General features: G+C 44.6%; 102 protein-coding genes, 2 tRNA genes and 1 riboswitch (1 of these 105 running past the window's edge). Of the genes, 52 read left to right on the forward strand and 52 right to left on the reverse strand.

Features of this window, described 5'->3' with window-relative positions; genetic code table 11:
- Positions 1 to 88: 88 nt before the first annotated feature.
- The 4 genes from R7O03_RS09470 to R7O03_RS09485 all read right to left on the reverse strand — a co-directional run bounded on the left by R7O03_RS09470 (position 89) and on the right by R7O03_RS09485 (position 4,570).
- Positions 89 to 1,405, reverse strand: a complete 1,317-nt coding sequence (locus R7O03_RS09470; RefSeq protein WP_005380525.1) for an outer membrane protein transport protein — start codon at positions 1,403 to 1,405, stop codon at positions 89 to 91.
- Positions 1,406 to 1,714: 309 nt separating this feature from the next.
- Entirely contained in the window at positions 1,715 to 2,974 is a 1,260-nt protein-coding gene (locus R7O03_RS09475) for an outer membrane protein transport protein (RefSeq protein ID WP_064354222.1), read from the reverse strand.
- 296 nt (positions 2,975 to 3,270) lie between these two features.
- Positions 3,271 to 4,002: a DUF3379 domain-containing protein gene (locus tag R7O03_RS09480; protein WP_033907380.1), complete on the reverse strand. Its 732-nt coding sequence runs from the start codon at positions 4,000 to 4,002 to the stop codon at positions 3,271 to 3,273.
- Positions 3,995 to 4,570, reverse strand: coding sequence for a sigma-70 family RNA polymerase sigma factor (locus R7O03_RS09485; RefSeq protein ID WP_005380528.1), 576 nt, complete (start codon positions 4,568 to 4,570; stop codon positions 3,995 to 3,997). Before R7O03_RS09485 ends, R7O03_RS09480 begins: the two co-directional genes overlap by 8 nt.
- A gap of 720 nt (positions 4,571 to 5,290) precedes the next feature.
- Here R7O03_RS09485 and fadI point away from each other — a divergent pair.
- A complete protein-coding gene (gene fadI / locus R7O03_RS09490) occupies positions 5,291 to 6,598 on the forward strand; it encodes an acetyl-CoA C-acyltransferase FadI (protein WP_005384447.1) in 1,308 nt (435 codons plus the stop codon).
- A complete protein-coding gene (fadJ, locus tag R7O03_RS09495; protein ID WP_318131685.1) occupies positions 6,598 to 8,709 on the forward strand; it encodes a fatty acid oxidation complex subunit alpha FadJ in 2,112 nt (703 codons plus the stop codon). The genes fadI and fadJ overlap by 1 nt, the downstream gene beginning before the upstream one ends.
- A gap of 62 nt (positions 8,710 to 8,771) precedes the next feature.
- On the opposite strand, the gene R7O03_RS09500 is transcribed toward fadJ, so the two are convergent.
- Both R7O03_RS09500 and R7O03_RS09505 read right to left on the reverse strand, forming a co-directional pair.
- Positions 8,772 to 9,026, reverse strand: coding sequence for a hypothetical protein (locus tag R7O03_RS09500; protein ID WP_005384444.1), 255 nt, complete (start codon positions 9,024 to 9,026; stop codon positions 8,772 to 8,774).
- Between the two features lie 167 nt (positions 9,027 to 9,193).
- Positions 9,194 to 11,971, reverse strand: coding sequence for an insulinase family protein (locus tag R7O03_RS09505; protein ID WP_047104372.1), 2,778 nt, complete (start codon positions 11,969 to 11,971; stop codon positions 9,194 to 9,196).
- Positions 11,972 to 12,345: 374 nt separating this feature from the next.
- On the opposite strand from R7O03_RS09505, the gene sixA reads away from it, so the two are divergent.
- On the forward strand, positions 12,346 to 12,810 hold the full coding sequence (gene sixA / locus R7O03_RS09510) for a phosphohistidine phosphatase SixA (RefSeq protein WP_213905662.1): 465 nt from the start codon (positions 12,346 to 12,348) through the stop codon (positions 12,808 to 12,810).
- 96 nt (positions 12,811 to 12,906) lie between these two features.
- On the opposite strand, the gene smrB is transcribed toward sixA, so the two are convergent.
- Positions 12,907 to 13,437 carry an endonuclease SmrB gene (gene smrB / locus R7O03_RS09515; protein WP_005380539.1) on the reverse strand — a complete coding sequence of 177 codons (531 nt, stop codon included), beginning with the start codon at positions 13,435 to 13,437 and terminating at the stop codon, positions 12,907 to 12,909.
- Positions 13,438 to 13,499: 62 nt separating this feature from the next.
- Here smrB and prmB point away from each other — a divergent pair, with 62 nt between their 5' ends.
- Positions 13,500 to 14,432, forward strand: coding sequence for a 50S ribosomal protein L3 N(5)-glutamine methyltransferase (gene prmB / locus R7O03_RS09520; RefSeq protein WP_005380541.1), 933 nt, complete (start codon positions 13,500 to 13,502; stop codon positions 14,430 to 14,432).
- 179 nt (positions 14,433 to 14,611) lie between these two features.
- Positions 14,612 to 15,697, forward strand: coding sequence for a chorismate synthase (gene aroC / locus R7O03_RS09525; RefSeq protein WP_258616204.1), 1,086 nt, complete (start codon positions 14,612 to 14,614; stop codon positions 15,695 to 15,697).
- Between the two features lie 223 nt (positions 15,698 to 15,920).
- Here the strand turns inward: aroC and R7O03_RS09530 are convergent, their stop codons facing one another.
- A complete protein-coding gene (locus R7O03_RS09530; protein ID WP_005380544.1) occupies positions 15,921 to 16,544 on the reverse strand; it encodes a trimeric intracellular cation channel family protein in 624 nt (207 codons plus the stop codon).
- A 332-nt stretch (positions 16,545 to 16,876) separates the two neighbouring features.
- Between R7O03_RS09530 and R7O03_RS09535 the strand changes: the two genes are divergently transcribed.
- The 3 genes from R7O03_RS09535 (at position 16,877) to R7O03_RS09545 (ending at position 18,367) form a co-directional block, all read left to right on the forward strand.
- On the forward strand, positions 16,877 to 17,407 hold the full coding sequence (locus tag R7O03_RS09535) for an elongation factor P hydroxylase (RefSeq protein WP_005380546.1): 531 nt from the start codon (positions 16,877 to 16,879) through the stop codon (positions 17,405 to 17,407).
- A 25-nt stretch (positions 17,408 to 17,432) separates the two neighbouring features.
- Positions 17,433 to 17,696 carry a YfcL family protein gene (locus tag R7O03_RS09540; protein WP_017635933.1) on the forward strand — a complete coding sequence of 88 codons (264 nt, stop codon included), beginning with the start codon at positions 17,433 to 17,435 and terminating at the stop codon, positions 17,694 to 17,696.
- Positions 17,697 to 17,842: 146 nt separating this feature from the next.
- Positions 17,843 to 18,367 carry an NADPH-dependent FMN reductase gene (locus R7O03_RS09545; RefSeq protein ID WP_005380552.1) on the forward strand — a complete coding sequence of 175 codons (525 nt, stop codon included), beginning with the start codon at positions 17,843 to 17,845 and terminating at the stop codon, positions 18,365 to 18,367.
- 76 nt (positions 18,368 to 18,443) lie between these two features.
- Here R7O03_RS09545 and mnmC read toward each other — a convergent pair whose 3' ends face one another.
- A complete protein-coding gene (gene mnmC, locus R7O03_RS09550) occupies positions 18,444 to 20,462 on the reverse strand; it encodes a bifunctional tRNA (5-methylaminomethyl-2-thiouridine)(34)-methyltransferase MnmD/FAD-dependent 5-carboxymethylaminomethyl-2-thiouridine(34) oxidoreductase MnmC (protein ID WP_213908094.1) in 2,019 nt (672 codons plus the stop codon).
- 128 nt (positions 20,463 to 20,590) lie between these two features.
- Here mnmC and fabB point away from each other — a divergent pair, with 128 nt between their 5' ends.
- From fabB to purF, 10 genes are all read left to right on the forward strand, one after another.
- Complete coding sequence (gene fabB / locus R7O03_RS09555; RefSeq protein ID WP_005389435.1) at positions 20,591 to 21,802, forward strand: beta-ketoacyl-ACP synthase I; 1,212 nt, start codon at positions 20,591 to 20,593, stop codon at positions 21,800 to 21,802.
- Positions 21,803 to 22,142: 340 nt separating this feature from the next.
- The gene (locus tag R7O03_RS09560; protein ID WP_005380560.1) at positions 22,143 to 23,276 is read left to right on the forward strand and encodes a 4-phosphoerythronate dehydrogenase; all 1,134 of its coding nucleotides are present in this window, start codon (positions 22,143 to 22,145) and stop codon (positions 23,274 to 23,276) included.
- On the forward strand, positions 23,273 to 24,286 hold the full coding sequence (locus R7O03_RS09565; protein WP_005380562.1) for an aspartate-semialdehyde dehydrogenase: 1,014 nt from the start codon (positions 23,273 to 23,275) through the stop codon (positions 24,284 to 24,286). The genes R7O03_RS09560 and R7O03_RS09565 overlap by 4 nt, the downstream gene beginning before the upstream one ends.
- Positions 24,287 to 24,483: 197 nt before the next feature.
- Positions 24,484 to 28,923, forward strand: coding sequence for a FimV/HubP family polar landmark protein (locus R7O03_RS09570; protein WP_318131686.1), 4,440 nt, complete (start codon positions 24,484 to 24,486; stop codon positions 28,921 to 28,923).
- 142 nt (positions 28,924 to 29,065) lie between these two features.
- Complete coding sequence (gene truA, locus R7O03_RS09575; protein WP_053304165.1) at positions 29,066 to 29,860, forward strand: tRNA pseudouridine(38-40) synthase TruA; 795 nt, start codon at positions 29,066 to 29,068, stop codon at positions 29,858 to 29,860.
- A gap of 197 nt (positions 29,861 to 30,057) precedes the next feature.
- Complete coding sequence (gene accD / locus R7O03_RS09580; protein ID WP_005380583.1) at positions 30,058 to 30,984, forward strand: acetyl-CoA carboxylase, carboxyltransferase subunit beta; 927 nt, start codon at positions 30,058 to 30,060, stop codon at positions 30,982 to 30,984.
- Positions 30,985 to 31,030: 46 nt separating this feature from the next.
- Positions 31,031 to 32,293 (forward strand): bifunctional tetrahydrofolate synthase/dihydrofolate synthase, encoded by a 1,263-nt coding sequence (gene folC / locus R7O03_RS09585; protein ID WP_017820798.1) that lies wholly within the window; start codon positions 31,031 to 31,033, stop codon positions 32,291 to 32,293.
- Positions 32,294 to 32,307: 14 nt separating this feature from the next.
- Complete coding sequence (locus tag R7O03_RS09590; RefSeq protein ID WP_017820797.1) at positions 32,308 to 32,901, forward strand: SPOR domain-containing protein; 594 nt, start codon at positions 32,308 to 32,310, stop codon at positions 32,899 to 32,901.
- A 61-nt stretch (positions 32,902 to 32,962) separates the two neighbouring features.
- A complete protein-coding gene (locus tag R7O03_RS09595; RefSeq protein WP_053349562.1) occupies positions 32,963 to 33,454 on the forward strand; it encodes a CvpA family protein in 492 nt (163 codons plus the stop codon).
- A gap of 36 nt (positions 33,455 to 33,490) precedes the next feature.
- Positions 33,491 to 35,005, forward strand: a complete 1,515-nt coding sequence (gene purF / locus R7O03_RS09600) for an amidophosphoribosyltransferase (protein WP_005380592.1) — start codon at positions 33,491 to 33,493, stop codon at positions 35,003 to 35,005.
- 66 nt (positions 35,006 to 35,071) lie between these two features.
- Here purF and R7O03_RS09605 read toward each other — a convergent pair whose 3' ends face one another.
- Positions 35,072 to 35,947, reverse strand: a complete 876-nt coding sequence (locus R7O03_RS09605; protein ID WP_005384959.1) for a LysR family transcriptional regulator — start codon at positions 35,945 to 35,947, stop codon at positions 35,072 to 35,074.
- Positions 35,948 to 36,236: 289 nt separating this feature from the next.
- On the opposite strand from R7O03_RS09605, the gene R7O03_RS09610 reads away from it, so the two are divergent.
- The 7 genes from R7O03_RS09610 to recR all read left to right on the forward strand — a co-directional run bounded on the left by R7O03_RS09610 (position 36,237) and on the right by recR (position 41,982).
- On the forward strand, positions 36,237 to 37,343 hold the full coding sequence (locus tag R7O03_RS09610; RefSeq protein WP_005380606.1) for a response regulator: 1,107 nt from the start codon (positions 36,237 to 36,239) through the stop codon (positions 37,341 to 37,343).
- 223 nt (positions 37,344 to 37,566) lie between these two features.
- On the forward strand, positions 37,567 to 37,698 hold the full coding sequence (locus tag R7O03_RS09615) for a hypothetical protein (RefSeq protein ID WP_005380608.1): 132 nt from the start codon (positions 37,567 to 37,569) through the stop codon (positions 37,696 to 37,698).
- Positions 37,699 to 37,731: 33 nt separating this feature from the next.
- Positions 37,732 to 38,118: a YbaN family protein gene (locus R7O03_RS09620; protein WP_374041424.1), complete on the forward strand. Its 387-nt coding sequence runs from the start codon at positions 37,732 to 37,734 to the stop codon at positions 38,116 to 38,118.
- Positions 38,119 to 38,280: 162 nt separating this feature from the next.
- Positions 38,281 to 38,826, forward strand: a complete 546-nt coding sequence (apt, locus tag R7O03_RS09625; RefSeq protein ID WP_005380615.1) for an adenine phosphoribosyltransferase — start codon at positions 38,281 to 38,283, stop codon at positions 38,824 to 38,826.
- A gap of 8 nt (positions 38,827 to 38,834) precedes the next feature.
- Positions 38,835 to 40,940 carry a DNA polymerase III subunit gamma/tau gene (gene dnaX, locus R7O03_RS09630; RefSeq protein ID WP_258616189.1) on the forward strand — a complete coding sequence of 702 codons (2,106 nt, stop codon included), beginning with the start codon at positions 38,835 to 38,837 and terminating at the stop codon, positions 40,938 to 40,940.
- Positions 40,941 to 41,022: 82 nt separating this feature from the next.
- Positions 41,023 to 41,352, forward strand: coding sequence for a YbaB/EbfC family nucleoid-associated protein (locus tag R7O03_RS09635; protein ID WP_005380618.1), 330 nt, complete (start codon positions 41,023 to 41,025; stop codon positions 41,350 to 41,352).
- 30 nt (positions 41,353 to 41,382) lie between these two features.
- The gene (gene recR, locus R7O03_RS09640) at positions 41,383 to 41,982 is read left to right on the forward strand and encodes a recombination mediator RecR (RefSeq protein ID WP_005380619.1); all 600 of its coding nucleotides are present in this window, start codon (positions 41,383 to 41,385) and stop codon (positions 41,980 to 41,982) included.
- A gap of 51 nt (positions 41,983 to 42,033) precedes the next feature.
- Here the strand turns inward: recR and aqpZ are convergent, their stop codons facing one another.
- The 3 genes from aqpZ to R7O03_RS09655 all read right to left on the reverse strand — a co-directional run bounded on the left by aqpZ (position 42,034) and on the right by R7O03_RS09655 (position 43,596).
- Positions 42,034 to 42,732, reverse strand: a complete 699-nt coding sequence (gene aqpZ / locus R7O03_RS09645; RefSeq protein WP_005384951.1) for an aquaporin Z — start codon at positions 42,730 to 42,732, stop codon at positions 42,034 to 42,036.
- 229 nt (positions 42,733 to 42,961) lie between these two features.
- Entirely contained in the window at positions 42,962 to 43,210 is a 249-nt protein-coding gene (locus R7O03_RS09650; RefSeq protein ID WP_017820793.1) for a YkgJ family cysteine cluster protein, read from the reverse strand.
- A 137-nt stretch (positions 43,211 to 43,347) separates the two neighbouring features.
- Complete coding sequence (locus R7O03_RS09655) at positions 43,348 to 43,596, reverse strand: GlsB/YeaQ/YmgE family stress response membrane protein (RefSeq protein ID WP_005380625.1); 249 nt, start codon at positions 43,594 to 43,596, stop codon at positions 43,348 to 43,350.
- A gap of 188 nt (positions 43,597 to 43,784) precedes the next feature.
- Here R7O03_RS09655 and R7O03_RS09660 point away from each other — a divergent pair, with 188 nt between their 5' ends.
- On the forward strand, positions 43,785 to 44,225 hold the full coding sequence (locus R7O03_RS09660) for a YcgN family cysteine cluster protein (protein ID WP_005384948.1): 441 nt from the start codon (positions 43,785 to 43,787) through the stop codon (positions 44,223 to 44,225).
- A gap of 191 nt (positions 44,226 to 44,416) precedes the next feature.
- Positions 44,417 to 46,096, forward strand: coding sequence for a mechanosensitive ion channel family protein (locus R7O03_RS09665; RefSeq protein WP_005380681.1), 1,680 nt, complete (start codon positions 44,417 to 44,419; stop codon positions 46,094 to 46,096).
- Between the two features lie 70 nt (positions 46,097 to 46,166).
- Here the strand turns inward: R7O03_RS09665 and R7O03_RS09670 are convergent, their stop codons facing one another.
- The 10 genes from R7O03_RS09670 to gap form a co-directional block, all read right to left on the reverse strand.
- Positions 46,167 to 46,451, reverse strand: coding sequence for a putative quinol monooxygenase (locus R7O03_RS09670; RefSeq protein WP_005384942.1), 285 nt, complete (start codon positions 46,449 to 46,451; stop codon positions 46,167 to 46,169).
- Between the two features lie 17 nt (positions 46,452 to 46,468).
- On the reverse strand, positions 46,469 to 46,864 hold the full coding sequence (locus R7O03_RS09675) for a VOC family protein (RefSeq protein ID WP_005380685.1): 396 nt from the start codon (positions 46,862 to 46,864) through the stop codon (positions 46,469 to 46,471).
- A gap of 140 nt (positions 46,865 to 47,004) precedes the next feature.
- Positions 47,005 to 47,304: a ribbon-helix-helix domain-containing protein gene (locus tag R7O03_RS09680; protein ID WP_005384938.1), complete on the reverse strand. Its 300-nt coding sequence runs from the start codon at positions 47,302 to 47,304 to the stop codon at positions 47,005 to 47,007.
- A gap of 136 nt (positions 47,305 to 47,440) precedes the next feature.
- Positions 47,441 to 49,018 carry an alkaline phosphatase gene (locus tag R7O03_RS09685; protein WP_258616180.1) on the reverse strand — a complete coding sequence of 526 codons (1,578 nt, stop codon included), beginning with the start codon at positions 49,016 to 49,018 and terminating at the stop codon, positions 47,441 to 47,443.
- A gap of 398 nt (positions 49,019 to 49,416) precedes the next feature.
- Positions 49,417 to 49,776 (reverse strand): hypothetical protein, encoded by a 360-nt coding sequence (locus R7O03_RS09690; RefSeq protein WP_005380688.1) that lies wholly within the window; start codon positions 49,774 to 49,776, stop codon positions 49,417 to 49,419.
- Between the two features lie 251 nt (positions 49,777 to 50,027).
- A complete protein-coding gene (locus tag R7O03_RS09695; RefSeq protein WP_025767191.1) occupies positions 50,028 to 50,975 on the reverse strand; it encodes a ChaN family lipoprotein in 948 nt (315 codons plus the stop codon).
- 97 nt (positions 50,976 to 51,072) lie between these two features.
- Positions 51,073 to 51,900, reverse strand: a complete 828-nt coding sequence (gene rlmA / locus R7O03_RS09700; protein ID WP_005380691.1) for a 23S rRNA (guanine(745)-N(1))-methyltransferase — start codon at positions 51,898 to 51,900, stop codon at positions 51,073 to 51,075.
- 96 nt (positions 51,901 to 51,996) lie between these two features.
- A complete protein-coding gene (locus R7O03_RS09705) occupies positions 51,997 to 54,033 on the reverse strand; it encodes a methyl-accepting chemotaxis protein (RefSeq protein ID WP_258616176.1) in 2,037 nt (678 codons plus the stop codon).
- A 198-nt stretch (positions 54,034 to 54,231) separates the two neighbouring features.
- A complete protein-coding gene (locus tag R7O03_RS09710) occupies positions 54,232 to 55,116 on the reverse strand; it encodes a D-hexose-6-phosphate mutarotase (RefSeq protein WP_258515177.1) in 885 nt (294 codons plus the stop codon).
- A gap of 155 nt (positions 55,117 to 55,271) precedes the next feature.
- On the reverse strand, positions 55,272 to 56,267 hold the full coding sequence (gap, locus tag R7O03_RS09715; protein WP_005380697.1) for a type I glyceraldehyde-3-phosphate dehydrogenase: 996 nt from the start codon (positions 56,265 to 56,267) through the stop codon (positions 55,272 to 55,274).
- Positions 56,268 to 56,604: 337 nt separating this feature from the next.
- Here gap and msrB point away from each other — a divergent pair, with 337 nt between their 5' ends.
- A complete protein-coding gene (gene msrB / locus R7O03_RS09720) occupies positions 56,605 to 57,012 on the forward strand; it encodes a peptide-methionine (R)-S-oxide reductase MsrB (protein WP_005380698.1) in 408 nt (135 codons plus the stop codon).
- Positions 57,013 to 57,129: 117 nt separating this feature from the next.
- Here the strand turns inward: msrB and R7O03_RS09725 are convergent, their stop codons facing one another.
- A complete protein-coding gene (locus R7O03_RS09725; protein ID WP_017821139.1) occupies positions 57,130 to 57,951 on the reverse strand; it encodes a DUF2989 domain-containing protein in 822 nt (273 codons plus the stop codon).
- Between the two features lie 101 nt (positions 57,952 to 58,052).
- Here R7O03_RS09725 and R7O03_RS09730 point away from each other — a divergent pair, with 101 nt between their 5' ends.
- Complete coding sequence (locus R7O03_RS09730) at positions 58,053 to 58,337, forward strand: YeaC family protein (RefSeq protein ID WP_005380700.1); 285 nt, start codon at positions 58,053 to 58,055, stop codon at positions 58,335 to 58,337.
- A 95-nt stretch (positions 58,338 to 58,432) separates the two neighbouring features.
- On the opposite strand, the gene ansA is transcribed toward R7O03_RS09730, so the two are convergent.
- Both ansA and sppA read right to left on the reverse strand, forming a co-directional pair.
- Positions 58,433 to 59,446, reverse strand: coding sequence for an asparaginase (gene ansA / locus R7O03_RS09735; protein WP_017635822.1), 1,014 nt, complete (start codon positions 59,444 to 59,446; stop codon positions 58,433 to 58,435).
- Positions 59,447 to 59,610: 164 nt separating this feature from the next.
- Positions 59,611 to 61,461 carry a signal peptide peptidase SppA gene (gene sppA / locus R7O03_RS09740; protein WP_005380705.1) on the reverse strand — a complete coding sequence of 617 codons (1,851 nt, stop codon included), beginning with the start codon at positions 61,459 to 61,461 and terminating at the stop codon, positions 59,611 to 59,613.
- A 224-nt stretch (positions 61,462 to 61,685) separates the two neighbouring features.
- Here sppA and R7O03_RS09745 point away from each other — a divergent pair, with 224 nt between their 5' ends.
- A complete protein-coding gene (locus tag R7O03_RS09745) occupies positions 61,686 to 63,698 on the forward strand; it encodes an NADPH-dependent 2,4-dienoyl-CoA reductase (RefSeq protein WP_258616166.1) in 2,013 nt (670 codons plus the stop codon).
- Between the two features lie 59 nt (positions 63,699 to 63,757).
- Here the strand turns inward: R7O03_RS09745 and R7O03_RS09750 are convergent, their stop codons facing one another.
- Complete coding sequence (locus tag R7O03_RS09750; protein ID WP_025767195.1) at positions 63,758 to 65,074, reverse strand: MFS transporter; 1,317 nt, start codon at positions 65,072 to 65,074, stop codon at positions 63,758 to 63,760.
- A gap of 173 nt (positions 65,075 to 65,247) precedes the next feature.
- On the opposite strand from R7O03_RS09750, the gene R7O03_RS09755 reads away from it, so the two are divergent.
- A complete protein-coding gene (locus R7O03_RS09755; RefSeq protein WP_005380711.1) occupies positions 65,248 to 65,796 on the forward strand; it encodes an NAD(P)H nitroreductase in 549 nt (182 codons plus the stop codon).
- 103 nt (positions 65,797 to 65,899) lie between these two features.
- Positions 65,900 to 67,867 carry a DNA topoisomerase III gene (locus tag R7O03_RS09760; protein WP_017821143.1) on the forward strand — a complete coding sequence of 656 codons (1,968 nt, stop codon included), beginning with the start codon at positions 65,900 to 65,902 and terminating at the stop codon, positions 67,865 to 67,867.
- A 44-nt stretch (positions 67,868 to 67,911) separates the two neighbouring features.
- Here the strand turns inward: R7O03_RS09760 and R7O03_RS09765 are convergent, their stop codons facing one another.
- Both R7O03_RS09765 and R7O03_RS09770 read right to left on the reverse strand, forming a co-directional pair.
- A complete protein-coding gene (locus tag R7O03_RS09765) occupies positions 67,912 to 68,118 on the reverse strand; it encodes a hypothetical protein (RefSeq protein WP_005380717.1) in 207 nt (68 codons plus the stop codon).
- A gap of 183 nt (positions 68,119 to 68,301) precedes the next feature.
- Positions 68,302 to 68,991, reverse strand: a complete 690-nt coding sequence (locus R7O03_RS09770) for an SDR family oxidoreductase (RefSeq protein ID WP_213866419.1) — start codon at positions 68,989 to 68,991, stop codon at positions 68,302 to 68,304.
- Positions 68,992 to 69,262: 271 nt separating this feature from the next.
- Between R7O03_RS09770 and R7O03_RS09775 the strand changes: the two genes are divergently transcribed.
- A complete protein-coding gene (locus R7O03_RS09775) occupies positions 69,263 to 70,186 on the forward strand; it encodes a histone deacetylase (RefSeq protein WP_005384909.1) in 924 nt (307 codons plus the stop codon).
- Positions 70,187 to 70,380: 194 nt separating this feature from the next.
- Here R7O03_RS09775 and R7O03_RS09780 read toward each other — a convergent pair.
- The 3 genes from R7O03_RS09780 to R7O03_RS09790 form a co-directional block, all read right to left on the reverse strand.
- Positions 70,381 to 70,471 (reverse strand) — tRNA-Ser (locus R7O03_RS09780).
- Positions 70,472 to 70,626: 155 nt separating this feature from the next.
- Positions 70,627 to 72,435: a DUF3413 domain-containing protein gene (locus tag R7O03_RS09785; RefSeq protein WP_318131687.1), complete on the reverse strand. Its 1,809-nt coding sequence runs from the start codon at positions 72,433 to 72,435 to the stop codon at positions 70,627 to 70,629.
- A gap of 22 nt (positions 72,436 to 72,457) precedes the next feature.
- A complete protein-coding gene (locus R7O03_RS09790; protein ID WP_005380722.1) occupies positions 72,458 to 72,685 on the reverse strand; it encodes a YejL family protein in 228 nt (75 codons plus the stop codon).
- A gap of 85 nt (positions 72,686 to 72,770) precedes the next feature.
- Here R7O03_RS09790 and yejK point away from each other — a divergent pair, with 85 nt between their 5' ends.
- From yejK to R7O03_RS09805, 3 genes are all read left to right on the forward strand, one after another.
- Positions 72,771 to 73,769, forward strand: a complete 999-nt coding sequence (gene yejK, locus R7O03_RS09795) for a nucleoid-associated protein YejK (RefSeq protein ID WP_005380723.1) — start codon at positions 72,771 to 72,773, stop codon at positions 73,767 to 73,769.
- Positions 73,770 to 73,851: 82 nt separating this feature from the next.
- On the forward strand, positions 73,852 to 75,180 hold the full coding sequence (locus R7O03_RS09800; protein WP_225495493.1) for an Hpt domain-containing protein: 1,329 nt from the start codon (positions 73,852 to 73,854) through the stop codon (positions 75,178 to 75,180).
- 104 nt (positions 75,181 to 75,284) lie between these two features.
- Positions 75,285 to 76,448 (forward strand): chemotaxis protein, encoded by a 1,164-nt coding sequence (locus R7O03_RS09805; RefSeq protein WP_318131688.1) that lies wholly within the window; start codon positions 75,285 to 75,287, stop codon positions 76,446 to 76,448.
- Positions 76,449 to 76,538: 90 nt separating this feature from the next.
- Here R7O03_RS09805 and nhaC read toward each other — a convergent pair whose 3' ends face one another.
- A complete protein-coding gene (nhaC, locus tag R7O03_RS09810; protein WP_318131689.1) occupies positions 76,539 to 77,972 on the reverse strand; it encodes a Na+/H+ antiporter NhaC in 1,434 nt (477 codons plus the stop codon).
- Positions 77,973 to 78,403: 431 nt separating this feature from the next.
- On the opposite strand from nhaC, the gene asd reads away from it, so the two are divergent.
- The gene (asd, locus tag R7O03_RS09815) at positions 78,404 to 79,519 is read left to right on the forward strand and encodes an aspartate-semialdehyde dehydrogenase (RefSeq protein ID WP_005380727.1); all 1,116 of its coding nucleotides are present in this window, start codon (positions 78,404 to 78,406) and stop codon (positions 79,517 to 79,519) included.
- A gap of 57 nt (positions 79,520 to 79,576) precedes the next feature.
- Here the strand turns inward: asd and R7O03_RS09820 are convergent, their stop codons facing one another.
- A complete protein-coding gene (locus R7O03_RS09820; protein ID WP_005380728.1) occupies positions 79,577 to 80,440 on the reverse strand; it encodes an ion transporter in 864 nt (287 codons plus the stop codon).
- A gap of 35 nt (positions 80,441 to 80,475) precedes the next feature.
- Positions 80,476 to 81,114 carry a YchE family NAAT transporter gene (locus R7O03_RS09825; protein WP_005380729.1) on the reverse strand — a complete coding sequence of 213 codons (639 nt, stop codon included), beginning with the start codon at positions 81,112 to 81,114 and terminating at the stop codon, positions 80,476 to 80,478.
- Positions 81,115 to 81,764: 650 nt separating this feature from the next.
- Between R7O03_RS09825 and adhE the strand changes: the two genes are divergently transcribed.
- Entirely contained in the window at positions 81,765 to 84,467 is a 2,703-nt protein-coding gene (gene adhE / locus R7O03_RS09830; RefSeq protein WP_318131690.1) for a bifunctional acetaldehyde-CoA/alcohol dehydrogenase, read from the forward strand.
- A gap of 142 nt (positions 84,468 to 84,609) precedes the next feature.
- Here the strand turns inward: adhE and R7O03_RS09835 are convergent, their stop codons facing one another.
- The 3 genes from R7O03_RS09835 to sodB all read right to left on the reverse strand — a co-directional run bounded on the left by R7O03_RS09835 (position 84,610) and on the right by sodB (position 86,731).
- Positions 84,610 to 85,353, reverse strand: coding sequence for an SDR family oxidoreductase (locus R7O03_RS09835; RefSeq protein WP_262645870.1), 744 nt, complete (start codon positions 85,351 to 85,353; stop codon positions 84,610 to 84,612).
- A 134-nt stretch (positions 85,354 to 85,487) separates the two neighbouring features.
- Entirely contained in the window at positions 85,488 to 85,991 is a 504-nt protein-coding gene (locus R7O03_RS09840; RefSeq protein ID WP_318131691.1) for a VC2046/SO_2500 family protein, read from the reverse strand.
- 155 nt (positions 85,992 to 86,146) lie between these two features.
- Positions 86,147 to 86,731 carry a superoxide dismutase [Fe] gene (sodB, locus tag R7O03_RS09845; RefSeq protein WP_005396533.1) on the reverse strand — a complete coding sequence of 195 codons (585 nt, stop codon included), beginning with the start codon at positions 86,729 to 86,731 and terminating at the stop codon, positions 86,147 to 86,149.
- 285 nt (positions 86,732 to 87,016) lie between these two features.
- Between sodB and R7O03_RS09850 the strand changes: the two genes are divergently transcribed.
- Complete coding sequence (locus tag R7O03_RS09850) at positions 87,017 to 87,352, forward strand: Grx4 family monothiol glutaredoxin (RefSeq protein WP_017635833.1); 336 nt, start codon at positions 87,017 to 87,019, stop codon at positions 87,350 to 87,352.
- A 74-nt stretch (positions 87,353 to 87,426) separates the two neighbouring features.
- Complete coding sequence (locus R7O03_RS09855) at positions 87,427 to 88,056, forward strand: DsbA family protein (RefSeq protein WP_005384890.1); 630 nt, start codon at positions 87,427 to 87,429, stop codon at positions 88,054 to 88,056.
- 78 nt (positions 88,057 to 88,134) lie between these two features.
- Here R7O03_RS09855 and R7O03_RS09860 read toward each other — a convergent pair whose 3' ends face one another.
- Together R7O03_RS09860 and rnt are read right to left on the reverse strand one after the other, a co-directional pair.
- Positions 88,135 to 89,460 carry a Na+/H+ antiporter family protein gene (locus tag R7O03_RS09860; protein ID WP_017821192.1) on the reverse strand — a complete coding sequence of 442 codons (1,326 nt, stop codon included), beginning with the start codon at positions 89,458 to 89,460 and terminating at the stop codon, positions 88,135 to 88,137.
- A gap of 28 nt (positions 89,461 to 89,488) precedes the next feature.
- Entirely contained in the window at positions 89,489 to 90,133 is a 645-nt protein-coding gene (gene rnt / locus R7O03_RS09865) for a ribonuclease T (RefSeq protein ID WP_005384888.1), read from the reverse strand.
- A 341-nt stretch (positions 90,134 to 90,474) separates the two neighbouring features.
- On the opposite strand from rnt, the gene motY reads away from it, so the two are divergent.
- The gene (gene motY / locus R7O03_RS09870; protein WP_213866424.1) at positions 90,475 to 91,356 is read left to right on the forward strand and encodes a flagellar protein MotY; all 882 of its coding nucleotides are present in this window, start codon (positions 90,475 to 90,477) and stop codon (positions 91,354 to 91,356) included.
- Positions 91,357 to 91,476: 120 nt separating this feature from the next.
- Here motY and R7O03_RS09875 read toward each other — a convergent pair whose 3' ends face one another.
- The 11 genes from R7O03_RS09875 to R7O03_RS09925 form a co-directional block, all read right to left on the reverse strand.
- Positions 91,477 to 91,911, reverse strand: a complete 435-nt coding sequence (locus tag R7O03_RS09875) for a DUF2753 domain-containing protein (RefSeq protein WP_005384886.1) — start codon at positions 91,909 to 91,911, stop codon at positions 91,477 to 91,479.
- Between the two features lie 150 nt (positions 91,912 to 92,061).
- Positions 92,062 to 92,478 (reverse strand): lactoylglutathione lyase, encoded by a 417-nt coding sequence (gene gloA, locus R7O03_RS09880; RefSeq protein ID WP_031780931.1) that lies wholly within the window; start codon positions 92,476 to 92,478, stop codon positions 92,062 to 92,064.
- Between the two features lie 32 nt (positions 92,479 to 92,510).
- Positions 92,511 to 93,152 (reverse strand): endonuclease III, encoded by a 642-nt coding sequence (nth, locus tag R7O03_RS09885; protein WP_215810522.1) that lies wholly within the window; start codon positions 93,150 to 93,152, stop codon positions 92,511 to 92,513.
- A gap of 64 nt (positions 93,153 to 93,216) precedes the next feature.
- The gene (locus tag R7O03_RS09890; protein WP_005380745.1) at positions 93,217 to 93,909 is read right to left on the reverse strand and encodes an electron transport complex subunit E; all 693 of its coding nucleotides are present in this window, start codon (positions 93,907 to 93,909) and stop codon (positions 93,217 to 93,219) included.
- Complete coding sequence (rsxG, locus tag R7O03_RS09895; RefSeq protein WP_005380747.1) at positions 93,909 to 94,541, reverse strand: electron transport complex subunit RsxG; 633 nt, start codon at positions 94,539 to 94,541, stop codon at positions 93,909 to 93,911. Before rsxG ends, R7O03_RS09890 begins: the two co-directional genes overlap by 1 nt.
- 7 nt (positions 94,542 to 94,548) lie before the next feature.
- Positions 94,549 to 95,595, reverse strand: a complete 1,047-nt coding sequence (rsxD, locus tag R7O03_RS09900) for an electron transport complex subunit RsxD (RefSeq protein WP_005380749.1) — start codon at positions 95,593 to 95,595, stop codon at positions 94,549 to 94,551.
- Positions 95,595 to 98,345 (reverse strand): electron transport complex subunit RsxC, encoded by a 2,751-nt coding sequence (gene rsxC, locus R7O03_RS09905; RefSeq protein ID WP_318131692.1) that lies wholly within the window; start codon positions 98,343 to 98,345, stop codon positions 95,595 to 95,597. The genes rsxD and rsxC overlap by 1 nt, the downstream gene beginning before the upstream one ends.
- 8 nt (positions 98,346 to 98,353) lie before the next feature.
- Positions 98,354 to 98,950, reverse strand: a complete 597-nt coding sequence (gene rsxB, locus R7O03_RS09910) for an electron transport complex subunit RsxB (RefSeq protein ID WP_005380760.1) — start codon at positions 98,948 to 98,950, stop codon at positions 98,354 to 98,356.
- A 3-nt stretch (positions 98,951 to 98,953) separates the two neighbouring features.
- Positions 98,954 to 99,532, reverse strand: coding sequence for an electron transport complex subunit RsxA (gene rsxA, locus R7O03_RS09915; RefSeq protein WP_005380762.1), 579 nt, complete (start codon positions 99,530 to 99,532; stop codon positions 98,954 to 98,956).
- Positions 99,533 to 99,837: 305 nt separating this feature from the next.
- Positions 99,838 to 102,135: a formate C-acetyltransferase gene (gene pflB, locus R7O03_RS09920; protein ID WP_318131693.1), complete on the reverse strand. Its 2,298-nt coding sequence runs from the start codon at positions 102,133 to 102,135 to the stop codon at positions 99,838 to 99,840.
- A 350-nt stretch (positions 102,136 to 102,485) separates the two neighbouring features.
- Positions 102,486 to 102,561: transfer RNA gene (locus tag R7O03_RS09925), tRNA-Asn, on the reverse strand.
- 559 nt (positions 102,562 to 103,120) lie between these two features.
- Between R7O03_RS09925 and uvrB the strand changes: the two genes are divergently transcribed.
- From uvrB to luxU, 3 genes are all read left to right on the forward strand, one after another.
- On the forward strand, positions 103,121 to 105,151 hold the full coding sequence (uvrB, locus tag R7O03_RS09930) for an excinuclease ABC subunit UvrB (protein ID WP_017636056.1): 2,031 nt from the start codon (positions 103,121 to 103,123) through the stop codon (positions 105,149 to 105,151).
- 291 nt (positions 105,152 to 105,442) lie between these two features.
- Positions 105,443 to 106,849, forward strand: coding sequence for a quorum-sensing sigma-54 dependent transcriptional regulator LuxO (gene luxO, locus R7O03_RS09935; RefSeq protein ID WP_005380768.1), 1,407 nt, complete (start codon positions 105,443 to 105,445; stop codon positions 106,847 to 106,849).
- Positions 106,846 to 107,190: a quorum-sensing phosphorelay protein LuxU gene (gene luxU, locus R7O03_RS09940; RefSeq protein WP_136976695.1), complete on the forward strand. Its 345-nt coding sequence runs from the start codon at positions 106,846 to 106,848 to the stop codon at positions 107,188 to 107,190. The genes luxO and luxU overlap by 4 nt, the downstream gene beginning before the upstream one ends.
- 138 nt (positions 107,191 to 107,328) lie before the next feature.
- Here luxU and R7O03_RS09945 read toward each other — a convergent pair whose 3' ends face one another.
- On the reverse strand, positions 107,329 to 108,225 hold the full coding sequence (locus tag R7O03_RS09945; protein ID WP_005388931.1) for a YvcK family protein: 897 nt from the start codon (positions 108,223 to 108,225) through the stop codon (positions 107,329 to 107,331).
- Between the two features lie 175 nt (positions 108,226 to 108,400).
- A riboswitch (molybdenum cofactor riboswitch) is annotated at positions 108,401 to 108,535 on the forward strand.
- Between R7O03_RS09945 and moaA the strand changes: the two genes are divergently transcribed.
- From moaA to oppC, 8 genes are all read left to right on the forward strand, one after another.
- Positions 108,524 to 109,513 (forward strand): GTP 3',8-cyclase MoaA, encoded by a 990-nt coding sequence (moaA, locus tag R7O03_RS09950; RefSeq protein ID WP_213886603.1) that lies wholly within the window; start codon positions 108,524 to 108,526, stop codon positions 109,511 to 109,513. Its footprint overlaps the riboswitch before it by 12 nt.
- Before the next feature lie 101 nt (positions 109,514 to 109,614).
- Positions 109,615 to 110,127, forward strand: coding sequence for a molybdenum cofactor biosynthesis protein B (gene moaB / locus R7O03_RS09955; RefSeq protein ID WP_005388935.1), 513 nt, complete (start codon positions 109,615 to 109,617; stop codon positions 110,125 to 110,127).
- Positions 110,128 to 110,153: 26 nt separating this feature from the next.
- Complete coding sequence (gene moaC / locus R7O03_RS09960; protein WP_005388936.1) at positions 110,154 to 110,633, forward strand: cyclic pyranopterin monophosphate synthase MoaC; 480 nt, start codon at positions 110,154 to 110,156, stop codon at positions 110,631 to 110,633.
- Positions 110,630 to 110,887 (forward strand): molybdopterin synthase sulfur carrier subunit, encoded by a 258-nt coding sequence (moaD, locus tag R7O03_RS09965; RefSeq protein WP_213886604.1) that lies wholly within the window; start codon positions 110,630 to 110,632, stop codon positions 110,885 to 110,887. The genes moaC and moaD overlap by 4 nt, the downstream gene beginning before the upstream one ends.
- Position 110,888: 1 nt before the next feature.
- The gene (gene moaE / locus R7O03_RS09970) at positions 110,889 to 111,344 is read left to right on the forward strand and encodes a molybdopterin synthase catalytic subunit MoaE (RefSeq protein ID WP_005380781.1); all 456 of its coding nucleotides are present in this window, start codon (positions 110,889 to 110,891) and stop codon (positions 111,342 to 111,344) included.
- A 531-nt stretch (positions 111,345 to 111,875) separates the two neighbouring features.
- Positions 111,876 to 113,552 carry an ABC transporter substrate-binding protein gene (locus R7O03_RS09975; RefSeq protein ID WP_017633862.1) on the forward strand — a complete coding sequence of 559 codons (1,677 nt, stop codon included), beginning with the start codon at positions 111,876 to 111,878 and terminating at the stop codon, positions 113,550 to 113,552.
- 128 nt (positions 113,553 to 113,680) lie between these two features.
- Positions 113,681 to 114,601: an oligopeptide ABC transporter permease OppB gene (gene oppB / locus R7O03_RS09980; protein ID WP_005380786.1), complete on the forward strand. Its 921-nt coding sequence runs from the start codon at positions 113,681 to 113,683 to the stop codon at positions 114,599 to 114,601.
- A gap of 15 nt (positions 114,602 to 114,616) precedes the next feature.
- Positions 114,617 to 115,343: the 5' portion of an oligopeptide ABC transporter permease OppC gene (gene oppC, locus R7O03_RS09985; RefSeq protein WP_017633861.1), read on the forward strand. Its footprint extends 176 nt past the window's final position; 727 of the gene's 903 nt are visible here — the first part of the coding sequence; the start codon lies at positions 114,617 to 114,619; its stop codon lies off the right edge, out of view.

A 115,343-nucleotide genomic window follows, 5' to 3' on the forward strand; every position in this document is an offset into this window, starting at 1 on the left:
CTTTAAAATACAAAACGCCCGATGAAGTACATCGAGCGTTTTAGTTAAAAAGTGTCAACCCATATCAGGACGGGTCATTGCAGCTTGGTTAGAAACGGTAGTTTGCTTGAACACCGATTAGCCAAACATTACCCGTAGTTTCGCCTACGAATTGGCCGCCGACTTGTTCTGCAGTGTCGTCTGACTTGTAACCACGAGACTCAACGATTGGTGCGTCTTTCGCAAAAATATAGGTGAAGCCAGCGTCTAGGCTGAAGTCTTTCGTCCAATCGTACGTTGCGCCAATACTTAGCCAAGTGCGGTCAGTTTCTGGAATAGTGATCGTACGGTTTTTGTCGCTTACCGCTGAAGTATCGTATGCAATACCAGTGCGTAGCGCTAGCTTAGGATCAAGCTGGTAAGTAGCACCAACAGCAAAGCGATAATTATCTTCCCAGTTTTCTACTTTAACCATATGCGTGCCAGCAGTATTTAGACGTGCTTCCAATTTCTCGAAAGAGCTCCAATCCGTCCAGTTAACGCTTGCGTGTAACGCAAGTTGGTCTGTTACTTGGTGGAAGCTTGCCAACTCAGCCGTTGCAGGCAGGTTTAGATACATGTAGCCGTTGTCGCGTTCAGAAGTACCGAAGCCAAAACCAAGACCTTCAGCATGGCCTTCAAGCTTCAGTTCAACTTCAGATTTGTACGCGAAGCCGATACGGTTATTTTCATTGATCTGCCATGCTGTACCAACTTGCCAGCCCCAAGCGGTATCGTCACCTTCCATGTATTTTAGAGCGGTACCTTGAGGAACACTGATTGGTTGATTAGTTTCAGGATTTAACCCTACAACGTTATTCTTAGGAGCTGCTGCGCCAAAGCTGCCTTCGCCGATGATGTAACGGATACCACCACCAACGCTGATCGATTCATTGACTTTGTAAGCTGCGTTTAAGTTCGCTTCCATTGTCGTTACGCTTGCTTCGTTACCAAAGTGCGATGCACCAAAGCCTTTACCTAAATCGGTTTCCATGCCGTAGTTGGTGCCAAATGCCAAACCAATCGCGAATTTCTCATTATATTGGTGTGATAGGTAGAAGTTTGGAATGATTGCATCATGTGCGAAGTCATCTGAAGATGCAGAAGAAGTGCTACCGTGGAAGTTTACATCACCTTCAATATCAATATTTGGGTTCACATAGATTGCACCAACGGACACTTGAGTGCCTTCCAAATAAGTTAGCATTGCTGGGTTACGCCATTGTGCACTTGCGTTGTCAGCCATTGCAGCTTCACCAGCATATGCTCGACCTAGGCCTGTTGCAGAATATTCAGCAAGTTGGAAACCTGCTGCGTTAGCCATGCCCGTTGTGCCAAGTAGGCTTAATGCCACTGCTGTTGATAGAAGAGTCTTGTTGGTTTTCATTCGAATGTTCGCTGATTTGTTTATAACGTGGGACGAAAGTTTAAAGGTAGAGTTTTTACTTTAGAAATGAAAATCCAGCGTAAGTGGTCATTTGGAATATTATCCTTTCAAATATTATTTATGTGGTTTAATAATCTAACTGTGAAAGGCTTGTAAACGGAATTCAGCGAACAGCTGTGCGTCCTAATTGTGAGATTTAGATACACGTGTTCACTCAAATTGAGTGGGCAATAAATCGCAGATATGAAAAAAGGCTGGAAATCCAGCCTTTTATATAAAGTATTTTTCTACTAACTAACAGCGAAGCGTTTAGAAGCTACGGCTGTATTGTAAGCCGAATAGAATTGCATCAGCATGAGTTGTTGCTGTTACACCGGTAGAAAGACCAGGAGCTAATTGAGTATTCTCATTAACTTTTACATCTTCACCTAACAAGTACGTGAAGCCAAAATCGATGTTTGAGCTATTATCAATATGGTAAGAGAAACCTGTGGAGAACCACTGGCGATCTGAGTCTGGTACCGAGATAGACGTTACTTTATCTTGAGCGCTTGTGTCGTACATGTAACCAGCACGAAGTGTCCAGTTGTTGTTTAGGTAGTAAGTACCACCAATTGCGTAGTGCCAGCCATCTTGCCATTGATAGTCTTTCGAGTAACCACCTTTAAGTAAACCCTGATTTAGGTTCTCAAAATCAATTTGGTCGAAATCTTTCCAGCCGATGTATTGGATGCTGTAGTGTACAGCAAATTTAGTGTCTTGGATTTTGTGGAAACCGGAAAACTCGGCCATATCTGGTAGAGGTAGCGTGATTTCCTGACCTTTGTCGTCTTTCGCCGTAAATTCAGGGCTGTAACGATACGCTAGACCAAAACGGTTGTTTTCATCTAGTTCGTACACAGTACCAACGTTAAAACCAACAGCCCAACCATCAGCTTTATCTACGTCCAGAATTTTTTGACCGCCAACCCCTGGGACTGAAGAGCTAGTTGTACGCTTCATTGTGCCTTGGCCGTAGATTAAATCTAAACCAGCACCAAAGCTCCATTGTTCGTTTAAACGGTAAGAACCCGCCAATCCAAAGTTGAAGCTTTTTACATCCGTAAGACCACCGTACTCGGTTGCGGTGTAGTTATCTGAAAATTCAGTTTTAGTGCCGAAATTAGAGTATGCGTTTACGCCCCATGCAAACTTGTCATTTACTGGAACGATTAGGTGAATGTTTGGAGCTATTGACGTATCACCCACATCATCAGTGTCAGCAACATTTACAGTACTGGAGCCCAAAGGAGTATTAACGTTATATTTCGCATCTTTCACTTCAATCATTGAAGTAATGCTTTCGAAACCTAGCGACAGTTCCATTTTATCAAACAGAGCCATTGCTGCTGGGTTACGAGCCATTACTGCTGCATTATCTGCGATTACCGCATCACCAGCAAATGCACGGCCGATGCCAGTTGCTGATTGAGCGTTGATTTGGAAACCCGCTGCCATCGATTGACCTGAGGCAAAAGCTACCGTTACTGCTAGGAGAGTCTTTTTAAACAGACGCGTGTTCTGAGTCATTTGTTTTTCCTTATTAGATTCGTCTCTTTGGACGATAAATTGAGCTTTTGCTCAGTGGCGAAGATAGTAGTATCAATAGTTGCTTGGACAAATCCGACCATTGGATAAAATTGAATAAAAATTGCAGAAATGATGTCTAAAAGACGGGAAATTGCACTTAAAATGCATAATTTAGAGTTTAAGCTCTAAATGCGATAGGGGGGTGAATGTTTTGTGTTCTATTTATACAAAAATGCCGCTAAATAAGATCATTTAGCGGCATTTAACCTTTTGAAGGCTGGAAATCGTCGAAGTTGTTACATCGGCTTAATCATTGATGCAAGAGTCGTAGCGAGCGCATCAATATTTTCACCTTCTTCCCCGACTAAAATCAGGCTTGAACTCCCGACGGGCTGAACGATTCCGGTCATGCCATCCTTACTAAAGTCGGTACTTTGTTCGCTTGGAATACCAGTAATAAATAACGTTACTTTACCTTTTGGACCTTGGAACACCATATGCACCGCATTGGATTCGCCAAAACCGCAGTGGTTTAGGTAGTAAACGTGATATGGAAAGTTTTCACTAAACTGGTAATGAAATGGCGACATTTTCGCATTAATTTGCGAGCTCGGTACATCCTCATCAAGATGACGAACAAACGGTTCTTCATGAATAACGTGTTTCATCGCGGTATCCGCTAAACTGGCTTGTGCTGGAGACACCAAAACATTTCCCCAGTTTACTTGGCCAACTAATAACCCTGCGGTGAACGCAATAGAAGCGGCAAGTGCCATTGCTTTGCGGACAAAGTTTGGTCTTACGACCTTCTCTTCATCAAGTGCACTCGACGTCTGGCTAAATAAAATCTTATCTGCGAGATCTTCGGGTACATCCACATTCATGGCTTGTTTAATTTTTACATCGAGATCCAAAACGTCATCAACAAACTTATTGTTGGCGTCGCTACCAGCTAAAGCTTGCAGAATCTCTTCATCCTTTTGTTTTGGATCCGACAAAATACGACGACGAAATTCTAAATCATCCATTCTTTTGTCCTCTCTTGGTATCTTGAGAATCCAACATCTCTTTAAGTTGATTACGAGCGCGAAATAGTCGAGTCATCACTGTGTTTTTATTTAAATCAAGAATGTCGCCAATTTCTTCTCCACTGAAACCACCGACAACTTGGAGAAATAAAGGCTCACGATATTCAACATCGAGCTTCATGATCTGTGCCTGCAGCCATTCTTGCTGATGATGTGAGTCATCGCTGACTTTAGCATCATTGCCGTAATCATCGATATCAACTAAATCAAATTGTTTACGTTCGAAGCGGCGCGCATTTTCTCGTCTCAATATTGTGATGAGCCAAGACTTGGCAGCTTTTTCGTCTTGGAGGCTATCGAGTGACTTCCAAGCTCTAAGACAGGTTTCCTGAACTAGATCTTCCGCGACCGCTTTATCTTTGCACAACCAATATGCGTAGCGGTACAAGTCACGATGATACCCTCGGACGAGCGCTTCGTATTTTCTTTGCTTGTCCATATCAGAGTTGACCGGACTGTTGGAATTTTTCTTTCCAAACATTTTTAATATGGCCACAGGAGCCTCCATCCTCGCTCTGTGAGTTTCTTATTTGTTCTGAGCATGACTTTACTTGCTTCATCGCTTAGCGGTTTTGGTTGCAGGATTTGTCATGCAACCCCTTTGACACAATAAGCCATGTGGTTACCTAAAAGTGTATACGCAAATGTCAGATATCATCGAACACGAATTGATATATATTGTTAACAATATCATCATTAGTAATCAATGGCTTGGATAAGTTCACTCGATGGAGCATTAAAAGGGACTTCTGATGGTGGATTCTTGAATTATTTTGAATCAATAATCGCTCTAGGTGAGCTTAAAACTCGTAAAATCACTATAAAATTGATCTATTTCAAAATATCAAGCAGTGAAGGGGTTATAGTACACCTTGTCATCTCGTTAGTCATTGCGACTAACATGTTGAGCAAGATGACACTTCCTTTTGAAGGCTGACTTTACTTTCTCCTAATCAGGAAACTGATTACTTTTCAATTGGCGTAAGTTAATTGTTTTATAGATATTCCGACCACACAGTTATGTGTGGTTTTTTTTTGCTTCGATTTTACTTTCCGTATACCTCTTACCGTTTTAACTCTCTATAGTTAACCATTAGTAATCGCATAAGAATCAAAGAAGTAGAGTAATTGAACTACTTGCTTCACGTTTATTTAAACGCACGTTTGATAAATTTAACAAATTCATTACAATGCATCAGGTCAGACCTCTTGTATTTAAGGAGAAACAATGGGCAAGCAGGAAGTAAAAACACGCAATGGTGAGCGTGTCGCTATTGTCGCGGGGCTTCGAACTCCCTTTGCTCGTCAAAGCACGGAATTTAGCCAAGTGCCAGCGGTCGATTTAGGGAAAATGGTAGTAAGCGAAATGCTTGCTCGAACAGATATTGATCCGAAGCTAATCGAACAAGTGGTATTTGGACAAGTAGTACAAATGCCTGAAGCGCCAAACATCGCACGAGAAATCGTGTTAGGCACTGGTATGAACATCCATACTGATGCATACAGTGTGACTCGAGCGTGTGCGACGAGTTTTCAAGCGGCGGTTAATGTCGCAGAAAGCATCATGGCGGGAACCATCGATATTGGTATTGCTGGCGGTGCAGACTCTTCTTCCGTCCTGCCTATTGGCGTATCAAAGAAACTGGCCGCTAATCTGCTTGCTCTTAGTAAGACAAAAACAATGGGTCAGAAGCTTAGTATCCTCAAAAACTTGAGCTTTAAAGACCTGATGCCAGTGCCACCAGCAGTAGCAGAGTACTCTACGGGTTTATCCATGGGACAAACTGCAGAGCAAATGGCTAAAACACATGGTATTTCTCGCGCAGAACAGGATGCGCTTGCACATCGTTCTCATACGCTGGCTTCTCAGGCTTGGAAAGAAGGAAAAATCCAAGATGAAGTGATGACGGCTTTCCCTGAACCATACAAAAAATGGATTTCGGAAGACAACAATATCCGTCATGACTCAACGGTTGAGGGATACGCGAAATTGCGACCTGCGTTTGATCGTCAGTATGGCAGTGTTACGGCAGCGAACAGTACGCCATTGACTGATGGTGGTGCGGCAGTGATGTTGATGCGAGAAGGTAAAGCGAAAGAGCTCGGAATGGAGATCCTTGGTTACATCCGAGGTTATGCATTCTCTGCTATCGGCGTGGAAAAGGACATGCTGATGGGGCCAACTTATGCCACAGCGAAAGTGCTTGAAAATACAGGCTTGGAACTGTCAGACCTGACGTTGATCGACATGCACGAGGCCTTTGCTGCTCAAGCATTGGCGAATGTGAAGATGTTTGCTTCCGATAAGTTTGCTCAAGAAAACCTTGGTCGCTCAAAAGCGATTGGTGAAATTGATATGGATAAGTTCAACGTGCTTGGCGGATCAATTGCTTATGGTCACCCATTTGCTGCGACTGGTGCGCGTATGATGACGCAAACCCTACGAGAGCTAAAACGCCGTGGCGGTGGTATTGCATTGAATACTGCATGTGCTGCTGGTGGTCTTGGTGCGGCAATGATTCTGGAGGTTGAGTAATGAGCGAGCAAAAAGCATTTAGTCTAAAGGTTGATGAGCAAAATATTGCTTGGTTAGCCATCGATGTTCCTAATGAAAAAATGAATACGCTGCAGGCGGCTTTTGCTGACGAAATGAAAGAAATTTTTGCTCAGCTAAAAGACTCCAGTGGTATTAAAGGGATGATCATCCACTCCCTAAAACCGGACAATTTTGTTGCGGGTGCTGATGTTCGAATGCTAGAAGCATGCACCACAGCAAGTGAAGCGGAAGCCTTAGCAAGGCAAGGTCAGGAGTTGTTCCAGCAGCTATCGGACTTACCTTATCCTGTCGTTGCGGCTATTCATGGCCCATGTTTGGGCGGTGGTTTAGAACTGGCTCTTGCATGTGATTATCGTGTTTGTACGGATTCTGACAAAACGCGTTTAGGTCTGCCAGAAGTACAACTTGGTTTATTGCCAGGTTCTGGTGGTACTCAGCGTCTGCCACGTTTGATTGGCCTGTTACCGTCGTTGGACTTGATCCTGACGGGTAAACAACTTCGTGCGAAGAAAGCTAAAAAATTGGGCGTTGTGGACGCCTGTGTGCCTGACACCATTTTGCTCGACGTAGCAAAACAGTTTATCGACAAAGGTAAAAACAAGGGCACGAAAAAGCTATCGACGAAAGAAAAGGTGATGTCTGGTAGCGGGCTAGGGCGCAAGTTTGTATTTGAGCAAGCTGCGAAGAAAACGAATCAAAAAACTCGCGGTAACTATCCAGCAACGGTTGCAATTCTAGAAGTTATTCAACATGGCTTAGAGAAAGGCTTCGCTAAAGGTCAAGAACTTGAAGCGAAGCGCTTCGGTGAGCTTGTGATGAGCTCAGAGTCAAAAGCGCTCCGTTCGATCTTCTTTGCCACAACAGAAATGAAGAAAGAAAATGGCACGGATGCGAAACCAGCACCAGTTCATAAAGTTGGTGTGCTTGGTGGTGGTCTGATGGGCGCCGGAATCAGCCATGTGTCTGTTGCAAAAGCAAAAGTACCTGTTCGCATCAAAGACGTTAGCAACGATGGCGTTTTAAATGCGCTCAACTACAACTACAAGTTATTTGAGAAACAGCGCAAACGTCGCATTCTATCCAAGGCTGATCTGCAAGCGAAAATGCTGCAACTGTCTGGTGGTGTCGATTTTTCCAGTTTTAATCATATTGATGTCGTAATTGAAGCCGTTTTTGAAGACTTAGATCTTAAGCAAAAAATGGTGGCGGACATTGAAGCAAACGCTAAGACAGAAACTATCTTTGCGACCAATACTTCTTCGTTGCCTATCCACAAAATTGCAGAAAAAGCGGAGCGTCCAGAAAACGTAGTGGGTTTGCATTACTTCAGCCCGGTAGAAAAAATGCCGTTGGTGGAAGTGATTCCGCATGAAACGACGTCAGATGAAACCGTTTCAACAGTTGTTGCACTTGCTAAGAAGCAAGGTAAAACCCCGATCGTAGTGAAAGACAAAGCGGGCTTTTACGTGAACCGCATTCTTGCTCCATACATGAACGAAGCGGCGCATATTTTGTTGGCTAACGAACCGATCGAAAAGATTGATACGGCGTTGCTTGATTTTGGTTTCCCTGTTGGCCCGATTACCTTGTTGGATGAAGTTGGTGTCGACATTGGCGCGAAAATTATGCCGATCCTGGTTAATGAGTTAGGTGACCGATTCAAAGGGCCGGATGTGTTTGATATCTTGTTAAATGATGGACGTAAAGGACGCAAGAGTGGTAAGGGGTTTTACACTTACAAGGGCAAGAAGAAAGATGTCGACAAATCGGTTTACAAACTGCTTAAGCTCGACCCTGAATCTAAGCTAAGCGATAACGATATTGCGTTGCGCTGTGTGCTGCCAATGCTGAATGAAGCGGTACGTTGTTTGGATGATGGCATCATTCGCTCGCCACGTGACGGTGATATTGGCGCGATATTTGGTATTGGTTTCCCACCGTTCTTGGGTGGCCCGTTCCGTTACATGGACCAATTTGGTATTAAGGAGCTCGTAGAGAAAATGAATGAGTTTGCATCGAAATATGGCGATCGTTACGCGCCATGTGATGGTTTGCTCACTCGAGCTGGTGAAGGGACAACGTTCTATTAAACGTTGCTTCGGTAGAGAAAAAGGCTTGCCAGTGGCAAGCCTTTTTCATAAAGAAGAAATGGTTACTTCTTCTTGTCTTTCTTATCTTTATTGTGGCCTTTACCAGGGTTGTCGTCCCCATGAACGCTGCTATTACCTTTTTTGTCTTTATCATTCCACTGTTTTGAAGAGCAATCATCTGATTTGATGGATACATTGTCTCCGCTAAGGCGCACACAGTCGTCACTTAGTTCGAAACCATCGCCTTTGACTGAGATTTCAGCGTGAGCAGATGCCAATGGCAGTATAAGAGCCACAAGTAAAAGTGCTTTTTTCATGATTACCTCATTAAGTTATTTTTAGTGCGGTAATTAGAGCATAAGCCGCAATGGCGCAATTTCAATTTTCTGCCAATTATGGTGCCGATTCAATCTATGAGACCGACAATCTCATGGGTTTGTAGGTTCATTCTAGTAATCGACAATTTTATTTCTGCGCAACTAGATCACCCCAAGCCGCAATCTTTTGGCCGAAGTTGGAACTCTTCAATCGATCCTATTTCTTGTCCTAGATGGATGCGCGGAGCCTCCGAATGCGCTTGACCTTGAGAGTGCATGATCAAACGATTTGCAGTACGAGGTTTCAATTCGTTCACAACGAAGCGAATCATGTCTGCGCGCGTCAGCTTCTTCAACTCCGCCAGTACCTTGTCACGTTGGTTAAACTCAGTGTCCTTATTTCCTATCGCAACCCAAAGACGTTGAGCCCGTCCTCGAAGTGTGGTGTCCGGCGTTGCTATTTGGTTCCACAAGCCGCGCTTACTGCTGTGCCATTGGTAATCGTTTAACTCTAACAGCACCATATAAAAGGCATTTAAAAACTCATCGATTGAGGTAACCAGCTCGGCAGGTGCTGCATTAGGTGACTGCACATACAGTACAATACCAGGGTGACGATTTAGCGGCATATTGCCAGTGCCTACCATGTAACCTAATTGCTGCTTGGTACGGATTTCGTGGAAAAACGTTGCCGACATAAGGTGATTGGCCAATGAGTATAGCGCGATACTACGAGGCTCAATATCCTCGCACTGGTGGTAAATAACGACCGCGGAATCTTGCTGATTACAATGCACCTCACGTTGAAAACTGCCATTTTTACCTAGCATAATGAGAGGACGAAGTGCCTCTTCATAACGTTGCTCGTTAACTCTTAGAGCATCCTTTAAGGTCGTTGCCATGTCATGGGCTTGCTGGCGTTGCCAGTCTCCGTAAACAAACATTTCAACGTGCAGTTCTGCAAGAATGGATTCTACGAATACCGAGAGTTCATCGACTTCGATTTCTTCTAGCGCTTCGACTAAGGTTGCGAAAGGCGGGTTATTGGGTTGAAGTAACCCAGTAAGTGCGTTAAACAGCTGCGAAATAGGGCGATCTTGTGAAGCATTTCTCCAGTTTCGTAACAGTTGTTGTTTGATGGTTTCAAAGCGAGCAGGGCTGAAATCTCGAGAAGCAAAACGGTGCAGAATCATTTCTAGCAACTGAGGCAGCTTTTGACTGAACCCTGAGAGGGTTAAGGTCACGCCACCTTGGTGAGCGTACATGTTGTAACCCATCCCTGCGATTTCTGCTTGATAGGTTTCTTTTGCTAGCGAATCGAGGAACATCTCTACACATAAGCGCGTTTTGACGATGTTCTTTGGTGATGCAACGGCATGAGAGCTGTCGATAGCGACATAAACGACACCTTTAGGCACGCGAAATTCGTCATCTTGCAAATGCCACAGCCGAAACCCTTCGAGATCCTCAATCAACTCTGGCAGCGAATCACCATTTTCGAGTGGCATGGGGTCGAGGTCGTAGCAAATATAAGGGTTCTTTTCCGGTAAGACGAATTGCCAGCTTGGGTCGATTTGCTGATAGAAACGACGTTGGTCTTCACTAAAAGGTGTGACGGAGTACGGGGTAAAGTACCATTCGGCAGTACGGTTGTATTCCAGGCCTTTAGCAATCAAAGTGACGCGTACATTATCGATGGTTAAGTATCGCAGCAATGAACGCTGTAACTCCTCATCGTAGCCCGCCATTTTGTAGTCACCATAAACCGTGTCTTCCGGTTGATAGTGCTGCATGTTGATCACCAGATGGCTGACGAGATCCATTGGGCGCGATGGCTCTTGGAAGCGAAAAGCCGATTCTAATACCGCTTGTTTTTCGAGATAGCGCCATTCATCTAACCCGTCTTGTTTGATCATCGAGAGGTATTGAAAAACTGCTTGAACGATATCATCAACATGATCTAAGCCGTTTGGCGTCAGGGTGCAGCTTACGGTAAAGTCTCGGTAGTTACTGCCACTCGCGCCGCCGCCCGCTGAGAGAGAAGTAATCCAGCCTTTTTCTTTGAGTTGAAGCATCAAACTGCCTTCTCCTTCATAACCCAAAAGGTGAGCAAAGTAGGAGAGTGGCTTCACGCTATAATGCGCATCCATTCCCGGCATGGGGAATGTGAGAATCAGTTTACGGAACTCTTTGAGCGGCTCGACTTGAACCAAAATGCCCGTGCTTTCCTCAGTGCCTATCGGTACATCAATCGATTTTCCACGAAGATGGTGATTTGGGATGTCTGCAAACATGGCTTCTACCCAAGCTTGCTGTTCATCGAGCGGCTGTGGCCCAAATAGAGTCAGTGTCATCAAATCGGCGGAATACTGAGAGTGGTGAAACTCCACAATTTCGTCGCGGATGGATTTACCATCTCGGTCGCCAAGAGTATCTAAGTTTCCGACAGAGAATTTTGAAAACGGGTGCTCTGGATTGATGACTTCTTTGTTAACTTGATACAGGCGACGAGAATCATCATTGAGTTTGAGCTTGTATTCGGAGTCGACAGCCTGGCGTTCTTTGTCTAATGCTTCTTCGTTAAACAAAGGTGCGGTAAAAAATTGGCTAAATCGATCTAAGGCACTTTCAAAGGCATTTGGAGCAATATTGAAAAAGAAACAAGTGTGCTCTGTACCAGTCCAAGCGTTGTTTGTTCCACCGTGTTGGCTAATATAGCTTTGAAACTCGCCCACTTTAGGGTATTTTTCCGTACCCAAAAAAAGCATGTGTTCTAAATAGTGTGCCAGACCTTGGCGATCGTTTGGGTCGTCGAAGTGTCCAACGTTCACTGCCAGAGCAGCTGCCGACTGTTGAGCTGTATCGGAATGAATCAGCAGTACACGCAGTTCATTGCTCAAGGTAATGTAGCGGTATTGATTTGAATCGTTAGGACTTAGATGCACGATGCGTCTCCAGATTTCGCATTACAGTAATTTAGGCTCCCCTCGCGGGGGGCGCAAAGTTTGCGTTTCGACAAATACTGCTTGCCGTATTTTTGTTATTCGTAGACTTCTGCACAGGCCCATCGCGTTTGCGTATGGGGAAGAACTGTTTGAGTGAATGCTCTGAACTCATTGCACAGTTAAATAGTGTGATGAACTGAGTACATTCTTTTAATAGATTGTTAAGAAAGTCGCTATCTTTAACAAGCGAATTGGTATAATGAACAGATAATTATATCAGTATTTTTGTTTCGTCATTGTTAAAGTTAGCCCCGTCTATCTAATAAAGATAGCAGTCAACCTTTTGGTAGCGTTAGCTATCCCTAGGAAATAACATGAAAATATTCATCATGCGTCACGGTGAAGCCGAGCATTTTGCAGATTCAGACGCAGCACGACAATTGACCCCAAGAGGCAGAGTCGAATCAGAAGCGGTTGCGAGAGCCTGTAAAGAACAGGGTTTTGCGCAATTCGATAAAGTGTTGGTGAGTCCGTACATTAGAGCTCAACAAACTTGGCAAGAGATCAGTACGTATTTCTCTGCAAAAAGCATTGAAACTTGTGAAGATATTACACCTTATGGCCAGTCCGAGCATGTCTTCGATTTCGCAAGTGCGTTAATCGAAGTCGAACAATTGGACTCGCTTTTGTTCGTATCGCATTTGCCTTTGGTCGGTTATCTGACTTCAGAGTTTGTAAAAGACATGACACCACCGATGTTTCCTACATCAGGGCTAGTGTGCATTGAATATGATTTACAAACACAAAATGGTGAAGTGCTATGGCATATTACGCCATAAGTGTCTAAACCAAAATAAGCGTTTGCAAATTAGAGACCGAATAAGAAAGGCAGGATATCCCTGCCTTTTCGTTTCATCGTGTCTACGGTAAGCCTATTACTTTTCAGGAATTGAAAGCAACACTAACAACGCACCATCACCACCAAATTCTAGAGGCGCTTGGTGAAAAGCCATAACGTCAGGATGCTGTGCTAACCAAAGTGGGGCTTTCTGTTTCAGGATGTGTTTCCCAATACCATGTTGCACACACGCACAATGAATCTCGTTTTTGATGCAATAGGCTATCATCGCACCAAGCTCGCGTTTTGCTTCTTGCTGTGTCATGCCGTGCATATCGAGGAACACGTCCGGTACATACACGCCACGACGTAGACGTTTGACTTCATAAGTGGAGACGTCGTCACGTGCATAACGAGTTGGACCTTCATCGTTTAATAGAGGGACAAACTCGTCTGAAAAGTAAAATTCAGAGTCACTCGCTTCACGGTTGGAGCGCTTGATTTCTTTTTGCTTAGTATTTTTTTTTGGTTGCTGGATTATGGTATCCTGTCGCAACTTTTTTACGCCCTGTACTGCTTCCTGAAACAAGGCGAAATCGTCATCGTTCTCGGTGTCTTTTTTGCTCATTAGGTAAACAATTTCATTAATAAACTTTATTGGCAGTATTGTAGCGCTTTTCGGAGGCAATTTTGGATAAGATTTTTGTAGAAGAAGCGGTATCGGAGCTGCATACCCTTCAAGATATGATTCGTTGGACGGTAAGCCGCTTTAATGCAGCGAACCTGTTTTACGGTCATGGTACTGATAATGCGTGGGATGAAGCAGTTCAGCTTATCCTGCCAACCTTATACTTGCCGATTGATGTGCCTCCGCACGTATTGAACTCTCGCCTAACGACAAGCGAGCGTCTGCGTATTGTTGAGCGCGTAGTAAAACGCATCAACGAGCGTACGCCAACAGCATACCTAACCAACAAAGCATGGTTCTGCGGTCTTGAGTTCTTCGTTGATGAGCGTGTACTTGTGCCACGCTCTCCTATCGGCGAATTGATTCAAGCGGAATTCCAACCTTGGTTGGTGGAAGAGCCTACGCGCATCATGGACCTATGTACGGGTTCTGGTTGTATCGCGATTGCTTGTGCGCACGCTTTCCCTGAAGCAGAAGTGGATGCGATCGACATCTCTACAGATGCTCTACAAGTGGCTGAGCAAAACGTACAAGATCATGGCATGGAGCAGCAAGTGTTCCCAATTCGCTCTGATTTGTTCCGTGATCTTCCAAAAGAGAAATACAATCTAATCGTGTCTAACCCACCATATGTGGATGAAGAAGACATGAACAGCCTGCCAGATGAGTTCACGCATGAGCCTGAGCTTGGGCTAGCTGCGGGTACGGATGGTCTAAAACTAGTGCGTCGTATTCTTGCTAACGCGCCAGATTATCTAACAGATAACGGCATTCTTATTTGTGAAGTCGGCAACTCAATGATTCATATGATGGAACAGTACCCAGAGATTCCATTTACTTGGATTGAGTTCGAGAACGGCGGTCATGGCGTATTTATGCTAACGCGTGACCAGCTGGTTGAGTGTGCAGAAGAGTTTAAACTGTACAAAGACTAATAGAATCTTGCACTAAACATCAAAACACCGAGCTTTATGCTCGGTGTTTTTTTATGTATACCTCGCCGATATTAACTCTTTACATCAAAACGTAATAAAGCCACTATGAATCCACGAAGAATTGGAAAGCAGCTATGCTCTGTTTTGAGAGAGCGTGGCGATAAAAACTTGAGGAAGTAATGGCAGGAAACAGTATCGGACAACATTTCCGAGTGACGACATTCGGGGAAAGTCACGGTATCGCACTGGGATGTATCGTAGACGGATGTCCTCCGGGGTTGGAAATTACAGAAGCAGATCTACAAATCGATCTCGACCGCCGTCGTCCAGGCACATCACGTTACACTACACAACGTCGTGAACCGGATGAAGTTAAAATTCTTTCTGGCGTTTTTGAAGGCAAAACCACGGGCACATCGATCGGTTTGCTAATTGAAAACACCGATCAACGCTCAAAAGACTACTCTGACATCAAAGATAAGTTCAGACCGGGTCATGCTGATTACACTTACCACCAAAAATATGGCATCCGCGACTATCGCGGTGGCGGCCGTTCTTCAGCTCGTGAAACCGCAATGCGTGTGGCGGCTGGTGCAATCGCGAAGAAATACTTAAAAGATGAGTTTGGTGTTGAGATTCGTGCTTACTTGTCACAAATGGGTGATGTATCTATCGACAAGGTAGATTGGAACGAAATCGAGAACAATGCATTCTTCTGCCCTGATGCTGACAAAGTAGAAGCGTTTGACCAACTTATCCGTGACCTGAAAAAAGAAGGCGACTCAATTGGCGCGAAAATTCAGGTTGTGGCAACTAACGTGCCTGTAGGTCTTGGTGAACCTGTATTTGACCGTCTGGATTCAGACATCGCGCACGCGCTAATGAGCATCAACGCGGTGAAAGGCGTGGAAATCGGAGACGGTTTCGAGGTGGTAAACCAAAAAGGCAGTCAGCACCGTGATACGCTTGCTCCTGAAGGTTTTGGTAGTAATCATGCGGGTGGCATTCTTGGTGGTATCTCGACTGGTCAAGACATTGTCGCTAACATTGCGCTTAAGCCAACATCAAGTATCACTGTGCCGGGTGAGACCATCACAAAAGAAGGTGAACCAACTCAGTTGATCACCAAAGGTCGTCATGACCCATGTGTGGGTATTCGTGCTGTGCCTATCGCAGAAGCGATGCTGGCAATTGTGGTGATGGATCATTTACTACGCCACCGTGGTCAAAACCATGGCGTACAAACCGAGACTCCAAAGATTTAAGAGCTTTGTGTCATTCCAGCGAGCTATAGCGAGACTAGGAATCTAATTTCAGCACGATGAAAAGAGAAAGAAACATCTCTGACAACAGAGTGCTCGGATAATAGATCCTGAATCATGCTCCTTCGTCGCTGTTCAGGATGACTGAATATAAAATTATGCCACTCACTGAATCGCGGGTGGCACAATTTTATCAGGCAACCTTTTTTGTTTAAGTAGTTTTTGCTTAATGAATCGAGCCTTCGGTTTCCAAATGGAAAGAAGGCAGACGCCACTTAAAGCGCACTGCAGCCATACGCAGCATGTAACCAGTAACCAGTGTAATGATCGTGGCAGTGACATCGGGAACATTAAATTCTAATAGCGCTAAGTACATTCCTGATGCGATAAGAGCGACAGAAGCGTAAAGCTCTTCATGCAGTACCAATGGTGTTTGGCGACAGATTAAGTCACGAAGTAGCCCACCGAATACACCAGTTACTAACGCTGAAACCATACAAATACCAGGGTGCAAGCCCATGCCCATCGCAATTTTTGTTCCGATGATACTAAACACGATTAAACCTAGTGCATCGAGGCGAATGAACAGACCTTTCAGCTTAATCACCCATTTCGCTAAACCTGTTGTTAGCACACCTGCAACACACGTAATTGCAAGGAACTCTGGGTTTTTTACCCAACCAAGAGGGTAGTGGCCTAATAGAATGTCACGTACGGTGCCACCACCAATGGCCGTTGCGCTGGCCACCAACATAACACCAAACCAGTCCATCTTTCTTCTACCAGCACTTAACGCACCTGTCATGGCTTCAGCCGTGATACCAATGATATACAACACACTTAGCAACATAGGGAAACACTCAACGTAAAAAGTCACTACGTTCTACGAGAATCAGCGTAGGCGAAGTAACAACACTTACAAACGGTTCTATCTCTCTTAAAAAGTGATTAAAACCAGCAACATGCTTGTAGTCAAACGGCTTAAAAATAGCGGTTTGAACGGCATCAAAATAAGGCGAGAGTGTAGTGGTAAATAAGTACGCTGACGAATGAGAAATTGTATGGAGAAAGCGACCTTCAGATAAATTCAACTAATAACCAAAAATGTGGGGGTGCCTTTACCTCATAGCTAAAAACAGCGACAATATGCAGCGCATGTCAAACTGAAGTACAAACTCGACGATGACCCACGAATACCAAGACTTAATCACCATTTTTAATGACACCTTTTTAGAACAATTTAATACGAAATTAGAGTTAGGTGGTGATGAGCCTATTTATCTTCCTGCTGATGATGAACACCCTCATCATCGGATTATTTTTGCTCGGGGTTTTTACGCCTCTGCTTTACACGAGATCTCGCATTGGTGTGTGGCTGGTCCAGAGCGTCGTTTGCTGGAAGATTTTGGCTATTGGTATGAACCCGATGGGCGAACAGCAGAAGTTCAAGCGGAGTTTGAGAAAGTTGAAGTGCGACCTCAAGCTTATGAATGGATTCTGGCACAAAGCGCTGGCTTCCCTTTTACGGTGAGTTGTGACAATCTACACGGCGATTTTGAACCAGATAGGCTCGGCTTTATGAAAAAAGTGCATAAAGAAGTGCTAGGTATTTTGGACGTTGGCTTGCCTTTGCGAGTGAAAATGCTTTCTGATGCCCTGCGCGCATTTTATCAAACTAAGCCACTGGAAGCGTCGGACTTTTGCGTTAAATAACCACTAATAACCTCAGAGATACACCATGATTATTGAATTTGAAGAAAAACTACTGGAACTGATTGATGCTCGAATTGAAACAGCATCTGACGATGAATTGTTTGCTGGTGGTTATTTACGTGGTCACATCTCTTTATCCGCGGCGTCTTGTGAAGAAGAAGGGATTAGCGATATTACTGAGCTGAAGTCACGCATTGAGAGCAGCTTAGAAAATGCGCGTACCGAGTTAAGCCCGGCCGATCGCGTGATTGTCAGTGATTTGTGGCAAGAGCTCCAGGCTCAGGCTTAGTCCCTAAGCAGCGTTCTCCCTTTATTTAATCCTAGTCATTTACTACTTCGAAAAATTCGAACCTCTCCATAAAATTTTTGTGGTTGTAGCGAAACTGTTCAACTTTTATTCTGATCAGCATAAAACGTGAACAAAGGATTACAACCATGAAAATTGTCGCATTTGGTGCATCTACCAGCTCTACCTCAATCAACAAACTACTTGCTACATACGCAGCAAACCAAGTCGAAGGCGCTCAAGTGAATGTTCTAGACTTAAACGATTATCAAGCGCCAATGTTTAGCGAGGACAAAGAGAAAGAAATTGGTCAAGCTGAAGGGGCTGTCGCGTTTTTACGTGACTTGGCGGAGGCTGACGCTCTCGTTGTTTCCTTCGCAGAGCATAACGGTTCGTACCCAGCGGCCTATAAAAACTTGTTCGATTGGGCGACGCGCATTGAGCGTAATGTATTTCAAAACAAACCTGTCGTTTATTTAGCAACTTCCCCAGGTCCCGGTGGTGCACAAAGTGTTCTTGCGGCGGCGACAGGTTCTGCTCAATTTTTTGGCGCGGATGTAAAGGCATCGTTATCTGTGCCGAGCTTCTACGAAAATTTTGACGTGGAATCGGGTAAGGTTGTAAACCCAGAAGTGGCAGAGCAAGTGAAACAGGCAGTTGCACTGCTGAAGTAATCTCAGTACGAGCAACTTAGTGAGTTAGCGATTCCCGACACGTATCTGTGTCGGGAATTAAAACGAGAGAATACTCTTACAGCTCGGTAATGGCTTTGCCTTTTCTTAGTTTACGAACCCACATTCGACTTGGGTGAAGTTCGGTCAATACATCAACAGGTAATGGCAGCGGGTCCCCACAGATCTGGGAGGCCAACACTTCAGCTAATAATGGTGCAGAGCTCAGTCCACGAGATCCTAAACCTAAGAAGCAGAATAGGTTAGGGTACTGATGAATGGTTTCTACCTCTTCTTCTTTTTGATTTTGTAAGTTGGCGTATTGCGTTTTGATCGTCTCAAAGTCACCCACATTTCCGACAAATGGTAAGTGATCTCGGCTAACACAACGAATACCTTGGCGAGATTGATTACCAGTGATATCTACCTCTTTTGCCCATGTTTGATTCGGTACACATTTCACTAGCTTTTCCGCATTATCTTTTTGGGCGTTTTCATCAAATTCGTAGTCAAGGTGACTGCGGTCGTAGCTTGCACCGATACACAAGTGTTGATTACTTGGGTTAACAGGTGTCATGTAACCGTCGTAACACAACACCGTTTTCAGCTGACTCAGCGTTTCGGTTGCTGGCGCATGACTGACTTGTCCTTTCACTTGTCCCATTGGTAGGGAAGCGGTTTGACTCAATGTCTGGAACTCATGGCCGTTCGCAATTACAACCGTTGAGTGCTCAAATGTTTGACCACTCGCCGTTAGTAGCCAGAGCTGACGCTTTTCATCCCAATCTAATGCCTCAACAAGATGTTCAAACTTCGTTGAGAGTAACGACGTCTTCTCCAATTGTTTAATTAACCCGCGAGTTAACTCGGCAGGGCACAGCCACCCTCCCATTGGGTAGTGCACAGACGCCATATCAATAGGTAACCCGATAGTGTTCGCAGTTTCCTCGGCGGACAGCTTTTGAATGAGCTCTGGAGTGAAGTTACCCGCAAGCATTTTCTCCAGTTTGTCTGTGGATTTGTCATCCCACATCAACTGAGTTACGCCACACCAGTCATGATCAAAATCGATCTCTTGTGCTGCTTGTTCAACAAACTGACGTGCGAACAAAAATGCAGGAGCAAACACACGCGAAACGCCCGTGTGCGGGCCATTAAGCAGTGGATAAACGGCTCCTTGTCGATTGCCTGAAGCTCCTTTGGCTGGTTGTTTGTCTTTACAGTAAAGGGTGACGTTTTGGCCACGACGAACTAACGTTTTCGCTAACGCCGCGCTAGCTATACCACCACCAATGATGGCAATCGAATCAAGATTGCTAGATGCTGAGCGATTGAACCAAGGGAGATGGTTCGATTGCTTTTCACGTTGCTCCATAGAGCCGGCGATCATTTCTCGCTTAGTGCCGAAACCTTTCACCTTTTTCATTGTAAAGCCAGCTTCGTTCAAACCACGACGTACAAAGCCTGCTGCGGTAAACGTGGCAACTGTACAATCTTGCTTGGCTAGCTTTGCCATGTTGTTGAACAGGCCTTGGTTCCACATTTCTGGGTTTTTGCTTGGCGCGAATCCATCTAAGAACCAAGCATCAATCAAACCTTGTTCGTTGTATGGGACTTGCGGCATGCAGTCTTTAATGTCACCAAACCAAAGGTCGAGTGTGATTGCGCCGTCTTCTAAAACAATGCGATGACACTCCGGCACAGCGGCAGGGTAGTGCTTTTGTAACTTTTCCGCGTATTCAGCTAGCTCAGGCCAAGCTTCATGCGCCTTCTTTAAATCGGCTTTGCTTAATGGGTATTTTTCAAAGCTAATAAAATGCAGCTCTTTCAATGTTGCGTCCGGATGCTGACGACGAAACTCACTAAACCACTGGCATACTGCTAAGAAGTTTAATCCCGTGCCAAATCCTGTTTCACCAATGACAAAACGTCTTTGGTCAAATTCCTGCCATCTTTCTGGGAGATGATTTTGTTTTAAGAAAACGTAGCGTGTCTCTTCAAGACCGTTTACGTTAGAGAAGTAAACATCATCAAATTGGTCTGAAACCGGAGTACCAGCTTCGTTCCAACCAAGTTCTGCGTTTTTTATTGAAGTCATAATGGTGCAAATTTGTGATTTGGCGCGGTAAGAATGGGGCGATTGTACGAATTTATGGGAAAGCTGACCACTTTTGTTGACTATCTTAGTTATCATCTAGCGGATTTTTGAATTATAGGAATGTCATAATGAAACGAGTCGTAATCACCGGTATGGGTATTGTTTCAAGTATCGGTAACAACGTCGAAGAAGTTCTAGCGTCTCTTAAAGCGGGCAAATCTGGCATCACTGCATCTGAGCAGTTCAAAGAACACGGTCTTCGTTCGCAAGTATGGGGTGATCTAAAAATCAACCCGGCGGAACACATCGACCGTAAGCAGATGCGCTTTATGGGTGATGCGGCTGCTTATGCATACCTATCAATGGAGCAGGCAATCGCAGACGCTGGTCTTACAGAAGAGCAGGTTTCAAACGATCGTACCGGTATCGTTGCAGGTTCTGGCGGTGCTTCTGCATACAATCAAACGGTAGCGACAGACACGATGCGCGCCAAAGGCGTAAAGCGAGTTGGTCCTTACATGGTTCCTCGTACAATGTCTTCTACTGTTTCTGCTTGTCTTGCTACGCCATTTAAGATTCGTGGCGTGAACTACTCAATGAGCTCTGCATGTGCAACATCTGCACACTGTATCGGCCATGCTATGGAGCTTATTCAACTAGGCAAACAAGATATTGTTTTTGCTGGTGGCGGCGAAGAGCTAGATTGGTCTCAAACTATGATGTTTGATGCGATGGGCGCACTGTCAACCAAATACAATGACACGCCAGACAAAGCATCTCGTACATACGATGCAGACCGTGACGGTTTTGTTATCTCGGGCGGCGGCGGCATGCTGGTTATTGAAGAACTAGAGCACGCACTGGCACGTGGTGCGAAAATCTACGGTGAAATCGTAGGTTACGGTGCGACATCAGATGGCTACGACATGGTAGCGCCATCAGGTGAAGGCGCAATTCGTTGTATGAAGATGGCGATGCAAAACGTTGATGGTGTGGATTACATCAACACGCACGGTACATCGACACCAGTTGGTGACGTGAAAGAGCTTGGTGCTATCCAACAATTGTTTGGTGAGAACAGCCCTGCAATCTCTGCAACAAAAGCAATGACTGGCCACGCACTCGGCGCAGCGGGCGTGCACGAAGCAATTTACTCAACACTTATGCTAGACAAAAACTTCATTGCTCCAAGCATCAATATTTCAAACTTGGACGAAGCAGCACAAGGTCTGGACATCGTGACAGAAGCACGTGATGCAGAGTTAACGACCGTAATGTCAAACAGCTTTGGCTTTGGCGGCACAAACGCAACTTTGGTTATTAAAAAGTACCAAGGTTAACTGAATTTGTTGGCGCCTTGCGAGAGTACTGTAAACGCCAACAATCCAGTTTCCAGAGCTTGATCAGTCACACTGATCGAACAGACGCAGACTCTATCCCATGGAGAGCGGGATAGGATCCTTTTGTTCTGGAACTTTGCCCGGCTATTTAGCCGGGCTTTTTCTTTTCTCTGTTTCTGCTTTTCTCTAGGCTTCCCGTCAATCGATTCTATAGGAGTTACCTCCTTGAGGTTTATTGGTGTTATATCTTGAGATTTTTCGGGAAAAGGGCACAATCGCTTTAGTTTCGCATCTTGCGAATAAACGAACTCTTACAAATGGATGTTAGAACGCTGGCGCTATGAAAATTATTGTTGATGAAAATATGCCGTATGCTGAAGAACTATTCAGCCAACTCGGTAACGTAATTCTAAAACCAGGTCGTACACTGACCGCCGATGATTTAGTGGATGTTGATGCCCTAATGATTCGCTCAGTCACCAAAGTGAATGCTGACCTGATCAGCAAAGCAAACAAGCTGAAGTTTGTTGGTACGGCCACGGCAGGCATGGATCATGTTGACCAAGCACTCTTAAAAGAGAAAGGCATTTTCTTCACTGCGGCGCCAGGGTGTAACAAAGTGGGTGTGGCGGAATACGCGTTCAGCGTGATGATGGTGCTCGCTCAGCAACAAGGTTTCTCGGTATTTGACAAGACGGTAGGTATTATTGGTGCAGGCCAAGTAGGTAGCTACCTAGAGAAATGTTTGAAAGGCATGGGTATTAAAGTTCTGATCAATGACCCATTCAAACAAGAGGCTGGTGATCCTCGTAGCTTTACTCCGTTGACAGAACTGATTGAAAGCTCAGACATCATTACACTACATACGCCAATCACCAAAGATGGCCCATACCCAACGCATCATTTGATTGATGAGAAGGTGTTAAATGGTCTCCGCAGCGATCAAATTTTGATTAACGCGGCTCGAGGTCCCATCGTTGACAACGCTGCTTTGAAGCAACGTCTTTTGAAAAACGATGGCTTTACAGCGGCACTCGACGTATTTGAATTTGAACCAGAGGTTGATATGGAGCTTCTGCCTCTGCTAGCATTCGCAACCCCTCACGTTGCAGGCTACGGCTTGGAAGGGAAAGCTCGCGGTACAACGATGATTTTCAACAGCTACTGTGAGTTCTTAAATAACGAATTACGTGCGCATGCCAGCGATTTACTGCCAACCGCGCCTGTTCCTACTATGGTATTGGACAGAGCTTGGGACGAAGCAACACTGCATAACATTACGCAGTTAATCTATGATGTGCGTAGAGATGACGCTCTTTTCCGCCGTGAAATCAGTAAGCCAGGCGCTTTTGACCTGATGCGTAAAAACTACTGGGATCGCCGTGAATACAGCGCTGTCACGCTAGTGGGTAACAAAACATGTAACCTTGCTCCATTAGCAGAACTAGGTTTTCAGATTGAGGTAAGTCAATGAGCCAGCAATATAATGTTGCCATTTTAGGTGCGACCGGTGCGGTCGGTGAAACAATTTTGGATGTGCTTCAAGAGCGCAAATTCCCAGTAGGCGAAATCTTCCTACTCGCGAGTGAGCGCAGCGAAGGCAAGACTTATCGCTTCAATGGTAAAACGGTACGCGTTCAAAACGTAGAAGAGTTCGATTGGTCTCAAGCGCATATCGCACTGTTTTCTGCTGGTGGTGAGCTATCAGCCAAGTGGGCTCCAATTGCCGCTGATGAAGGCGTGATTGTTATCGACAATACATCACACTTCCGTTACGAGTACGACATTCCTCTTGTTGTGCCTGAAGTAAACCCAGAAGCGATTGCAGAGTTTCGTAACCGTAACATCATTGCGAACCCGAACTGTTCAACCATCCAAATGCTGGTGGCACTAAAACCAATTCACGATGCGGTGGGTATTGAGCGTATTAACGTATCAACTTACCAATCGGTGTCTGGTGCAGGCAAAGCGGGTATCGATGAGCTAGCAGGTCAAACGGCGAAGCTGCTAAACGGTCTGCCTGCAGACAAGAAGCAATTCTCTCAACAGATCGCGTTTAACTGTATTCCACAAATCGATCAAATGATGGAAAACGGCTACACCAAAGAAGAAATGAAAATGGTGTGGGAAACACAGAAGATCTTTAACGATCCATCAATCACAGTCAATCCAACGTGTGTACGTGTTCCTGTATTCTACGGTCACGCAGAAGCACTTCACATTGAGACTCGTTCACCTATCGATGCACAAGAAGTCGTTAACTTGCTTGAACAAACTGACGGTATCGAAGTGTTCCACGGTGAAGACTTCCCTACACAAGTTCGCGATGCGGGCGGTAAAGACCATGTAATGGTTGGCCGTATCCGTAACGATATCAGCCATCATAGCGGCGTAAACCTGTGGGTTGTTGCTGATAACGTGCGTAAAGGCGCGGCAACTAACGCGGTGCAAATCGCAGAAGTTCTGATCCGCGATTACTACTAAGTCGCTTACAGTTCATTTCAAAGCCTCGCACAGTGCGAGGCTTTTTTGTACGAACGAAACAAAATAGTGTGAGATTAGTACGAATATGGCGAGAGCAACACATTTTTTATTCTCAACGCTATAGTTTTGCATGCGATATCCGATATATTTAACCGATCACCATTTCAAATTGTATCTAGCACAAAACTGAGCCTTCTATGCGTCAAAATTATAAGCGTTTGTTAGCAGCCCTTGTGTTGATGAGCGCGACTCAGACATCATCAGTGGTTCAAGCCGAAGGAATTCGTCTTGTTGGACCGTCTGGTGAAGTGCAATCATCTCCGAGCTATGCTGAAGATATTGAGCGAGCATTACCTGCTCCTCCTGCGAATACTCAACCGTCACGTTTCTTTGGTCCGACTGGTGAAAATCAAACACTATGGTCGATCGCTTCAGAATTACGACCTTCACGCGGTGTTACCGTTCAACAAACGCTTCTTGCCATTTACCGAATTAACCCTCAAGCGTTTGAGAACCAAAACATTCATGAATTGATCCCAGGGAGTCGGCTACGAGTACCTTCTCTAGAGCAAGTGCAAAGCGCGACCACAGCGCAAGCTGTTGCGATTATGAAGGCGCATGAAGCTAAGTTAAAACAGCCGAAGCCGACAAATAGAGCGACGCCAGCACAACGAGTCACCGAGCAACCAAAGCCACAAATTAAAGTAGAACCCAAGCCTGCGGCTAAGCCAGAGACAGTGGCAGCAACGGAGCCAAAACCAACTCCGAAAACAATACCCGTCATCCCTGCGCCACCAGTAACTACCTCTCCGCAGGGTGAAAAGCAGGTCAGTGCGCTAAAGGACAAACTTCAAGGCTCACAAAGTGAATTAGACTCATTAGAAGAGAAGAACCATCGTCTTCGATTGATGCTGTCAGAAGTGCAAAGCGAAGTCGAAACTTTGAAAAGCGAGCTGAATGACGAAGAACGCATTCGCTCAGAAGTCGAGAAGCTGCTTGCTGAAGAACGCCAGCGCCTTGCTGAACAACAACGCATGCAACCAAGCACCATGGACAAAATTTTGTCGAATGGTTGGCTTGTTGGTCTTGCGGCATTAATTCCTGGTGCTTTGATTGCGTTGCTAGTTGTTATGCTTCTTGGTCGACGCTCTAAAGCGAAAGAGGAAGATGCGGCTGCACAGGAACAGCAAAACGTTGATCCTCTTGCGGCGCCAATCGGTTTAGCGGCGGCGGATGAGCTTGATGAAGAGCTCACGCTTGATGATGAATTGTTTGCAGATGAAGATATCAACACACAGTCTTTACAAGAAGAGAAGTCAGATTTAGAAGAAGACGTCTTTGCTAACCTCGACGATGAAGAACTTGATTTCAATCTGGAAGGGGACGATGACCCATTTGCAGATATTGGCGATGACGGCGACCTAGATGTTGGTCTGGATGAGTTTGAATCATCGAACAATGGTATCCAAGTCAACGGCGAAGAAAAAGCGCTTGGTTTAGAAGAAATGGAGCGAGCCTTAGATGAGGTTGCTCCAGAACTAGAAGTGCTCGATGACGATGAGTCTGGCTTCGATCTTTCGGATGATACGAATGAGAAATCAGACTCGCTTTCAGACGACGCATTTGCCGAGTTACTTGCAGCCGATGAGCCGTCAGAAGAGTTACCAAGTGACACTGTCGACCAGGATATGCTTGATGACTTGTTTGCTGAACTTGGCAACGATGACTTCGATTTAGATACTGATGAGCCTGAGTTAAAACAGCCTGTGTCGGATGATGACTTTAGTGTAGGAGAGGCATCTGACGACGATATCGATAAGCTATTGGCCCAGTATGAACAACCGGCTAGCGAATCGGAAGTTCGAGAAGCTGACGCCAATGAAGGTCCTGTTCTAGATGAAAACAGTACAGAGCTACTCGATGAACTCATTGATTTTGATGAAGATGACACAGACGAGTTTGATCCACTAAACGAGCTAGAAGCAATCTCTGGTTTTGAAGGTGATGACTCGATCGAAGAGTTAGACGCAGATAGCACAGACTTACTGGATGAACTCATTGATGATGTTACCTCTGAACTTGATGAAGAGACTGAAGCTGATTTAGATCCGTTTGATGATCTGATTCGAGAGGACGAGAGCCCAGAGCAGAATAAATCGGAAGAGGAAGAGTTACTGAAATCACTTGGTTTTGGTGAGCCAGACGCCGACGAAAAGCCATCTTCCGTAGTTGAGTCAGAACAAACTCATGAAGATCAGGACATTGAGTCTGGGTTGGACATCGACGCTTTATTAAGTGAAAGCCAACCAGACACGCAACAAGCTGCAGAAGAGCAACCATTAACCGAGCCAGAGGCTGCTTCAGAGCCATTTAGTAGCGATGAATTTCTTGGTGATTTAGAGGACCTCTCACCAGAGAATGATCCTTTAATGAGCGAGCTAGACGACCTATTTGAGTCAGACAGTGAAGAACTTCTGCCAACAGAACAAGAAAAAGCGGATTTTTCTGCTGAACTTGACGCTCTATTTGATAGTGAAGACGATTTACCGCAGCAAGTTGAAAAAACACAAACGGAGATAGAGGAAGCTTCATCACTACAACAAGAGGCTACCGATACTGATTCAACACAAGAACCATCCGTGGAGTCCGATACTGAGGTACAGCCTCACGTTGAGCAAGAGGAAGACATTCCAGCCTTCACGCCGACACCAAATACAATAGAAAATGAATTCGGTGTTCCACAAGAAGAAGATTGGCTACTGGATGAGCCTGAATTGGAGCCGGAAACTGAGTCGACCAACGATTCAGAAGAAGAATTCAATTTTGATGAGCTAGATCTTCCAGAATTCAGCGAAGAAGATGCTCTAGCATCTATGGCTGGCGAACCTGCGTTAGAAATGTCCGAGTCCGTTGAACCAGAACAAATTGAAGCAGGCTTACCAGCTGAGTCCGAAGATGAATTCAATTTTGACGAGCTGGATCTTCCTGAGTTTAGTGAAGAAGACGCATTGGCGTCTATGGCGGATGAGCCGGAGTTAGAAACGTCCGAGTCCGTTAAACCAGAGCAAGTCGAAGCTGACTTACCAACCGAGTCCGAAGAAGAGCTCAATTTTGATGAGCTGGATCTTCCTGAGTTTAGTGAAGAAGACGCATTGGCGTCTATGTCGGATGAGCCGGAGTTAGAAACGTCCGAGTCCGTTGATCCAGAACAGGTTGAAGCCGACTTGCCAGCTGAATCAGAAGATGAATTCAATTTTGACGAGCTGGATCTTCCTGAGTTCAGTGAAGAAGACGCATTGGCGTCTATGACGGATGAGCCGGAGCTAGAAACGTCCGAGTCCGTTGAACCAGAACAAGTTGAAGCCGACTTGCCAACTGAATCAGAAGATGAATTCAATTTTGATGCGCTAGATCTTCCTGAGTTTAGTGAAGACGACGCATTGGCGTCTATGGCTGGCGAACCTGCGTTAGAAACGTCCGAGTCCGTTGAGCCAGAACAAGTTGAAGCCGACTTGCCAACTGAGTCCGAAGAAGAGTTCAATTTTGATGAGCTCGATTTGCCAGAGTTCAGTGAAGAAGATGCACTGGCGTCTATGGCTGGCGAACCTGCGTTAGAAACGTCCGAGTCCGTTGAGCCAGAACAGGTTGAAGCCGACTTGCCAGCTGAGTCCGAAGAAGAGTTCAATTTTGATGAGCTCGATTTGCCAGAGTTCAGCGAAGAAGATGCCTTGGCGTCGATGGAAGAAGAGCCAGAATTACCGAGCTCTGAGACTGCAGATATAGAACCAATCTCCGGTGAGGATGAAGAGTTAAGTTTTGACGACCAAGATCTTCCAGAGTTCAATGAGGAAGATGTTCTCGCGTCAATGAACGAGGGTGCGCCAGAGAGCCCTAAGGTTGAAGCAGAGACATCGAGACCAGCTATTCAAGCCGATAACGATCATGATGCTTTGTTTGAAGTATTTGCGCAGCAAAACGGCTTTGATACTGACCCAGAAGTGCAGCCAACAGCGACAGAGGGTGAGCCGCTCAGTAATTTGGATGATGAATCATCAATGGCTAACCTTCTTGCGGAAGACGCAAACTCAGAAGTATTTGAAGGTAAACTAGACAGTGACACCATCGCAAGTGCAGGTATGGATTTTGAAACCATGCTTGATGTTGGAGATGATTGGGATGGCTTTAAACCCGCCGCTGATAACGTAAGTTCTACTGAAGAAGTGCCTGAGGACCAGCGTGATGTTTGGAATTCGAGTGATGCACTAAGTCAGCCAGAGATCGCGCAAGAAAACTGGGCAGAGCAAAGCGACTTGGATGACTTCGACCCGAAGAAAAATCAATTTATGACGATTGATGAATTGATGGCTCAGGTCGACAGAGAAGGTGGTGAGTTCGAAGAAGAAGACCTTAAGCTCGATGTCGGATTGAACGAGTTTCCAGATGTTATCGGCGAGATCGGCGATATTGACGTAGATAACAATGCTGAAGCGGCTGGGAAACTGGATTTGGCTAAAATCTATCTCGAGATGAACGATTCTCAAGGGGCGATTAAACTACTAGAAGAGGCAATTGTTTACGGTGAGGATGATATTCGCCGCGAAGCAAAAAGCCTGATTGATGCCATTAATGGCCGATAAACCGAAACAAAAGGGTAGCGTTTGCTACCCTTTTTGTGTCCCGTTAGTAGGATGCTACCTTTATGTCACCCTTGGTGAAACTGGCAACTTGAGGTGACTTGAGTATATACTTCCCGCCCCATTTTAGAGTTCGAAGGTTAAGATGAGAATCGCATTAGGTATCGAGTACAACGGTACAAACTACTTTGGTTGGCAGCGCCAAAGAGAAGTGAAAAGTGTCCAAGAAGAGCTAGAGAAAGCATTGTCCGTCGTCGCTAATCACCCAGTTGAAGTTCAGTGTGCTGGTCGGACAGACGCAGGCGTGCATGGCACGGGACAAGTTGTGCACTTTGATACCAACGTTACTCGAAAAATGGTAGCTTGGACCATGGGCGCAAACGCGAACATGCCGAGCGATATAGCGGTTCGTTGGGCTAAGGAAGTTTCAGATGATTTCCATGCAAGATTCTCAGCGACAGCGCGCCGTTATCGTTACATTATTTTCAATCATGCTTTACGTCCAGGCATCTTAAACTCGGGGGTTAGTCACTATCATGGTGAGCTCGACGAGAAAAAAATGCATGAAGCAGGGCAGTTCCTACTCGGCGAAAATGATTTTACGTCGTTTCGCGCGGCGCATTGTCAGTCTCGCAGCCCATTTCGAAACTTGATGCACCTGAACGTTACGCGCCATGGAAACTATGTGGTTATTGATATTAAAGCCAATGCGTTCGTGCATCATATGGTTCGTAATATCACAGGTAGCTTGATAAAAGTTGGACGTGGCGAAGAGAGTCCTGAATGGATCAAGTGGTTATTAGACGCCAAAGATCGCAAACTAGCGGGTGCGACAGCGAAAGCGGAAGGTCTGTACCTGGTAGATGTAGACTACCCAGAAGAGTTTGGGTTACCTGAAGTGCCGATCGGTCCACTGTTTTTACCAGATAATTTGAACTAATTTTACAAACTTATTTTAAAATATCGGTAGTGTTTACATTGAATGTGAACGGAAAACATACGCTATTTACGATATCAAAAATAGGTACAACCAGTTTTTTATCTACAGTAGCTGCAAGATATGGTTTAATCCGTCGGTATTATGTCGAATTTATATCTTTCGCAATGAAGCGGAAGAGTTGAGAGAAAAGGTCTTCCATGAGTTGGCTTGAAAAGATTTTAGAGAAAAGCAATCTAGTAAGTTCACGCAAAGCTTCTATCCCAGAAGGTGTGTGGACTAAATGTACCTCTTGTGAACAGGTTTTATACCATGCTGAACTAGAGCGTAACTTAGAAGTTTGTCCAAAGTGTAACCATCACATGCGTATGAAAGCGCGTCGTCGTTTGGAAACATTTTTAGATGAAGGTAATCGAGTTGAATTAGGTTCTGAACTTGAGCCACAGGATAAACTGAAATTTAAAGATTCTAAGCGATACAAAGAGCGTATCTCTGCTGCACAAAAAAATAGCGGTGAGAAAGATGCGCTAGTTGTGATGCAGGGTGAATTGCTTGGTCTGCCGCTTGTGGCGTGTGCGTTTGAATTCTCCTTTATGGGTGGTTCAATGGGTTCAGTCGTTGGTGCTCGCTTTGTGAAAGCAGTGGATGCAGCCATTGAAAATAACTGTGCGCTTGTTTGTTTCTCAGCAAGTGGTGGTGCTCGTATGCAAGAGGCTTTAATGTCTCTTATGCAAATGGCAAAAACCAGTGCTGCGCTTGAGCGTTTATCAGAAAAAGGTCTGCCGTTTATTTCTGTTCTAACTGACCCTACAATGGGTGGTGTATCAGCAAGTTTGGCTATGTTAGGTGATATCAACATCGGTGAACCTAAGGCCCTCATTGGCTTTGCTGGTCGTCGTGTAATTGAGCAAACTGTACGTGAAGATCTTCCTGAAGGTTTCCAGCGTAGTGAGTTCCTACTTGATCACGGTGCTATTGATATGATCGTTGACCGTCGTGAAATGCGTCAGCGTGTGGGTGGTCTTATCGCTAAGATGACTAACCACAAGTCTCCTTTGGTGGTTTCGGTTAACGAATCTCCAAATGAAGAGCCATATTCTGTACCAGAAGCGGACGAAAAAGGGTAAAGTATCAACTAACATAAAAACCAAAGAATTTAATGGTTAAAGTTAGATGACCCAAAACCCAATTCCTCAAGCCACATCTTCATTAGAGATGTGGCTTGATTATTTAGCAAATATTCATTCCTCAGCAATTGATCTAGGCTTAGACCGTGTCCAAGCGGTAGCAAACAAAGCCAATCTTACCAAACCAGCTCCAACCGTAATCACCGTTGCCGGAACCAATGGCAAAGGCTCAACGTGTGCGTTAATGGAAGCCATTTTACTTGATGCTGGCTATTCAGTCGGTGTTTATAGTTCTCCGCACCTGATTCGTTACAACGAGCGTGTACGCATTAATGGCGTTGACGTTGTAGATGCCAAGCACTGTGAAGCATTCGATTATGTAGAAAAGCAGCGTGGTGATGTTAGCCTTAGCCTCTTTGAATTCGGTACGCTTGCTGCGCTACGTATTTTCCAAGTAGAGAAAGTTGACGTTGTCTTACTTGAAGTAGGACTTGGCGGCCGTCTAGACGCCACTAACGTTGTTGACCATGATGTTTCTGTTATTACGAGCTTAGCGATCGATCATGTGGATTGGCTTGGTGATGACATCAATGTTATTGGTTTTGAAAAAGCGGGCATTTACCGTTCAGGGAAGCCAGCAATTTGTGGTCAACCGACGCCACCAGCGACCGTGGCGGCTCATGCTGACGATATTGGTTCTGAGTTCTTCCAAGTAGGTATTCAGTACGATTACCAACTAACTGATAATGGTTGGAAATGGAGCAGTGGGGCATTTGAGTTAGAGGATTTACCAATCCCATCGCTACCATTACAAAATGCAGCCACTGCACTGATGGCACTAGGGGCTTCGGAATTGCAAATCACTGACATAAATATTGTCAATGGCTTGAATAATGCGCGTTTGGCGGGGCGTATGCAAGTACTGCATCACGAACCTGAAATAGTCCTTGATGTCGCTCATAACCCGCACTCTGCTGAGTATTTGGTAGAAAGAGTGAAGCAACAATATCTGGGTAAGAATATCCATATTGTGGTTGCAATGCTGCATGACAAGGACATTAAAGCAACCATTGAAGCTCTAACTCCAGTTGCAACACAATGGTATCCAGCGTCGCTTACTGGACCGAGAGCGGCGACCGCTGATGAATTGTGCCAATACTTACCTGATGGGCAAGTTCATTTTGAAAACCCTGTTGACGCCTTCGAGAGTGCGAGAAGCCACGCAAAGACAGGAGACGTTATTCTGGTGGTTGGCTCATTCCATACCGTCGGAGAGGTATTGGAACATTGGCAATCAAATAATAAATAAGTAAAGGTATTTTGATGGCAAGTAAATTCCAAAGTCGTTTAGTCGGCACCATCATTCTAGTCGCAGTCGGAGTCATTGTTCTTCCCGATGTGCTAGATGGTAAGAAACTGCACTACAAAGAAGAATTTGCCAGTATTCCTATCAAACCAGAACTTGATAGTGATGTGGAAAACTTCGAAATATTAGAGCCAGTGGAAGACGACATTACGTTACCGGATTCTCCGGTTGAAGCTGTAGTGCAAGAACGTGAGGATGCTCAAGTAGCCGTTTCTGAGCCCGAGCCAGCGCCAACATCTAAACCTGAGGTCATCAAACAACCAGAGCAAGTTGAGGTCGTCACTCGTCCTGTTCAAGAGAAAAATCAATATGAAGATTCAGCTTGGATCATTCAGTTGATGGCACTTAAGAATCACGAAAATGCTGTCGCGCTTGTCGCGGATTTGCAAAAGCGTGGTTATCAAGCTCACACAAAGAAAGAAAACGAGTTTACGAGAGTGATTGTTGGCCCTGATGTGTCAAAAAGTAAACTTGAACGACAAGTTCAAGAATTACAAAAAATTACAGGTTCAAAAGGTCAATTGCTTAAATTTAAGCCATTAAATCCATAAGAAAACGTTTGCGTCAGCATTTTTTCTGTTAAAATGCGCGCCAACTTAAGATGAAGAAAAGATGAATTGGATAGATTTTATCATTTTAGGTGTGATCGGATTTTCAGCTCTGATCAGTTTAGTTCGCGGTTTTGCTAAAGAAGCTTTGTCTTTGGTGATTTGGTTTGGAGCGTTTTTTATCTCCAGTAATTACTATGCCAAATTGGCGGTGTACTTCACCAACATCGAAGATGATATGTTTCGTAACGGAGCGGCGATTGCGGCGTTATTTGTCGCAACCTTGGTAGTTGGTGCAGTGGTGAATTACGTCATTGGTCAACTGGTACAAAAAACAGGGCTATCAGGTACGGACCGAATTCTCGGGATTGTATTTGGTGGTCTACGCGGAGTCTTAATTGTTTCTGCGGTGCTGTTTTTTATGGATGCGTTTACTGCATTCCCAAGCTCGGATTGGTGGAAAGATTCACAGTTGATCCCTGAGTTCAGCCGTATCATCGCCCCATTCTTCGAGCATTTACAAGCAACATCAAGTTTTCTGTCTGGCGCTATCTAGTAGTGCCAGCTACTGTCGCAAATCGAGGATTAGGACATGTGTGGTATTGTTGGAATCGTGGGCACAACGCCTGTAAACCAGTCTATTTATGACGCGTTAACGGTGTTACAGCATCGTGGCCAAGATGCCGCTGGTATTTGTACCATAGAAAGCAATCGTTTTCGTCTGCGTAAGGCGAACGGTTTAGTCAAGGATGTATTTGAAGCAAGACACATGCAACGCCTGCAAGGCGAGGTCGGAATTGGTCATGTTCGTTACCCTACAGCAGGCAGTTCAAGCGCTTCAGAAGCTCAACCTTTCTACGTAAACTCTCCTTTCGGTATTACACTTGCCCACAACGGTAACTTGACCAACGCTAACGAAGTTCGTCAGAAGCTGTTTGAAAAAGATCGCCGTCATATCAATACCACTTCAGACTCCGAAGTGTTACTAAATGTACTGGCGCACGAAATTGACTCAGTAAAAGGAAATGTCACGACCGAAGACGTATTCCGCGCAGTCACCAATGTTCATCGCACAATTCGCGGTGCTTATGCTGTGACCGCCATGATCATTGGTCATGGTATGATTGCATTTCGTGACCCACACGGTATTCGCCCGCTGTGTTTAGGTAAGCGTGAAGTTAACGGCAGAGCAGAGTACATGGTTGCGTCTGAATCGGTGGCATTGGATGCGGTCGGTTTTGATTTCGTCCGTGATGTTGCACCTGGTGAAGCGATTTACGCAACGTTTGACGGTGAGCTTTACACGAAGCAGTGTGCAGATAATCCTAAGCTTAACCCTTGTATTTTCGAGTTCGTGTACTTTGCTCGTCCGGATTCGTTCATCGATAAAATTTCGGTATACAGCGCTCGCGTTGAAATGGGTAAAAAGCTGGGCGAACGTATTCGTGAAGATTACGCAAACCTTGATATCGATGTTGTCATTCCTATCCCTGAAACGTCTTGCGACATTGCACTGCAAATCGCTCAAGCGATCGATATCCCTTATCGCCAGGGTTTCGTGAAAAACCGTTATGTTGGACGTACCTTTATCATGCCTGGCCAGCAACAACGTAAGAAATCAGTACGTCGCAAGTTGAATGCTATTCGTTCGGAATTCAAAGGTAAGAACGTGTTGCTGGTGGATGATTCTATTGTTCGTGGTACAACGTCAGAGCAGATTATTGAGATGGCTCGTGATTCTGGTGCCAAGAAAGTGTACATGGTCTCAGCGGCTCCTGAAGTTCGTTTCCCGAACGTATACGGCATTGATATGCCAAGTGCTACAGAGCTTATTGCCCATGGCCGTGACAACGATACAATTTGTAAGCAGATTGGTGCCGATGCGCTTATTTATCAACGTCTAGAAGATTTGGTAGAGGCGGTAGGTCTTGGAAACCAAGACATTACTCAGTTCGATACTTCCGTGTTTAACGGCGAATACGTAACGGGTGATATCGACCAACAATACCTAGATTTCTTAGATGGTCTTCGTAATGATGATGCGAAAACACAACTTGAAATCCAACAGGATTTAGCAAACCTAGAGCTTCATAACGAAGGCGCATAGGATCCGCTTTCTTAAGTCGTAAAAAAACCAGAGCTTCGGCTCTGGTTTTTTGTTTTCGCTATCTAGTTAGTGAATGTTATAAGCGATCACAAAGTCAATAAAGAGGCGAACTTTCTCTGGCAGGTGGTCTTTGTGGTTGTAAAGCATATAAATGTCGCGCGGGTTTGCACTCCAATCTGGCAGTACGCGTACCAAATCGCCGCTCTCGATGTACTCTTTGATCATGACATCTGGCATTAGTGTGATGCCTAAACCTTCGGAACAAGCGCTGCGCACCACATTGAGCGCGTTTGCTTGAAAACGACCACGATCAACATTCACCACAGACTCGCCTTTGCTATTAATCAAGGTCCACTTAATAAGTGGGTACCCTTTTAGCAATGAATGGTTAGATAGCTCTTCTGCATGGTGTGGCGCAGGATTCGAGGTTAGATAGTCAGGGCTTGCAACGAGAATATCCTTCACTTCGCCAATCTTACGCGCGATGAGGCTAGAGTCGCGTTGCGGTCCCACTCGAAAAATTACATCCCATTCAGTAGGGTCAAGCTTGTCCGCATTATTCTCTGTCGTTAGCTCAATGTTGATGTCCGGGTACTGCTTCATAAAGCTGTTGAACATCGGCATCATCATTCGTTTAGTTAAGTTGTAAGGCGCGGATATCTTAATCTTGCCGGATGCTCCTCGGCAGTCGTCAGTGATTTCCTCTGCTGCGGTTGTTAGCCTTTGTAGTAAAGGAGAGCACTCATGGTAAAAACGTTCCCCTGCTTCAGTGAGCGAGAGTTTGCGAGCATGACGGTTCAATAGTCGAAGATTGACAGAGTCTTCTAGCGCTTGAATGCGTCGGGTGATGGTCGCAACCGGGATCATGGTTTTTCGCGAAGTTGCGGTGTAGCTCCCATTTTCGACAACCAGTCGAAACAGGTTTAAGTCATCTAATTTCATATTTCCAGACACATTAAATTACCGATTACGGTTAATTTATAATTAACTTTGTGATCAAAGCTTGCTTTAAGTCAACATGTTGCATCATTTGAACACAGCAACCCTGTTTGAGTAAATACTGTTATACGCCGTAATATTTGTATTAATGCAGTTTCCGAGCTAAGTTTTATAACAAGGCGAAGCGGCCTCAGGTCTTGCTGTGACACGTTTTGCTGGAAGTAAACACAACAAAAATAATGACTTAATAATAAATCTGTTTTTTTGACTGAGCTTTGTGAGGGATAAAGGTATGTTTAAGACTCACAGTCAAACGGCAATGGTCTCGGCACAGGAAGTGATTAATCAAAAACTAATAATGTTGGTGGACGATGATCCAATATTTCGTAAAGTAACCAATGCCTATTTAGAAAGTCAGGGTTTTAAAGTAGTAGAAGCAGAAAACGGCCTAGAAGCGCTTCAACAACTCAGGGAATGCCAACCCGATCTTATCTTATGTGATTTATCGATGCCGGTCTTAGATGGTATCGAGTTCGTCGAAGAAGTTAGTCTCGAATATCCATATATGCCGCTTATCGTGGTATCAGGCACGGATGAAATGTCCGATGTCGCGAAAGCGTTGCGATTTGGTATTAAAGATTTTCTTCCTAAACCGATAGGTAATTATGAGCACCTATCTCAGGCGATAGAGAATACGCTAGAAGATACCGATAGCCACTTCTCAGAACAACGTGACTTTTCAAGTCAGTGGTTCAGGGTTGATGATGGTGGTGAAATCCCGGATGAACAAGAGCTGTATTGGCATCTGGAATATTTGCAACAGAATCCGAGTGCGGCAAGAGATTTACTGCAAGCTCTATTGCCAGAGAAGGATGCTGCTCAGGGAGATTGGCGCTGCTCGTACCGTTTATTGCAATCGACGGATGTGATGCCCTTGGTTTTCGATTATCGTTGGTTAATGAATGGTCAATTTGCGTTTTATCTCGTTGATTCTGCTTCCCAAGCTAATGATGGAGTTGCGACGACATTGCTCGTTAGGGCATTGTTTGACGATTATCTCCGTAACTTGAAAAGTTTCAGTGCTGATCTCAAGGACATGGTAGGGATCATTGAAAAAGGAATTGAGTGTTCGGAGTGTGCGGGTGCAGTCAATGCTGTGTTTGGTGTCGCCGACCTCGCTTCATCCTCGGTCTCTATATTGCCTGCGGGTTTAGATAGCCATTGGTCTGACGGAAATACGAATCAACACATCGCAGCAGGTAACCGTTTAGGGGGAGGAAGTATGAAAAACTTCATCACCCGCGATTTACCGCTTAGTGTTGCAGGACAGTTATCTATTGGGTGTTTAGGTTCTTCAAGTTTTAGTTTAAGTATTACCCGGAAATCCCGACTAGTATAATTATGACTTGCAAACCAATAAGCAGCGTCCTGACGCTGCTTATTATCTTTTTAGAACCACCAAAACAACATACGTTTAGTTCAATAACCTTACTTTTTACTGGTGTTTAGATTTGGCTGTTTAATGTATAGTCAGCGCTTAAAACAATAATGACCCATTTGTGCAACGATAATTTAACGCTGTGCCTTGGGAGAAGCAAAGTCAACTAGTGAGAAGACACATCATGGCAGACAAAGATTTTAAAGAGCCTTATAATATTTTTTACTTTTTAGGTTTTATTGCAGTTCTTTTGATCCCAACACTTCCTGCAACGCTAACCTGGCTTCGTGTAATGAATGGTTACGCAGGCTTTTAATCTAGCTATTTTGTACCGGAGTTCACCATTCGTATTAAGCGTTACTTTTTCAATACTGTTGGTGGACTCTGTATTGTGCTCGGCATAGCCGGCATAGCCCTTCCACTGTTACCCACAACACCTTTTATTTTGCTTGCTAGCGCATGTTTTATGCGTGGTAGCCCCGTATTTCATCAATGGTTACATAACCACAAAACGTTTGGACCAATTCTCGACAATTGGCATAAGCATCGGGCTGTTACTTCAAAAGTAAAAAAGCGTGGTGCGATTTTTATTGCGCTTAGTTTCATGGTTTCAATCGTTGTTGTCCCCCTCGTTTGGGTAAAAATTGGTCTTTTAGTGATGCTAATCGTTTTACTCAGCTGGTTTATGCGTCTGCCTGTGATTGAGTTGGTTGCTGACCGAGAAGAAAATCACTAAGATTGTAGAGAATAGTGTGCCCGCTCTTCGAGTGGGCGTTTGTATTTTCAGCGCCTGTGACTTTTACGAAAATAAGCACATAGTGGTGAAAACCTATTGTTCGTTGCCCTCGTGATACTGCGATTAGAGAGGGCGATGAGCCAATCTAAGTAAATCGGTATTATGACTACAGAAACAATTTCACTGATCAAATCTAGCATCAAAAGCATCCAAGACTACCCAAAGCCAGGCATTCTATTTCGTGATGTGACGAGCCTTCTTGAAGACGCGAAAGCATACCAAGCGACGATCAACTTACTTGTTGAACGTTACAAAGATATGGGCTTTACCAAGGTTGTGGGTACGGAAGCCCGTGGCTTTCTATTTGGCGCGCCTTTAGCGCTTGAGCTAGGTGTTGGTTTTGTACCAGTGCGTAAACCAGGCAAGCTACCACGCCCTACTGTTGCTCAATCTTATGAGCTTGAATACGGCGTTGATACACTAGAAATCCATACAGATGCCATCGTTGAAGGCGACAAAGTACTGGTTGTCGACGATTTATTGGCAACGGGCGGTACTATTGAAGCGACGACTAAGCTGATTCGCCAACTGGGTGGTGAAGTTGAGCACGCTGCGTTCGTTATCAACCTACCAGAAATCGGTGGCGATAAACGTTTAGAAGCACTAGGTCTAAACGTGTACAGCATCTGCGATTTTGAAGGACATTAATACATTCAATGAGTTATTTAGCTTTAGCGCGAAAATGGCGTCCTAATCAGTTTGACCAAGTTGTCGGACAAAAACATGTCCTGACGGCGTTGGAAAACGCACTGGCGCAAAACCGTTTACACCATGCTTATCTGTTCAGCGGGACTCGTGGTGTGGGTAAAACGAGTATCGGTAGGCTGTTTGCCAAAGGCTTGAACTGCGAAACCGGCATTACCGCGACACCTTGTGGTAATTGTGATACTTGTCGTGAAATTGATGAAGGTCGCTTTGTCGATCTTCTTGAAATCGACGCAGCATCACGTACTAAAGTTGAAGACACTCGTGAACTGTTAGACAACGTTCAATACAAACCTGCTCGTGGACGTTTTAAAGTGTACCTCATCGATGAGGTGCACATGCTATCGCGTCACTCTTTCAATGCGTTGTTGAAAACCCTGGAAGAGCCGCCAGAGTATGTGAAGTTCTTACTCGCAACAACTGATCCACAAAAGCTGCCTGTCACTATATTGTCGCGTTGTCTTCAGTTTCATCTGAAACCAATCAGCGTTGATGATATTCACCAGCAACTTGATTACATCCTAGGTCAAGAGCAAGTTTCAGCAGAGCCAAAAGCGTTGGGTATGATCTCACATGCTGCAGATGGCAGTATGCGTGATGCTCTCAGCTTGACCGATCAAGCAATTGCTTTAGGTAACGGTGCGGTGCAAACCGATATTGTCAGCCACATGTTGGGGACGATTGATACCGACCAAGCGATTCACTTACTAGAGTCAATCAGCAGCAAGCAACCTCAACCAGCCATGGATAAAATCCAGCAATTAGCAGCAAATGGTGTTGAGTGGGATGGTTTGTTGCAGCAAGTCGCAACACAGCTTCATCGAATTGCGATGTATCAAGCGCTGCCAGCGTCGCTAGACCGAGCGCAGCCAGATGCAGAAAAAATCGAGTTGTTGAGTAAAGCACTAAGTCCGCAAGACGTTCAGCTTTACTACCAAATTGCATTGAAAGGTCGTGAAGATTTGACTCTCTCGCCAAATGGGCGAGTCGGTCTGGAAATGATTGTGCTGCGTATGATGGCGTTCCGCCCATCAAATAACAGTGGGGCAAATGTTGTTTCTAGTAACTGCGAGCCAGCGTCATCTCCGGCTCAAAGTACCAGTCAACCAAAGGCTGCGCCAGCTCGGACAGTAGCAGCTCCTCGAGCTCAGCAGCCGAGTCCAGCACAAAGCTCACCACAAGTGGCGCCTCAACCTTCATCCAATTCACAACCTGAATATCACGCGAGTGGATATGAGACGGTTCCGCCACAGTATGATATGGCGCCGCCGATGAGCGAAAACCCTGCACCGCAGCATGAAACGCCACCTCAACAAGTGCAAGAGAGCGTTTCAACACCGGCGCGCGGTGGTCTAAGCGGTTTACGTCACCAATTACGTTCTCAGCGTCAAGGCCTACAACAGAACACTCCTCAAAATGGTGGCTCAAAAAAGCCTAAAGCGGCATCTGCACAACCAGAATCGGTTATCGACCGAGTAGCGCAATTGCATGGCAATTCCGCGCAGGTGTCGCCAAACTCAGCTCCGAAGTCGACGGAGCCACAAGTTGAGGAAGCGTATCGCTGGCGTCCAAGCAAGCCTGTTGAGACAAAAGTAAATACAAAACTGACACCTACGCAGCTCAAGCAGGCACTTGAGCATGAGAAAACGCCTGAAATGGCACAAAAGCTCATCGATGAGTCATTAGAACATAATGAATGGGCGAAGCTCATCAGCTTAATGGAGATCCCTAAGCTGGTAGAGCAACTTGCGCTAAACTCTCATTATAGTAAGGAAGGAACAACCGTTTCGTTACTATTGAGAAGCAGCCAAGCTCATTTGAATACTGATAGAGCTCAAGCCGAATTGCTCAAAGCACTTAATACCGTGTTAGGTGAAGAGTGCCACATGAGCATCGAAATAGGGGAGAGTGGAGAAACACCACTTGAACTGAGAGATAGGCTCTACCAAGAGAAATTACAGCAAGCGCTGAACAGTTTAGAAAACGATCCAAATGTTCAATTTATTGAACGTCGTTTTGCTGCAGAGCTTGATAAAGATAGTGTGCGCCCTATCTAATAATCGAATGGAATGGGGTTGAAAACCCAAAGGTATAACCCCATTAATTGATGCAACACCTCATTAAACCAGAGAGATAAACATGTTTGGTAAAGGCGGTATGGGCAACCTAATGAAGCAAGCCCAGCAAATGCAAGATCGCATGCAAAAGCTTCAAGAAGAAATCGCGAATATGGAAGTAACTGGCGAGTCTGGTGCTGGCCTAGTTAAAGTTACTATCACTGGTAGTCACAGCGTACGTCGTGTTGACATCGATGAAAGTTTGATGGAAGACGACAAAGAAATGCTTGAAGATCTGATCGCTGCGGCGTTCAACGATGCAGCCCGTCGTGTTGAAGAAACTCAAAAAGAGAAAATGGCTTCTGTAACTGGCGGTATGCAACTACCACCAGGCATGAAAATGCCATTCTAATCTGCTGATATTTAATTAAGCGGACTTTTAATGCGTACCAGTCATATGCTGGAGCAATTGATGGAGGCCTTACGTTGTCTACCTGGGGTTGGCCCCAAGTCAGCGCAGCGTATGGCCTTTCATTTGTTACAGCGCGATAGAAAAGGCGGTTTGCAGCTTGCAGATGCGCTGAGTCAGGCAATGACAGAAATAGGTCATTGTACTGAGTGTCGAACCTTCACCGAAGAAGAAGTCTGTCACATTTGTACCAACCCAAAACGCCAAGAAAATGGTCAAATTTGTGTGGTAGAAAGCCCGGCAGACATCGCAGCCGTTGAAGCAACAGGCCAATATTCTGGTCGGTATTTTGTTCTTATGGGGCATTTGTCGCCATTAGATGGTATTGGTCCAAGTGATATTGGATTGGATGTCCTTGATTACCGCTTACGTCGCGGTGATATTACCGAAGTGATTTTGGCGACAAACCCAACAGTTGAAGGTGAAGCCACTGCCCACTACATCGCAGAGCTATGTAAAGAGCACCAAGTTGATGCCAGCCGCATCGCGCATGGTGTGCCTGTCGGTGGGGAGCTAGAGCTTGTTGATGGCACGACGTTGTCACATTCGCTATTAGGTCGACACAGAATTTAATAAAAAGCCGCTGAATTCAGCGGCTTTTTTGATTTTGGGAGTTAGGAACGATTAATCGTTCGATTCTTTACCAAGAAGGTTTTTGTAGATAACCGCACCAAGCACGCCACCCACAATAGGAGCAATCCAGAACAGCCATAGCTGAGAAACCGCCCAGTCACCCACATATACTGCGACTGCCGTGCTACGAGCAGGGTTTACTGACGTATTGGTGACAGGAATGCTGATCAGGTGAATGAGAGTCAAACACAGGCCAATTGCGATAGGTGCAAAGCCTTGTGGCGCACGTTTGTCTGTTGCACCCATAATGACAATCAGGAACATCATCGTCATGACAACTTCAGTCACAAGTGCAGCGATCATCGAGTATTGGCCTGGAGAGTGTTCACCATAACCATTGGCGGCAAAGCCAGAACCCACAACATCGAATCCTGCTTGTCCAGATGCAATAACGTAAAGCACGCCACCTGCGATAAGCCCGCCGATAACCTGTGAGATGATGTAGGGAGCAACGTCTTTTGTTTCAAAACGACCGCCTGCCCAAAGGCCAACTGTCACTGCAGGGTTCAAGTGACAACCTGAAATATGACCGATAGCAAATGCCATCGTCAGAACGGTTAAACCGAATGCCAAAGAAACGCCCAACAGACCAATACCCACTTCAGGGAAACCCGCAGCCAACACCGCGCTACCACAGCCGCCTAACACTAGCCAGAACGTGCCAAAAGCCTCAGCCAAATACTTATTCATGTTCTTTCCTGATCTTTAATTAAATGACCCGCTGAACATAGTCGAGAATTGTCAATAAATTGTGAGGGAGAACGCGCGAAAACCGCAAATGGAACGCTATGTGGCAAGAGTTCTCAAGGGTGAGATAAAAAGCAGAGGGGGAAAGTGCTAAATCTTGAGTTTGCTTTGATTACTGCCTCGGAGAGAAACAACCGAGGTACTAACTTTAAACGTGTGGTCTAGAGTCGCATTACGTCAATTGTTCTAATTCAGTGATGTTGTCGAGTGCTTCTTGATTGGTGTTGCCGCATACAATCGGACACGGTTTAAAATCGTGACAGACTTTAGGGCGTTCAGGCTTACCAAATAGCTTGCACAAATTGTCGTCGTTGAGTTGCACACAACGAACACCTGCAGGTTTGCCCTTGGGCATTCCAGGTATTGGTGAAGAGATACTTGGCGCAATACAGCACGCTCCACATCCTAATCGACAATCCATAATGTAAACCTCTTAAAAATTAAGGGGGCAATTATGGTCATTTTGACGTGGATTGGAAGAGTGAAGAAAGAAAAAAATAAAAGGGCGCGCTTAACATTACGCTCCCTTTTTGGTTTCTTGCTTTTAAATCATCGTGATTATTTTAAGAAACGGTTATAAACAAACAACAGAATAAATGCGCCTAGTGTTGCGGTAATGATACTACCAATGTTGACGCCAGTGGCTCCGCCGAAACCGAGAATGCCGCCAAGGAAGCCACCTACAAATGCCCCTGCAATACCAAGTAACATTGTTGCAATCCAACCGCCCCCATCTTTTCCTGGCATGAGCCATTTAGCAAGTGCGCCGGCGATTAAGCCCAAAATAATCCAAGAAATAATACCCATGAAAACTCCTTAATGCCTTCTTGATCAATTGAGTAATGGAAACTTGTTTAAGGATAGAACAGTAAAACGAAAGTAGTTGAATATCTCCACCGTTATGTGGGAAGGATGCAAGATCTTCTCAAAACTTGAACTTTTGCGTTGAGAAGAGTATAAATCGCCCCCTAAATTCCCTTGGTGAGACCTGAAGTATGAGCACTCCATTTTGGCAAAGTAAATCGTTAGAGCAGATGACAGAAGAGGAATGGGAATCTCTCTGTGATGGTTGTGGCAAATGTTGTTTGCATAAGCTTATGGATGAAGATACCGATGAAATCTACTATACCAATGTGGCTTGTAGCTGGCTGAACAGTAAAACGTGTTCGTGTAAGGATTACCCAAACCGTTTCACTTCGGGTGAAGAGTGCACCAAGCTGACCCGAGAAGACATTGACGATTTTACTTGGCTGCCACACACGTGCGCTTACCGTCTGTTGGCTGAAAAGCAGCCTTTACCAGAATGGCATCCGTTGATTACCGGCTCTAAGTCCGCAATGCATGCGGCAGGGGAAAGTGTCCGTAACAAAGTTGTTTACGAGATTGATGTGGTGGATTGGGAAGACCATATTTTAAATCATCCCAACCGTCCTTAGTCGAATAAAAACAAGCCTTTCATTGATTAAATGAAAGGCTTGTTTGCTATTGGGGCTCCCAACTTTGACGTCTCGCTAACGAAATGCTGCTCAGTTTATTATTTAGTGTTGTAAACTTAGGAGTATGATTTCAACGCTTTACACTTCTATTCCTGATTGTTTTGATCAGGATTGTTCCCTATGAGGTAAACATGACGTTTCATTTCCCCCAGAAACTGCGCCTGACATCTTGGGTGACATTATTCGCACTTGCCGTCATTATGTTCTCCCCAATGGCTGTTCATGCGACTGCTACTGACGATATCCAAGAGCCTTCTGCTGCCGAAATCTCGATTGACAACTTGAACCGAGAGATTGTGGATTTATCCCAAAGCCTCTCGCAAGCGAGTGGCGACGAGCGTGATGCCCTTCAACTGCAACTATTCCAAAAGAATGAAGAATTAAGAAGCCAGTTAGCGTCAGCGATTGAACGTGAAACTATCTCTCGCGACAAGCTGATCTTGCTAGTTAAAAAACAAGAACAATACTCTGAGGACGCGACGAACTATCTATCGGAAAAAATAAAGAAAGTCGTCGAGGATTTAAATAAGGCTAAGGATGAAGAGAAGCTTGCTCTTGTTAATGATTATCGAGAGCTACAGCGTTATCTTGATGTTAGCTTCGATTCGAGCTGGCAAAATCTCGCTTGGTTGAAGGAGCTAGGGGCCCAAAACGAGCGCGCAGAAGCGGAACTAAAAGATAAAATTGATAAACGTATGCGCTTACTGTCTGCTTCAATTGAGTACTTGAGTCAGCAAAGTGAGATCATTGGTTCCCAACTTTCGTCTAGCCCAGAGTCGGAAAAAGCGTCGTTGCAACTTAGTCAGCTCATTACTAAACAAAGGCTAAATATTGCGACAGAAAGCTTACGCAACCTGATTTCAATTGGTGATAAAGTCGGTTTAGAAACGTCTGAATACAAACGCCAAATTTTTGAAGTGACGGGTAATATCACCCATGATTTACTGAATACCAAAGTTGTGTGGTCAATACTGAGTCACTGGTCCAACTCGGCACTGGATTGGTTTGCCGAGAATGCACCGCAGCATATCTTCCAGTTGTTTGTTTTTGCGCTGATTTTATTGATCGCTCGCGGACTGGCTAAGTTAACGCGCAAAGTGGTCCGTAAGGCAGTTGCATCGAAAAACTTAAAACTTTCCCACTTGATGCAGGACTTCTTTATCTCGATGTCCGGCAAATTCGTGTGGGTGATCGGTATCATGGTGGGCTTATCTCAGCTTGGTTTGAACCTAGCGCCAATCCTAACCGGTTTCGGTATTGCTGGTGTGATTATTGGTTTCGCGTTGCAAGACACGTTATCCAACTTCGCGGCGGGTATGATGCTGCTTATTTATCGCCCATTTGATGTTGGTGATTTTGTGTATGCTGGCGGTGTGGATGGCAAGGTAAGCCATATGAGTTTGGTGAACACCACAATCCGTACGTTTGATAACCAAATTATTATTGTGCCTAACAGCAAAATCTGGGGAGATGTGATTAAGAACGTCACGCATGAACGCATTCGCCGCGTGGATATGGTGTTTGGCATTGGCTATGCGGATGACCTCTTAAAAGCGGAGTCAGTATTGTCTGATATCATTACCTCTCACCCTTCGGTACTTCGCACTCCAGAGCCAATGATCAAAGTTCATACATTAAATACGTCTTCTGTAGATTTTATTGTGCGTCCTTGGGTAAAAACGGATGATTACTGGGATGTATACTGGGATGTGACTAAAGAAGTGAAACTACGCTTCGACCGAGAAGGTATTTCGATTCCTTTCCCACAACAAGATGTGCATTTGCATATGGTGGAGAAGCAAGACGCTTAATCACAGGTCCACAACTAGTGGAAGGCACTCTAGATAGAGTGCCTTTTTTGATCTTCGGTTAGCGCTATAGTTACAGTTCGTTAAAGAACACCAGTTTCGGCTCGCATTCTAACAAGTTGTCGATCTGGCTAATCAAAAGAGCAAAGTGTTCTGTTTTACCATGAAGCTCAAATGCTTGTTGGTTTTTAAATTGCTCCTGAAAAACGAAGTGGCATGTATTGTCTTTATCTTGGAACAATTGATAACGAACGCAACCTTCTTCATTGCGAGTAGGTTCAAGCGCTCGGGTAAGTACCTCTTTTAACTCTTGTTCTTTTCCCGGTTGTGCATGAAAGGTAGCCGTCAAGTGAATCATAATGTTTACTCTTTTTGTTATAGGTAACGCCCTTGGCGTTGCAGGAACTCAATTTTGTAACCATCAGGGTCGGTTACAAAAAAGAACGTTGCTAAATGCTTTTGTTGATGGTCAAAGGCTTTGATGTCACCAGTTTCAATGCCGAGAGATTTAATGCGTTTGTGGGCTTGTTCAATGTCCTCCACGCTGACGGCAAGGTGGCCGTAGCCTGAGCCGTGAGTGTAGGGCTCACTTTGGTCATGATTGTGCGTCAGTTCCAATTCAAAGCCAGTTTCTTGGTTGGCTAGATAGGTTAGAGAAAAGCCATCAAAGATGTATTGATCAGCGACTTCTAGTTCAAGTACGTCACAGTAAAATTGTAGAGAGCGGTCCAGATCACTTACTCGGATCATGGTGTGAATCATTTTTGTCATAGGTACTCCTTGATAGTCCGCATAGGTTAGCGATTTCAAAAGGAGTCTGGGTAGTACTCTAGTACGACAAATTAGAAGATGCTCAAGGGTTTATAATACGGATGCACAGCCTAGGATGGTTATTGGTCGGTTGGTTGCTATTAACTGTTAAGTTGCGCAAGTGCTTGACGAGTGGTCTCTTGAGGTTGGCGGGCGTAAGTGAGGCAAGCGCATCGAAGTAAGGAGGCAAAGTTGTTCACTTCACCATTGTATTCGAGTGCTTCTTGATAAACAGTGCTTATGAATTTAGGAACCGTCATGTTTTGAGCACTAGCGATTTCCTCAAGAATTGTCCAAAAGCTCGCTTCAAGTTTTACACTGGTCGCGTGACCATCAATACGGATAGAGCGGGTGATGAACTGATAGTTGTCTTGGGGTTGCTTAGCAAAGATTTCGCACATTTTCTTTATTCATATAATTAAAGACCCATAATTATTGTGGTGTACGATTTAAAACGTCAACTGTTTTCATGCATAAAAAAACGCTCCCTTGCGAGAGCGTTGAAACATCACGAGTTGTGAAGTAAGTGCAAGTTGATTATTTAATTTGTTGCTTCAAGTACTCGCCTAGTTGCGAGTGGTGCATGATTTTTGATACCGGAAGGATAGTTTCTGCAGGTCCCCAAGCAAATACGTTGACAGGAGTATGCGTATGAGTACCCGTCCCCCATACTGTGTTTTGCTTTGTTGCATGCTCACGCGCTAGCAAGTTGCCACGGTCGTTGTAAGGAAAGAAAGCATCAAAGTCATTGATTGTCGGTACGTTCTCTTCGCTTAAGTATTTGTGTCCAGCGAGTCGGTATGGATTTGGTTTACTTGCTAATACGCGTTCTGCTTGCTCAGGCGTAATCGAAAAATCGCTATTTGCGTTCACGACTTCCGCAAACTTCTCTGGAGTTTGCTCTTTCTTATCAAGCGCTTGGAACTCACTGATCATGCCGTAGTAACTTTTCTTTTGGTTGTATAAACCATCGAGGATCTCGAACTGACCAAAGTTGAAGTTTGGCGCGTAATCCTGATTTTTGAATGCTTCGCCGTCGCGTTTTTGTGGTTTAGGCAAGTTTGCTGATGAGTAGCTAAAGCCAAAAGAGCCGGTTTCGTGGTCAGCAGTAACAATGATCAGGGTGTCATCACGGCCTTTTGCCCACTCATAAACTGAGTTTACCGCTTCATCGAATTTAAGCATTTCATGCAGCATCGTACCTGCATCGTTACTGTGGCCAGCCCAGTCAATTTGGCCGCCTTCAACCATCAAGAAAAAACCGTCTTTGTCTTTTGAAAGAATGTCGATTGCTTTGGTGGTCATTTCTTTCAGCGATGGCTGCGTGCGTTTTGGATCGTTTTTGCTTTGACTGTAGGCAATACCATCGTTCATGCCCGAGTAAGCAAAAAGTCCAAGTAATTTGTCACCTTTAGCTTGTGTGAGCATATCGCGGCTGAAAGCCAGGTTGTAACCTTGGTCTTGCGCCTCAGTAAGCAAGTTGCGCTCATCTTTACGTTTCGACTTTAGGTAGACATTACCTTCAGTGAGCTTTTCAAGTTGCTCGTATGTCTCTCCCTTGTCGTTTGTCGACTTTGGAATCCAATGACGAAGTCCCCCAGACATCATCACGTCTGCGCCTGTTTCGAGCATATCCGCCGCAATACTGTTTTCTAGGGAGCGATGTGGTTGATGAGCGGCAAATGCTGCTGGCGTTGCGTGGGTCATACGCGTATCAGAGACGAGCCCTGTTGCTTTACCTTTACTTTTGGCTTTTTCCAAAATAGTTTCGACATGGTTGCCTTGGCTATCAATGCCAATGACTTCAGAAGCGGTAGGGATTCCTGTCGCTAGCATCGTAGCTGAGCACGCAGAGTCGACGACAATTGCGTCTTCTGGATTGGTCAGTGATGATCCAATCACACCTTCTTGAGCGAGTTTGTATAACGCTGTGCTTTCGCCTTTGTAAACCGAGTTAGGTGCGTGTTTTGCGTAGGTCTCGAGTAAACCAACTTGTTGAGGACCCATGCCGTCGCCGATCATCAAAATGACGTTTTTGATTTCAGCTGAGAGTGCGTTGAAAGAGAGGGTAGATGCAGCCACTGCCGTAACGATTGGAGATACTAAGCGCTTCATTATATTTTCCTTGTTTATTGAAAGCGCAGGCATTAAAGCAATGATTTATGAAGGTTTTGTGTCGGTAATAAAAGTTTAACCAAATTGTCGTTTTTGTTTGGTTTTGCAGAAAAAATGAGTCGCTCTGTAACGTTCGTTAGTTTGGAAAGAAGAAAGCCCACAAACGTGGGCTTGGATTACGCTTAGGAGTTGAAAGCATGGACTAAAGTTATCCATTCAGTGCCTTCACAAGAAACCTAGTTTAGGGAGCAATAAACGAGCATGTATTATCGGGCCACAAGAGCGGTCGAATTCACTTACGTTTGCATCATATCGTTCTTTGGCCTATTAAATTATGGGCTGCAGTAAGTGTTTGGTTCAAGTAGGATTTGTTGTCGTGACGATTATCAGACTGGTTATCAGACTAATGCCAGTATGATGCCACCAACGGTAAGTGCCGCAGAAAGGTATTGACCCGCAGAATATGAGCCATCCTCTTCTTTCTCGATTTTATCGGGGTGATCCATGCCAAGCGCACCATGCGTGAAAGATTCGACCTTTTCACCAACAGATTTATCTTCTGCTTCTATTTTCTTGCTGTCGTGCTCGATTTGTTGCAGAGCGGCAAGTAGCGCTTTGCCTTCGGTCGAAAGCGTCACCTTATTGTGTTCGACTTTCAGCGGCGAAGCACTAGTTTCTTCTTGTGCAATACTTGCTTGTTTAGAGGCGACAGATTGTTTGGCATAGCTATTAACAGAAGTGCTTCCTACTGGATTCATCGAATACTCCTTGGAACATCGACACTCGGTCACTGAGTGCGGGTAAAAAGCAGTTATATTTTTATCGGCGGCAAAGTTTATTTCTGAAGCTATTTGGATAAAAACAGGTCTGCTTTTGCCGCTTCTAGTTTCTATTGGTGATCATTAGCAAAAAATAGACCAGCAGGAAGCAGACCCTTGTCACTCGATGAACTCGGAGCGGTGTGATGATGCAACGCAACGACAAGGTAGTAACTTAAATTGAAGACCAGCTACTTACATTGAAGATCGTTATTGCGTTTAGTTAGATGTTGATATGCCGCCATGCGGTGAGCATCTTGTACATACCGTACTGGTGGTGCGAGAACCTCTAACTGATAGTCAGTATTATCGGAAAGCACGTTATCTGTTGGGCTAATTACAACCACTTTTAAGCTCGGGTTGCGGCTTAAGATTGATGCTGCCGTACCCAACCCTTGCTCGGTGTGAAACTTGCCTGCAACATGGACAACCTGAGCGCTTGGGTTGTCGTCTAGGTAGCTAACGATAGATTCCGCCATAGTTTCATCCCAAGTAACTTGAGCTGCAAACTGTTTTTCCGTCTGCTCTGGCTTACCGTGATGCATGGATGCCATGAACTTTTCTTTGTACGGACTACTACCAGTGTTGATGGCTTGTGCAATGAACATCCGCTGATCATCATCGAGCTTGTTAATGTAATCTAGCCCTTGTCGACCAATGCATCGAACAATGCTCTTTGGTGCATTTGCTGCAATGACCGGGAGATTTTTCTGCTTAGCAAACTCCACGAGAGGGCGATAGTCGCTTTGATAATTGGGCCAAGCGTTGGCTTGTTTCATTAAGTACTGTTCGCCGATCTCCCCACGTAGGTAAGCGTCAACAACAGGTTGTTTGTCACGGGTAAATTGTTCCATAGATAACGCGAGTGAGCGGTCGTAGGACGTAAGTTGTTTGAGCATATCGGTTTGAAAGCGATGAATGCCGGCGTGTGTGTGCCATTCACCAATAAGAATGACATCTGCTTGTTGCAGCTCAATTGGCAGTTTGCTTAGAGCGATGTGCTCGCCAGAAGGGGTGTATAGTTGGTAGTCGTAAAAACTAGTGACTTCCGCTGAGGTTGCGTGAGAGTTGGTGTGCGTATATGAAGAGCAACCAGTAAGTAAGCCTGCAAAGAGCAAGCTCAAAGTAGAAAAGCGCATTGAAAAGCCTCCAAAAATGTCCGGATGATATTAATGGAGGCTGAGCAATGAATCAATATAAATGATAACTATTTGCGTTTGTTGTTTTTTTGACGTATTAATTGAGTGTTTTTTTGCGATATACACGCAACATAAAATCAGCCTCACATTGGAAAAGTGTAGCGGATTTCAACTCTTCACGAAGAGCATCGGTTGCTTTCCATGCGAATGGCGTCATTTGCAATAAATCGATTGCGGCTCCGTTTTTCAAGTCCATAACATAGTTAAGATGCTGCTGGTGCTCTAATTCAAACCCTTCAATATGTTCTGGTTCTTCATTGTGAAGACGAACTTCTTGATAAATGCGCTCACGCAGTTGGTATAAGTGGCGGCTAGCAGGAGTAACCGTGACAACAACGCCGTCGTTTTTTACAACGCGCTGCAGCTCCTCAGCTTTACACGGGGCATAAATGCGCAAAATGGCATCTAAGGATTCATTTGCGAAGGGAAGTCGGTGACTAGAAGCCACACTAAAGTTGCAGTGCGTGTAACGCTTCGCCGCGTAACGAATGGCAACTTTGGAAATGTCTAAGCCATAAATCGTGGCATGGTTCGCTTGTGTTTCTATCGTCTTTTGTACTTGATCTGTGTAGTAACCTTCACCACAACCAATATCTAATAATTGATGGGTGCTCCCCTCAGTGTATGTTGCACACAGCTGCGCCACTTCTTGGCGCATTGGGTTGTAGTAATCTCCTTCGAGGAATCGACGACGAGCTTGCATCATCTCTTTGTTGTCACCAGGATCTTTAGAACGTTTGTGGTGCGCTGGCATCAAGTTAACGTAGCCTTCTTTTGCTAAGTCAAACTGATGATTGTTTTCGCACTTAAACGTTTTTTCATTTAACGCTAGAGCTTGGTGGCATAGAGGGCATTGATAGTTCATGACGATCTCGAACAGAAAGTAGGGCGGCAAATTCTATCAAAAAGCGTGGTATCAAGTGAAACAAAAAGAGCCGACTGGGTCGGCTCTTATTAAGTATTAGTGGAAGAAGTCGACTTGCTCTTTCAAGTTTCGTGCTTGTTGTTGAAGTTCAATGGCACTTTGCGAGGTTTTTGCGCTCGTGTTGCGGCTTTCTCGGTTAAGTTCACTGATAGAATGGGCATTTGCTGCAATTTCTTGTGAAACTTGAGCTTGTTCTTCTGAAGTCGCTGCAATGGCGTCGGCTTGAGAGGCTATCGACTGCACTTGTACTGCGATGGCTTCTAATGCTGTGCCCGCGTCTTGTGCTTTGTCCAAGACCTGGTTTGCACTGCGTTGGCTGTCTGTCATCATATTAACTGCATTATGAGTCGACCCTTTTAGTTTCTCGATAATTTCCACGACATCCTGAACTGAGCTTTGGGTTCGGTGCGCAAGTGTGCGCACTTCATCTGCTACAACTGCGAAGCCACGGCCTTGTTCACCTGCTCGTGCTGCTTCAATGGCGGCATTCAAGGCAAGTAAATTGGTTTGCTCAGCAATTTCATCAATCATTTTAGTGACGGTTTGAATACTCTCGCTATCGCGATTTACTTGCTCGATAGCCGTTGCTGATTGATCCAATTGATCGTTAAGTTGAGCAACGTCGATACATACGCCTTCAACAATCGCGAGACCAGACTGGCTATCGGTATTTGCTGAGCGTACGTTTTCCGCAATGCTTTCGACTTGTTGTGCGACAGATTGAGCGGAAGAGGCCATTTCTTCAATCGCTGTCACAACTTGCTCGACTTCTTGTTGTTGTCGGTCGGCTTGGGTCAAATTGCTATGTGCATCGTTGGCAACGCTGGTGGAGTTGCTCTCCACTAAGTCGCTTGTTGAACGGATCTTACCGACAAGTTCATTGAGCTGACTTGCCATACTGGCGACACCCGAGCTCAGGTTCGTAATTTCATTCTTTGATGCTTTACGAGACGCTGGGATGCTCAAGCTGACTTCGCCGCCGGCTAAGCGAGTCATGTATGAGTTTAGAGTCGTGAGAGGTTGTAAGCTGTGATTCAAGAAAAGTGTCAGTACAACAAAAGTAATGATTGCCGCTACCGAAGAAATGATGGCAATGAGTGTGAGAAGCGTGTCGCTACCTTTTGTAACTTCTTTGATAAACGTACCGCCTAGCAGTTTCCAGTTCCAACCTGGAACCTCTGTGTAGACAAGATACTTTTCGCCTACGTTACCTTGGTACTCGAAAGGGTAGCGAATTAATCCACTAGATTGTTCGAAAATCTGGCCAAAAGGCTTGTGACCATTGTAGTCGGCGACTTCTAGTATTGACGAATCTGAGCCGCTTTTTGCTGGATGAAGTAGGTATTTACCAAGATTGTTTTCGTCGTTATCAACGATAATGGTGTAACCAGTGCCGCCCCATTTTATCTCTTCGAGTGCATCGAATAAGGTTTGTGTCGCTTGGTCTACTGGTAAGCCAATAAACGATAGGCCTGCTACCTTTCCTGTCGCATCTTTGATTGGGGCATAGTAGGTAATGTAGCGCTCGCCATACAATTTAATTTGAGCGTAATACGGTTGTCCTGCTTTAAGTTGCTGATAACCAGGATGGTTGATGCCTAGCGTGGTTCCGACCGCTCGCTGACCTTGTGGATCTTTTAGGGAGGTGGACACCCGAATAAAGTCGTCACCCAATGGTGCGAATAGCGTTGCTATAGCGCCGGTATCACGTGTGAAACTGTCGACCAACTTGGTGTCATTAATTAAGCTTTCACTGTATTGAGTGATGTTTGGTACTTCATGTCCCATGAAGTCAACCGTGTAATTTTCGACATAGACACCGGCAAGGTAGCCATTGCGAAAAGTAGATTCGAGGACTTTAGCGGTGTGCAGGTAAGCATCGAATTGGCCAGCAATGGTTTCTGCCATTGATTCTACTTTAGATTGGTGTTCTTTCAGTGTGCTTTCCAATAGAACATCGGAAGCGTTGCGGTAAACAAGCGCTGCAATACTGCTGAAAGCAATGAATAGACACAAAGTGATCACCAGTTTCAACTGGAATCCGACACTTTGATTTCGGTATCTCTCTAACATAGACTAATTCCTGATATTTTTATTATTTATGAGTTTTGTATCGGTATGCTATCGGTTTATATGATCAATTTTTTTGATATTTATTAATGAAACCGTCAAAAGTGACCAGTAACCAATAAGTTAGTAAAGATAGGACCATCTAAGCAGAGCTTTTATTACAAAAAAAAGCCGGGTATCCCGGCCTTTATATGGTGATTCTTACTGCGCTGAAATGACAGTGACAAGTTCATGTGTCTCACCTGGTTGGAGGGTTTGACCTTGCTCAATACTTGGTGCATGAACAGCAGACTCCACACACAACATGGTTTGATAACCATCGTCAGCCATGTCACCCATGCTTTGCGCACCTTCTGCCCAAGGGTTCCATAATACTGCTGAGTTGTGGCCTTGGTTGTGTACGCTTAGCGTACGATCCAATACCGGGTCTTTTACCAAAATTTTCGCTTCTGGTTGCGTGTAAACGCGATCAATGGTGTCAGTTAGTTGTAGAACATTACCACCTTGGCATACCGCATCAGCTTTCAAGCTATCAATGTACTCGGCACCCATGCCTGTCGTTTGTGCTTGCTTAATGTCTCCAACGTTTAGGTAAGTATGTAATGCGCCAGAGAAGGTCCAAGCCTCGTCATCAATGTTCATGACTTTGAGCGTCACTTTTAGCTCATCGCCCACTTCAATCACCAAACGAGCGTCAAACATATGGGGCCAAATATCGTGGATTTCTTCTGTCGGGAACAGAGCAAGTTCAACAATCACACCGTTATGGTTCTCACGATGTTCAACCAACTCCCATTCTGCGGTGCGGGCAAAGCCGTGAGCTGGAGCAGCAATACGCCCAAACCAAGGCCAACAAACCGGAATACCACCGCGAAGAGCAGCTTTACCATCGAAGACAGCTTTTTCGCTCATCCAGATCAGATCTTCTTGACCTTCAGGCGTGAACGACACGACATGACCACCGTGTAGCGAGATGCCTGCCGTTGCTTTGTCATGAATCACGCGGATGATTTTTATCTGATCAACTTCAACGATAGTGACGTTATCAGATAGCACCGTTAGGGCTGGGAGAGTTTTTAAATCCATGTATAGTTTCCTATCGCTGGGGAGAGCTTTTAGACGCGCTTCTCACATTAAATGCAACATCGAGCCTGCATTCTCTCAAATTCCAGATACAAAAAAGGCGACTCTAGAGCCGCCTTTTCTTTAACGAAGTTATTCGCTAATTGCTAACTTTCTAATTACTTAGAGATGTGAGCGATTAGGTCTAGAACTTTGTTTGAGTAACCGATTTCGTTGTCGTACCAAGATACAACCTTAACGAATTTGTCAGTTAGCGCGATACCAGCTTTAGCATCGAATACTGAAGTGCAAACTTCGCCGATGAAGTCTTGAGATACAACTGCATCTTCAGTGTAGCCTAGAACGCCTTTTAGTTCGCCTTCAGAAGCTTCTTTCATCGCTTTACAGATGTCTTCGTAAGAAGCACCGTTAACTAGGTTAACAGTTAGGTCAACTACAGAAACGTTAGCAGTTGGTACGCGGAAAGCCATACCAGTTAGTTTGCCGTTTACTTCTGGAAGTACAACGCCTACAGCTTTAGCAGCACCAGTTGAAGATGGGATGATGTTTTGAGAAGCACCACGACCACCGCGCCAGTCTTTAGCAGAAGGACCATCTACAGTTTTTTGAGTTGCTGTAGTTGCGTGAACTGTAGTCATAAGACCAGATTCGATGCCGAACTTGTCGTTAAGAACTTTAGCGATAGGCGCTAGACAGTTAGTAGTACAAGAAGCGTTAGAAACGATGTCTTGACCAGCGTAAGTGTCGAAGTTTACGCCGTTAACGAACATTGGAGTAGCGTCTTTAGAAGGACCAGTTAGTACAACTTTTTTCGCGCCAGCAGTGATGTGCTTACGTGCAGTCTCGTCAGTTAGGAAAAGACCAGTTGCTTCAGCTACAACGTCAACACCGATTTCGTCCCATTTTAGGTCTTCAGGGTTGCGCTCTGCAGTAACACGTACAGTTTTACCGTTAACGATTAGGTTACCGCCTTCAACTTCAACAGTACCGTTGAAACGGCCGTGAGTTGAGTCATACTTAAGCATGTATGCCATGTAATCTACATCGATAAGGTCGTTAATACCTACTACTTCGATGTCGTTGCGCTCTTGCGCTGCACGGAATACGAAACGACCGATACGGCCAAAACCGTTAATACCTACTTTGATAGTCATTATAGTTGCTCCACAACTTAATTTCTGATTAAAGATAACTGGTAGTAAAATTACAGAATCCAGTAAACATCTGCAAGTGATAATCGGACTTAACTTGTTTAAAGTCAAAAAAAAGCGACGCTTTTTTTAACAATTCTTTGCAAATGTACGTTTTTTAAACTTTTAACTGATTCTTCTGTAGCCCAGTTGGCGTAATATAACTGGTGAGATAAGTGCTCTTATCAAATTAATTACGCATGGTGTCCTGGTGAGAAAGTATGTGCTACAACTGTTAAGAGAAGCAAGTTTTTTGCTAAAAAAGTCAATACCAAGAACAGTAAATAAGGAGCCGAAAGTCGTGGAACAAAGCGGGAAAAAAGTGACGAAGTCAGATGAACAGTGGCGTGAGCAACTGTCTGATGAAGAGTTCCGTGTTTGCCGAGAGCAAGGTACAGAGCCTCCTTTCAGCGGTAAGCTACTGCATAATAAGGAAACTGGTGTTTATGCTTGTACTTGTTGTAATGCCCCTCTCTTTGTCTCTGATAACAAGTATGACTCTGGCTGCGGATGGCCAAGTTTTGATGCGCCTATCAACGATCAAGCGGTGCGCTATTTAGAAGACCTAAGTCACGGAATGGTACGTACAGAGATTCGTTGTGCAACGTGTGATAGCCATCTAGGGCACGTTTTTGAAGATGGCCCACAGACCACAGGAGAGCGTTTTTGTGTTAATTCTGTGTCGTTAATTTTCAACAAATCAGAATAATAACGACAAAATTGTGCTCGAGATTGTTTTATCCTTTCAGGATGATTCATGCTCAACGGTGATCTGAGTGTCGCTCGACTTAAATAAAAACTCCCGCTCATTGCGGGAGTTTTTCGTTTATATCTCACTGGGTATCATTGCTGGGGAATAGATACCTTTCTCTATGGCTTTCGCCACCGATTCGGCTAATTCATCCAACTGCTTATATCGCTCTGGATGACTGAAATTGAACATACGTTGGAGCTGCTTTTCATCAGCAAGCGGTACGTCGAATCTTTTCGCGACCATTGCCCATAGATACGCTTGCTCTTTGTCTCCAAGCCCCTGATGAATACTTGCCATTGACTTGAGAATGACCGGATTGATGTTGTCTTCATCAGATAAAGACAATGCGTTATTAAGAAGCTCCAGGGTTTTCTTGGTATCTCGGTTGGTATAAAAAGTGGCTAATGCATATTGCATCTCAGCATTATTTAATTGGGGAGACCCTTCCATTTGTAAAAATGCGCGCCGAGCTTGAGTATCTCCCGTTTGAGACCATAAGAAATACAAAGTAGCCGGGTCTTCTGAGCCTTTTAACTCGTTTACAATGCGCTCTAGCTCATCAATACTGTGTACCAATGCATTAAAGCGTTGTCTTTTGAGAGCACTTTGATCAATAGGGGTGATCTGGGAGGCGAGTTCTAAGCATTTCCTATATTCAGCGACCAGACCGTATTCGATGATTTGGTTGGCCTCTGATGGGTTTTTCAATTGCTCAAACCGATGCCAAACCAAATTTGTTCTTGGAATTCGACATTGGCCGTCATCCATATTGAGCTGCTCGCAACGTAGCTCTGGTGTTTTTTGGCACAACTCTTCGGTTGTCACGTTACCTTCAAAACAGCCCGATAGCGCAAAACATGCGAGGCTGAGAAGTAACCAGTTTGTTCTTTTCATGGCTTTGCTTGTGATCCGTTACACCAATTCATTTTCGTATTCTTGACTCAGTTTCTTAACCCGTTATGTTCTGTAAATAGAATGTAATAAGAAGGTACACTATGGACGCAGAACAACTATTACAAGCGATGACTCCAGAAGTTTATGATCGCTTAGTCTATGCAGTAGAAACGGGAAGATGGCCTGAGGGTACAACACTTTCTAAAGAGCAGCGAGATTCGTGTATGCAAGCTGTGATGTTGTATCAATCAAAACATAATACTGATGCGCAGCATATGACGGTTGCAGCCGGTGGTGAAATCAGTTTTAAATCAAAACAAGAGCTTAAAAAACAATTCAGCGGAGAAGAGAGCGATATTGTTCGTGTCAATCCGAACATTGATTAATCCTTTCGCCTTATTTCTCAAAATTTTATTATTTTGATTTTGAAAGAAAAAAGCCCAAATTGTATTGGGCTTTTTAGATCGTAGAAAGCTTGAACTTACAGGCTCATTTCACCACGCAGTACTTGTTGCATTCTCTCTTTTACTTCTTCGTAAGAAAGGTTTTGGCTTAGAAGGTAGTGTAGTTTTGCCAGCGCCGCTTCGGGCGTCATGTCAAAGCCACTGATAACACCAGAGTCTGCGAGCGCACAACCTGTGGCATATCCGCCCATATTCACTTTACCTGCCAAACACTGAGTTAGGTTTACGACAATAACGCCGCGCTCAGAGGCTTCTTTCAGGTGACCAAGCAGCTCAGGGTTTTGAGGAGCATTGCCGACACCAAAAGTCAGAAGAATCATCGCATTCACGGGCTGACGAAGCGTGTTGCGGATAACTTCGTGTGAAATACCAGGGTACATGGTGATCACACCGATTGGTTGTGGCGTGATGTTGTGAACCTTAAACTCACCTTCTGGTTGTGCACCAACGGTTACGCTGTTGCTAACTTGAATATTGATCCCAGCTTCCAATAGTGGAGGAAGGTTTGGTGAAGTAAAGGCATTAAAACCGTCTGCATGAGATTTTGTGCTGCGGTTACCACGCATCAATTGATTATTGAAGAACAAAGTTACTTCGTTGATCGGGTAGTTTGCCGCAATATGTAGCGCGTTTAATAGGTTTGCTTGGCCGTCAGAACGCAGCTCTGCGAGAGGGATTTGTGAACCCGTTACAATCACTGGCTTACCAAGGTTTTCAAGCATGAAAGACAATGCTGACGCTGTGTACGCCATGGTGTCAGTACCATGTAGGATAACGAAACCATCGTATTTGTCATAGTTGTCACGAATATCATTCGCAATCTGCTGCCAGTCAGCAGGTGTCATATCTGATGAGTCAATCAGAGGGTCGTATTCGTGGATGGTGTAATCCGGCATTTCAGGACGATGGAATTCTGGCATGCTTGCTAATTGCTTTTCCATAAAGCCAGCAACAGGCACATAGCCGTGGTCGGATTTTTGCATTCCGATGGTACCACCGGTGTAAGCGATGTAGATGTGTTTTCTAGTCATCGTTTTTTCTTTCGTGTAGGGGAACAGAGGCGGGGATTATATACCTAAATAACCTTGAGATGCGAGGCTATACGCACAGCATCAGAAAGTCATCTGAGGAGATGCAAAGCCTAATAAAAAGGGCACTTCAAGTAGAAGTGCCCTTTGTAATATTGATGGAAAAACTACTGCACTTGGCAGTTCAAACAAAATGCGTATTGACCTTTAGGATCGTTGAAGCTTTGGAGCAAGCTTGCGTCTTGTTCGAATTGTTGAGCTACGGGTTGAAGACTTTTTGGTAGCAAGCTTGTTGCATCAATACCTAGAGAGACTTTCACCTGTTTCATAAACTCTTGTAGAAATAGTTCAGTAGGTGAAAGAGGCTCTTCTACCCAGTAAATGCCGTAATCGGTTACATTCGCTAGTTTCGCTGCTAGCTCTACAGCATCATCAAAGTCACCCATTTGATCGACAAGACCAAAGGATAGTGCATCTTGGCCAGTCCAAACTCGACCTTGAGCAACTTTGTCAACTTCCTCTAGAGACATATCGCGATTCTCGCCAACTAGAGAAATAAAGCGCTTGTAACCGTGTTCGATACCTAATTGGAACACTTGAGACGCGCCCTCAGAAAGGCCAGTGGTAATACCGTCACCTGAGAACGGCGATGTGCCAACGCCATCAGTGTTAATACCTAACTTGCTAAAGCCTTTTTCAAACGTGGTGATGACACTAAATATACCAATGGAGCCCGTCAGGGTTGTTGGCTGAGCAACGATTTTGTCTGCGCTCATTGAAATCCAATAACCACCAGAAGCAGCCAAACTCGACATGGATACAACAACCGGCTTACCTGCTTGCTTCAGAGCTTCTACTTCGTTACGAATCACTTCAGAAGCAAAGGCACTGCCTCCTGGACTATCTACTCGTAATACGACCGCTTTCACTTTTTCATCATTGCGTGCTTGACGCAGCAAGCTTGCGACTGTGTCACCACCAACAGTTCCGCGAGGTTGTTGACCGTCCATAATCGCGCCACTTGCTAGAACAACGGCGATGTCGTGCTGAGGTAGTGTGTAATCGGGACGAATCGTTGCAAGGTAGTCGTAGTAACCAATCGCGTTGTAGCTGTCTTTGCCGTCGCTACCAAACTGTTTTGCGAATAGAGTGCGAATGTCTTGGCGTGTCGCAAGTTCATCCACTAGCCCCAATTTGACTGCGAGCTGAGCAATATCGCCATTTACAGACTTCATCTCGTTAATCAGTTCATCCATGGTTGGATTAAGCACTTTCGCATCAATGTTTCGGTTTGTTGTTACGTCATCAACAAAAGCACTCCACAATTGAGTAACCCAGCGTGTTGCTGACTCTTTCGCCGCATCGGACATGTCATCACGAATAAACGGTTCGATAGCGGATTTATAAGTACCTACGCGAAAAACATGAGTAGAAACGTCAAGCTTTTCAAGTAACGTTTTGTAGTACATTGAGTAAGCGCTGTAACCTTTAATCAATACACCACCATCAGGTGCCAGATAAACTTTGTCAGCGTAACTTGCCAAGTAATATTGGCTTTGGTTGTAGAAATCACCTACGGCGTAAACGGGTTTGCCTGACGCTTTAAATTCGTTCAACGCTTTCGCGATGTAACGTAGTTTCGTGAGATTTGTTTCTGGCATGTCTCGCAGTGCTAGCACTAATCCAGACACTTTAGGATCGTCTTTCGCGTAGCGAATAGTATCAACGATATCGAAAAGGACGTTTTCTTTCGGTAGCTCATTACCCAAAAGGGAACCAGCAAAAGAGTCCATTGGGTTTACATAACGTCTTTGTTCGACAATTGGGCCTGAAAGGTTCATCACCAATGCCGATTCTTTTTCGACGACAGGTTGACCGTCTCCGGTATAAGTAAAGGCAAAGTAGAAAACGGCAATCATCAGCAAGAAAATTAGGTTTGCCAGTGCGAGTCTGATGAAAGTGATACTTTTCCATATCCCTTTAAATATCAAACCAATAAATTTGAAGAGTTTTTTCATCTTGTCTCCATAACGAGATAGTTACGCCGAGTCTAACAAAGTATGGGTTCTTATCTCTAAGATCTCAAAAGATAACATTTTTTTAGCTTATCACGACCACTCAACAATTGGCATATTTTCACACGAGATTGATCGGTGTTACAAAAATGTAAACGCTTGTTTGATTTTTTGGTTGAGCAGGCTTAATCTGGTCAGACCATGATAATAACAATGGATGTTAAGTGATGTCTGCCATGTACCCAAACCTATTAAAGCCACTGGATCTCGGTTTCACACAATTACGAAACCGAGTTCTGATGGGATCAATGCACACGGGCTTAGAAGAGCACAAAGAAGGATTACACAAGCTCGCTGCTTTTTATGAAGAACGCGCGAAAGGCGGTGTCGGACTGATTGTAACCGGAGGTTTTTCTCCTAACTTACGCGGTCGTTTACACCCGTTGAGTGCTGAATTCAGCAAGCCAAAACATGCTAAAGCCCATAAAGTTGTGACAGAAGCGGTGCACAAGCACGGTGGTAAAATTGCGTTGCAAATTCTCCATGCTGGGCGTTATGCAATGCATCCATTCTCGCAAAGTGCATCTGGCATTAAAGCGCCGATTGCAAAGTTTGCTCCGAGTGAAATGAGCGACCGCCAGATAAAGAAAACCATCGACGCGTTTGCTAATAGTGCGGAGTTAGCACAGCTTGCTGGTTATGATGGCGTCGAGTTAATGGGCTCGGAAGGTTACTTGATAAACCAATTCTTATGTAAACGTACTAATATGCGTTACGACGAATGGGGTGGCAGCTATAAAAAACGTATGCGGTTTCCGCTAGAAATTGTTAAAGCGGTACGCAAGGCGGTAGGTGACAAGTTCATCATCATCTTCCGTCTTTCTATGTTGGATCTTGTCGAGCAGGGCAGCACTTTTGAAGACGTTATCGAATTGGCGAAAGCACTTGAAGAGGCTGGCGTCACGATTATTAATACGGGTATCGGTTGGCATGAGGCTCGAATTCCGACCATTGCGACTCAAGTACCACGTGGTGCGTTTACATGGGTTACGGAAAAAGTTAAACCTCACGTTTCGGTTCCTATTATCACTTGCAACCGTATAAATACGCCAGATGAAGCAGAACGCATTTTATCTTCAGGTCATGCCGACATGGTTTCGATGGCGCGCCCATTCTTGGCCGATCCTTACTTTGTTGCTAAAGCCGAACAGGAAAAAGCGCAGCTTATTAATACGTGTATTGGTTGTAATCAGGCGTGTCTAGATAACGTGTTTAAAGGTAAGCGCGCCAGTTGCTTAGTGAACCCACTTGCGTGCTATGAAACCGAAATTGTTGTTGAACCAGCCTGTAATAAGAAAAACATTGCCGTTGTCGGAGCAGGTCCGGCGGGCTTAGCTTGTGCGACTACACTGGCTGAACGTGGCCATAAGGTTGATTTGTTCGAAAAGAACGACCGCATCGGTGGTCAGTTCCGTCTTGCGATGCAGATCCCTGGTAAGGAAGAGTTTCGAGAGACGATACGATATTTCGCTAACCGTATTGATGAAACAGGCGTGAATCTGCACTTATCGACGGAAGCGAACTATGACTTACTCACAGAGTACGATGAGATAGTGATGGCATCGGGTGTTGAGCCACGTAAAGTCAATATTGATGGAATTGATAACCCAGAGAAAGTCGTCGACTATCAAACTCTCATTCGAGACAAAACGCCAGTCGGTGAGAAAGTGGCTATCGTTGGTGCTGGTGGCATTGGCGTAGATGTCGCGACCATGCTCACAGAGCCAGTTGGACAAACGTTGGATGACTGGTTGCATGAATGGGGAATCGACAAGGAGATGTCTCAGCCGGGTGGTTTATACCCTTACCCTGATGCGGTCAGCGATAAAGAAGTCTGGGTACTTCAGCGTCGTAAAGGTCGTGTAGGTAAAGGTCCGGGTAAAACGACAGGTTGGATCCATAAACGTACCCTTGAAAAACGGGGCGTACATTTAGTCGGTGGTGTGTCTTACGATAAAATTGATGATCAAGGTTTGCACATTCATGTAGACGGAAGCGCGCAGGTACTAAATGCAGACAAAGTTATCATTTGTGCTGGGCAAGAGTCTGTACGTCCGTTTGAAGATAAATGGTCTGAACTTGGAGAGAAGATTCATATCATTGGCGGAGCTGACCATGCGGGTGAACTTGATGCTGTGCGTGCGATTCGTCAAGGTGTTAAATTGGCGGTAAAACTCTAGCCTTTTAATGTGTGTTTACCATAAAAGCTGCGCTTTGAGCGCAGCTTTTTTGTATAGAACTAGTCACTGATATCTGGCAGTTGTTTGGCCATTACCACGCCAGCAAAAGTAATAAAAGAGAACACTAACACCACAGCTGAAAGGCTCAAGAAGTTCGACATAACACCAAGAGAGCTCATTAGAAGCAGCATTATCCCAACCACTGTGTTACTCACGGCTACATAGCTCGTCCGTTTGTCACCTTCTGCGATATCAACTAAATAGGTTTTTCGTCCGACTCGTATTCCGTCGTGGGCAATACAAACACAAAAGTAAAGCAGAGGAATCACGAATAGGAAGCTTTGGCTAGCGGTGACCCATGTATCGTAAACAAATAACACAACACCAAGTAGCGCGCTCATCATTGCGCCTATGACCATCACACTGCGGCTAGAGCGATCGGACATTCTTCCCCAGAAAGGACCTGACACAAAGGAGGCCAAGCCACTCGCAAACATAAAGAGAGCTAGCACCCAGAGCTGTCCCCCCAGAGATTGCTGTGCCAGCACAACGTAGTACGGAGCACTCAGCGCAGAACATAAAAATAGTGTCCGCGTGATAACGAATCGACGAAAGGTCACGTCTGTCTTAAGTAACGCGAGTTGTTTAAATGCTTCGAGGACGCCATTTCGACCACCGTCTACCTCACCGGCATACTCATTAATTCGCGCATAGACGAATGCCGCGATGAGCCATATGACGCCCGCTAAGCCTAAACTCAGACCGTAAAAGCGCTCTGTCGGCTCTACGTCCCATAACCAGGCTAGTGCCAGAAGGCTAGCGAAAAGCAGCGTAACCAGGCCAGCAGCGCTTGAAGACCAGCCGTTGACTTGACCTCGTTGGTTTTTAGGGATGGTTTTGCCCAATACATCTTTTGATGCGACGGAATTTAAACCGCGTGAGAGGCTGAAGATCACAAGACATGCAATCACACCATAACCCGCAGCTGCTCCTGTTAGAGTTAATGCGACCAATCCGATTGCAAATATGGAAAGAGCCTGCAAGATGCTGCCAATTACCCAGACCCATTTTCTTACTGGAATGCGTCGGATGTAGTGCGCGATGCTAAGTTGTGGGATAAGGGATCCTGACTCACGAATAGGAACCAGCCAACCAATTAAGTAAACCGGAGCCCCGAGACTTTGTAGTATCCACGGCAACGTGACTTTAGGGTTGATTAACGCATCGCCGACCTTCGTTAAAAACTGAGCGAGAATGATTTTAAGAAAGTTGCCGGGAACTTGATGACAAGCTGATTCAGGAATCGCCTTACAGGCACGGGCATCTTCGTCATTAACGATCTTTTCGTAAATGCTGTTTTGTTTGTCCTTGTTCATCAACCTGCCTATGTTCAACTTATTCATTTCGCGAATAAATTAACATTAAACCCAGTTTGATGTTAAGTGAAGCACGTTATCAAGCCCACAGAAAACCGGTTGTTATTCGCAGGAGCAGATTGTGCTAAAGTGGCGTAAACAAAATAACAACGATATTCAATAAGGATTCTTTCATGGACGCTCTCGATCTTTTGCTCAATCGCCGATCTATCGCGAAGTTATCCGCGCCTGCACCAGAAGGTAAAGCACTTGAGAACATCATTCGTGCCGGCCTTCGTGCGCCTGACCATGCGGGATTAACCCCTTGGCGTTTCGTTATCGCACAGGGCGATGGTTTGAAAAAACTGTCAGATATCTTGGTAAAAGCGGCAGAAGCTGAAAATAGTGATGAAGCGGTGGTCGAAAAGGTAAAGAATGCCCCATTTCGCGCACCAATGGTGATCACGGTGATTGCTAAAGTAACAGAACATGAGAAAGTACCAGCACTAGAGCAACACTTATCTGCGGGATGCGCTGTACAAGCGATGCAAATGGCAGCCGTAGCGCAAGGCTTTCAAGGGTTTTGGCGCTCAGGTAAGTGGATGTTCCATCCAGAAGTTCATCAAGCATTTGGTTTAGAAGGTGACGATGAGATTGTTGGTTTCTTGTACTTAGGCACGCCTGGTTGTACACCGATGAAAGTTCCTGAGCGTGACCTTTCTCAGTTTGTTGAATTCCTATAACTAAAAACTTAAATAAACTAACTGTTTATTTATACAGTTTTTCTTGATTTATTAGGGCTACATTCGATAATGTGGCCCTAATTATATTTATTTCCAAAACGTTATGTCTCGTCTGTTTATTGCTGAAAAACCAAGTTTAGGCCGTGCGATTGCCGCTGCACTGCCAAACCCTCAAAAGAAAGATCAAGGATTCATCCGCTGTGGGAACGGGGATATCGTTACTTGGTGTATCGGCCACTTACTCGAACAAGTCGAACCCGACGCTTACGATGAGCGTTATAAAAAGTGGAATATGGCAGATTTACCAATTGTTCCGCAGCAATGGCAGCTCAGACCGAGGAAAAGTGCAAGTAAGCAATTAACAGTGATTCGTAAATTGCTCAAAGAAGCTAACGAAGTCATTCATGCAGGAGACCCAGATCGAGAGGGTCAGCTGTTAGTTGATGAAGTTCTCGACTATTGCAAGTTATCTAAAACCAAGAAGGAATCTACACAGCGTTTGTTGATTTCCGACTTAAACTTACCTGCGGTTAAACGTGCTCTCAGTTCTATGCGCAGTAATCGCGAGTTTATCCCACTTTCAGTTTCAGCATTGGCCCGCTCTCGGGCTGATTGGCTGTATGGTATGAACATGTCTCGTGCTTATACCTTGCTTGGTCAAAAAGCAGGGTATCAAGGTGTTCTCTCGGTAGGGCGAGTACAAACGCCAGTTCTTGGCTTAGTGGTGCGTCGTGATGAGGAAATCGAAAACTTTGTCCCGAAGGACTATTTTACCCTACATGCTCTGATCCCATATCAAGATGCCAATGGTACTTTTGATATTCGTGCTCGTTGGAAGCCAAGTGAGGCATGCAAGCCTTGGCAGGATGAAGAAGGGCGAGTGTTAAACCGTAAGTTAGTGGAAAACGTTGCAAACCGTATTGCAAATCAACCTGCAAAAGTGACGGAGTCGGAACAAAAGCAAACCAAGCAATCAGCACCATTACCTTATTCGTTATCTGCTTTACAGATCGATGCCGCGAAGCGCTATGGTATGAGTGCGCAACAAGTACTAGATACTTGTCAGGCATTGTATGAAAAGCACAAGCTGATCACTTACCCGCGTTCAGATTGTCGCTATTTACCGATGGAACACTACTCACAAGCAGGGACGGTGACAACTGCTATTGCGAATAACGCAAAAGAGTTGCAAGTTGCCGTTCAGGGAGCAGACTTAACATTAAAGTCCAAAGCCTGGAACGATAAAAAAGTGGATGCGCACCATGCGATTATCCCTACACCGAAGCAAGCTAATGTGAATGCGCTTTCCGGCAATGAGATGAAAGTGTATCAATTGATTGCGCGCCAGTACCTCATGCAGTTCTATCCGGCGGCGGTTTACGCAGAAGCGAAATTGGTTTTCGATATCGCTGGTGGTACGTTTGTCGCGAAAGGTCGTCAGTTAGTTTCGCCGGGTTGGAAAGCGCTAATGGGCAAAACTGACAAGGAAGATGAAGGTATTGATGCCGTGCCACCGCTACCCGAAGGCACCGTGTTAACTTGTCGTGAAGGGGAAATAAAAGACCGAAAAACCGAGCCACCAAAGCATTTTACCGAGGCATCGCTGTTGCAAGCGATGACCGGGATCGCCCGTTACGTTGCGGATAAAGAACTGAAAAAAATCCTTCGTGACACTGATGGGCTAGGCACGGAAGCGACTCGCGCTGGTATTTTGGACACGCTGTTCAAACGCCAACTGCTTACGCGTCAAGGTAAGTCAATTCTCAGTTCTCCTGCGGGAAGAGGTCTCATTCATGCCTTGCCAGAAGATTCAACATACCCTGATATGACGGCTCATTGGGAGCACCAGTTACAAGGTATGGCAGAGAGAAATCAAGCATATCAGCCGTTCATGCAAGCACTGGAACAACGCATTGATAGCTTGATGGCACAAGTAAAAGCAGGGCCTATCCCTGATTCATTACGTCATCTACCCAAGGTGGAACGTCCTGCGTTTAAACGTAAAAAGCGCAGTTATTCAAAGAATGGTGGCGCGACTAAATCTCGTGCAACCAAAGGTAAGCAGGCATAGGACAAGCGCGGCGTAATTAAACTCCGCGCATGCTTGAAAATAGATTACTCGAACAGATCACCGTGGTTTTGGATCGCGCCTCTTACTTCACCTTGAGTTAACACGCGTTTGTCCAGTACCTCTTTCACCTGGTTGCCCAAGTCAACTAATGTATCTCGATTCGCTTGAGTTTGGCGTTTACCAGCACTTCTCAAGCAGTAATTTAGTTCGTGCTCTTCGCTAAAATTAACCAAATCCCTATCTGCTGCCATCGTGCTTTCTCCTTATTTGTTCTACTTTTTCCTAAGTCTGGATTGGATGTAGATAAATTCAAGTTAGATTGCGCGAATTATGCTGGTGGATCACTGATGAACATTATGTTTGCCAACCAAGTCACGATTATGAAGCCTGGCATTGATGGTATTTGGTTTAGTGACGGTTGTGTCTTAATGCTGCTACCAAGGTAACTCAGTACCATCGTAGTTAATAAATCGACCTGAAAGCTGCGGTGTGCTCAGCTCTATCACGTTCGCTAGGCCTTGCGCGGAGGTTTGCGTATCTATCAAAGCATTTGGCCCGCCCATTGCCGTTTTTACCCAACCAGGGTGAAGCGCTAAAACGGTAAATCCTTCAGGTGTTAAATCATTACTTAAGCTTTTCACAACCGAGTTAAGCGCCGCTTTCGATGAGCGATAAATATAGCCGCCGCCGGACGTATTTTCGGTCATACTGCCGACTTTTGATGAGATACAAGCAATCTTTTTCATCTTGCCTTGTTGTAAGCGAGGGTAACAGTACTCAACCAGTTTTAACGGAGCAATGGTGTTTACTTCGAAGACTTTACGCCATGCTTCTACGTCAGTATTTCCAAAGCCATATCCCTTGGGGCCGTAATATCCTGCATTATTGATGAGTAAGTCGATGGCAGGGAGTTTATCGGCAAGCTTAGCGACTTGTTCGTAGTGCGTGACATCCAGTTCGTGCAAAACTAGATTGCTGAATTGTGAGGCTAGAGTTTGTAGTTCTGAACTGTTCTCTAAGGAGCGGCTAGTAGCATGTACTTGGTGGCCTTGGTTCAGGTACAGCTCAGTTAAGCTAAGGCCAATGCCGCGATTTGCTCCGGTAATAAAGACGGTTTGACTCATACAAACACCTATGTTTTTTTGATTTCAGTTGAAAGTCATTGTGTTAGCTAAGCACAATAAAATCAACCAACCACCACGCACCAACAACGAGAGATGAAAATAGGGACAGAGCACAAAGAGAGCCAAACAGTGCGCCGAGAATAGCAAAGAAAGTAGAATTCATATGTATATTAAATTTAATTGATATTGAAAATCATTATCAATTAAATTGCATTTTATTCAACCCTTGAAGTTGATACTATTTCGTTACCATTGTTATTAAGAATTTCTCATGCTGCCATTTATCTACCACCCGATTTATTCTCAACTTGAGTTGCCAGAGGGGCATCGTTACCCAATTATGAAATACCAGTACCTCTATGAATCGGTATTGGTGCACATGGAGAAAGATAACTGGAAAGAGCACACGCAGTTTTTCCAGCCCGAAGCATTAACTGTTGGGGAAGTAAAACGTGTTCATGACGAGGAATACGTCGAGTTGCTTGTTAGTGGAAACATGCCAGCTGCGAAGATGCGCCGAATAGGTTTTCCTTGGAGTGAGTCTCTCATTACCAGAACGCTAACTTCAGCAGCGGGCACGGCTCTGACCGCAAAAAAGGCACTTGAGTACGGAGTGGCCATTCATTTGAGTGGTGGGTATCATCACGCACACAAAGAGTTTGGTAGTGGTTTTTGTTTATTTAATGACTTAGTGATCGCGGCTAGGCAAGCACTCGAAGTTGAGCATGTCGATAAAGTATTGATCATTGACAGTGATGTTCATCATGGGGATGGAACAGCAACTTTATGTGACGATGAGCCAGATATCATCACGCTTTCTTTCCACTGTGATAAAAACTTTCCAGCGAGGAAGCCTCAGTCTGACCTCGATGTGCCTTTGGTGCGAGGAACAGGTGATGAGGATTTTTTAATGGCGTTTAAAGAAGTGGTCGATATGGCACTTAATCTTCATCGCCCTGATTTGGTTATCTACGATGCTGGTGTCGATATACATCAAGACGATGAGCTTGGATATTTTGATGTGTCGACGCAAGGGATTTTAGAACGTGATAGATTTTTAATGCAAACAGTGAAATCTCGAGGTATCCCTGTCGCAGCTGTCGTTGGAGGTGGATATCGAACGAATCATGCTGACCTCGTCCCAATCCATTTGCAGCTTATCAATGCCGCTAAAGAAGTCTTTATTGATGAGTAGATACAACTAGACGTAAATATCAAATTGATTCAACACTGGAACGAACGAAAAGGGCATTAATTTTTTGTGGGTTCTTTCTGAGTGTGGCGGAGTGCTTAGTTGCGTTCAAGAAGTGGTAAGTGATTTGTACAAATCTTTTTAAGTCTGGAGATGCGAAAAAGCCCGCTAATTTCTTAGCGGGCTTTTTCTAAAAGTGGCGGAGAGATAGGGATTTGAACCCTAGATACGCTATTAACGTATGCCGGTTTTCAAGACCGGTGCTTTCAACCACTCAGCCATCTCTCCGTTGTTGAGGCGAATAATATAAGGCTTTGAAAATGTTGTAAACCCCTAGTTGAACTGATTGGATGTTTACTGCGCAAATTTGTGGTTTGTGTTGTTTAAATAAACAAAAAACTCCCCCAAAAGGGGAGTTTGAATAGTATATGGATTGCTAGGTATTAATCGTTTTTAGAGTAAAAACGCTGTAACTCAGTTAAACCTTGCATCAAAACTGGCAACTTCGGTGCATCATCTCGAAGTCGTTTGTAGTTTTTGTCATACAGCTTGTAGTTGCCAAACTTATCGATCACTGTGGTTTGTGAGCTAGTAATTAAGGCAAGCTCGCGAGTATCGCCCGCCAAGATCCAGCGACGACGACTTTCATCGAATAGGTTGCGACCACTACTGTAATCATATGGGTTGGAAGATACGCCGAGCATATCTTGCAACAGTGTAACCGAGAGGTCCAAGTGACTTGTGCTGTGATTAAATTCGCCAGCCAGCATTCCAGGCCAATGGATCACCATCGGAACTTGTAATTGATAACGGCTGTAGTTGCTGTTTGCTCCCCAGCTGTTCGTATTGGTTTCGTTAAATTCACTACCGTGATTAGAAGTGATGATTACGATGGTGTTTGTCAGTTGTCCCGTCGTTTCTAGTTCATCAATAATACCGGCGATAGTTCTATCCGCCGACTTCACTGCATATTCATAAGCTTTTTTGAATCGCTCACTTGCGGGCATTTCTTCGTCATTATTTGAAGGAATCGATTCAAAATTATCAACGGTGGTGACTTCGATATAACTAAACCATGGCTGACTTGCTTTCTCTGCTAACCATGTATTCCAGTTTGCGATAGATTGTTTATCGGTATGAGCTTGCGTGCCATCTAGGTCTTTCGCTAAGTTCAAGTCGCGGAAAATAATTTCTGAGTAGAGATCATCTTCAAACCCACTGCCACTGAATAAACCAAAGTTGTAGCCCTGCTCTTTCAGTACATCGAGCAATACTGGGGACGCACCTTGCGCCTTGATGCTTGATGCATAACTAGTCGGTAAGCCATAGAACAAACCAAAGGCCCCGTATGTATCATTACTTGAGCTGTAATGATTACGGAAGTTCTGATTGTTTTCAGCAAACTCATAGAGGTTAGGCATCTCTTCTTGGTTAAGCGCATCCGCTCGTAAATTGTTTATGCTGATCATCAACACATTGAGCTTATTAACTCGGCGGTTAAACTCAAGCTTTTCAAGAGGATAGTTGACTAACTCTACGTTGCCTTCGTTTTCTGCTAAACGTTTTAGGTATTCCTCACGGTCAAGTAGACCATGTTTTTCCATAAAACTCTTCGCCGTCATCGGGTAAGACAACGGGAAGTTTGAACGCTGGCTAGTAATTGGGTTGTAAAAATACGCATCTGCCCAAATGTAAACCAAATGGCTGGTCATAAAGCTGAGGAAAAAGACGGCCGCGAGAGGGCGTCCTACGTGCTTATGAGATAGTTTGCGCTGTTTTCGCCATACCCATTCGGATAGTGCGAGTTGAATAAGGAAGATCAGCGGCATCACAACAAATAAATGTTGTAGGTCAGTGCTGAGTGCACTTTTGTCTTCGCTGAATAGTAACTCCCAGACAACGGGAGTTAAGTGCAAATTGATCGACTGATACGCTTGGGTATCAATTAATAATATGGTTTGCCCAACGGTTGCGAAAATCACTGCCACCAAACGGAACAATTTCCGCGATGGCAGGATAAACGTCAACGGGAATAGAACAAGCAAGTAAAGTGCGAAAACTAGAAAGCCAAAGTGACCAACCCAAGAAACCGCCAGATAAAACTGACCAAGTAACGTCTCGGGCCAAGGAGATTGAACAATGTAGCGTGTGCCTATCAACATCGATGCAACGATATTGAAGAATGCAAACCAGTGACCCCAACCAACTAGTCGAGATACACGTTCGCCGTATGAGTTTCCGCTGTCTACCATGTATGTGTTCTATTGTCCGTGATTAGTGTGTTTTTGGTGTTTCTAAAGAAGACATCAGCGCCTGAGCAAATTTTTCAGCAATCGCTTTGCGTTGTGAAGCAGCAACACGTTGATTTAAGACATTGGTTGCGATATTTCCGGCAATCATTAGCGTCAACTCAGGAGAAGCAGCGTGTTTTTCAAGAACTGTTGCTACTTCAGCAAGAATTTTTTCTACTTGCTCGTCAGTATATTTAGATGTAATCGGCATAAAGACTCTAATAATGATAGTAAAAGCGGCTTATGATAACCTACAATGCCCATCAACTAAAACCTTGTAGCAAGATAAAATCACTATGAGTCTTCATCTTTCAAACGTTATTCTGCATCAACTGTGCAAAAACGATCAGGACGAGCTGGTTGTAAACTTTCGTCCAGCATCATTAGAGAACGATGCATCTACAGAAAACTTAGTCGCTGAGCTTCACCGAGTATTCCATTCTAAAGCTGGTAAAGGTTTTGGCGCTTTCCAGTCAGACAGCGAATTTCAATTTTGGCTTCAAGAAATGCGCAAAGGAGAGCGAGATTTTTACGACTTCTCACAAATTAGTGCAAATCGCTTGAAAGAAGAGTTGATTAAGTACCCATTTGCGGATGAAGGTATCTTGGTTTTCGCTGAGTATCAGAGTTTAGCAACGGACTACTTGTTCATCGGTATCTTACCAATGAATCAGAGTTTAAAAGTGACCGAAGGTTTGGACATCAGTGCGACAGATTACTTAGATATCACCAAAATGGATATTGCCGCACGCATCGACCTGTCGAGCTACGAGACCGACAAGGAATCCAATCGTTATCTGCAATACATTAAAGGACGCGTTGGCCGTAAAGTGGCGGACTTCTTCCTAGATTTTCTGCAAGCGGATATTGGCTTAGATACTAAACAACAAAACTTAGTGTTGATGCAGGCGGTAGATGATTTTTGTGCTGACTCGAAGCTAGAAAAGCAAGAAGTGAACGAGTACAAGAAACAAGTTTACGACTACTGCAATGAGCAAATTAAATCCGGTGATGAGGTTCAAATCTCAGAACTTTCCGGAGAGCTTCCTCAAAGCCAAGATGGCACGAGCTTTATGGATTTCACCAAAGAGCAAGGGTACGAACTTGAAGAGTCTTTCCCAGGTGATCGTGCGACGGTTCGCAAACTGACTAAATTTGTTGGAGCTGGTGGTGGTTTGAATATTAGCTTCGATAGTCTCTTACTTGGCGAGCGTATTTTTTATGATCCAGAGACGGATACCTTAACGATTAAAGGGACGCCTCCAAATCTAAAAGATCAGTTAAGTCGCAATTAAAATCATATCGTTAAATAAAGAGAGCAAACGGCTCTCTTTTTTTATGTGAATAAGAAACATCCATAGTATATGCTTGTAATTAATGGAGATATGCGAGGGGCAAGTGTTGCTGAAGCTAAAAGAAGGAATACGGCGGTTTGTTTGGTTCTGGTTCGTTTTGTGGTGTGTTTTAGCACTTGGCATTTGGCTGCAAGCCAAACAAACGATTCAAACGATTTCGACTGTAAATGAGTTAGGAAGTAAAGTTGAAGAAGTCAGGCACTTTTTTAACTTCGATCTGCCTTACCGTGTTAAACACGTCGACCAAATTTCACTGAAACTTCAGTTGGCTTATGCAGTTCGCTTACAGCTTGAAAGTGAGTTTTCTGAAGGGAAAATCACACCAGACATCACTCAATTGCTTTATACGACCGACCGATTTTTAGAAAGTGCTCGAGCTTTTGTAAGAAGTGACAGTGAATTGGTTTCGTTAGCAGAACAGTTACGAAGCAGCCGTGCTCGAACAGAAAACTCTGAGCAAATTCAGGCAATGTACTATCGCTTAGGTGCGCTTGTTTTTGAGTCTGTCTTTAGTGACTCTGCAACGAATAGCGATACTTACCGTGACTTAGACCGACTTTTTATTGAATCAGAGACGCTCTCTCCCGAAGAGCGAAGCGCTCTTCAGCGCCAGCTTGCTCAAACCTCAAGCGCACTATCTGCTCAGGCACAGGGCAGTTATTTATCCAATCACCTGCTTAATCCAGATTTCCCGAACCAGTTAACTTCGATAAATGATCAGTTGGAACAGAAGCTAATGACTTTTATTGTTTGGTTGTCTGTAATCAGTGGTTTGCTCCTTTTCCTCATTTCATGGGGAGCCTTCTCCCCAAAAACGAGTCAACCGATACCACTACCCAGAACCGATGATAAAAAGTCAGAGCAAGTTGGCGATGATGAAAATGGAGCTAACACTGTTCCCTCAGCTCAGTCAGAAAATTTTCAAAACGTCCAAATGAACGAAAAAAGTTGTAATGAGGTGAATTCATCACAAGTGGAAGTAGTGGAACGTGAGCCGTACATAGATATCAATAAAATGTTAGATTCTCTGTCTGGTGACGAGGGCGCTGTGCGGATGTTACTGGAGGTCTTTATTCAGGACCACTCAGGCGATGGCACTAAAATGTATCAGCTGTTAGAAGAGGATAAAGAGCAAGCGCAAAGAGCCGCACACAGCCTTAAAGGGGTCTCAGGGAGTTTAGGTGCAATGCCACTGCACTGTATTTCGGGTGATATTGAACTGTTGATTAAACAAGGGCAAAAAGTGCCGGAAGAGAAGTTGGCATGTTTAGATGATGTCCTAAAACAAACCATACTTTTTGCTAATAATGTTCTCAATAGTGAAAAGATAACAGAAGCGCTAACAGATTGATATTGCTCTGACTTAATGTCATAAGAGTTGAGGTAATAAAGGCTCGAACTATATGACTTAGTTCGCTTTATTCCTGTTCTATACAATTTGTTAAAGGTGTTTTCATGTCCGTTCGCCGAATGTCTTCAATGATGTTGATAGGGCTGGTTATGATGCTTTCAGGGTGCTCCCTGCTCGAAGTCAAGATCGAGAGTCAAACCGTCCCTCTTACAAAACAAGAGCTCAATATGCGTCTTTTGACTCGTGAGTACGCGCAGCAGTTTTTTGCTCAGGTTGAGCAAGCAGCAGATGCACTACACGAACAATATGAGCCTCATGATAAAGTTCATCAATCTTATATTTTACTTTGGAAGATAAATGCTGAAGAAGGCATCCAAGCTTCTGCATACCAAGTGTCCCCAATGGCTGCACTGATTGATACATGGACTTTCACGCTACAAATGGAACAGTTTTTTATTACCGCTTCTGGTAATGAGCTCTTTGCGTCTGATGAGGCCAAGTTAGTTTCCGTTTATTTAGCGAAAGAGGTAGATAAACTGGCTCAATCTTTATTGAAGAAAGAAGCATACATCAAGACAAAAACGTTTGTTGCAGAGTTCGCCAAGCAGCATCCATTCGCTGATTTAAGCATGATTAGGACTCCGGCTTACCGTAGGTGGTTAGATGCAAACCAAATTAGCGAAGAGGAAGCCGTTACAACGCTAGGCACGATGCCAGAAGCTCTCGGGGATGTCTCTGATCGTCTAAGTCTGGTATCAGAGCAGACACCAAAAATTATGACGTGGAAAGCGCAGTTGTTGGCCTTGAATAGCTCTGCCAGTATCGAAAAAGTCAATGCGGCGCTCAATAGTTTGCAAGTTACCGCTGATTCGATGAGGGATTTTATCGATAACAACCCAGAGTACATGCGCTATTTGGCAGAACAAATGGCGCTGGAGTTACAACCTTTGGTTGACGATATCGATCAAAGGACGGAGGCGCGTTTATCTCAGTTGGGTGAAGAGCGCCAAGCTATAGAGCTGATGGTTGCCAGAGAGCGCCAAGAAATCGCACAGATCATTACCCATGAGCGCGAGAAGTTTGCTCAAGATATGGATCGAGTGTCGCAAGAGGTTGTGAATCTCGCCATGACTAAGCTGATTGAACTTGTCAAAAGTACCATCATCTACTTTATTCTGTTCATTGCCGTTATATTCTTTGCACCGCTTGGATTTGGCTATTGGTTTGGGAAGCGTGCAGCCGTGAAAACGCCAGTCAAACAAAGCTAACGATTTGTTTTGGAAATAAAAAAAGAGCGCTTTAAAGCGCTCTTTTTTAGTATTGAATTCGGAAGGGAGGTTCTTCCTATCTCTGCGAAGTTAAGCGGTTTGCTGCTTTAATTCGCCTTCAGCTTCTTCAACTGCTTCTGCTGTTGGTTCGCACTTATCAACAAACCAACCCATGTAAGAAGTGAAGATCGTTACGATGATACATACAAAACTCAGCCACATGAACGGGGCATAAGACAGTGTAGCAACACCCAAAATACTGGCCATGTAGATACCGTTGTCACTCCAAGGGACCATACCTGAGGTTAGCGTGCCGCCAAATTCTGCGTTACGAGACAAATTCTTACGTTTGTAGCCTAGACGGTCATAGTTCTTCGCACAGATTTTTGGGGTCAGAATAAGTGAAACGTACATCGCTGAACCAAATACGTTGCCCATAAAGGCCGTACCAATTGTGCTTGTTGCTAATGAACCTGCACTTTGAACGCGTTTTTCAAACAGCTTCGCGATAGTCTCTAGCACGCCTACTTTATCTAGTAGACCGCCAAAACCAAGGCCGAATACGATAACCGCTACCGACCCAAGCATTGAAGACATGCCGCCACGGTTAAGGATTGAGTCAATGAAATCTACGCCAGATGAGATTGCAAACGGAGCCCAAGCCGTGTTGAACGCGGTTAGGAAATCGACATCTTGGATCATCACTGCCCAAATAATACCTTGCAGAGAACCAAAACTGATCACTGGAAATGAAGGCATACGCATCGCTAGAAGTGACAATACGATGATCACAGGAACAAATGAGTAAGGGGTGATGTAGAACTGCTGTTCCATCGCTTTAATGACAGAGTCTACCTGGCTCATGTCAACTTGACCTGCGTAGTGGAAGCCAAATGCAGTAAACATAATGCCTGTAATAATGTAGCTAATGAGTGCTATCGGCAACATGCCTTTAATATGTTCCATCACTTCAACGTTAGACATAGATGAAGCAAGGATTACTGAATCCGATAGAGGCGACATTTTGTCACCAAAGTAACAACCTGAAAGTACGGCACCTGCAGTGATTGGCGCAGGAACACCAAGACCTTGACCGATACCCATCATTGCAATACCTGCCGTGCCAGCCGCACCCCAAGATGTGCCAGTCGCTAGCGCAGTCAATGAACAGATGATCATGGTCGCGAGCAAAAAGATGGAAGGGTGGATTGCTTTAAGGCCGTAGTAAATAATGGTTGGAACAATACCACCAGAGATCCAAGTACCTACAAGCGCGCCAACGGCCAAAAGGATTAAAACGGCTCCAAGTCCATTGGAAATGCCATTTAGTGCTGCTTTTTCCAGATCTTTATACTGATGGCCAAGCTTTATGCCCAATATCATGACAATGAACCAACCGATGTATAGCGCTAGCTGAATCGGTAGGTCTAGCTTGGCTGTGAACGAAAATGCCAGCAGGAGAAATAAACCGAGCGAGATAAATACCTGTATCAAGCTTGGTAGGCGTGGTGTAACTTGCTTCATATGTGCCTCTGTCAATCTTGGAGCAATAGAGGAAGGCGCTCCTTGTTGTAATCGCGCATAACATACATTAACAAAAATTATATTTCGAACATTTGGTGTTTTATCTTGATGTTCGTCGGTAAAAACGTTTGCTTGTGAAATTAACTGTTAGTTTGTTTTAACTTTTTTGGTTTTAAATGTTGTGTAATGTGAAATTATTGTGCTTCATGTGTTATTTTCTCATTGAGTGGTAAGACCAATTAGGGGACTAAAGTGCTTTCCCTACTTGAAAAATGGTTAAAACCGCAAACCAAACACTAAAAAATCTCGTGTAACCCGGTTTTTCAGAGGAAAAGGTTAAAAAACGCGCTTATTTACAAAATAGGGGTTGAGATTTTGCTGTGAAAAATTAACTATGGGGTAGGTTTTTTAATACATGGAGAGTTAATACGATGAGAGTTGGTTTAGTTGGTTGGCGCGGTATGGTTGGTTCAGTCCTTATGCAGCGTATGGTTGAAGAGAAAGACTTCGACCTAATCGAACCAGTATTCTACAGTACTTCTCAAGTTGGTATTCCTGCTCCTAACTTAGGAAAAGACGCAGGCTTACTGCAAGACGCGTATGATATTGAAAGCTTAAAACAGCTTGATGCGGTAATCACCTGTCAAGGTGGTAGCTACACAGAAAAAGTTTTCCCTGCACTTCGTCAGGCTGGTTGGAAAGGCTACTGGATTGACGCGGCCTCCACGCTACGTATGGCTGAAGATTCGATCATCACACTTGATCCAGTGAACTTAAAGCAAATCCAACAAGGCATCCACGGTGGCACGAACACATTTGTCGGTGGTAACTGTACGGTTAGTTTAATGCTAATGGGGCTAGGTGGTCTATTTGAGAAAGGCCTTGTTGAGTGGACAAGCGCAATGACTTACCAAGCCGCATCTGGTGCTGGTGCGCAAAATATGCGTGAATTGATCTCGCAAATGGGCGTTATCAATGACTCTGTTAGCTCTGAACTTGCAAACCCATCAAGCTCTATCCTAGATATCGATAAGAAAGTCGCGGATACAATGCGCAGCGGCTCTTTCCCTACCGATAAGTTCGGTGTGCCACTAGCTGGTTCGTTGATCCCATGGATCGATGTGAAGCGCGATAATGGTCAGAGTAAAGAAGAGTGGAAAGCGGGCGCTGAGGCGAATAAAATTTTGGGTTCTCAAAGTTCACCTGTTCCAATTGACGGTACTTGTGTGCGTATTGGCGCGATGCGTTGTCACTCTCAAGCACTTACTATCAAGCTTAAACAAAATGTACCAATGGACGAAATCGAAGAAATCATCGCCACTCATAACGATTGGGTGAAAGTGATTCCTAACGACCGTGACATCACTGCTCAAGAGCTAACGCCAGCAAAAGTTACGGGCACAATGTCTGTACCAGTGGGTCGTCTACGTAAGATGGCAATGGGTGATGATTTCCTAAATGCTTTCACTGTTGGTGACCAACTGCTTTGGGGTGCTGCGGAGCCATTGCGTCGTACTCTGCGAATTATTCTGTCTGAGAAAGCATAATCACATCAATCCTTTATTTGATGACAAAATAAAAGAGCTCCTTAGGGAGCTCTTTTTTCATGCGTCGTCTTCCGTTCGAACGACTCTTTTGTCTGGATCGGCCAGTTCACTACCACAATGTTTACAGTAAATTGCGTCAGAGTCGTGCCCTGCGTGGGAGCAGTTTGGGCATTTCACCAATACTTTGTGCGATTGCATCTCTTGGTGCAGTTCGGCAGTGAAAATACCTGTAGGTACCGCCAAAATGGAATAACCCAGTAACATGGTGAGTGATGCAAGCCCTTTACCTAGGTCTGTTTGAGGGACCAAGTCACCATACCCAACCGTTGTGATGGTCACGATCGCCCAATAAATACTCTTAGGAATGCTAGTAAATCCGTTTTCAGGTCCTTCAATGATAAAAATCAACGAGCCGAAAATCGTTACCATAATGGCGACGGAACTAAAGAAGATAAAAATCTTTCTGCGCGCCATAAGCAGTGAACGTAAGAGGATATTGGACTCTTGGAGGTATCGGACTAACTTGAGTATGCGGAATATTCGCATCACTCGCAGCGCCCTGATCACACCCATAAACGAAGCGGATGGGAAGAAGAGTGCTAAATAGGTGGGCAAAATCGCAAGTAAATCGACGACACCATAAAAACTCTTTGCGTAGGCGGCAGGTTTAGGAGAGCAATAAAGCCTTAGAAGGTATTCAATCGTGAATAGGCCAGTAAATGTGTATTCAATAAACTTCAGCTCTTTTTCCCACTCGGCCCGAACGGAGGGTATCGAATCTAACACCAGTACGATTAACGAACTGATGATCGCGATAATGAGAGCAATATCGAACGTTTTACCAGCTTTGGTATGAGTACCAAAAATGGTGACATATAGAGTATGTTTAAGAGAGTCAGTCGTCATGACAAAGCGATCCATTGTTGAATCGCTCTATCATACAATTTTATAGAAACTCAGGCTAATCCTGGAAATAAGTTGCGTAAGCCATTCGCAATGAACTCTATGCCAAGCGCGCCCAATATCAAACCCATGATACGAGTAATGACGTTGATTCCAGTTTGACCTAAAAATCGTACGATCAATGGGGCAGAGCGGAACAATAGCCATGAACAAAGGCAGAACAAACCAATCGTAATACTAATGCCCACGGTATCGAACATGCTTGGGTAGCGTGCACCATAAACAATAGTCGAACTGATTGCACCAGGACCTGCCATTAAAGGCATTGCAAGAGGGACCACACCAATCTGTTCACGACTGACGTATTCCGTTTTCTCTTGTTTGTTCTGCTTATCTTCCCCCAGTTTACCGCTCATCATCGAGAATGCGATGCTAAGTAATAGCAACCCGCCAGCGACACGAAACGAATCCAGAGAAATACTGAACATGTCTAACAGTAACTGACCAGCAAAAAGCGAAATGATCAGGATGATCGCAACAGCCACATTTGCTGTTGTTGCCGTATTGCGCTTTTCGTCTGGTGTCATATGCCCGGTTAGTGACACAAACACAGGCATGATACCAACAGGGTTTACTGCGGCGACCAAACCGAGAAAAAACTGCAAGAAGATAGCAAGTTCAAAAGTTTGCATGTTGCGTACTCATCAAAGTTCACATTAGTGAAAAGGAGAAGGGGTAATTTGGGCGTAATGTAAGGCAAAAGTTAGGTTGTAAGAAATGAAAAAAACTAACGCATTCCCTGCCATTTAAGTGAGAAAAACTAATTCTTTAATAAACTGTATCTAATCTGGAAAGGAAATGTTACGTATAAAGTTGCTGATAAATTGCACTGTTTTATATAAACGTTAACATTCGCACATTTTTGATAAAAACCAAGGTGGTTTGTAGAGAGATGTATTCGGTTCGATATACTCTCAGTAGCACAAAGAATTGGGCCTACATGTAATTTTGTTGGTCAAAAATGAAACTTTTTTACAGGTTGTTGTAGTTTCTTTTATTTATTTGTCCATTTGCTTCTTTTTTACTCAATAAAAAATGAAAGTTAATTTATTTGTTTATCAGTGATTTATGTCATTTTGGTGTGATGAGGCACCACTTTGGTAGTATTTAGGTGGTGAGAACTGATCCAAGTCAATTTTTTTCACACTCTGAAATATTATACTCAGTCCTGAAAGCAATTTACTAAGACGTTTGTTTTCTAAGTGACTGATAAACAGTAAAAACGATAAGTAATAGCCTTAGTAAAAAGTTTTTAATATTTGTTAATTTTAGGAGATTCCCTATGCCTGTAACTAATATGGCTGAACTAGATGCAATGGTTGCTCGCGTTAAGAAAGCGCAAGAAGAGTTCGCTACTTACTCTCAAGAGCAAGTAGATAAAATCTTTCGTGCAGCATCGCTTGCAGCTAACCAGGCCCGTATCCCGCTAGCTCAACAAGCGGTAGAAGAATCTGGTATGGGTATTGTTGAAGATAAAGTAATCAAGAACCACTTCGCTTCTGAGTTTATCTACAACAAATACAAAGACGAACAAACGTGTGGCATCTTAGAAGAGGATGACAACCTAGGTACTATGACTATCGCTGAGCCTGTAGGCATCATCTGCGGTATCGTACCAACGACTAACCCAACTTCTACAGCGATCTTCAAATCTCTAATTTCTTTGAAGACTCGTAACGGTATCATCTTCTCACCACACCCACGTGCGAAAAACTCAACTAACGATGCAGCTAAACTCGTTCTAGATGCAGCAGTAGCAGCAGGCGCACCAAAAGACATCATCGGTTGGATCGACCAGCCTTCTGTTGAGCTTTCAAACGCTCTAATGAAACACGATGACATCGCGCTTATCCTTGCAACTGGTGGTCCAGGCATGGTTAAAGCCGCTTACTCTTCTGGTAAGCCAGCAATCGGTGTAGGTGCAGGTAACGTTCCTGTTGTTATCGATGAAACAGCAGACATCAAACGTGCTGTTGCTTCTATCCTTATGTCTAAGACTTTCGACAACGGTGTAGTATGTGCTTCTGAGCAAGCTGCAATCGTAGTAGACGAAGTATACGACGAAGTGAAAGAGCGCTTTGCTTCTCACAAAGCGTATGTCCTAAGCAAAGCAGAAGCTGATAAAGTTCGTAAAGTGCTTCTTATCGATGGTGCGCTAAACGCGAAAATCGTAGGTCAGCCAGCAGCAGCAATCGCTGAAATGGCAGGCGTTAAAGTTCCAGCAGACACTAAAGTTCTTGTTGGTGAAGGTCTGGGCAAAGTATCTCACGATGACGCATTCGCTCACGAGAAACTATCTCCAACTCTAGGTCTATTCCGTGCTGACAACTTCGAAGACGCGGTTGCTCAAGCGGTAACTATGGTTGAGATTGGTGGTATCGGCCACACATCTGGTCTTTACACTAACCAAGATACTAACGCTGACCGTATCCGTTACTTCGGTGACAAGATGAAGACAGCTCGTATCCTAATCAACATCCCGACTACTCACGGTGGTATCGGTGACTTGTACAACTTCAACGTTGCGCCATCTCTAACGCTAGGTTGTGGTTCTTGGGGTGGTAACTCTATCTCTGAGAACGTAGGTCCTAAACACCTAATCAACAAGAAAACTGTAGCGAAGCGAGCTGAAAACATGTTGTGGCATAAACTACCTAAGTCAATCTACTTCCGTCGTGGTAGCCTTCCAATCGCACTGGGCGATCTAGAAGGTAAGAAACGTGCATTCCTAGTAACTGACCGTTTCCTATTCAACAACGGTTACGCAGATGACGTAGTAAGCCTACTAAAAGCTCAAGGCATGGAAGTTCAAACATTCTTCGATGTTGAAGCTGACCCAACACTGTCTGTAGTAGAAAAAGGTGCGTCTCAAATGGCTAGCTACCAACCTGACGTTATCCTAGCGCTAGGCGGTGGTTCACCAATGGATGCAGCGAAAATCATGTGGGTAATGTACGAGCACCCAGAAACTCACTTTGAAGAACTAGCAATGCGCTTTATGGACATCCGTAAACGTATCTACAAGTTCCCTAAAATGGGTAAAAAAGCTGAGCTTGTATGTATCACTACAACTTCAGGTACTGGTTCAGAAGTTACTCCATTCGCGGTTGTTACTGACGACAAGACTGGTGCGAAATACCCACTAGCTGACTACGAAATCACGCCAAACATGGCAATCGTTGATGCGAACCTAGTAATGAACATGCCAAAGTCTCTAACAGCATTTGGTGGTTACGATGCAGTAACTCACGCTCTAGAAGCTTACGTATCAGTTCTTGCTAACGAATACTCAGATGGCCAAGCTCTTCAAGCACTTAAGATGCTAAAAGAGTACCTACCATCAAGCTATGCGAACGGTGCAAATGACCCAATCGCTCGTGAGAAAGTACACAACGCAGCTACTATCGCTGGTGTTGCATTTGCGAACGCATTCCTAGGTGTTTGTCACTCAATGGCTCACAAACTGGGTGCTGAGTTCCACTTGCCACACGGCCTAGCTAACGCACTACTTATCTCTAACGTGGTACGTTACAACGCGAACGACAATCCAACTAAACAAACTGCGTTCTCTCAATACGACCGTCCACAAGCACGTCGTCGTTACGCTGAAGTTGCTGACCACCTAGGCCTAAGCCAAGAAGGTGACCGTACTGCTCAGAAGATTGAACGTCTACTAGCATGGTTGGATGAACTAAAAGTTAACCTAGACATCCCAATGTCTATCCAAGCGGCAGGTGTTGCTGAATCAGATTTCGTAGCGAAACTGGATGAGCTAGCGGTAGAAGCGTTCGATGACCAATGTACTGGTGCGAACCCACGTTACCCTCTAATCAGCGAACTTAAAGATGTGTTGATGGCTTCTTACTACGGTAAAGCATTTGTTGAAGGCGAAACTTTCGAAGGTACAACTGTTATCAAGAAGAAAGCAGACCAAGAAGCAGCAAAAGCAGCACCTAAAGCAAAGAAAGAAAAAGCTGACGCGTAATTAAAAAATCGAGTGAGCAAGGTTTTCGCTAGCACGGAACCTTAATCGGGAAAAGGTTAAAGCCCCAGTCAAGTGACTGGGGCTTTTTTATTTTGGTGCAGGAGTTACATCTGGCTCGGGAAAACAGAGTTGCTGTGTATGCTTACACTTCGGTCGCAACTACTCGGCCACTGAAGTATTCATTCGCGACGATGTATGCTGTGTTGCGGACTAGTTCGTCTTGGATCTCAGCCCAGTGTCTCTCGTTGAGCTCTTCTTTTGTATGATTTACCGAGGGAATAACGCCGCCCACTCGAATGTTGAATGGTGTGAGTTCTTTTGCCCAGCTGTGAGTAAAACCTGACACCAACGCCGCCATGCTTTCAACTCCCGTAAAGTCTTCATGGTTGTCATGAGAAATGACGTTAACAATGACGCCTTTCTTGTTTCTGGCTCGAAAGCGCTCTGCTCCTACTTGGCCGTAGGTATAAAGGAAGCGTGCCGCAGACGACAAGTGATCAATGTAAGTACTCATTGGTTCTGGCGCCATTAAGCCAGGCATAGGAGAGCTGGTCCAGCAATTAACAATCACATCTGGTGTCGCACGTAGCTGTGATTCTATCTGGTCAAACAATAAGTTAATGGACGTTGTGTTATCACTACACACATTCATCGCATACACTTTGTCAGTGAAAGCGCTGATTTGCTCATAGCTCGCTCTCAAAGCGCTAGAATTTTGGTCACAAAGAATCAACGTTGCTCCAAGGTGAGCAAAGTGATTTGCACAGGTTCTTCCTATAACCGAACCTGCAGACGTGACGAGAATAATTGATTCTTTGATATCCATAGCACCTTCACTGTATCCATATGTGAAAAACATTACACCAGTGGTTTGTGCTAATAGCATGGTTGAAATTCGTTGAGTTCAGTGTGAAAGGCTTCAAACTAACGCTTTCGAGTGAGGACTATTGTGCGGTAATTTGTAAGACGTCACATTTCTGACGTGTAGGTATTGCAAGCTATTGGATAAAAAGCGGATCTCTATGCTTTAGCTTGAATTTGATGCTGACGTTGAGCCGTCACTAGCTGATTATATAGCCCAGCATCTGGGATCAGTTGTTTGTTGCGTTCGCCCAATTTGCGTCGCTCATGACCAGATAGGTTGTGATAAACCTCCTCTGGTAGGTTGAATGTGTCTTCAGGCAGGTAAGTCAGCGCATCTGGTTTTAGGTAATGGCTCAGCTTTGCGGAAGGCAATCCTGCATCGTGAAACTGTTTCGCTTGTTCAGCTGCGAGTTCATAGCTGCTGCTATCAGAACGAAGAGCTTGAGGTTGCGATAAACCCAATTGTTGGCGAAGAATACTGTCACTGGTGATGACTTCCTGGACCTCTTCAACTGGGACCACATCGCGAACATCATTAGAGAACATAGACAGAATCAGCGAAAAATCGGCACGACGACCTTCGTGAACAGCATGGTTGATACCGTTGCCGAACTGAATTTCGTTGATAATTGCAGCTTTGTCTAACGTATGAATTTGCATGATGTTCCTCGCTCGATGCTCTTTTAACGGCGTGGATAAGAAAAACTTTAGTAAAAGAGGGAATTATTTAAAGGTGCTAGGGAAGGCGAAACAAAAAAGCCCGCTAAATAGCGAGCTTTTGAATAAGACTAAATTGAACTTAGGGGGGAAGTATATTACTTCGCTAGGTTCTCAGCTACGAAGTCCCAGTTTACTAGAGCCCAGAAGCCGTTCATGTAATCAGGACGTACGTTGCGGTAATCGATGTAGTACGCGTGTTCCCATAGGTCAACAGTTAGAAGTGGTGTTGTACCTTCTTCTGTTAGAGGAGTAGCAGCGTTAGAAGTGTTAACGATCTCTAGAGAGCCATCAGCTTTCTTAACCAGCCAAGTCCATGAAGAACCGAAGTTGTTGATTGCTGAATCAGTAAACTTCGCTTTGAATTCTTCAAAAGAACCGAATGCTGCGTTGATTGCGTCTGCAACTGCGCCAGTTGGCTCGCCGCCCGCATTTGGAGCAAGACAGTGCCAGTAGAACGTGTGGTTCCAGATTTGCGCTGCGTTGTTGAATACGCCACCAGTAGAAGTCTTGATGATCTCTTCTAGAGTTTTGCCTTCGAACTCAGTACCAGGGATAAGACCGTTAAGCTTAACAACGTAAGTGTTGTGGTGCTTACCGTGGTGGTAGTCTAGAGTCTCTGCTGAGATGTGTGGTTCTAGTGCGTCTTTCGCGTAAGGAAGAGCTGGTAGTTCAAATGCCATTACTCGATTCTCCATTGATTTGAAAGGATGACCTTTCGATTGCTTCCAGTGTTTTTTTATAGCTATGTCGCCTTTAAGGCTGACTTGCTAAGTATTTTAGCAAGTTTTTACTTTATTAAAACCCCGATATGAAAATATTTTAAGAGGTTAGCAGTGGTGAAGTGCTGCATTGCTCGCCAATGAGCAACCTAAAATTAAGCCTTATTAATTATATGGTTTTTATTCTGTCGTTATTGAGTAGAATGTGGCAAATAAATAAAGTTCAAACCCATGAATGAGGAAGCGATGGAAACTATCGACAAAATCAAACAGCAGATCTCTGAAAACTCAATCCTGCTGTACATGAAAGGATCACCGAAACTACCTAGCTGTGGTTTCTCTTCTCAAGCGTCACAGGCACTAATGGCATGTGGTGAGAAGTTCGCTTACGTAGACATTCTGCAAAACCCAGATATCCGTGCTGAGTTACCAAAGTACGCGCAATGGCCAACTTTCCCTCAACTATGGGTTGAAGGTGAGCTTATCGGCGGTTGTGACATTATTCTAGAAATGTTCCAAAAAGGTGAACTGCAGCCTCTAATCAAAGAAGCAGCAGCGCGCGCTGAAGATCAAGCTGAGTAATTCGTAAATACTCACATTTAGCGATAGAATACGAAGGAGCCGTACTGGCTCCTTTTTCTTTTTAGGTTAGTGGAATGAACATAAAGCTTTACTACGTGCATGACCCAATGTGCAGTTGGTGTTGGGGTTACAAACCAACGCTGGATAAACTAAAACAGCAACTGCCAGGTGTGATTCAGTTTGAGTATGTGGTTGGTGGTCTTGCGCCAGATACTAATTTACCGATGCCGCCCGAGATGCAACAAAAACTCGAAGGTATTTGGAAGCAGATTGAGCGCCAGTTAGGCACTAAGTTTAACTACGATTTCTGGAAGCTTTGTACGCCAGTTAGAAGCACTTACCAATCTTGTCGTGCGGTTATTGCAGCGGGCTTTCAAGATTCTTATGAGCAGATGCTAGAAGCGATTCAGCATGCGTATTACTTACGTGCGATGCCTCCTCATGAAGAAGCCACTCACTTGCAATTAGCGAGAGAAATTGGCTTGAATGTTCAGCAATTCAAGAATGACATGGATGGCTCTTTCTTAGAAGGTGTGTTCGAAGATCAATTGAGCCTTGCAAAGAGCCTAGGTGTGAACTCTTACCCTAGCTTGGTTCTTAAAATTAACGACGCTTATTTTCCGATTGCCATCGATTACCTGTCGACAGAACCAACCTTGAAGCTGATTCGTGAGCGTATTATTGACAATATGCCAGCGCAATAACCACAGTTATGAATAACAAAAAGCCGCTCATTGAGCGGCTTTTTCGTAACTAAATGTATATCCATCCAAACAATAGTATTAAAGCACCATTGCTGCAATCCAACCAAAGATGATTAGAGGGATATTGTAATGGATAAAGGTTGGAACGACTGTTTCCCAAATGTGCTCATGTTGACCGTCGGCATTTAGACCAGATGTAGGGCCTAATGTAGAGTCAGAAGCTGGAGAGCCTGCATCACCTAACGCCGCCGCAGTACCTACCAGTGCAATCGTTGCCATCGGCGAGAAGCCAAATGCTAGCGCAAGAGGCACATAGATAGTTGCAAGGATTGGAATCGTAGAGAACGATGAACCAATGCCCATTGTTACCAACAGACCAACGATCAGCATCAGTAGTGCAGCTAAAGGCTTATTGTCACCGATGCTGGTTGATAGCGATTGTACTAGTGTTTCAACACCGCCAGTTTGCTTCATTACTGCTGCAAAACCTGCCGCTGCAATCATGATGAAGCCAATCATTGCCATCATGTGTACACCTTTAGTGAACACGTCGTGCGTCTCTTTCCATGCAATAACGCCGCCGAAAGTAAACACCATAAAGCCAGCTAGAGCACCGATAATCATTGAACCCGTGTAAAGCTGAACACCCAAAGCAGCGACAATACCAAGTGCCGCAACCAAGATGTGCTTTTTATTGATGACATGATCGGTTTCGTCAACGACAGTCAACTCAGTTTCTTTGTAGACACGCGGTTTACGATAGCTAACAAAGATAGCCAGTAATAGACCAAACAGCATACCTGCACCAGGCAGTAACATGGCGGTTGGGACTTGGCTTGCAACCACATTCTCCAAACCGTTGTCATGTAGGTTCTTTAACAGAATGTTGTTTAAGAAAATACCGCCGAAACCAACAGGCAAGATCATGTAAGGTGTGATCAAACCGAAGGTAAGAACACACGCGACCAAACGTCGATCGAGCTTAAGTTTCGCAAATACGCCCAAAAGAGGTGGAATCAAAATTGGAATAAAGGCGATATGGACCGGAATTACGTTCTGAGATGACATAGTGACAAGAACGAGCGCGACTAACACCGCGTACTTTAACCCGGTAGTTGACGCCGAGTTTTCTTTACCATTTAAGCGCTTGATAACACTTTTGGCCAGTAGATCCGTGATGCCTGATTTCGAGATGGCAACAGCGAAAGTACCTAACATGGCGTAGCTTAGCGCAATAGTTGCACCGCCACCTAGACCACTTTCAAATGCGGCAACCGTATCCCCAAGGCTCATGCCTGCGACTAGGCCGCCTACGATGGCACTAAACGTGAGGGCAACCACCACGTTTACGCGCATCAATGCTAACACGAGCATGACGCACACTGATATAACGACAGGATTCATACTTTTCCTAATATGTTGTGTTTACTTATTATTCTTCGTCGACAAGCGGCCAACCGCCGAGGGCCTTCCATTTGTTGACAATACCGCAGAATAATTCTGCTGTTTTTTGTGTATCGTAAAGCGCAGAGTGTGCTTCACGGTTATCAAATTCCATCCCGGCTGTTTTGCATGCTTTAGCGAGAACTGTTTGGCCATAAGCAAGGCCACTTAATGTAGCCGTATCAAAAGTAGCAAAGGGATGAAAAGGGACTCTTTTTAGTTTACAGCGTTCATTTGCTGCATTTACAAAACCCAAGTCGAATGCTGCGTTATGAGCAACCATAATTGCACGTGAGCAATCTGCGGCTTTTTGTTCTTTGCGAATAAGCTTATAAATTTCCTTTAGAGCCTCTTGCTCAGAAACAGCACCTCGAAGAGGGCTGAAAGGGTCACGAATACCATTGAATTCAAGCGCTTCTTTTTCTAAGTTAGCGCCTTCAAATGGTTCCACATGAAAATGAATGGTGGAGGCCGGATGCAACACGCCATGTTCGTCCATTTTCAACGTAACGGCACAGATTTCTAAAAGTGCATCAGTTTGAGCATTGAAACCAGCGGTCTCAACGTCTACTACCACAGGGAAATAACCACGAAAGCGTTTTTTCAAGGTTAGAGCTTCATTTTCTAGTGTCATGTTGGCTTATTTTTGTGTGACGAAGGCTACATTATTGCAGATTATACCGATGAGAAAAACCGCAATTTAAGAGAAAACCGGAATTCTATTTTGCATCCAATCAATAAGTTTGTATTGCATATTATGTAGACGTTTATTCGCCATACTTTGCATCATGTAAACCGATAAAACATGAGGAAGTAAAACGCTAAGTGGCGGTTAAGGTGATTGGAACACGGTGGCTCACATTAATGGCAGTGTGACAGATAACCCTATATTGGCGAGATTTTTGCATGCTGGTTGAAGTGGTTTTATTGATGCAAATTGATGGCAACAGACTGCCGTTTAAGAGACAGTATTAGATGAAGAAATGGCTGATTACCAGTGGTGTTGTATTTTCGTTGTTTAGCACAAGCAGCTTCGCTTTGATGGGCAAACGTTATGCTGCAACTCCACAGCAATCTCAATGGGAAATGGTGGTCAATACACCATTAGAATGTCAGCTTGTACACCCCATTCCAAGCTTTGGAGATGCGGTATTTTCATCTCGTGCAAATAAAAAAATCAATTTAGACTTTGAGTTAAAAATGCGTCTTCCGATGGGAGAAACACGTAACGTCAGTCTCATTTCTATGCCGCCACCTTGGCGACCAGGTGAACACGCCGATCGAATTACAAACCTAAAGTTTTTTAAACAGTTTGATGGTTATGTCGGAGGGCAAACAGCATGGGGCATGTTGTCTGAGCTGGAAAAAGGCCGTTATCCGACTTTTAGTTACCAAGATTGGAAGAGCCGAGATCAGAGAATTGAAGTCGCATTGTCATCAGTACTATTTCAAAACAAGTACAACGCGTTTAGCGACTGTATTTCCAACTTATTGAAATACAGTTTCGAGGACATTGCTTTTACGATTTTGCACTACGAAAGACAAGGTGATCAGTTAACCAAGGCTTCTAAAAAGCGTTTATCACAAATTGCAGATTATATCCGACATAATCAAGATATCGATCTCGTGCTGGTAGCGACGTACACAGATTCAACCGATGGTAAAAGTGCGAGTCAAAGTTTATCAGAGCGACGTGCAGAGTCACTTCGTGACTATTTTCAGTCTCTAGGGCTACCGGAAGATCGAATTCAAGTGCAAGGGTACGGCAAGCGTCGTCCTATTGCAGATAACGGTTCGCCAATAGGAAAAGACAAAAACCGCCGAGTCGTGATATCTCTAGGGCGAACCCAAGTGTGATGCATATAAAAACGCCGAAGCTGAAAGCTTCGGCGTTTTTGATTTACTGACGTTGTTAATAATATTTTAGTGGTATTTTGCCAAGCACCTTTCGGTGATTCTTGCTGTATAATTTGAATGTTAGTTTAAGCGGAATTTGGCAATGACTTCGCAATTGGTTGCGGTATCTATTTTTTCAACCTGTTTGGCAATAGCCGGATTAGGGTGACGCTTCATAAAGTCTATCAACGCCTTAGTGCAGCATCCTATCGAGTCGATAAAGCTTGCACACTCTTTATTTGGGCATTGTGGGATAAGTGTTAAGACTTTCTCAGAGGCCAGTTGAAGGTATTTGAGTTCATAGTCAGTATCTCCAGCCCAACGCCAGAACTGAGCTAAGTTATGACAAGAAATCACAGAAATTAATAATCGCTCGTCCGCCTCAATTTCCACACATTCGCTGATATCTTCACTCAGGCTTAGGGCTTGCTGGTAATGAAGAATGCTGCGAACAGGGTCATCTAGTTGAAGTGCCGTATCGGCTAGAAGTGTGTGTTTTTCCCATTCACTGATCATTATCGTAATCCCGCATATCGAAGTTGCGGATAAATCTAAACGATAACTATTATCAAGTAAAGAGTTTTGTTTATAAAAGGACAGGCAGATCGCAGACCTGCCTGTAATCGGAGTTCAACTTGCAGTACAAGTGATTATTAGAAGTGCCGCTTAGCCTTCAAGACCTGCTGAAGCTTGCTTGTTTTGAATAAGCTCAATCATATAACCATCTGGGTCTTTTACGAATGCAATGTGCGTGCTTCCGCCTTTTACTGGACCTGGCTCACGCGTCACATTACCGCCCGCCGCTTTGATAGCGTCGCAAGTTGCGTAGATATCATCAACACCAATGGCGATATGACCAAAAGCGGTACCTAAGTCATACTCAGTTTTACCCCAGTTGTAAGTCAGTTCGATCACTGCACCTTGGGATTCGTCACCATAACCAAGAAACGCTAGCGTGTATTCGTACTCTTTATTTTCGTTAGTACGAAGCAGCTGCATGCCCATAACTTCAGTGTAAAACTTGATGGATTTGTCTAGATCACCTACGCGAAGCATAGTGTGGAGAATTCGACCGTTTGACATTTTTTGCTCCTAGCTTTGATTTACAAATAGCGTTAGCTATCTGGGTATACTTTCTCTTTATATTCGCACAAATCTTCGATAATGCAGCTACCGCAGCGAGGCTTTCTTGCTACGCACGTATAACGACCATGAAGAATGAGCCAGTGGTGCACATCGAGTTTGAACTCTTTTGGCACAACTTTTAATAGCTTCTGCTCGACATCATCAACCGTTTTTCCCATCGCAAATTTAGTGCGATTCGACACGCGATAAATGTGCGTATCGACGGCAATAGTTGGCCAACCAAAAGCGGTGTTGAGCACGACGTTTGCGGTCTTGCGACCTACGCCTGGTAGCGCTTCTAACGCTGCACGATCTTCAGGAACTTCACCATTGTGTTTTTCCAACAAGATCTTACAAGTCTTGATTGTGTTTTCTGCCTTTGAGTTAAACAAACCGATGGTCTTTATGTATTCTTTTAAGCCATCGACTCCCAAATCAAGAATGCTTTGAGGTGTATTCGCTACAGGGAAAAGCTTGTCGGTGGCTTTATTGACGCTTACATCGGTTGCTTGAGCTGATAGTAATACAGCGATTAGCAGCTCAAAAGGGGAGTTCCAGTTAAGCTCAGTTTGAGGATTCGGATTGTTTTCTCGTAATCGCTCAAGAATCTCGATTCTTTTTATTTTGTTCATTGCTGACTTCCAATACCGTCTCTGCGGTTTATGAAAAAGGCTCCTATGACAGAGCCTTATCTTGTTATGCGTTAGTGACGCGAGCACGTTCTATGGTTGGTTTTTCTTCTTTTGGTTGACGTGCCTGAATTGAATTATCTATGACATTTTTGAGCGCTATCAACAGCCCAACGCCGATAAATGCACCAGGTGGGAGAAGCGCTAACAGGAAGCTATTGTCAAATTGGAAAACTTGAATCCGTAGAGCTGAAGCCCAGTCTCCTAGGAGCAGGTCTGCTCCGTCGAATAGTGTGCCATTACCAATTAATTCGCGCATGGCACCTAAAACAACCAAGACGCTCGTCATACCAAGGCCCATCCACAAACCATCTAGCGCAGCGGGTGCAACATCATTTTTTGACGCGTAAGCTTCTGCTCGGCCAATAATAATGCAGTTCGTTACAATCAGAGGAATAAAGATACCTAGAGACAGGTACAAACCGTACGCATAGGCATTCATTAACAACTGAACGCAGGTAACGAGTGAGGCAATGATCATAACGAATACAGGTATACGGATCTCTTTTGGCACATAGTTACGGATAAGAGAAACTGTTACGTTGGATCCAACTAGCACGAGTAAGGTTGCAATACCAAGACCTAATGCATTGGTTATCGTGGAAGAAACCGCTAGCAGTGGACATAAGCCCAGCAGTTGTACGAGAGCGGGGTTATTACTCCACATACCGTTTTTCATCAGTAATTTATTCTCATTCATTACTGCTCTCCTTCACAGCCTAACGGCTGGCTAAGAATGTCTTCACGAGATTGGTTTACGTAGTTAACGGTATTTCGCACCACTTTTACGACGGCTCTTGGCGTGATCGTTGCACCAGTAAATTGATCGAAATCGCCGCCATCTTTACGAACTTTCCACGAATTCCAATTGTTTTCCGTGACTTGTTTTCCTGTAAAGCTCAGGATCCAGTCGGTGACACGAAGATCGATTTTATCGCCCAGACCAGGGGTTTCTTGGTGGTTTAGGACGCGTGTCCCCAAAATATTGCCCTGATTATCAATCCCAGTAATCACTTTTATCTCACCATTGTAGCCATCTGGCGCGATAGATTCTATTGCGATTGCTGTTGGTTCACCATTCTTCGTGGCGAGGTAGGCTGGCATCGCACGTAATGTCCCCAGATCTGGAGACGTGACCATTGTACAAGCTTGCGTGAGTGCGTTGTCATGCATGTTTTCTGGAATGACTTGATTCAAAACAGAAAGTAATTGTTTTTGCTCTTGTACCTTGATTTGGTCTTTTGTTAGGTACTGAGTAAGGGCGACTAATCCGGTTGTTGCACATGCAAATATCGCGAGTGTCAGACCATTTTTTCTAATAGCGGTTAACATTTTTACCTCAGTGACCGTAAGTTCTAGGTTTGGTGTAGTAATCGATCAGTGGCACACACATATTTGCAAGCAACACTGCAAATGCAACACCATCTGGGAAACCGCCCCAACTGCGAATGATAAAAACCAAAGCACCAATAAGCGCACCGAAGATTAAACGTCCTTTGACGGTGGTAGACGCCGAAACGGGATCGGTTGCAATAAAGAATGCGCCAAGCATGGTTGCACCAGATAACAAGTGTAAAATTGGCGACGCAGTTTCCCCTGGCGTCAGCAACGTGAACACTAGGCTAAACAGAGTCAGACTCGCAAGGAAACCTGCTGGAATATACCATTGGATGATACGCTTTTTGATCATGACTATGCCGCCAAGAAGGTAAGCAAGGTTTACCCATTGCCAACCAATACCACCTAAGCCATCAAATATTGGCTGCGACATTACTTCGCTTGGAGTGGCACCTGTAAGAATGCCAGTCTTAAATGCATCAAGTGGTGTCGCCATTGTCACGCCGTCAACACCTGAGCGAACTTGCTGAAGTGATAAGCCGTCGTAATCATAGCCCGTAAAAATTAAAGAGAGTGTATCTGCAAAATTTACATGATCAGGTATGAGTGATGTCGGTGCACTCCAACTCGTCATTTGTACTGGGAAAGAGATCAACAAGACCACATAAGCGACCATTGCAGGGTTGAATAAGTTTTGTCCAAGGCCACCATAGAGGTGTTTAGCGATTACTATCGCAAAAATAAGCCCGATCACCATAATCCACCACGGAGACCATGGTGGTATAGCAACGGCTAACAACCAAGCGGTAACTATTGCACTGTTATCACGTAGCGCTCTCATTGGTGAGCGTTTACGACAGATCATGACTAAGGCTTCAAGGGATACAGCGACTGCAATGGCAAAAATCAGTTGAATAAGCGTACCCCAGCCAAAGAAGTAGGTTTGAGCTACTAAACCTGGAAGTGCGCAAAGTGCCACCCATTTCATTAAGTCTGGCGTACTACGACGACTGTGGGTATGCGGTGAACTGGCAATAAAAAACGACACTACTCGTTCTCCTCAGTATTATTTTTATTAGCTTCTTGTTGCGCTTTGCGTGCCTTCGCGCGCGCAATTGCTGCGGCAACCGCGGCTTTTTTCGGATCTTCGGTTTGCTCGGCAGGTGCTTCAGCTTCTTCCGCTTCAGTTGAGTCTGCTTGTTTCGCTTTACGAGCCTTCGCGCGTGCAATGGCAGCAGCAACCGCGGCTTTTTTCGGATCCACTTCTGGTTCTTCAGAAGTTGCGTCTTCAACAGGCTCAGTTTGCGTTTCTTGCTTCGCTTTGCGCGCTTTGGCTCGAGCGATGGCAGCAGCCACGGCGGCTTTCTTCGGATCTTCGGTTTGCTCGGCAGGTGCGTCAGCTTCTTCCGCTTCAGTTGAGTCTGCTTGTTTCGCTTTACGCGCTTTGGCACGTGCAATGGCAGCAGCCACTGCGGCTTTCTTCGGATCGTCGGTTTGCTCAGCAGGTGCTTCAGCTTCTTCCGCTTCAGTTGAGTCTGCTTGTTTCGCTTTACGTGCTTTGGCACGTGCAATCGCGGCAGCCACGGCGGCTTTTTTCGGATCTTCGGTTTGCTCGGCAGGTGCTTCGGCTTCTTCCGCTTCAATTGAGTCTGCTTGCTTCGCTTTTCGTGCTTTGGCACGTGCAATCGCAGCAGCCACGGCGGCTTTTTTCGGATCTTCGGTTTGCTCGGCAGGTGCGTCAGCTTCTTCCGCTTCGGTTGAGTCTGCTTGCTTCGCTTTGCGCGCTTTGGCTCGAGCAATTGCAGCGGCAACTGCGGCTTTTTTCGGATCGTCGGTTTGCTCAGCAGGTGCGTCAGCTTCTTCCGCTTCAGTTGAGTCTGCTTGCTTCGCTTTACGTGCTTTGGCACGTGCAATGGCAGCAGCCACCGCGGCTTTTTTCGGATCGCCGTCTTGCTGCGCAGACGTTTCCGATTCTACAGATTCAGTTGAATCTTCTTGTTGTGCTTTTTTCGCTTTAGCTCGGGCGATGGCGGCCGCAACTGCCGATTTTTTATCATCAGCGTTATTGTCTGGCGTTTCGCCTTGTTCTTTTTGCGCTTTACGTTCGCGAGCAAGACGTTTGCGTTCTTCGCGCAGTTTTGCCATTTCTGAGTTATCAGGTTCACTAGAGCCTGCTTTAGCTGCTGCCGCTTGTTTAGCCTTCGCTTTGGCAATGGCTGCCGCTACGGCTGGTTTTACTGCTGGCTCTGCTTTTTCAGTGGTTTCTGTCTTTTGAGCTTTCACTCGTGCGATCGCTGCTGCTATCGCATCATCGCTACCAGAAGACTTCATCTCTTTTCGGCGTTGATCGGCAGCTTTCTTGAAGCGATTTTCACGTTCTGCTTTTTCGCGTTCCATACGCGCTTTTTTCTCTTCGAAACGCAGTTTTGCTCGCTCTGCAGCTTCCGCTTCTTGTGTTCTAGTTCGAATTTCTGCTTTCGCTTGGCGGTAGTACTGTACGAGCGGAATTTCACTTGGACACACAAACGCACAAGCGCCGCACTCGATACAATCCTTTAAGTTTAACTCTTCGAGTTTGTCATACTCTTCAGCTTTTGCATGCCATTGCAGTTGTTGAGGCAGCAGCGAAGCAGGGCACGCTTCTGCACATTGGCTACAGCGAATACATTCCATCTCATACTGGTGCGGAGAGATCTCACGACGAGTCGGAGCAAGGATACAGTTTGCTGTCTTGGTAATCGGCACTTGGGAGTGAGGAAGGGTAAAGCCCATCATTGGCCCACCCATAATTAAACGCTGTAACTTCTTATCTGCTTTATAGCCAAACTCATCCAACAGTGCTTGTACTGGTGTCCCTAACAATGCCCAAACGTTGCGTGGTTGTTTGAAGGTTTTACCAGTGAGAGTCACGATGCGCTTTATCATCGGTTCACCGTCGATGACTGCGCGTTTTATAGCGTAAAGAGAACCAACATTCTGGACCAAAATACCAATATCGGCTGGAATCGCGCCACTTGGTACTTCTTTATTGGTTAAAATTTTGATCAGCTGTTTTTCACCGCCAGAAGGGTATTTAGTCGGGATAACGCGAATAACGATATCTTTGTTTATAGCCGCAGCTTCTAGCGCTTTGATTGCTTCTGGCTTGTTGTCTTCAATGCCAATAATAGTGAGCTTTGGTGTCAGGATATGTTCGACAATTTCGATACCTTGAATAAGCTCTTCGGCATGTTCTTGCATGAGCTTGTCATCAGACGTGATGTATGGCTCGCACTCTGCTGCATTAACGATAAGAATCTCGGTACGAGCAAAACCTGATTGGATTTTTTTTGCAGTAGGGAAGCCTGCGCCACCCATACCAGAAATACCAGCGAGACGAATAACATCAATCAGTGCGTCAGAGGTTTCTTGTTGGTAATCTGCGACGGGGTTTCTTTCACACCATGCATCGTTACCATCAGGCGTGATGACAGCGCACAATTCACTTAACCCAGAAGGGTGCGCGACAGTTCGTGGCTCAATCGCGGTGAGCGTACCTGATGTTGGAGCATGCACTGGAACCGTAAAGCCGGTCTCCGATTGCGTTAATGGCTGACCTTTTAATACGTAGTCACCTTCGGAAACCAGTAGGTTACCCGCTTTACCAATGTGCTGTTTTAGCGGCAATACAATTTCTGACGGGATAGCCGCATGAGCGAGTTCAGTTTTGTTGGACTGCTTTTTATTTTCTGCCGGATGCACACCACCTGGGAAATCCCAAAGCGCGCCTGTACGAATTTGTTCAATCAAAGACAACATGTGAAACCTTACTTAATTGAATCTTTCACGTTCGCTGCATTGTCGGCAGCATCCGTAATGTTAAGTACCGGAATGGAGTGAAGTTGCCACTTCCAGCTTTCTGTGGTCGTTGCCACAGGAATCATTTCAATACAATCAGTCGGACATGGGGCAACACACAAGTCACAGCCCGTACATTCGTCTTTGATTACGGTATGGACCGCCTTTGTTCCGCCTACAATTGCATCCACCGGACACGCCTGAATACACTTAGTGCAGCCAATACACATGTCTTCATGAATAAACGCAACGGTTGGAATTTTGCTGTCGAGATCGTGCGCAGATTCTTCTGGCTCAACACCCATTAAGTCGGCGAGCTTTTCGATTGTTGCCTGACCACCAGGGGGACATTTGTTTATGTGGTCGCCATTTGCAATTGCTTCAGCATAAGGGCGGCAACCAGGGTAGCCACATTGACCGCATTGAGTTTGCGGTAAAATGGCGTCGATTTGATCCACAATAGGGTCCGCTTCAACTTTAAAGCGAATAGAAGCAAAACCAAGTATCGCGCCGAAAATCGCAGCCAGAACCGCTAACGCGATAATCGCAATTAAAATCGTACTCATCGCTTACTTCACCAAACCTGTAAAGCCCATAAAGGCGAGTGACATTAAACCTGCTGTAATCATTGCTATTGATGCACCTTTAAAAGGTACAGGAACGTCGGCGGCGGCTATGCGCTCTCGCATGGATGCAAAAAGTATCAACACCAATGAGAAACCAACAGCGGCGCCGAAGCCGTAGATGATCGATTCAATAAAGTTATGGTTTTCATTAATGTTAAGAAGTGCCACGCCCAATACTGCGCAGTTTGTTGTGATCAGCGGTAAGAAAATGCCAAGCAAGCGATAAAGCGTCGGGCTGGTTTTGTGCACAACCATTTCGGTGAACTGCACCACAACGGCTATCACCAAAATAAAACTCATGGTTCGAAGGTACTCAATACCTAGTGGACGAAGGATGTAGCTTTCCACTAAATACGCACACACTGACGCGAGCGTTAGCACAAAAGTTGTCGCTAAGCCCATACCTATTGCTGTTTCCAGTTTTTTGGACACACCCATGAAAGGACATAGGCCCAAAAACTTCACCAGTACAAAGTTGTTCACCAGCACAGTGCCGACCAACAACAAAACATATTCGGTCATAGTTATTACGTTCTTAAAATCCGATCTTGATATTATCGTGTTTTGTGACACCAATAACAACCAGTGAACGATGTGGTTTTACATACACGATGGAAAAATAGTCGTCTATTTGATCTATTTTGATGAATCAATAAGAAATTGAATCGTTTGCTGAATGTATTGTTAGCGAGAGGATACTACCTATTAATTTTCATCTAATGTGTGATTTTAAAAAAAGCCCGCCTCTCCCAGGTAGAAAAGAGAGGCAGGCAATGCATATTTACAAGCTAATTATTTAAATCTTCTGAGTGCTTGATGGACTATGTTTATATCTTACTTGTGAAAGTACGAGTGATGACGTCTTGCTGTTGCTCTGTCGTTAGAGAGTTAAAACGTACCGCATAACCAGACACTCGAATCGTCAACTGAGGGTATTTCTCTGGATGTTCAACCGCATCCAATAACATCTCTCGGTCTAGAACGTTGACGTTAAGGTGTTGACCACCTTCAATCGCAATGCCCTCGTTGCTTGCTTCGTGATGGAAGTAACCATCCATTAGCGCAGCTAGGTTCTTCTTCTGACTCAAGTCATCTTTACCCAATGCGCTCGGCACAATTGAGAAAGTGTAAGAAATACCATCTTTAGCGTAAGCAAACGGTAATTTAGAAACCGATGCCAGAGACGCAACCGCCCCTTTTTCATCACGACCGTGCATTGGGTTTGCACCCGGTCCAAAAGGCATACCTGCGCGACGGCCATCAGGTGTATTACCCGTTTTTTTACCGTAAACCACGTTAGATGTGATTGTTAAAATCGATTGAGTTGGCACTGCTTCGCGGTAGGTGTGCATCTTCTGAATTTTCTTCATGAAGCGCTCAACTAGATCACAAGCGATGTCATCAACACGGGCATCGTTGTTACCAAATTTTGGATAATCACCTTCGATTTTAAAATCAACGGCGATGCCATCTTCATCACGAACGGGTTTCACGGTTGCGTATTTAATTGCTGCTAAAGAGTCTGCAACAACAGACAGACCTGCAATACCACACGCCATCGTGCGGTGCACGTCGCGATCCATCAATGCCATCAGTGACGCTTCGTAGCTGTAACGGTCATGTGAGTAATGGATGATGTTCAACGCTGTGACGTATTGCGTTGCTAACCATTCCAACATGTTGTCGAAACGAGGCATCAAAGCGTCAAAGTCGAGAATTTCATCTTGAACTTTGTCCACTACCGGACCCACTTGCGCTTTCGATTTTTCATCGATACCACCATTGATGGTGTAAAGCAGCGCTTTTGCAAGGTTGGCACGTGCACCAAAGAATTGCATGTGCTGACCAACAATTTGCGGGCTCACACAACATGCAATCGCGTAGTCGTCATTGTTGAAATCAGGACGCATTAGATCGTCGTTTTCGTATTGAACCGAAGAGGTATCAATCGACACTTTTGCAGCGTATTGCTTGAACGCTTCAGGTAATTGCTCTGACCAAAGAATCGTCATGTTTGGCTCAGGAGCAGGGCCCATAGTATGTAGTGTATGTAAGTACCGGAATGTCGTTTTAGATACTAGCGTACGGCCATCAACGCCCATACCAGCCATGGCTTCGGTTGCCCAGATTGGGTCGCCAGAGAACAATGAATCGTATTCTGGTGTGCGTAGGAAGCGAACCATGCGTAGCTTCATGATGAAGTGGTCAATCATTTCTTGCGCTTGTGACTCATCAATCAAACCGTTTGCGATATCGCGTTCTAGATAGACGTCTAGGAAAGTCGAAGTACGGCCCAGTGACATTGCTGCGCCGTTTTGCGATTTAACCGCCGCTAGGTAGCCAAAGTAGGTAAATTGGATCGCTTCTTGTGCTGTTTTTGCAGGTAGCGACATATCAATGCCGTATTTCAGACCCATTTGACGAATGTCTTCAAGTGCTTGAACTTGATCGGCTATTTCTTCGCGAAGACGAAGTGTTTTCTCAAGATCGTTGCCTTGTTCTAAGAACGTTTGTGTTGAGTTGTATTGTTCTTTTTTGTCTGCTTTTAAGAAGTCGATACCGTATAGGGCGAGACGGCGATAGTCACCAATGATACGACCACGGCCATAGGCATCAGGAAGGCCCGTGATGATGCCTGATTTACGACACGCCAGAATTTCTTGGGTGTAAAGGTCGAAACACGCTTTGTTGTGAGTTTTACGGTATTCAGTGAAGATCTTTTCAACCGTTGGATCCAATTCGCGGCCATAAACTTCGCACGAGTTTTTTACCATGCGAATCCCGCCATTGGCGATGATTGCACGTTTTAGCGGTTGATCAGTTTGTAAGCCAACGATCTTTTCCAGATCTTTGTTGATGTAGCCTGCATCGTGGGAAGTGATTGTTGAGGGCAAGTCTGTGTCAAAATCAATAGGGGCGTGTGTGCGGCTTTCTTGTTTTATGCCTTCAAGCACTTGGTTCCATAATGCTGAAGTGGATTTGCTAACCTCGGCTAAGAAAGACTCGTCTCCCTCATAGGGTGTATAGTTTTTTTGGATGAAGTCACGAGTGTTGACAGAGTTTTGCCATTCACCAGCAGTAAATCCAGCCCATGCATCTAGCATGTCAGTTGTCGGAATAGTCATAAGTAAATCCCTAAGTTATTGATAATTAGAATGGAGGCGACGAGTAGGACGGAACCATTCTTAACCCTTTTAATCGTATGGATTTATTTGTTATGAGTAAAATGAATGCTTTTCATTTTTTTTATGATTAAATTGCATTAATAATAGATTCAACTATTTACGATTGTGTTTTGCTAGAAAAGAGACAGAATTAAATGTGTGGTGCTGTGAGAACACTATCTATGACAATGTTATGAGTTCTGTAATTTGAACTTATTTCGGTGTGATTTTATGGCGCCTAGATTGGCTTAGATTTCATGGCGATTAAGATACAAAAAAGCCGTGTCTTGCGACACGGCTTTTCTATAATCTGGCTCCTCCTGCTGGGCTCGAACCAGCGACCTGCGGATTAACAGTCCGTCGCTCTACCAACTGAGCTAAGGAGGAATTGCTTTGCTTGAAAGCGGGAAGAATCTTACCGAGCACTCAAACTACTGTCAACAGTAAAAAAATACATTTTTAGCAAAAAATATTGAGTTAAGGGCTTTACTTTTCTGTATGGCTTGCCAGTAAAGGCTCGAGGTTAGTTATCCACTAAATTTGTGGATAAGTATGTTGATGAGATCTGGGTAAAGAAAATTGATATGCAACTAAGTTTTTATTTAATGAATTTTTAGTCGGAGTTATGCGTAAAATAAGCAAATAAAACAGAGATTTATCGATCTTAATCAAAAGGTATTCAAAGTGGATAAAAATCAATCTTTTGGGGATAAGAAAGTTTTAAGCTAATTTTTGGGGAAAAGTTGTGGAAATTATAATGTGAAGAATGTGTGTAGCTCTTCAACTAGGGCGAAGTACTATATCAGAGTCACTTTTGTATGGCTATAGCATTCTAGACAAACAAGAAAATTTATTAACAATGATGGTTAAATTCTCGATAGACGTAGATTTCATTAGCTAAGGTGTATATATATACAGCCAAAGCGCAGTAAAATTGAGGAAGGGTATGAGTAAAGTCTATGAATTGGTCTCCGATTATCAGCCGTCGGGCGATCAACCAGGAGCGATCAATCAGTTGCTTGAGGGGCTCGATGCTGGGCTAGCACATCAAACATTGTTGGGGGTCACAGGCTCAGGTAAAACCTTCACACTAGCGAATGTGATTGCTCAAGCCCAACGACCTGCAATATTACTTGCGCCAAACAAAACGCTTGCTGCTCAGTTATATGGTGAGATGAAGTCATTCTTTCCTAATAATGCGGTTGAGTATTTTGTTTCTTACTACGATTACTACCAACCTGAAGCATATGTTCCCACAACAGATACTTTCATTGAAAAGGACGCTTCGGTTAACGCCCACATTGAGCAAATGCGACTGTCTGCCACTAAAGCTTTATTGGAACGGAAAGACGCTATTATCGTTGCTTCGGTTTCAGCTATCTATGGTTTGGGTGATCCGGAATCCTACTTACAAATGATGCTTCATTTGCGACGTGGAGATGTGATTGATCAGCGTGATATGCTTCGTCGCCTAGCGGAGCTCCAATACTCACGCAATGATGTTGCTTTTGAGCGTGGCCAATTCCGTGTTCGAGGTGAAGTGATTGACATCTTCCCAGCCGAATCAGACCAAGACGCTGTGCGCGTTGAGATGTTTGACGATGAGGTGGATTGCATCAGTGTGTTCGACCCATTGACAGGCGTGGTCAAACAACGAGACTTGCCGCGCTATACCATCTATCCCAAGACGCACTATGTCACGCCAAGAGATCGCATTCTTGAAGCGATTGAAAATATTAAAGTCGAACTAGAAGTGCGCAAAAAGCAGCTTCTAGATAACAACAAGCTACTGGAAGAGCAGCGAATTAGCCAGCGCACTCAATTCGATATCGAAATGATGAATGAGTTGGGCTTTTGCTCCGGTATCGAAAACTATTCTCGTTATCTCAGTGGACGCTCGGAAGGTGAGCCGCCACCAACCCTGTTTGACTATTTACCTCATGATGGCTTGTTGATCATCGATGAATCTCACGTGACAGTACCGCAGATAGGTGCCATGTATAAAGGTGACCGTTCGCGTAAAGAAACGCTGGTGGAGTTTGGTTTCCGGTTACCTTCAGCTTTGGATAATCGTCCACTGAAGTTTGAGGAGTTTGAAGCACTAGCGCCACAAACGATTTTCGTCTCTGCTACTCCTGGAAATTACGAACTAGAAAAATCGGCGGGTGATGTGGCGGATCAAGTCGTTCGCCCTACAGGCTTGCTTGACCCTGAGTTGGAGGTTCGCCCAGTAGCGACCCAAGTCGACGACCTATTGTCTGAGATCCGTATTCGCGCTGCTAAAGATGAGCGAGTTCTGGTTACAACACTGACCAAACGAATGGCTGAAGATCTCACCGAATACCTTCACGAACATGATGTTAAGGTACGTTATTTACACTCAGACATTGATACTGTTGAGCGTGTGGAAATTATCCGTGACCTTCGCCTTGGAGAATTTGACGTGCTGGTGGGAATCAACTTATTGAGAGAGGGCCTGGATATGCCAGAGGTCTCGTTAGTTGCAATTTTGGATGCGGATAAAGAGGGCTTCTTGCGGTCTGAACGCTCACTCATTCAGACCATTGGTCGTGCTGCACGAAACATCGAAGGTAAGGCGATTTTATACGCTGACCGAATCACCAACTCAATGAAAAAGGCGATGGATGAAACTAACCGTCGTCGCGAGAAGCAGGAAGCGTACAACGAAGAAATGGGTATTTCGCCACAAGCGCTCAAACGAAATATCAAAGACATCATGGAACTTGGCGATATCACTAAGTCTAAACGCCAGCGTAACACTAAACAGGTACCATTATCGAAAGTGGCGGAGCCTTCGCAAACTTACGAGGCACTGTCCCCTCAGCAGCTAGAAAAAGAAATCAGTCGACTGGAGGCAGCTATGTATCAGCATGCGCAAGATTTAGAATTTGAGTTAGCGGCACAAAAGCGTGACGAGATTGAAAAACTACGAGCGCAGTTCATCGCAAATAGTTGAACAAACTTACCGATTTAGCTATCCAAGCATTTTAGGTCGCTTGTAAAAAAAAGAAGCCAATAGGCAGTCGGGTCTATTGGCTTGTTTTGTGAACATATCGTTCACTAACAACGTCAGTTGGCTAGGTGACCCGAGGGGTCACTATCGTTACAGCATGGTTTGTGCCACTTTTTAAATAATTGATATTATTTTTGAATTTTTTCCTTTGCCCATAATTTAGCTAATGTTATTTGCAAAATGCAAAGCGTAATGCGATTATTGTTTAAAACACAACAAAATAATAGCTAGGTTATGCAACAAAAACCCGAAGGCCCAAAGTCTCGTTACCTTTTAATGGTCGAGGACACCGCATCTGTTGCGGCTCTGTACCGCTCATACCTGACACCGCTTGGCATAGATATCAATATTGTCGGCACAGGTAGGGATGCCATTGAGAGCCTAAATCATCGAATTCCAGATCTTATTTTACTCGATCTCCGTCTGCCAGATATGACGGGGATGGACGTTTTACATGCCGTTAAAAAGAGTCATCCCGACGTACCTATAATTTTTATGACCGCTCACGGTTCTATCGATACCGCTGTCGAGGCCATGCGTCATGGCTCACAAGACTTTCTAATTAAACCGTGTGAAGCAGACCGTTTACGTGTCACGGTTAACAATGCCATTCGTAAAGCGACCAAGCTAAAAAATGAAGCCGATAATCCAGGTAATCAGAGCTATCAGGGGTTTATCGGCAGTAGCCAAACCATGCAGCAGGTTTACCGTACGATAGATTCAGCGGCGAGCAGTAAAGCGAGTATTTTTATCACAGGTGAAAGTGGTACTGGTAAAGAGGTATGTGCCGAGGCTATTCACGCAGCAAGTAAACGTGGTGACAAACCTTTTATTGCAATTAACTGTGCTGCAATTCCAAAAGATTTGATTGAGAGTGAACTGTTTGGTCACGTAAAAGGGGCCTTTACTGGCGCTGCGAATGATCGTCAAGGGGCAGCTGAGTTAGCGGATGGCGGCACACTTTTTCTAGATGAGCTTTGTGAGATGGACTTGGATTTACAAACCAAGTTGCTACGATTTATTCAAACGGGCACATTCCAAAAAGTGGGTTCCTCAAAAATGAAGAGCGTGGATGTGCGCTTTGTGTGTGCCACTAACCGTGATCCCTGGAAAGAGGTACAAGAAGGTCGATTCCGTGAAGATTTGTACTATCGTTTGTATGTCATTCCTTTGCATTTACCGCCTTTACGCGAACGAGGCGAAGATGTTATTGAAATTGCATACTCACTGTTAGGTTACATGTCACACGAAGAAGGAAAAAGCTTCATACGTTTTGCGCCTGATGTCATCGAGCGATTCAACAGCTATGAGTGGCCGGGTAACGTTCGTCAGTTACAAAACGTGCTACGCAATATCGTTGTTCTAAACAACGGTAAAGAGATTACGTTGGATATGTTACCGCCACCGTTGAATCAACCGCTTGACCGTCCGTCGTCTGTGGCTAAATTAATTGAGCCGAAAGCGATGACCGCATCTGAGATTATGCCATTATGGATGACGGAAAAAATGGCAATCGAGCAAGCGATTGAAGCATGTGATGGCAATATTCCTCGAGCGGCGGGATACCTTGATGTCAGTCCGTCGACGATTTACCGCAAGTTACAGGCATGGAACGGCAAGGAAGAGCGGCAAAAAGTATGAGTGTAAATGTATTAAATCAGCAAAAAATAGATGAACTGTCGATGGAAATTGGCAGTGACAACGTACCTGTACTGTTCGATATCTTCCTAGGAGAAATGGATACCTATATCGAGAACTTATCCCAACTACAGGGGGCAGAGCGATTAGCTTACTCAAAAGAAATCAGCCACGCGCTGAAAAGTAGTGCTGCGAGCTTTGGGGCAGATCGCCTTTGTGAACTGGCGATGTCCATAGACAAAAAAGCGAAAGCCGATGATTTAACTGCGGAGTCTGAGGAATTAGAGGCGATGTTCGATCTTTTGCACGAAACTCGAGATGCTTATCGCTCTTGGCGACAGTAGCTATTTATTCCTATTAACCATTTTTTCTTAGTAAACATCTGTTCTTACTGGATGCCTGAACTAAAACCCTTCGATGACAGAAGGGTTTTCATTATCAATAAACAACTTAAAAGAGGGCGCTAGTCAGGTAACGTGCTCCTAGATAGAAAGTTGTAGCTGATTTTCAATCGCTAGTTTGAGCTTGTTTCTATCGTGACGCCAGTCTCGGTTAGAGGAGGCGAGTGACTCCGTCACTACATTCCATTGACTTAAGACGTCTTGCTCGGTTTTCTCTGCTAGAACCACGTCTATTTTTCTTCCTTGACAGGCACGTTCACACCATTCTAATTTTTGAGCCATCGTCATTCGTCCCGCTGGGCCGTATTCTGGACTCAGGTTAGCAACAAAAATGACTTTTGCTTTTGTGTTTGCTGCAATCGCTTTGCCGAGTTCAGGCAGCAATAAAGGAGGCATGATACTAGTTAAAAAACTGCCAGGGCCAAGAATAATCGCGTCCGCTTCCGCCAAAGCTGTGATGGCTTCTTTGGTAGCAGGCACTTCTGGTGAAAGATCCAAACGTCGCAAGTCTGCTTTCATTTCGTCGACATTTGTTTCTCCCGTAACCCACTTCCCATCTACGGATAACGCGGAAAGATCCGAAGGGTGTTCGGACATAGGAAGGATGTTAACATCGACTTTTAACATATTGCGAATCAGATTAATGGCATCTAAAGGTCTGACCGATAAGTTATCGAGTGCAGTAAGCATCAAATTACCAAGATTATGACCATCAAGTTCGCCAGTGCCTTTGAAGCGATATTCAAACATCATAGAACTGATCGAAGGCTCTGTAATGAGCTGATTAATACAGTTACGTGTGTCTCCCCAAGCGATTCCTCCTTGGCAGTGACGAATTCTTCCTGTTGAACCACCATTGTCAGTCGTGGCAACAATCCCAGTTGCATTGCTGCCAAAATCTCGTAATGCGGCCAGCATTCGACCTAAGCCATGACCACCGCCAACAGCGACCACTTTTTTATCTGTGTAGATATTCATTATGTTCTTCTAATAATCTAATAAAAAACGGCTACAATTTATCTTAAGGAGTGTCTTAAAGGTACTCACTTAGCGGTAAATTGTGTCTCTAGAGAGTTTTTTATCACTCAAGTCTGGATTCCATTACAAATATTAAGTATTTTACACCGCAAAGCTATCAGAGATTTCATATCTCTGGTTGCCATAACTCCGAGCTCACTATTGCTAAGTCCGAGGATAAGCGTTTTGAGCCAGTGGCGTACTGTCACAAGGGCATGATTGGAAATGGCCATGCCTCCCGTGTTTGGAAAGGTGTTCCGTGGCGCAACAATTCGAAGACAAATTTCATCGTAAGTTCTATTACTTGCGTCTGTCTGTGACCGACGTATGTAATTTCAAATGTACCTATTGCCTTCCTGATGGCTATAAGCCTTCGGGCAATAAAAACTCGTCTTTTTTATCTCTCCCTGAAATCAAACGGGTCGTAAAAGCATTCGCTGATTGTGGCACGTCAAAAGTGCGCATCACTGGTGGTGAGCCTAGCTTGCGCAAAGATTTCACTGACATCATTCATTCTGTCGCAACGACGCCAGGCATTCAAAAAGTTGCAACGACAACCAATGGCTATCGCATGGCAAAACAAGTCGCAGATTGGCGTGAAGCGGGTTTAACCCACATTAATGTCAGTGCGGATAGCCTTGACCCGCGTATGTTTCATCAAATCACAGGTGAAAATAAGTTTACTGAAGTCATGAATGGTATCGAACGTGCGTTCGAGGTCGGTTATGAGCAAGTAAAAGTTAATGTGGTGTTGATGAAAGATCTGAACCATCACGAGCTGCCAGCGTTTCTTAACTGGATAAAAGATCGTCCAATCCAACTGCGTTTCATTGAGTTGATGCAAACGGGTGAGATGGATGAGCTATTTAATAAGCACCATGTATCCGGAGTTGCAATTCGTAACCAGCTAATTGCAAATGGTTGGTTGCTGAAAGTGCGCTCGCATAATGATGGTCCTGCGCAAGTATTTGTTCATCCTGATTACAAGGGTGAAATAGGTCTTATCATGCCTTATGAAAAAGACTTTTGTGAAAGCTGCAACCGACTGCGCGTTTCTGCGATGGGTAAGCTGCACCTATGTCTGTTTGGAGACCACGGTGTAGAATTGCGTGATCTTTTGGAACGTGATGAGCAAGAGAGTGAGCTTATTGAACGTATCCAGGCGCAGTTACAAACCAAGTCGGTAAGCCATTTCTTGCATGATGGCAATACTGGTATGACGCCACACCTCGCGTCTATCGGCGGCTAACTTCATTCAACTTTTAGAGCGAGCTTAGTGATAAGCTGGCTCTAACTTTTTCCGAATCGATACCAAGCGTATCAAAGCTAATTAAGAGAATAGGTGAACAAATGGGTCACGCTGAAAGCAAATTCCAACCTGCAAATATTGCCGTTCTAACGGTATCTGACACTCGTACTGAAGAAAACGATACCTCTGGTCGTTACCTAGCTGAGCATGCTCAAGAAGCGGGTCACAACGTAGTAGACAAGCAAATTGTTATTGATGACATGTACAAGATCCGCGCGATTGTTTCTCAATGGATTGCTGATGAAAGCGTACAAGCGATCATGATTACTGGCGGTACAGGTTTCACCTCACGTGATAGCACGCCAGAAGCACTTAAGCCTCTATTTGATAAAGAAGTTGAAGGTTTTGGTGAGTTGTTCCGTATGGTGTCGTACGAAGAGATCGGTACGTCTACGATTCAGTCTCGTGCGATTGCTGGTTTTGCTAACCACACCGTGATCTTCGCAATGCCAGGTTCAACTGGTGCGTGCCGCACAGGCTGGACAAAAATTATTAAACAGCAGTTGGATGCAAGTCATCGCCCTTGTAACTTCATGCCACACCTATCTGTATAACCTTTCCTAAAAGCGAAGGAAAAACAATGACCCAATTTACACATATCAATGCTTCTGGCGAAGCAAACATGGTTGACGTGTCAGCAAAAACGGAGACGGTTCGTGAAGCTCGTGCTGAAGCATTTGTTCACATGGCCCCAGAAACACTTCAACTGATTGTCTCTGGCCAGCACCATAAAGGTGATGTATTTGCGACGGCTCGTATTGCTGGTATTCAAGCTGCGAAGAAAACCTGGGATTTGATTCCACTTTGTCATCCGCTACTACTCTCTAAAGTTGAAGTTCAACTGGAAGCTATCGAAACAGAAAACAAAGTTCGCATCGAATCAGTATGTAAACTTGCGGGTAAAACTGGTGTGGAAATGGAAGCGCTCACGGCAGCTTCCGTTGCTGCTCTAACGATTTACGATATGTGTAAAGCAGTACAAAAAGACATGGTCATTGGTCAAGTTCGTCTACTAGAGAAAACGGGTGGTAAATCTGGTCACTTTAAGGTGGAATCATGATTAAAGTACTTTTCTTTGCTCAAACTCGCGAGCTGATTGGCATCGACAGTGTCGAGTTAGACGGGCCGTTTGAAACGGTTGAATCCATTCGTGCACATCTAGTGGAAGAAGGCACTAAGAAAGATGGCAAGTGGGATTTAGCGCTCGAGCCAGGAAAGCTACTTGCTGCAGTGAACCAATCCATCGTCCCTTTGGATACACGAGTAAAAGCAGGTGACGAAGTTGCGTTTTTCCCGCCGGTAACTGGGGGTTAAGATGGATTCTCGTGTATCTGTACAAATTGAAGACTTTTCGGTTGAGCAAGAATATCAACGTCTATCTGAAGGGACGGCTGCCGGCGCTGTCGTTACATTCGTTGGTAAAGTTCGAGATATGAACCTTGGGGATAATGTCATTGGTTTACATCTAGAGCACTATCCGGGGATGACAGAGAAGAGCTTGAGCGACATTTGCGATCAAGCTGAGTCTCGCTGGCCACTATTAGGTGTACGCGTGATTCATCGTGTCGGAGACATGGATAGCGGTGATCAAATTGTATTTGTGGGCGTTTCCAGTGCGCACCGCGGCGCGGCATTTGATGCGTGCGAGTTCATCATGGATTATCTGAAAACCCAAGCACCATTTTGGAAAAAAGAGCGTACGACGAATGAAGATCGTTGGATTGAGTCGCGCGACACCGATCATCAAGCTGCACAGCGTTGGGAAAAATAGAACTAACCCGCATTCTAGTGAAAAAAGCTAAGTGCTAATGGTACTTAGCTTTTTTTGTATTTATCTTCATTGTATTGCTCACTTTGTTTCAATATTTCCTATCTTTTGTCTGGTGATATTCTTCACAATAAAAGTTTTTTGCCCAATATATAAACAATTATTTGTTAGACTTGATTTGTCATAAATGTTAAATGATGTGTAAATATCTAGCATAAGATGCTAGTAAATGGTTTAAACTTAGATTAATCGAAAGTTTCGCCTGTTAAATGTCGCTTCTGGTCTTTATTTGGCTGGTGAATGCTTTGGGGTTAGAGTTTACTGCTAGATATGTGTGGTTTAGTCAGCATTATTGGTTTTTTTGCTACATTTTTATGGCAAATTACTTCAATGATTGCTAATGTGTGCCGCAGTCTTTGTAAGGTTTTAGACTTTTGTGCTCAGAAAGTGCACTAAAAAAATCTAAAACTCTGACCGTTCCAGGCCCTTACAAAGAAGTCATGGATGCTAACGAAAAAATTTGGAGTTTTACGCATGTATAAGAATAAAATCACGCGCGCTTTATTTATTGGTGCTGGTCTTTCTCTCGCTCTAGCTGGTTGTGGTGAAAAGCCTGCGGAGAAACAAGCTGCTGAGCCTGCTCCGGCTCCAGCCCCTGAAGCTAAATCTGATTCTAAAGAGCCAAAACTTGCTGCTGTTCAAGAATTGGTGCGTGGTAACGGTACAGAAGTTGCGACAATAGACCCTCATAAATCTCAAGGTGTTCCAGAATCCCACGTGATTCGCGACCTTCTTGAAGGCCTTGTAAACCAAGATGCGGACGGTAACACTATCCCTGGTGTTGCAGAATCTTGGGAAACTGAAGACAACAAAACATACACTTTCCACTTACGTGAAGACGCAAAATGGTCAAACGGTGATCCTGTCACTGCAGGTGATTTCGTTTACAGCTTCCAACGCGCAGTCGATCCAGCAACCGCCTCTCCATATGCTTGGTACATGGAATACACCAAGATGAAGAACGCAAAAGACATTGTTGCGGGTAAAAAAGATAAGAGCGAGTTAGGTGTTAAAGCGGTTGACGATCACACGTTAGTGGTTGAGTTAGATACTGCAGTACCATATTTTGTAATGATGATGGGCCACACGACAGTGAAACCTGTTCATCAAGCAACTGTTGAAAAGTTCGGCGATCAATGGACGAAGCCAGAGAACTTTGTAGGTAACGGTGCTTATGTTGTTGACAACTGGGTTGTAAACGAGCGTTTGGTTCTAAAACGTAACGAACAGTACTGGGACAACGAAAACACGACGCTTGACCAAGTTACTTTCCTACCAATCGAGAACCAAGTAGCGGAAATGAACCGCTTCCTAGCGGGTGAAATCGACTTCACGAACGAGCTGCCTACAGAGCACTTCAAGCGTCTGAAGAAAGAGCACCCACAAGAAGTGTCTGTAACCGGTAACTTATGTACTTACTACTACATCTTCAATACGAAGAAAAAGCCGTTTGATGATGTTCGTGTGCGTAAAGCGATTTCTTATGCGATTGACCGTAACATTGTGACTGATGCGATTTTAGGTCAAGGTCAAAAGCCAGCTTACTTCCTAACACCTGAAATTACGGCAGGTTTCAACCCAGAAATCCCTGCATACGGCAAAATGACGCAAGAAGAGCGTAACGCAGAAGCTGCGCGTCTATTGGAAGAAGCGGGTTACGGCGCAGACAACCCTCTTGAATTTAACCTTCTATACAATACATCAGAGAACCACAAGAAACTTGCGGTTGCACTGGGTTCAATGTGGAAGAAGACACTTGGTCTTGACGTTACGCTAGAAAACCAAGAGTGGAAAACTTACCTATCTACCAAAGATTCTGGCAACTTTGAGGTTGCTCGTGCAGGTTGGTGTGGCGACTACAACGAAGCTTCATCTTTCCTAACGCTGATGATGAGTAATAACACTACTGGTGGTATTCACTACGACAGCAAAGAGTACGATGCGATCATGAACAAAGCATTTGCTTCAACTTCTGACGAAGAGCGCCAAGCGCTTTACCTAGAAGCAGAGAAGTTGATGGCAAAAGATATGCCAATCGCACCTATCTACCAGTACGTGAAATCACGTCTACTATCACCGAAAGTTGGTGGCTTCCCAGTAAATAACGCGGAAGACAAGATTTACTCTAAAGATCTCTACATCACAGAGTAATTCGTAACTCGATAGAACTATAAAAATGAGGCCCTACATGTGAGAAATTGCATGTAGCGCCTATCTTTAGTCCAAAAGAATTGGACGACTTCTTTAATTTAACTGTCACAGACTGAAAGAGTGAGTTTATGCTTAAATTCATCGCAAAAAGGATATTTGAGGCGATCCCAACAATGTTGGTTTTGATCACCGTATCTTTCTTTCTTATGCGCTTTGCACCGGGAAACCCTTTCTCGACAGAGCGTCCATTGCCACCCGAAGTAATGGCAAATATCGAAGCTAAATATGGCTTGGATAAACCTGTATTTGAACAATACACCACGTATTTGACCAATGTTATCCAAGGTGATTTCGGACCGTCATTTAAATACCTTGATTACTCAGTAAACGAGCTGATCGCGGTTGCCTTACCTGTTTCGGCTAAAGTGGGCTTCATCGCCTTTATCTTTACTTTGATAATGGGGGTTACCGTCGGTACCATTGCTGCGCTCAAGCAAAATACTTGGATTGATTACACCATTATGTCGACTGCGATGCTTGGTGTCGTAATGCCATCCTTTGTATTAGCGCCTGCGCTTATCTACATATTCTCGCTTCACTGGAATATCTTCCCTGCGGGCGGTTGGCAAGATGGTAGCTGGCAGTATTTAGTGCTTCCTGTTATTGGTATGTCGCTACTGTATGTTGCTACCTTTGCTCGTATTACGCGTGGTTCGATGATCGAAACCCTAAACAGTAACTTTATTCGTACGGCACGTGCTAAAGGTCTAAGTTACCGTTATATCATTATCAAACACGCTCTTAAGCCGGCACTTCTCCCTGTTGTTTCTTACATGGGTCCAGCTTTCGTAGGTATCATCACCGGTTCCGTTGTTATCGAAACCATTTTTGGTCTGCCTGGTATTGGTAAACTATTCGTTAACGCTGCGTTTAACCGTGACTACTCGCTAGTAATGGGGGTAACCATTCTGATTGGTTTCCTATTCATTCTATTCAACGCGATTGTAGATATTTTACTTGCAATGATTGACCCGAAAATTCGCTACTAACAGGGACGTTTGGTTATGTTAACGAAAAAAGAAAACCTAGAAGCGATTGAGAAATTCTCCGAAAACTTGGAGATTGAAGGTCGCAGTCTTTGGCAAGATGCTCGTATCCGTTTCATGCGCAACAAAGCGGCGATGGTGAGCTTATTCCTTCTTGTTCTAATGACCTTGGCGGTTATTATCCTGCCAATGATCGCACCGTACACATTTGATGATACTGACTGGTACGCGATGCACGTTGCACCGAATGCTGACCATTGGTTTGGTACTGACAGCTTAGGCCGTGATTTATACGTGCGTACGCTAATTGGAGGTCGTATTTCGTTGATGGTAGGTGTTATGGGTGCATTTGTAGCGGTACTGATTGGTACGCTCTACGGCGCAGCATCTGGTTTCATCGGCGGTAAAGTTGACCGCGTAATGATGCGTATTCTAGAAATTTTATACGCGGTACCGTTTATGTTCCTGGTGATTGTACTGGTAACATTCTTCGGTCGTAACATCATGCTGATCTTCGTTGCGATTGGTGCTATCGCATGGCTAGATATGGCGCGTATCGTACGTGGTCAGACTCTTAGTCTACGTAGCAAGGAGTTTATCGAAGCGGCACATGTGTGTGGTGTAAGCAACTGGAAAATCATTACTCGTCATATCGTACCTAACGTACTGGGTATTGTAGCGGTATACTCTACGCTGCTTATCCCAAGTATGATTCTAACGGAATCATTCCTATCATTCCTTGGTC

Source organism: Vibrio sp. Vb2960 (assembly GCF_033337665.1).
In the GTDB taxonomy this organism is placed as follows: domain Bacteria; phylum Pseudomonadota; class Gammaproteobacteria; order Enterobacterales; family Vibrionaceae; genus Vibrio; species Vibrio alginolyticus.

What these genes read in the sequence shown, in the direction of transcription:
- R7O03_RS09665 (WP_005380681.1), top strand. Translation starts at nt 44,417, where the DNA reads ATGACGTTTCATTTCCCCCAGAAACTGCGCCTGACATCTTGGGTGACA.
- R7O03_RS09820 (WP_005380728.1), bottom strand. Translation starts at nt 80,440, where the DNA reads ATGGATCGCTTTGTCATGACGACTGACTCTCTTAAACATACTCTATAT.
- R7O03_RS09705 (WP_258616176.1), bottom strand. Translation starts at nt 54,033, where the DNA reads ATGTTAGAGAGATACCGAAATCAAAGTGTCGGATTCCAGTTGAAACTG.
- adhE (WP_318131690.1), top strand. Translation starts at nt 81,765, where the DNA reads ATGCCTGTAACTAATATGGCTGAACTAGATGCAATGGTTGCTCGCGTT.
- R7O03_RS09635 (WP_005380618.1), top strand. Translation starts at nt 41,023, where the DNA reads ATGTTTGGTAAAGGCGGTATGGGCAACCTAATGAAGCAAGCCCAGCAA.
- R7O03_RS09725 (WP_017821139.1), bottom strand. Translation starts at nt 57,951, where the DNA reads ATGAAAAGAACAAACTGGTTACTTCTCAGCCTCGCATGTTTTGCGCTA.
- R7O03_RS09590 (WP_017820797.1), top strand. Translation starts at nt 32,308, where the DNA reads ATGGCAAGTAAATTCCAAAGTCGTTTAGTCGGCACCATCATTCTAGTC.
- R7O03_RS09610 (WP_005380606.1), top strand. Translation starts at nt 36,237, where the DNA reads ATGTTTAAGACTCACAGTCAAACGGCAATGGTCTCGGCACAGGAAGTG.
- R7O03_RS09560 (WP_005380560.1), top strand. Translation starts at nt 22,143, where the DNA reads ATGAAAATTATTGTTGATGAAAATATGCCGTATGCTGAAGAACTATTC.
- R7O03_RS09790 (WP_005380722.1), bottom strand. Translation starts at nt 72,685, where the DNA reads ATGCCGATTACATCTAAATATACTGACGAGCAAGTAGAAAAAATTCTT.
- pflB (WP_318131693.1), bottom strand. Translation starts at nt 102,135, where the DNA reads ATGACTATTCCGACAACTGACATGCTAGATGCATGGGCTGGATTTACT.
- fabB (WP_005389435.1), top strand. Translation starts at nt 20,591, where the DNA reads ATGAAACGAGTCGTAATCACCGGTATGGGTATTGTTTCAAGTATCGGT.
- R7O03_RS09530 (WP_005380544.1), bottom strand. Translation starts at nt 16,544, where the DNA reads ATGTTGCTAAGTGTGTTGTATATCATTGGTATCACGGCTGAAGCCATG.
- R7O03_RS09540 (WP_017635933.1), top strand. Translation starts at nt 17,433, where the DNA reads ATGATTATTGAATTTGAAGAAAAACTACTGGAACTGATTGATGCTCGA.
- R7O03_RS09860 (WP_017821192.1), bottom strand. Translation starts at nt 89,460, where the DNA reads ATGAATCCTGTCGTTATATCAGTGTGCGTCATGCTCGTGTTAGCATTG.
- folC (WP_017820798.1), top strand. Translation starts at nt 31,031, where the DNA reads ATGACCCAAAACCCAATTCCTCAAGCCACATCTTCATTAGAGATGTGG.
- R7O03_RS09975 (WP_017633862.1), top strand. Translation starts at nt 111,876, where the DNA reads ATGTATAAGAATAAAATCACGCGCGCTTTATTTATTGGTGCTGGTCTT.
- luxU (WP_136976695.1), top strand. Translation starts at nt 106,846, where the DNA reads ATGAGTGTAAATGTATTAAATCAGCAAAAAATAGATGAACTGTCGATG.
- R7O03_RS09770 (WP_213866419.1), bottom strand. Translation starts at nt 68,991, where the DNA reads ATGAGTCAAACCGTCTTTATTACCGGAGCAAATCGCGGCATTGGCCTT.
- motY (WP_213866424.1), top strand. Translation starts at nt 90,475, where the DNA reads ATGAAGAAATGGCTGATTACCAGTGGTGTTGTATTTTCGTTGTTTAGC.
- R7O03_RS09855 (WP_005384890.1), top strand. Translation starts at nt 87,427, where the DNA reads ATGAACATAAAGCTTTACTACGTGCATGACCCAATGTGCAGTTGGTGT.
- rsxG (WP_005380747.1), bottom strand. Translation starts at nt 94,541, where the DNA reads ATGTTAACCGCTATTAGAAAAAATGGTCTGACACTCGCGATATTTGCA.
- R7O03_RS09775 (WP_005384909.1), top strand. Translation starts at nt 69,263, where the DNA reads ATGCTGCCATTTATCTACCACCCGATTTATTCTCAACTTGAGTTGCCA.
- gap (WP_005380697.1), bottom strand. Translation starts at nt 56,267, where the DNA reads ATGACTATCAAAGTAGGTATTAACGGTTTTGGCCGTATCGGTCGTTTC.
- asd (WP_005380727.1), top strand. Translation starts at nt 78,404, where the DNA reads ATGAGAGTTGGTTTAGTTGGTTGGCGCGGTATGGTTGGTTCAGTCCTT.
- R7O03_RS09475 (WP_064354222.1), bottom strand. Translation starts at nt 2,974, where the DNA reads ATGACTCAGAACACGCGTCTGTTTAAAAAGACTCTCCTAGCAGTAACG.
- accD (WP_005380583.1), top strand. Translation starts at nt 30,058, where the DNA reads ATGAGTTGGCTTGAAAAGATTTTAGAGAAAAGCAATCTAGTAAGTTCA.
- smrB (WP_005380539.1), bottom strand. Translation starts at nt 13,437, where the DNA reads ATGAGCAAAAAAGACACCGAGAACGATGACGATTTCGCCTTGTTTCAG.
- nth (WP_215810522.1), bottom strand. Translation starts at nt 93,152, where the DNA reads ATGAACAAAATAAAAAGAATCGAGATTCTTGAGCGATTACGAGAAAAC.
- R7O03_RS09875 (WP_005384886.1), bottom strand. Translation starts at nt 91,911, where the DNA reads ATGATCAGTGAATGGGAAAAACACACACTTCTAGCCGATACGGCACTT.
- R7O03_RS09500 (WP_005384444.1), bottom strand. Translation starts at nt 9,026, where the DNA reads ATGAAAAAAGCACTTTTACTTGTGGCTCTTATACTGCCATTGGCATCT.
- R7O03_RS09675 (WP_005380685.1), bottom strand. Translation starts at nt 46,864, where the DNA reads ATGACAAAAATGATTCACACCATGATCCGAGTAAGTGATCTGGACCGC.
- mnmC (WP_213908094.1), bottom strand. Translation starts at nt 20,462, where the DNA reads ATGACTTCAATAAAAAACGCAGAACTTGGTTGGAACGAAGCTGGTACT.
- R7O03_RS09785 (WP_318131687.1), bottom strand. Translation starts at nt 72,435, where the DNA reads ATGGTAGACAGCGGAAACTCATACGGCGAACGTGTATCTCGACTAGTT.
- rnt (WP_005384888.1), bottom strand. Translation starts at nt 90,133, where the DNA reads ATGACACTAGAAAATGAAGCTCTAACCTTGAAAAAACGCTTTCGTGGT.
- R7O03_RS09840 (WP_318131691.1), bottom strand. Translation starts at nt 85,991, where the DNA reads ATGCAAATTCATACGTTAGACAAAGCTGCAATTATCAACGAAATTCAG.
- R7O03_RS09565 (WP_005380562.1), top strand. Translation starts at nt 23,273, where the DNA reads ATGAGCCAGCAATATAATGTTGCCATTTTAGGTGCGACCGGTGCGGTC.
- R7O03_RS09570 (WP_318131686.1), top strand. Translation starts at nt 24,484, where the DNA reads ATGCGTCAAAATTATAAGCGTTTGTTAGCAGCCCTTGTGTTGATGAGC.
- sixA (WP_213905662.1), top strand. Translation starts at nt 12,346, where the DNA reads ATGAAAATATTCATCATGCGTCACGGTGAAGCCGAGCATTTTGCAGAT.
- rsxA (WP_005380762.1), bottom strand. Translation starts at nt 99,532, where the DNA reads ATGACCGAATATGTTTTGTTGTTGGTCGGCACTGTGCTGGTGAACAAC.
- moaC (WP_005388936.1), top strand. Translation starts at nt 110,154, where the DNA reads ATGACCCAATTTACACATATCAATGCTTCTGGCGAAGCAAACATGGTT.
- R7O03_RS09710 (WP_258515177.1), bottom strand. Translation starts at nt 55,116, where the DNA reads ATGGATTTAAAAACTCTCCCAGCCCTAACGGTGCTATCTGATAACGTC.
- R7O03_RS09660 (WP_005384948.1), top strand. Translation starts at nt 43,785, where the DNA reads ATGAGCACTCCATTTTGGCAAAGTAAATCGTTAGAGCAGATGACAGAA.
- rsxB (WP_005380760.1), bottom strand. Translation starts at nt 98,950, where the DNA reads ATGAGTACGATTTTAATTGCGATTATCGCGTTAGCGGTTCTGGCTGCG.
- R7O03_RS09470 (WP_005380525.1), bottom strand. Translation starts at nt 1,405, where the DNA reads ATGAAAACCAACAAGACTCTTCTATCAACAGCAGTGGCATTAAGCCTA.
- gloA (WP_031780931.1), bottom strand. Translation starts at nt 92,478, where the DNA reads ATGTCAAACGGTCGAATTCTCCACACTATGCTTCGCGTAGGTGATCTA.
- aroC (WP_258616204.1), top strand. Translation starts at nt 14,612, where the DNA reads ATGGCAGGAAACAGTATCGGACAACATTTCCGAGTGACGACATTCGGG.
- R7O03_RS09695 (WP_025767191.1), bottom strand. Translation starts at nt 50,975, where the DNA reads ATGCGCTTTTCTACTTTGAGCTTGCTCTTTGCAGGCTTACTTACTGGT.
- rlmA (WP_005380691.1), bottom strand. Translation starts at nt 51,900, where the DNA reads ATGAACTATCAATGCCCTCTATGCCACCAAGCTCTAGCGTTAAATGAA.
- rsxC (WP_318131692.1), bottom strand. Translation starts at nt 98,345, where the DNA reads ATGTTGTCTTTGATTGAACAAATTCGTACAGGCGCGCTTTGGGATTTC.
- uvrB (WP_017636056.1), top strand. Translation starts at nt 103,121, where the DNA reads ATGAGTAAAGTCTATGAATTGGTCTCCGATTATCAGCCGTCGGGCGAT.
- purF (WP_005380592.1), top strand. Translation starts at nt 33,491, where the DNA reads ATGTGTGGTATTGTTGGAATCGTGGGCACAACGCCTGTAAACCAGTCT.
- R7O03_RS09480 (WP_033907380.1), bottom strand. Translation starts at nt 4,002, where the DNA reads ATGGATGATTTAGAATTTCGTCGTCGTATTTTGTCGGATCCAAAACAA.
- R7O03_RS09835 (WP_262645870.1), bottom strand. Translation starts at nt 85,353, where the DNA reads ATGCTATTAGCACAAACCACTGGTGTAATGTTTTTCACATATGGATAC.
- R7O03_RS09945 (WP_005388931.1), bottom strand. Translation starts at nt 108,225, where the DNA reads ATGAATATCTACACAGATAAAAAAGTGGTCGCTGTTGGCGGTGGTCAT.
- R7O03_RS09595 (WP_053349562.1), top strand. Translation starts at nt 32,963, where the DNA reads ATGAATTGGATAGATTTTATCATTTTAGGTGTGATCGGATTTTCAGCT.
- R7O03_RS09670 (WP_005384942.1), bottom strand. Translation starts at nt 46,451, where the DNA reads ATGATTCACTTGACGGCTACCTTTCATGCACAACCGGGAAAAGAACAA.
- R7O03_RS09485 (WP_005380528.1), bottom strand. Translation starts at nt 4,570, where the DNA reads ATGGAGGCTCCTGTGGCCATATTAAAAATGTTTGGAAAGAAAAATTCC.
- R7O03_RS09805 (WP_318131688.1), top strand. Translation starts at nt 75,285, where the DNA reads ATGTCCGTTCGCCGAATGTCTTCAATGATGTTGATAGGGCTGGTTATG.
- R7O03_RS09690 (WP_005380688.1), bottom strand. Translation starts at nt 49,776, where the DNA reads ATGAATCCAGTAGGAAGCACTTCTGTTAATAGCTATGCCAAACAATCT.
- moaD (WP_213886604.1), top strand. Translation starts at nt 110,630, where the DNA reads ATGATTAAAGTACTTTTCTTTGCTCAAACTCGCGAGCTGATTGGCATC.
- oppB (WP_005380786.1), top strand. Translation starts at nt 113,681, where the DNA reads ATGCTTAAATTCATCGCAAAAAGGATATTTGAGGCGATCCCAACAATG.
- moaB (WP_005388935.1), top strand. Translation starts at nt 109,615, where the DNA reads ATGGGTCACGCTGAAAGCAAATTCCAACCTGCAAATATTGCCGTTCTA.
- R7O03_RS09650 (WP_017820793.1), bottom strand. Translation starts at nt 43,210, where the DNA reads ATGGATTGTCGATTAGGATGTGGAGCGTGCTGTATTGCGCCAAGTATC.
- fadJ (WP_318131685.1), top strand. Translation starts at nt 6,598, where the DNA reads ATGAGCGAGCAAAAAGCATTTAGTCTAAAGGTTGATGAGCAAAATATT.
- R7O03_RS09765 (WP_005380717.1), bottom strand. Translation starts at nt 68,118, where the DNA reads ATGGCAGCAGATAGGGATTTGGTTAATTTTAGCGAAGAGCACGAACTA.
- yejK (WP_005380723.1), top strand. Translation starts at nt 72,771, where the DNA reads ATGAGTCTTCATCTTTCAAACGTTATTCTGCATCAACTGTGCAAAAAC.
- R7O03_RS09890 (WP_005380745.1), bottom strand. Translation starts at nt 93,909, where the DNA reads ATGAATGAGAATAAATTACTGATGAAAAACGGTATGTGGAGTAATAAC.
- R7O03_RS09730 (WP_005380700.1), top strand. Translation starts at nt 58,053, where the DNA reads ATGGACGCAGAACAACTATTACAAGCGATGACTCCAGAAGTTTATGAT.
- R7O03_RS09655 (WP_005380625.1), bottom strand. Translation starts at nt 43,596, where the DNA reads ATGGGTATTATTTCTTGGATTATTTTGGGCTTAATCGCCGGCGCACTT.
- moaE (WP_005380781.1), top strand. Translation starts at nt 110,889, where the DNA reads ATGGATTCTCGTGTATCTGTACAAATTGAAGACTTTTCGGTTGAGCAA.
- R7O03_RS09605 (WP_005384959.1), bottom strand. Translation starts at nt 35,947, where the DNA reads ATGAAATTAGATGACTTAAACCTGTTTCGACTGGTTGTCGAAAATGGG.
- R7O03_RS09850 (WP_017635833.1), top strand. Translation starts at nt 87,017, where the DNA reads ATGGAAACTATCGACAAAATCAAACAGCAGATCTCTGAAAACTCAATC.
- ansA (WP_017635822.1), bottom strand. Translation starts at nt 59,446, where the DNA reads ATGACTAGAAAACACATCTACATCGCTTACACCGGTGGTACCATCGGA.
- R7O03_RS09800 (WP_225495493.1), top strand. Translation starts at nt 73,852, where the DNA reads ATGGAGATATGCGAGGGGCAAGTGTTGCTGAAGCTAAAAGAAGGAATA.
- R7O03_RS09755 (WP_005380711.1), top strand. Translation starts at nt 65,248, where the DNA reads ATGGACGCTCTCGATCTTTTGCTCAATCGCCGATCTATCGCGAAGTTA.
- fadI (WP_005384447.1), top strand. Translation starts at nt 5,291, where the DNA reads ATGGGCAAGCAGGAAGTAAAAACACGCAATGGTGAGCGTGTCGCTATT.
- dnaX (WP_258616189.1), top strand. Translation starts at nt 38,835, where the DNA reads ATGAGTTATTTAGCTTTAGCGCGAAAATGGCGTCCTAATCAGTTTGAC.
- sodB (WP_005396533.1), bottom strand. Translation starts at nt 86,731, where the DNA reads ATGGCATTTGAACTACCAGCTCTTCCTTACGCGAAAGACGCACTAGAA.
- recR (WP_005380619.1), top strand. Translation starts at nt 41,383, where the DNA reads ATGCGTACCAGTCATATGCTGGAGCAATTGATGGAGGCCTTACGTTGT.
- R7O03_RS09825 (WP_005380729.1), bottom strand. Translation starts at nt 81,114, where the DNA reads ATGCAAACTTTTGAACTTGCTATCTTCTTGCAGTTTTTTCTCGGTTTG.
- nhaC (WP_318131689.1), bottom strand. Translation starts at nt 77,972, where the DNA reads ATGAAGCAAGTTACACCACGCCTACCAAGCTTGATACAGGTATTTATC.
- R7O03_RS09745 (WP_258616166.1), top strand. Translation starts at nt 61,686, where the DNA reads ATGTCTGCCATGTACCCAAACCTATTAAAGCCACTGGATCTCGGTTTC.
- R7O03_RS09535 (WP_005380546.1), top strand. Translation starts at nt 16,877, where the DNA reads ATGACCCACGAATACCAAGACTTAATCACCATTTTTAATGACACCTTT.
- R7O03_RS09750 (WP_025767195.1), bottom strand. Translation starts at nt 65,074, where the DNA reads ATGAACAAGGACAAACAAAACAGCATTTACGAAAAGATCGTTAATGAC.
- aqpZ (WP_005384951.1), bottom strand. Translation starts at nt 42,732, where the DNA reads ATGAATAAGTATTTGGCTGAGGCTTTTGGCACGTTCTGGCTAGTGTTA.
- R7O03_RS09685 (WP_258616180.1), bottom strand. Translation starts at nt 49,018, where the DNA reads ATGAAGCGCTTAGTATCTCCAATCGTTACGGCAGTGGCTGCATCTACC.
- R7O03_RS09545 (WP_005380552.1), top strand. Translation starts at nt 17,843, where the DNA reads ATGAAAATTGTCGCATTTGGTGCATCTACCAGCTCTACCTCAATCAAC.
- sppA (WP_005380705.1), bottom strand. Translation starts at nt 61,461, where the DNA reads ATGAAAAAACTCTTCAAATTTATTGGTTTGATATTTAAAGGGATATGG.
- luxO (WP_005380768.1), top strand. Translation starts at nt 105,443, where the DNA reads ATGCAACAAAAACCCGAAGGCCCAAAGTCTCGTTACCTTTTAATGGTC.
- R7O03_RS09760 (WP_017821143.1), top strand. Translation starts at nt 65,900, where the DNA reads ATGTCTCGTCTGTTTATTGCTGAAAAACCAAGTTTAGGCCGTGCGATT.
- R7O03_RS09615 (WP_005380608.1), top strand. Translation starts at nt 37,567, where the DNA reads ATGGCAGACAAAGATTTTAAAGAGCCTTATAATATTTTTTACTTTTTA.
- R7O03_RS09680 (WP_005384938.1), bottom strand. Translation starts at nt 47,304, where the DNA reads ATGTGCGAAATCTTTGCTAAGCAACCCCAAGACAACTATCAGTTCATC.
- apt (WP_005380615.1), top strand. Translation starts at nt 38,281, where the DNA reads ATGACTACAGAAACAATTTCACTGATCAAATCTAGCATCAAAAGCATC.
- truA (WP_053304165.1), top strand. Translation starts at nt 29,066, where the DNA reads ATGAGAATCGCATTAGGTATCGAGTACAACGGTACAAACTACTTTGGT.